This window comes from Bradyrhizobium algeriense (assembly GCF_036924595.1).
GTDB lineage: Bacteria > Pseudomonadota > Alphaproteobacteria > Rhizobiales > Xanthobacteraceae > Bradyrhizobium > Bradyrhizobium algeriense.
Genome location: NZ_JAZHRV010000001.1, coordinates 7,307,421 through 7,420,681, shown reverse-complemented (window position 1 = coordinate 7,420,681; position 113,261 = coordinate 7,307,421). Strand labels below are relative to the sequence as shown.

Genomic DNA, 113,261 nt, shown 5'->3' with positions numbered 1-113,261 from the left:
GCACCACCAGCGGCACTTTCAGGCCGACTTCCTTGACGGCGGCGACCACGCCTTCGGCAATGATATCACACTTCATGATGCCGCCGAAGATGTTGACCAGGATGCCCTTCACGTTCGGATCGGCGGTGATGATCTTGAAGGCCGCCGCCACCTTCTCCTTGCTGGCGCCGCCGCCGACATCGAGGAAGTTGGCGGGCTCCATGCCGTAGAGCTTGATGATGTCCATGGTCGCCATAGCGAGGCCGGCGCCGTTGACCATGCAGCCGATGGTGCCGTCGAGCGTGACGTAGTTGAGATCGTATTTCGACGCCTCGATTTCCTTGGCGTCTTCCTCGGTCTCGTCGCGCAGCGCGGCCACTTCGGGATGGCGGTACATGGCGTTGTCGTCGAACGACACTTTCGCATCGAGCACGCGCAACAGGCCCTGCTTGGTGACAACCAGCGGATTGATTTCCAGCATCGCCATGTCCTTGGCGACAAAGGCGTTGTAGAGCTGCACCACCAGCTTCTCGGCCTGCTTGGCGAGATCGCCGGAAAGATTGAGCGCCTTTGCGACCGTGCGGCCGTGATGGCCCATGATGCCGGTGGCCGGATCGACCGAGAAGGTCACGATCTTCTCAGGATTATTGTGCGCGACTTCCTCGATGTTGACGCCGCCTTCGGTCGACACCACGAACGCCACCTTACTGGTTTCGCGGTCGACCAGGATCGAGAGATAGAACTCCTTGTCGATGTCGGAGCCTTCCTCGATGTAGAGGCGATTGACCTGCTTGCCGTGCGCGCCGGTCTGGATCGTGACGAGCGTGGCGCCCAGCATCTGCTTGGCGAATTCATTGACCTCGGCAACGGACTTGGCGATGCGGACGCCGCCCTTGTCGCCGGCGGAGGCTTCCTTGAACTTGCCCTTGCCGCGGCCGCCGGCATGGATCTGGCTCTTCACCACCCAGACCGGGCCGGGAAGCGTCTTGGCGGCGGCATCCGAATCCGAGGCCTTCAGAACCGGCACACCGCGCGAAATCGGCACGCCGAATTCATGCAGCAGAGCCTTGGCCTGGTATTCATGGATATTCATCTGGACGCTCCCCAAAACCCTTAGCGGCGAGTTCTACAGTTCACCGGCATTGGTAGTTGGCATACCATATACCAACAGAACTGCAACCCTGAAAACACTTCCGCCCCCGCGAAGGGGCGAAAGCCGAGTAAAATCAACGGCCCAACAGGTCGGGCGCGATCTTCTTGCAGGCGTCGACCAGGCCCTGCACCGCGCCGACCGACTTGTCGAAGGCTTCGCGGTCCTTACCGGCCAGCTCGATCTCGACGATACGCTCGACCCCCTTCGAGCCGATGACAACGGGGACGCCGACATACATGTCCTTCACGCCGTATTCGCCGTTGAGATAGGCGGCGCAGGGCAGCACGCGCTTCTTGTCCTTCAGGTAGCTCTCGGCCATCGCGATCGCGGAAGCGGCCGGGGCATAGAACGCCGAACCGGTCTTGAGGAGGTTGACGATCTCGGCGCCGCCGTTGCGGGTACGGTCGACGATCTCGTCGATGCGTGCCTGCGAGGTCCAACCCATCTTGACCAGATCAGGCAGCGGAATGCCGGCGACGGTGGAATAGCGGGTCAGCGGCACCATGGTGTCGCCGTGACCGCCGAGCACGAAGGCGGTGACGTCTTCGACCGAGACGTTGAATTCATCGGCCAGGAAATAACGGAAACGCGCGGAGTCGAGCACGCCGGCCATGCCGACCACCTTCTTGTGCGGCATGCCGGAAGCCTTCTGCAGCGCCCACACCATCGCATCCAGCGGGTTGGTGATGCAGATGACGAAAGCGTCGGGGGCATATTTCTTGATGCCGGCGCCGACCTGCTCCATGACCTTGAGATTGATGCTCAGGAGATCGTCGCGGCTCATGCCGGGCTTGCGCGGCACGCCGGCGGTGACGATGCAGACCTTGGCGCCATCAAGCGCGTCGTAGGAATTGGCGCCGGTGAGATGGGCGTCGAAACCGTCGACCGGCGAAGACTGCGCGATATCGAGCGCTTTACCCTGGGGAACGCCCTCCGCAATGTCGAACATCACGACGTCGCCGAGCTCCTTCAGGCCGACGAGGTGAGCCAGCGTTCCGCCGATCTGACCGGAGCCAATCAAAGCAATCTTGTCGCGCGCCATGGGAAATTTGTCCTTCTGAGACGAAGATGAGGGGTGTGGATAAGGAAGTTGGATGGCTGGTTATCCCTTTCGAATGACCGGTTCAAGCCGGGGCATGCCCGATTCCAGACCCTGCCTCGATTTCGGTCAGGTATGCCAGCGAAAGACTACGTTTCCACCAGCCCCGTGCTCGACCCGCTCGCCGCGGAATCCTTCCGGCCGTGCGGGAGCGCCAAGTAGGATTCGGAGCTCATTTCGATCAGCCGTGACGAGGTCCGCTTGAACTCGTTGGCCTCATTGCCATCGGTTGCCAGGTACAGCGACACCGGATCGGCCTCGGCCGACGCCATCAGCTTCACGGCATTGTCATAGAGCGTATCGATCAGCGAGATGAAACGCTTGGCGGCGTTGCGCTCGGCGTAATCCATGACAGGAATGCGGTCGATCAGGATGGTGTGATAATCGTGCGCCAGCCGCAGATAGTCCGACGCCGCCAGCGGCTTTTCGCAGATATCGGCGAAGGAAAACCGCGCCACACCGTGCGCCGAGCATGGCACATGCAGCTTGCGGCCCTTGATAGCGATGTCGCGCGACTTGCACGGCGCGTTGCCGGTCATCCTGCCCCAGGCGCGGTTGAGGACGAATTCGGCTTCCGGATCGTTCGTCAGCCACATCTTCACGCCGGCGAGTTTTTCCAGGCGGAAATCCGTGCGCGCGTCGAGCCGCAGCACGTCCATGCGGCCTTCGATCTGCGAAATGAACGGCAGGAACAGCGCGCGGTTGAGCCCGCCTTTGTAGAGATCTTCGGGCGCGACGTTCGAGGTCGCCACCACGACGGTGCCGAGCTCGAACAGTTTTGAGAACAGCCGCCCGAGGATCATGGCGTCGGCGATGTCGGTGACGTGGAATTCGTCGAAACACAACAGCCACGCCTCGTCGAAGATGGCGTTGGCTGTCAGCTCGATCACGTCGCCGTCTGCGATTTCACCGCGCGCGATGTTCTGCCGATAGGCGTAGATCTTCTCATGCGCCTCGGCCATGAATTCGTGGAAATGGGCGCGGCGCTTGTGCGCGACCGGCGAGTGCTGAAAGAACAGGTCCATCAGCATGGTCTTGCCGCGGCCGACCTCGCCGTGAACGTAAAGCCCCCGCGGCGGCGGTTCGCTCTTGTCGCCAAACAACCGGCCAAGCAGGCTGAGCTTGCGCGCCGGCTTGTAGCTCGACAGCCGTTCCTCAAGCGCGGTGAACGCCTCGGCGGCGTCGGCCTGCGCAGGATCGGCCTCGATCGCGCCGGAGGAAACCAGCGCCTGATACTGCGCGCGGAACGAGGTGGGGTCGGTCGACAGCATGGCCCCTTTCGGCCTCAAGCGAAGAGAAATTGCAAGCCTTGAATGATGCTGGGGCCATGCAAATGAAGCTGCGTAGCCCGGATGGAGCGCAGCGCAATCCGGGGTTCTGTAACAAGCGGATAGGCCTGCCCCGGATTTCGCGGAGCCTGTCATCGGGCGCGCATTCGCGCGACCCGTTGGCTCCATCCGGGCTACGGCTCACGCACTCAGCGCGTAGGAATCCTCGACCACATAGGGGCCGCCGCCGGTGGAGGCGCGCGACGAAAACAGCACGAAGCGGGAGGCCATGAACGTCCGGCTCGGAAAGTAGCCGCGCACCGAGAGATAATCGGCCACGTCCTGGCTCGACGCATCGTGCAGCCGCGCCAGCGTCACGTGCGGCGTGAATTTTCGGCCCTCGGGATCGAGCCCGATCCGCTGCATCAGCCGTTCGAGTTCGGCCTGCAGCTCGATCAGCGGCCGGCTCGGCTCGACGGAAGCGACCACCGCGCGTGGCTTCTTGCCGCCAAAACTCTGCAGGCCCTGCACCTTGACCTCGAACGGCTTGCGGTTGATCCGAAACAGCATCGAGGCGATTTCATTCGCCGACATGCCGTCGATATCGCCGATGAAGCGCAAGGTGACGTGGTAATTTTCGGGATCGATCCAGCGTGCGCCAGGAAGGCCGCCACGCAAATTGGAAAGGCTCTGGCCGATCTCGGCCGGAATTTCCAGTCCAGCAAACAAACGCGGCATCGCAAAAATCCTCGATGCGAAGGCGTCAGCTTTGGAGGCTCACGCCTGACAGCAAACCCGGTGACGAATCACCGATCACTAATTCCTACCCGACTTATATGACCCTGCGAAGCACGCGGCGCCAGCAGACCGGAATGCTACGGGGAAAACCAGCAGCAAGGTTATTCGTTTGCATCTTTTTCAACTCGGTTGCCTCGAGATCGTGCCGAGAAATGCCTCCACCATAGGCAGAATATTTTTCACGATGACATCGACGCCCTCGGCGGTCGGATGCAGCCCGTCCGCCTGGTTGAGTTTGGCGTCTGCCGCGACCCCTTCCAGGAAGAACGGGTAGAGCGGGACGCCGAAGGATTTGGAAAGCTCCGGATAGATCGCGTTGAAGCGCGCGGCGTATTCGCTGCCGTAATTGGGCGGCGCAAGCATTCCGCACAGCAGAACGGCGATCTTGCGCGCCTTCAGTCGCGTCAGGATTTCAGTCAATGCCGTTCGGGTGACGGCGGGGTCGATGCCGCGCAGCGCGTCGTTGGCGCCAAGTTCGAGAATCACCGCCTCGGTTCCCTCAGGGATCGACCAGTCCAGCCGGTCGCGGCCGCCGGACGAGGTATCGCCGGACACCCCGGCATTGATCATGTCGACCTTTATCCCTTTGTCGCTCAAAGCTTTTTGTAGGCGGGCGGGGAACGCCGCCGTGGCCTGCAGGCCGAGGCCGGCGCTCAAGGAATCGCCGAGGACGACCATTTTGACCGGTTTGGCGGGTGCGGTGGCAGGAGAATGGACTTGGGACTGGGCAAAAACCGGTCCGGCCGTCATCAAAGCCATAATCAACACGCGTATGTGCGCAAACATCCGTTTCAAGCCCTCGACCCGAGTGGCGTAAGTGCCATATGACCGAGCCATGGACAGTCTCATCGAACCCTCTTCACTGGCCGGCGTCGAGCCGGACACCATTGCCATTTCCAATGTCAACCTCTCGCTCGGCTCAGGTGCCGCCCGCGTTCATATCCTGAAAGATATCAGCCTTAGTGTGGCACCGGGGGAGGCGATCGGCCTGATCGGCCCGTCAGGCTCGGGCAAATCGACCTTGCTGATGGTGATGGCGGGGCTGGAACGTCCTGACAGCGGAGAGGTGGTGGTCAACGGCACTCCGTTCAATGCCCTCGACGAGGATGCGCTGGCGCGCTTCCGCGGCCGCCAGGTCGGCATCGTGTTCCAGTCGTTTCATCTGATCCCGACCATGACGGCGCTGGAAAACGTCGCGGTGCCGCTGGAGCTCGCCGGCAATCCTGACGCGGCAGCACGCGCGGCGCAGGAGTTGGCGTCGGTCGGGCTCGGCGATCGGCTGCATCATTATCCGACGCAATTGTCGGGTGGTGAGCAGCAGCGCGTGGCGCTGGCCCGCGCGCTGGCGCCAGATCCCGCCATTCTCGTTGCGGACGAGCCGACCGGCAATCTCGATGAAACCACCGGCAAGCAGATCGTCGATCTCCTGTTCACCAAGCACGCCGAGCGCGGCATGACCCTGGTGCTGGTAACGCACGATAGTTCGCTGGCGCAGCGCTGCGACCGCGTCGTGCGGCTGCGCTCGGGCCGGATCGACGGCCATTCATGAGCGTCATTTCCGAACCGGCCTATCGGAGCCGCGCGTCATCCCTTGCCGTGCGCTACGCGCTTCGCGAACTGCGTAGCGGCTTGCGCGGCTTTTATGTCTTCATCGCCTGCATCGCGCTTGGCGTGATGGCGATTGCCGGCGTCGGCTCGGTCGCAGCCAGCCTCAGCGAAGGTTTGACGCGCGAGGGCCGCACGCTGCTCGGCGGCGACGTGGCGTTCTCGCTGATCCAGCGCGAGGCCAAGCCGGAGGAAATCGCATTCCTGGGCGCGCGCGGCCAGGTTTCGGTGGCGGCGGCGCTGCGCGTGATGGCCCGCAGTAACGACGGCAAGCTGGCGCTGGTCGAACTCAAGGCGGTGGATGGCAACTACCCGATGCTCGGGCAGGTGACGCTCGAGCCCAAAATGCCGATGGCGGATCTCATGGCCGAGCGCGACGGCGCATTCGGCGCCGCGGTCGATTCCACGCTGCTGGCGCGGCTCGATCTGAAGCTTGGCGACCGCATCACAATCGGCAATGCCAGCCTCCAGATCCGCAGCGTCGTTGTCGCCGAGCCGGACAAGCTCGCCGGCAATGTCGGATTGGGCCCGCGCGTTCTCGTCAGCGAAGCGAGCCTGCGCGCCTCCGGCTTGCTGCAGCCCGGCAGCCTGGTGCGCTGGATCTACCGCGTGAAGCTGCCGGACAATGCGGCCGACGATCGCTCCGCCAACCAAATGATCGAGAGCGCGCGCAGCGCCCTGCCGGAAGCCGGCTGGTGGATCCGCAGCAGCAGCAATGCCTCGCCGCAGCTCGAACGAACCATCAATCGCTTCACCCAGTTCCTGACGCTGGTCGGCCTCGCCGCACTTCTGGTCGGCGGCGTCGGCGTTGCCAACGCGGTCAAGAGCCATATCGATCGCCGCCGCGACGTCATCGCCTCGTTCAAGGCGCTGGGCGCCACCGGGCGCGACGTCTTCACGATTTATCTGACGCAGGTGATCCTGCTCGCCGCGGTCGGCTCGGTGATCGGGCTCGCCGCCGGCGCGGCGTTGCCGTTCCTCATCGTCGGCGTGTTCGGCAAGCTGCTGCCATTGCCGGTGATCCCTGCCCTGCATTTCGATGAGCTGGCGCTGTCGTTCGTCTATGGCCTGCTCACCGCGCTCGCCTTCGGACTATGGCCGCTCGGCCGGGTGCATGACGTGCCGGTCGCAGCGCTGTTTCGCGAGGAGGTCGCGCGCGAATGGCACCGGCCGCGCTGGAGCTACCTCGCGCTGATGGCGGTGGTGATCGCGCTGCTGGTCGCGGTCGCCATCGGGCTTGCCTATGACAAGCGGGTCGCGGCCGTGTTCGTCGTCTCTTCGGTGGCGGTGTTCGCGCTTCTGCGCGGCGTCGCTGCCGGGCTGATGGCGCTGGCGCGCCGCATGCCACGATCCCGAATCACCATGCTGCGGCTGGCGATCGCCAACATCTACCGGCCCGGCGCGCTGACGCCCTCGGTCGTGATGTCGCTCGGCCTCGGGCTCGCGGTCCTCGTCACCATCACCCAGATCGACGGCAATCTGCGCCGGCAATTTCTGGCGGCGTTGCCGGAGAAAGCACCCTCGTTCTATTTCATCGACATTCCGACGGCCGATGCCGACCGCTTCGGCGCCTTCCTCAAACAGGTCGCGCCGCAATCGACGGTTGAAGACGTGCCGATGTTGCGCGGACGCATCGTCGCCGCCCGGGGCGTCAAGGCCGACGAGCTCAAGCCCTCGCAGGATTCCGAATGGGTGCTGCAGAGCGACCGCGGCCTGACCTATACCGGCGAAGTCCCGAAAGGCTCGAAGGTTGTCGAGGGCGAATGGTGGCGCGCCGACTATAGCGGCCCGCCGCTGGTCTCCCTGGAGAAGAAGATCGCCGACGGGCTAAAACTCAAGATCGGCGACGAAATCGTGGTCAACGTGCTCGGCCGCGACATTCCGGCCCGGATCAGCAACCTGCGCAACGTCGACTGGCAGGGGCTCGGCATCAATTTCGTGCTGGTGTTCTCGCCCAATGCTTTCAAGGGCGCGCCGCACAGCCATGTTGCGACCCTGTCCGAAGTCCATCCGGACGCCGCCGGCGACGCCCGGATCATCAAACAGGTCGCGGACGCCTTCCCGATGGTCACCAGCGTGCGGGTCCGTGAGGCGCTGGAAACCGTCGGCACCGTCATCACCAACCTCGTGCTCGCCATCCGCGGCGCCAGCGCGGTGACGCTGATCTCGGCGATCCTGGTGCTGGGCGGCGCGCTGGCGGCCGGCCACCGCCACCGGGTCTACGACGCGGTCATTCTGAAGACGCTCGGCGCGACCCGGGCGCGGCTGCTCGGCGCCTACGCGCTGGAATACCTGATGATCGGCCTCGCCACGGCGGTTTTCGGCGTGATCGCGGGCTCGATCGCGGCCTGGCTGATCGTGACCCGGCTGATGACGCTCGGTTTCATCTGGCAGGCCGGCAGCGCCGCAGGCGTGGTCGCCGCCGCCCTCATCGTCACGGTAGGACTGGGGCTCGCCGGGACGTTGTTGGCCCTGAACCAGAAGCCGGCCAGCGTGTTGCGGAATTTGTGACAATTTGTAGCGGCGGAAAGGCGGGGTTAACGCTGCTTTTACGCGGAATTTGCTGCGAGAAGCGACATTCAGCCGCGCGTGGAAGCTTGCGTCGAATGTGTTAGTTTCCCACATACCAGCCAAGTTCAGTGGCCGGCTTGATGACCTGGAATAATGTCAGCAAATCGGGACAGCTGAGATAGAAATCTAACCGGCGCCGCAAACCCTTGCGCTCCGCCGGGCAACCAACGGGAATTCGACCATGTCGGACCTAGACCGTAACTACGTATCTCCTTTCGGCCGGGCCGCCGGACGCGTTGACGCTGCGGCAGTCGATGCCGGTCTGCGCGCCTACATGCTGCGCATCTACAACTACATGAGCATCGGCCTGGCGATCACCGGCCTTGCCGCGCTCGGCGTCTACATGGCTGCGGTGACCACCGATCAGGCCGGCGCCGTCGCCCGGTTCGGCAATGCCTACCTGACGCAGTTCGGCTACGCGATGTATGTCAGCCCCCTGAAGTGGCTGTTCATCCTCGCGCCGCTGGCCATGGTGTTCGCGATTTCGGCCGGCATTAACCGGCTGCGGCCTGCGACCGCCCAGATGCTGTTCTGGGTGTTCTCGGCGCTGATGGGCATTTCGCTGTCGTCGATCTTCCTGGTGTATACGCATACCTCGATCGTGCGGGTGTTCTTCATCACCGCGGCCACGTTCGGCGCACTGAGCCTCTACGGCTACACCACCAAGCGTGACATGAGCGGCATGGGGTCGTTCCTGTTCATGGGCCTGATCGGCGTCATCATCGCGAGCCTGGTCAACCTGTTCCTGGCGAGCTCGATGCTGCAGTTCATCGTCTCGGTGGTCGGCGTGCTGGTGTTCGCGGGCCTCACCGCCTGGGATACCCAGCGGCTGAAGAACGACTACATCTACGGCTACGCCTCTGAAGGCGGCGAGATTGCAGAGAAAGCGGCGATTACCGGTGCATTGTCGCTCTACCTGAACTTCATCAACCTGTTCACGCTGCTGTTGCAGCTGCTCGGCCAGCGCGACTAGTCGCTACCGACCAGGTACGAGTTGAAGCCCCGGCCTCGCGGCCGGGGCTTTTCTTTTGCCCCTTCCTTCTCCCACAAGGGGAGAAGGAAGAAGCCTCGAACCCGCTTCCCTTCTGCGCAAAAAAATCTAATCTTGCTCCATGTCCGTTCCCGAAATTCGCTCCGCCACCGAGGCCGACCTCCCCGCCATCACCGAAATCTACGAGCACGCGGTACGCTACGGCACCGCGACGTTCGAGCTGATCCCTCCCGATCTCGCCGAGATGACCCGGCGATTCAGGGTGCTGATGGACAGCGGTTTTCCCTATTTCGTTGCCGTGGTCGAAGGCCGCGTGATCGGCTACGCCTATGCGGGGCCCTATCGCCCGCGGCCGGCCTACCGTTTTACAGTGGAGAATTCCATCTATCTGCAACCCTCGACCCAACGCCGCGGTATCGGCCTGCAATTGTTGCAGCGGCTGATCCCCGAATGCGAGGCGCGCGGCTACCGGCAGATGATCGCCGTGATCGGCGATTCCGCCAATGCCGGCTCGATCGGCCTTCACACCAAATGCGGGTTCCAGATGATCGGGACGCACGCCAATGTCGGCCTCAAGTTCGGCCGCTGGCTCGACACCGTGATGATGCAGCGCGCGCTCGGTGAAGGCGGATCGACGGTGCCGGGGGATTGAGATTTGTAGGGTGGGCAAAGCGAAGCGTGCCCACCATTCGCGACTAACATCGGGGATGGGTGGTGGGCACGGCGCAAGTGCGCCTTTGCCCACCCTACGGCGGCTTCGCTACACCAGCGCCAGCTTGCGGTCGATCACCAGCAGCACGCGCTCGAGTTCGTGGCCGCGGCGCAGGATCAGCCCGGTCGCCGATATCACGCTGTACATGCCCTGCTTGCGCGCGAGCCGCGGATCTTTCTCGATGCGGTAGATTGGAACCTCGGAGGCGCGGCGGAATACCGAGAACACCGCGCGGTCTTTCAGAAAGTCGATGGCATAGTCGCGCCATTCGCCGTCGGCGACCATGCGCCCATACAGATTGAGGATACGGTTGAGTTCGAGACGATTGAACGTGACACGATTCGGCGGGGGAGTTGCAGTGGCGGTCCGCGCCACTGCGCGGCTCTCGCTTGGATCGGTGTCCTCCGATATCGAGCTCATGGAGCGCCTCCTGTCATCTCAGGCATGCTCTCGTTCCGAAAACCGGTCCCCACTTTTCGGGCGCGTGCCGAGATTTACATGATCGCGCTAACCGCAGGACGCCGCAAGGGGTGTAAACACGAAGGAAACCGCGCGGAACCGCCCGACATCGCGGGAAACATCGATTCACGGGATCGTTAGCGGAATCTTATTGCTGCCCCACTTCCGCCAACCGCCCGCCCCGCTGGATTGCGACAAGAAAATCCTGCGTTGGCCCGGTCCTTTCGGTTCCGGATTCCTCAGCCCCCAGCCCCCCGGGGCCGTCGGGATCGGGCCTGTTCGCAGAGGGAGTTAATCCCGATACTGGGCCAACGAAAGTTGGTCCTTTTTCGTTTGTGGGCCCGCCCTGGCAAACGCCACGCGCGGCTTCGCCGGCTGCGTAGCCAAGCGAAGCGCAATCCGGGAATCACGCGAGCAGAGAAAGCTGTCCCGGATTGCGCTTCGCTCCATCCGGGCTACAGGAGCTACACGAGCGCCAGCTAGCGCAGCGCGGTGAAGGCAGCGCCGAGCATCGGGCCCGGCTTTTCGCGGTTGCCGTCCTGGACATAGACGACCGCGGCATCGACGCCGTCGCGGGAAATATTTTCCAGCGGAACGGTCCAGCTTCCTGCGCCGCCGTTCCAGTCGCCGACCTTCACGATATTGCGCACCACGTTGTAGTAGGTGATTTGTTGGCCGCGATTCTCGCCGCGCCCGATCGAAATCGGCACCGCCCGCGAGACCGAGCAAAGCCAGACTTCGCCGCGCCCGGTCGCCGACACCTTGCTCGCCTCGACCGACACGTTGATCAGCTTGCCTGACAACGTCATCGTCACCGGCACCGACATCACGCCCTCGGCCTTGCTCGTGTTCTTGATGGCGCCTTCGATGGCGGCACGATCGCTGCCGATCACCTGCGCCGAGCCGTTAACGATCATCTGCGGCGTGTAGAGGTTGCGGTCGCCGCGTACATGCGAGTAGGCTTTCTGACGCGCGCTGAAACGCGAGTCCGCCAGCGTGTCCTTCCAGCCAAGATAGTCCCAGTAGTCGATCGGCATGCTCAGCGCGATCACGTTGGGGTCCTTGGCGAGTTCGCCGACGATCTGATCGGCCGGCGGACACGACGAACAACCCTGCGACGTAAACAGTTCGACCACGGCGCGCGGATCGGCATGAGCCGGGCGGATCACGGCAATGATCGCGCAGACGCTGAGCGCACCGGACCATCGCGATATGCCGCTATAGGCCATCATCGCTATCATAGGCCGAACCGTCCGTCCGTATTTTTACTGGGCATGATTTGACATCCTGAATGCGTGCCCCAGACGCGCGAAAGCGGCCTTGTCATAGGCCGCCTTCTTCCTGCTCGCTACTCACTTCGCAGTGAGGCACTGATCACAAATCCGCGTTAGGCGGCAAGTTTGCGCAGCACATAATGCAGAATGCCGCCGTTTCGGTAGTACTCGAGTTCGTCGAGGGTATCGATGCGACAAAGCAGCGGCACGCGCTGCAGCGCGCCATCACCAGAGACGATCTCGGCCGTCAGGGTCTGACGCGGCTTCAGGTCGCCCTGCAGGCCTCGGATCGTCACCTTTTCGTCGCCCTTCAGGCCCAACGATGTCCACGACGTGCCGTCCTCAAAGGTGAGCGGCAGCACGCCCATGCCGACCAGGTTGGAGCGATGGATGCGCTCGAAGCTTTGGCAGATCACGGCGCGGACGCCGAGCAGGCGGGTGCCCTTGGCGGCCCAGTCGCGCGACGAACCGTTGCCGTATTCGGCGCCGGCGAACACCACCAGCGGCACGCTCTCCTGCTGGTACTGCATCGCCGCGTCGTAGATCGACATCTGCTCGCCGTCTGGCCAGTGCTTGGTAAGGCCGCCTTCCGGAATATTGCCGTCGGCGCCCTTCAGCATGAAGTTCTTGATGCGGATGTTGGCGAAGGTGCCGCGCATCATGATTTCGTGATTGCCGCGCCGCGTGCCGTACTGGTTGAAGTCGGCGGGACGCACCTGATGCTCGCTGAGGAATTTTCCGGCAGGCGAAGTCAGCTTGATCGAACCGGCCGGCGAGATGTGGTCGGTGGTGATCTTGTCGCCGAACATCGCCAGAATCCGCGCATCGACCACGTCGACGATGGGGTCGGGCTGCTTCTTCATGCCTTCGAAATAGGGCGGGTTCTGCACATAGGTCGAGCTCATGTTCCAGCGGTAGGTCTCGCTCTCGACCGTCTTGATCTTGCGCCAGTTGGTGTCGCCCTTGAACACGTCGGCATAGCGCTTCTTGAAGATCGTGGCCGTCACGAACTTCTTCATGAAGGCGTTGATCTCCTTGGTCGTCGGCCAGATGTCCCTCAGGTACACCGGCTTGCCGTCCTTGCCCTCGCCGATCGGCTCGACCGCGAGGTCCTTTGTCACCGTTCCCGCCAGCGCATAAGCCACGACCAGCGGCGGCGAGGCCAGGTAGTTGGCCTGCACATCCGGCGAGACGCGGCCCTCAAAATTGCGGTTGCCCGACAGCACGGCGGCGGCGACGATGCCGTTGTCGTTGATCGACTTCGAAATCTCCTCCGGCAGCGGACCCGAATTGCCGATGCAGGTCGTGCAGCCGAAGCCGATCAGGTTAAAGCCGACCTTGTCGAGTTCCTTCTGCAGGCCGGAATTGGAAAGATATTCCGCGACCACCTGGCTTCCGGGCGCAAGCGAGGTCTTCACCCACGGCTTTGCCTTCAAGCCCTTGGCGGCAGCGTTGCGCGCGAGCAGGCCCGCGCCGATCAGCACGCTCGGGTTGGAGGTGTTGGTGCAGGAGGTGATCGCAGCGATCACGACGTCGCCATGGCCGAGATCGAAGTCGCGGTTCTCGACCGAATAGCGGTTCTCGGCGCCTTCCGGCTTCTTGTATTCGCCGGCCAGCGCTGTCGCGAAGCCGGTGGAAACTGCAGGGAGCGCGACACGGCCTTCGGGGCGCTTCGGGCCGGCCATCGACGGCACGACATCCCCGAGATCGAGCGTCAGCGTTTCCGTGAACACGGGATCAGTTGATTTCGCGGTGCGGAACAGGCCCTGCGCCTTGGCGTAGGCCGAAACCAGCGCGACGCGATCCGCCTTGCGACCGGAGGTCTTGAGGTAATCGATGGTCGCGGCGTCGACCGGGAAGAAGCCGCAGGTCGCGCCATATTCCGGCGCCATGTTGCCGATGGTCGCCTTGTCGGCCACCGAGAGGAAGTCGAGGCCGGGGCCGAAGAATTCGACGAACTTGCCGACCACGCCCTGCTTGCGCAGCATCTGCGTCACCGTCAGCACGAGGTCCGTCGCGGTGACGCCCTCCTTGAGCTGGCCCTTGAGCTTGAAGCCCACCACTTCGGGCAGCAGCATCGACAGCGGCTGGCCGAGCATGCAGGCTTCCGCCTCGATGCCGCCGACGCCCCAGCCGAGCACGGCGAGGCCGTTGACCATTGTCGTGTGCGAGTCGGTGCCGACGAGCGAATCCGGATAGGCGACTTCAAAGGTGCCGGTCTTCTTGCCGACCGTCATCTTCTGCTTCCTGGTCCACACCGTCTGCGCGAGATATTCGAGATTGACCTGGTGGCAGATGCCGGTGCCGGGCGGCACCACGGAGAAGTTCGAAAACGCCTTCTGGCCCCATTTCAGGAACTCGTAGCGTTCCTGGTTCTGCTTGTATTCCTCAACCACGTTCTTGCCGAACGCCTTGTTGTCGCCGAAGAAGTTGACGATCACCGAGTGGTCGATGACGAGATCGACCGGCACCAGCGGGTTGATCTTCTCGGCGTCGCCGCCGAGCGCCTGCATCGCGTTGCGCATCGCGGCGAGATCGACCACCGCCGGCACGCCGGTGAAATCCTGCATCAGGACGCGCGCTGGGCGGAACGCGACTTCATGCTCGAGCTTGCGCTTGCGCAGCCATTTCGACACCGCAATGATATCGGCCTTCTTGACCGTGCGGTCGTCCTCGTTGCGCAGCAGGTTTTCCAACAGCACCTTCATCGAATAGGGCAGCTTGGAAATTCCCTTCAGACCGTTCTTCTCGGCGGCGGGCAGGCTGTAATACACGTAGGTCTTGCTGCCGACCTTGAGGGTCTTGCGGCATTTGAAGCTGTCGAGCGAGGTCATGTCAGGAAATCCCAAATTCCAGTTATACCCGGCAAGGGTATTTAAACACCATCAGCGTTAGGCTGGCCTATCGGCTTGCAGCCGCCGATTGTGTGCTGCATCAAGTTCCGGGCTTATAGAATCTTTCTAGAAGCGCCGCCACACCGACAAGCGTGCTGCAGCAATGCGGTACCCACAAATTCTGACGCGGTACCCATCAATTTCAGAGGGCTGTGACAAAGCAAAATGCGGCTCTCCGGACGCCAAATCGACTGTATCAGGGGCGGCCGCAGCGTGTTCTCGGGCCTCGATTTCGAAGCCGCTTCCGGCGAGGTGTTGGCCGTGGTCGGCCCGAACGGCTCCGGCAAGACCTCGCTGTTGCGCCTGATCGCGGGCCTCCTGGTGCCGGCGGGCGGGTCGGTCGACCTGGAGGGCAGCGAGGCCGAGCTGACCTTGCAGGAGCAATCCCACTATCTCGGCCATCGCGACGCGCTGAAGCCTGCGCTGAGCGTGCAGGAGAACCTCGCGTTCTGGCGCGATTTTCTCGGCGGCGCGGCCGGCGACCTCAGCCAATGCCTCAAAGCTGTAGGGCTCGGCCATGCCACCCATCTGCCGGCGGCGTATCTCTCGGCCGGCCAGCGGCGGCGGCTTTCGATCGCACGCCTGCTGGTGGTGCGGCGGCCGGTCTGGCTGCTGGACGAGCCGACCTCGGCGCTTGATACCGCCGGGCAAGACCTTTTCGTCGGCGTCATGCGCGATCATCTCGCCAGTGGTGGCGTCATCATCGCCGCGACCCATACCCCGCTCGGGATCGAGGCCAGGGAACTGCGGATGGGGGAAACCAAGTGAGCGCCCTCGCCGCATTGATTCGCCGGGACATCAAGATCGCCCTTCGCGTCGGCGGCGGGGCGCTGATCGGGGTGCTGTTTTTCCTCACCGTCACGGTGCTGATGCCGTTCGCGATCGGGCCCGATCTGGCGCTGCTGACGCGGCTCGGACCGGCGATCCTCTGGCTCGGCGCGCTGCTGGCGAGCCTGCTCACGCTGGACCGCCTATTCACGGCCGACCACGAGGACGGTTCGCTCGACCTGATCGTGATGGGCCGGGCGCCGCTGGAACTGGCCTGTGCCGCGAAAGCGCTGGCCCACTGGCTAGCCGCCGGCGTGCCGCTGATCGTGGCAACCCCTGTGCTGGGGCTGATGCTCAATCTCGACGCCACGGCGACCTCGGCGGTGGCGCTGACGCTGCTGGTGGGAACACCAGCGCTGACTTTTACGGGAATGATCGGCGCGGCGCTGGCCGTGACACTGCACCGCGGCGGCTTGCTGCTGGCGGTACTGGTGCTGCCGCTGTCGATCCCGGTACTGATCTTCGGCGTTGCGGCGTCACAGGCGGCCATCACAGGCCCACTGCCGTTTGGAACACCGTTTTCGATTCTCTGCGCGATCTCGCTGGTCAGTTTCGTGATCGGGCCGTTCGCGGCTGCGGCCAGCCTGCGGCACGGTCTGGACTGAGATGGCCTGGACTGACAATGACTTGACGCCGATCAACTCTCGCGGAGGCCATATGAAACAAACCAAGCCGCATTGCCTGCCCCGCCGCTGACGACTATCAGGATGCCATGACGCTGATCGACCTCGCCAATCCCACCAAATTCCTGTCGCTGACGGCGCGCGTGCTGCCGTGGCTGGCGGGCGCGACCGCGATCCTGCTGCTGGTGGGCTTCTACCAGGCGGCGATGGCGCCCGACGACTATCAGCAGGGCGCCACCGTCAAGATCATGTTCATCCACGTACCCAATGCGTGGCTGGCGATGTTCGTGTGGGGCGTCATGAGCATTGCCGCGCTGGGCACGCTGGTATGGCGGCATCCGCTGGCCGATGTCGCGGCCAAGGCCGCCGCGCCGATCGGCGCGGCATTCACGTTTCTCGCACTGGTCACCGGTTCGCTGTGGGGACGGCCGATGTGGGGCACCTATTGGGAATGGGATGCGCGGCTGACCTCGGTCCTGATCCTATTCCTGATGTATCTCGGCCTGATGGCGCTGTGGCGCGCAGTAGACGATCCGGCGCGGGCGGCGCGGGCCGCCGCCGTCCTGACCCTGGTCGGCGCGCTCAACCTGCCGATCATCAAATTCTCGGTCGACTGGTGGAACACGCTGCATCAGCCGGCGGCCGTGATACGAATGGGCGGTTCTACGCTCGACAAGGCGTTCCTGTTTCCACTGCTGGTGATGGCGGTCGGTTTCTCGCTATTGTTCGTCACGCTGCATCTGGCGGCGATGCGCAACGAGATCCTGCGCCGGCGCGTGCGCAGCTTGCAGATGTTGCAAGCCAGCCAGCAGGCGGCGTGACGCGATGTCGCTCGGACCCTACGCTTCCTTTATCGTGACGTCCTACACGCTGGTGGCGGCGGTCGTGGTACTTCTCATCATCTGGATCGCGATCGACTATCGCCTCCAGAAGGAGCGCCTGCGCGAACTCGAGGCCAGCGGCGTGACCCGGCGCTCCGGCCGCCAGGCGACGGACATCCGATGACCGCGCCGCCCACAGCGTCGGATGGGCCGCCGCGCCGTCGGCGCTGGCTGGTGGCGCTGCCGCTGATCGGCTTCATGGCCGTCGCCGCGCTGTTCCTGCTGCGGCTGTATGGCGGCGATCCCTCAAAAATCCCCTCCGCCCTGATCGGCCGCCCGGCGCCGCAGACAGCGCTGCCGGCGTTGGAAGGCCTCGTCCATAACGGGGCGCCGGTCCCCGGGCTCGATCCCGCCGCCTTCAAGGGTAAGGTCTCCGTCGTCAATGTCTGGGCGTCCTGGTGCGTGCCGTGCCACGACGAGGCGCCGCTGCTGACCGCGCTGGCAAAGGACACGCGGCTGCAGATCGTCGGCATCAACTACAAGGATTCCCCCGATAACGCCCGCCGCTTCCTCGGCCGCTACGGCAACCCGTTCAGCATGGTCGGCGTCGATGGCAACGGCCGCGCCGCGATCGAATGGGGCGTCTACGGCGTGCCCGAGACCTTCGTGGTCGGCCGCGACGGCACCATCGTCTACAAGTTGGTCGGGCCGGTGACGCCGGCCAATCTCGACAGTGTGCTGAAGGTCGAGATCGAGAAGGCATTGAGCAAATAATTCTCGGCTTTTATCTATCGTTCATTTTAGAGCCATGGCGCCGCCACGAATTCGCAGCTAGTTTTAGGGCGTTACCTGAACCGTCCTTGGAGGGACACCCTATGCGTCATTTCACGCTCGCTTCTCTTCTCGCCACCGCACTCACCCTGGGCATGCTGACGGCGACCCCGTCGATGGCCCAGACCGCGCAGCCCGCAACCAAATCCGACAGCAAGATGGCGCCCGCGCCGAAGGCCTCGGAGTCGAAGATGGCGCCGGCGCCCAAGGCGGAACTGCTCGATATCAACTCGGCGACCGCCGACCAGCTCGACGCGCTGCCGGGTGTCGGCAAGGCCTATTCCGCCAAGATCATCGCGGGCCGCCCGTACAAGGGCAAGGACGAGCTGGTGCAGAAGAGCATTGTCCCGCAGGCGACCTACGACAAGATCAAGGACAAGATCATCGCCAAGCAGAAGAGCTGATCTTCGCCGAACGCATCGGCGCGCGCCCCGCGCCGGTGCGTTTTGCTTTTTGATCAGCCCTTGCTCACATCGCCCGCTTCCGCCTCGCTCGCCTCGAGCGTGGCCGGCTCCAGATGGTAGCGCTTGATCACCGGCATCTGAGAAATCGCAAAGACCATCGTCAGCGGGACCGCGCCGAACGCCTTGAAGGTGACCCAGAAGTCGGTCGACTGCGTGCGCCAGATGATTTCGTTCAGGACCGCCATCGCCAGAAAGAACAACGCCCAGCGCATGGTCAGGATGCGCCAGCCCTTCGGCGTCAGGTTGAACATCTGATTGAACAGGATCGCGATGAACGAGCGGCCGAACAACAGACCGCCGCCGAGTATCGCGGCGAACAGGCCGTAGATGATGGTCGGCTTGACCTTGATGAAGGTTTCGTCGTGCAGCACCAGTGTCAGCGTGCCGAACACCAGCACGATGACGGCGGTGACGATCGCCATCATGGGCACATGCCGCACCACCACATAGGAGGCGATCATCGCGGCCACGATCGCCACCATGAAGGCGCCGGTCGCCACGAACAGGTTGAACTTCGCGTTGGCGACGAAGAACACGATGAGCGGACCGAGTTCGGTCGCGAGCTTGAACACCGGATGCGGCTGGTTCTTGTCCATCTTAGCTTTCGATTCCTGCAATCGCGTTGGCAAAGTCGCGCGCGGTGAACGGCGCGAGATCGTCGATGCCTTCGCCGACGCCGATGAAGTGCACGGGCAGTTTGAATTTCTCCGCCAGCGCCACCAGGATGCCGCCTCGCGCGGTGCCGTCGAGCTTCGTCATCACGAGGCCGGTGACGCCAGCGGTACGATGAAATGCCTCGACCTGCGACAGCGCATTTTGTCCCACCGTGGCATCGAGCACGAGCAGCACCGCATGCGGGGCCGATGCATCGACCTTCTTGATGACGCGAACCACCTTTTCGAGTTCGTTCATCAGCTCGGCCTTGTTCTGCAACCGCCCGGCGGTGTCGACCAGCAGCACGTCGATATTCTGTTCCTTCGCCGCGGTCAGCGCGTTGAAGGCGAGGCTTGCCGAATCCGAGCCCTGCGCGCCTGATATCACCGGCGACCTGGTGCGCTCGCCCCAGACCTTGAGCTGCTCGATCGCCGCGGCGCGGAACGTATCGCCGGCCGCCATCATGATCTTCCGGCCCTCGGCGCTGAGTTTCGCGGCAAGCTTGCCGATGGTGGTGGTCTTGCCCGAGCCGTTGACGCCAACCACGAGAATGACGAACGGCTTTTGCGCTGCGTCGATCTCCAGCGGCTTCGCCACCGGCGCCAGCACCTTTTCGACTTCGGTCGCAACCACCGTCTTCACTTCGTCGGCCGAAATCGCCTTGTCGTAACGGCCGGCGCCGACGGCATCAGCTATCCGCACCGCCACGGCAGTACCGAGATCGGCGCGCAGCAGCACATCCTCGATATCGTCGAGCATGGCGCGGTCGAGCTTGCGCTTGGTGACGAGGTCGGCAACCGCCGACCCGAGCGAACTCGAGGTCCGCTTCAGGCCGCTCGAAAGCCGCCGCCACCAGCTCAGTTTGGGGGTTCCGGGAGTGGTATCGCTCATGTCGGGGACGTGTTAGCGGTTTCGCGCCATGAGCGGAAGTCACAACAAACCCATCGCTGTTCCCGGGATATCCTTCACTGTTCCCGGGGCATCCCTTGATGTCCCCGGATTAACGGCGGAAGAAATCCAGGCCCGGGTGCTCCACCGCGACGGGCTGATGCTTGTGATCGACAAGCCTGCCGGCCTGCCGGTGCATCGCGGCCCCAAGGGCGGTGCCAATCTGGAAGCGTCCTTCGACGGCTTGCGATTCGGCCTGCCGCGGCCGCCGGTGCTGGCCCACCGGCTCGACAAGGATACTTCCGGCTGTCTCGTGCTGGGACGCCATCGCAAGGCCACTGCCTCGCTCGGCCTGTTGTTCAAGCACGGCAAGATCGGAAAAACCTATTGGGCGGTGATCGAGGGCGGACCTGCCGAAGATGAAGGCACCATCGACATGCCGCTCGGGCGGCTCAACGTCGAGCGCGGCTGGTGGCAGAAGCCGGATCCGGACGGGCAGAAGGCCGTCACCAACTGGAAAGTGCGCGGCCGCGGCGACGGCCTTTGCTGGCTCGCACTGGAACCGGTGACCGGCCGCACCCATCAATTGCGCGTGCACACGTCAGCCATGGGCTGGCCGATCGTCGGCGACAATATCTACGGCAACGGACCTCGTTTTGGCGAGCCGATCCTGCATCTGCATTCCCGCGAGATCGTGATTCCGATTTCGAAGAACAAGGAACCGGTGCGCGTGACCGCGCCGGCGCCGGAGCATATGCGCGAGCGGCTCAGGGCGTGTGGTTGGAACGGCGAGTGACTTTCTTCCCTTCTCCCCTTGTGGGAGAAGGTGGATCGCTGACGCGAAGCGGCGGCGAGACGGATGAGGGGTCTGTCTCCGCGGAAAGAACCCCTCATCCGGCGCTTCGCGCCACCTTCTCCCACAAGGGGAGAAGGAAGGGCGGCTCACACCGTCAACCGCGCACCATCGTGGCCGTTGATCGCGAGCGTCATCACCGCTCCCGATGTTCCGCCCGCTATCGCCACCGGCAGGAAATGCTCCGTCCGCCCTTGCGTCGCGCTTTCGATCAAGACTTGACGCGTCGCACCGATCTCCGACGTCAGTCGCCTTTGCAACGCCGCCTCACCCGCCGCGCGCAATCGCTTCGCGCGCTCCTTGATCTCGCCGCCCACGACCTGCGGCATCCGCGCTGCCGGGGTACCCGGCCGCGGCGAGTAGGGAAACACGTGCAGGAAGGTGAGATCGCATTCCGCGACCAGATCTTCCGAGCGCGCGAACATTTCGTCAGTCTCGGTCGGGAAGCCCGCAATGATATCGGCGCCGAGCGTGATGTCCGGCCGGAGCCGCCGCACCTGGGCGCAGAACTCGATTGCGTCTTGCCGCGAATGCCGGCGCTTCATCCGCTTCAGAATGAGATCGTCACCTGATTGCAGCGACAGATGCAGATGTGGCATCAGCCGCTCATCATCGGCGATGACGTCTAGCAGATCGCGATCGGCTTCGATGGAATCGATCGATGAAATCCGCAAGCGCTTCAGTTCCGGTACATGCCGCAGGATTTGCCGGGTCAATTGCCCAAGCTTCGGCGTCCCCGGCAGATCGGCGCCGTAGCTCGTAAGGTCAACACCGGTCAGCACGATCTCGGCATGACCGCGTTCGGCCAGCGCGCGCACCTGTTCGACGACGGCGCCCATCGGCACCGAGCGCGAATTGCCGCGGCCATAGGGAATGATGCAGAAGGTGCAGCGATGGTCGCAGCCATTTTGCACTTGCACGAATACGCGCGGCAAGCCGGCCTTGAAGCCGTCGAGCAGATGCGGCGCCATCTCGCGCACCGCCATGATGTCGGCGACGGCGATCTTTTCACTTGTCTCGACACCAAAACCGGCATCGAACGCCGCGCGCGTGTCGCGCCACGCCTCGCCGCGCATCTTGTCGTCATTGCCGACGACGCGATCGACCTCGGTCATTTCGGCGAACATTTCCGGCTGGGTCTGCGCCGCGCAGCCGGTGACGACGATGCGCACATCCGGCCGCTGGCGCTTCAGCCGCCGGATCGATTGCCGCGCCTGTGCCACCGCCTCGTTGGTGACCGCGCAGCTATTGATGACGACAGTATCGGAAAGGCCGGCGCGCTCCGCCTCGCGGGCGATCACCTCGGATTCGAACGCGTTGAGACGGCAGCCGAAGGTGAGGACGTCGACGCTCATGGCTCCTAGGCGACGCTGGCGAACAGCGCGGGATCGAAGCGGCCTTCATATTCGAAATCGGCGGTGCCGGTCATCAGCACATGGTCGTCGCGCTCGCGCCATTCGATCGCAAGCTTGCCGCCGGGCAGCGTGATTTCGACGCTGCGGTTGGCGCGCTTCAGCCGCGCCGCCGCGACGGCGGTAGCGCAGGCCGCCGAGCCGCAGGCCCGGGTCAGGCCGGCGCCGCGCTCCCAGGTGCGGATCGTGATGTGGTCGCGGTCGACGATATGGGCCAGCGTGATGTTGGCGCGCTCGGGAAAGATCGGATGGTTTTCCAGAAGCGGCCCGAAGCGGTCGAGGTCATAGGCGTTGACGTCGTCGACCCAGAAGATCGCGTGCGGATTGCCCATCGAGACCACCGACGGCGAATGCAGCACCGGCGCATCGATCGGCCCAACCTGCAGTTCAATATAGCGGGTGTCGCGAAATTCTTCCGCCAGCGGGATATCCTGCCAGGCAAATTTCGGCGCGCCCATGTCGACGGTGTAGAGATCGGGCGCCGGGCCCTGCCAGCAGTTCAACAGGCCGGCGCGGGTCTCAAACGTCACGGCGGTCTGGCCGGTCTCCTCGAACAGGCGGCGCACCACGCAGCGCATGCCGTTGCCGCAGGCGCCGGCCTCCGAGCCGTCATTGTTGTAGATGCGGATGAAGGCCTCGGTGCCCTGCAGCCGCGGCGGCTGCAATACCATCAATTGGTCATAGGGCACGCCCGCAGGGGAGGCCACCGCACGCGCCTCCTCAGCGGTCACGGCGGCCTTGGAATCGCGCAGATCCACCACGACAATTTCGTTGCCGATGCCGTTCATCTTGGCAAATGCGTGGTTGGCGAGCGCGCTCATGAAATTTCCCAAATTCTGCCTGCCTTATATGGCGAATGATGGCCAATTGGCTAGTGAGGTGAATTTGCAGTTCCTATCAGTTTCGCCGTAACTACTTCATAGGAACTGCAAATTCACCTCACCAGGAAACGACAAACTTGCTGGTGCTCCTCTTAATTCCGAAGCTCGCATAAGCGCCTGCCGCATACACTTGCGAGCTTCGGAATTGGAGCACCAGTACGCAGGGGCGTATGACGCATCTGTCATGGGACGAAAGCGGGCCTTGCGTGTTAGAAAATGGCACCATTCTGGCGGGCGCGGACCGGGACATGCCGCCGCCAGGGTGGGGTGGGATGGAGAATACCTGAAATGAACCGTATCAGCACTTTCCGTGCGGCCTTGGTCGCACTCTCCATGGTTGCGTTTGGCGGGGCCACCCTGGCGCAATCGCCGGCGCCCTCAGCCTCGCCGGCCGCGAGCCCGTCGGCTGTGCCCAGCCCCGCACCATCAGCGGTTCCGGTCCCGCCGCCGGCCGAAACCAAGTCGCCCGCGGATGCCCCCACGGCGGAAAAGGCCCCGTTGCCCGCGCCCCCTCCTCCCGCCGCCGGCGTCCAGGCCGCCGACCCCTTCGGCGAGGAGTTCGCCCTCGAGCCCAAGAAAGTGGTTATCATCAAGGGCACCGCGAATTGGGACGCGGCCTTCGACACCCTGATCGATGCGTTCAAGGCGCTGACCGCCGTGCTCGACAAGCAGGGCATCAAGGCCACGGGCAATTCGATGATCGTCTACACCTCGACCGACGATACCGGTTTTACGTTCCTGGCCCAGATTCCGGTCGATCAGGACGTCAAGAACCTGACCAAGGACATGAGCATGGGCAAGTCGCCCGACGGCAAGGCGCTGAAGTTCGTCCATCGCGGCTCCTACGACAACATGGACAATACCTACGAGGCGATCACCAACCACCTCGACGACAAGAAGCTCGAGGCCAAGGATACTTTCATCGAGGAATACATCACCGACCCCCTGAAGACGGCAGAGGACAAGCTGGTGATCAACGTCTACGTGCCGCTGAGGTAAGAAGGATGAAGTATTCGCTCGTCCTTGCGGCCGTGGCCGCCACGTGGCCCGCTGTGCCCGCATTGGCGCAGACGATGCCGCCGCCTGCGATTTCCGTGACCGGCGAAGCGAATGTGTCGGTGCCGCCGGATCAGGCCCAGATCGACGGCGGCGTGACGTCGGACGCCAAGACCGCGCGCGAGGCGTCAGATGCCAACAACGCGGCGATGGGCAAGGTGCTGGCGGCGCTCAAGGGCGCCGGCATCGAGGAAAAGGACTACCAGACCTCGCGGCTGTCGCTGCAACCGCAATTTGCGACGTCGTCCAAGGCCTCGGAGCGCACACCAGGTATCGTAAGCTTCCGCGCCAGCAACCGTGTCACGGTCAGGATTCGCGATGTGGCCAAGGTCGCTAACATCATCGACGTGCTGGTCGGCGCCGGCGCCAACGAGATCGGCGGCATCAATTTTACAGTAACGCAGACCTCAAAACATCTGGACGAGGCCCGCGAGAAAGCGATCGCGGACGCGCGCCGCAAGGCCGAGATCTATGCCAAGGCTGCCGGCGTGACGCTCGGTGAGCCGATCAGCATTTCCGAGGAAGGCGCGCCCGTGCCGTTACACCGTGGCAAGGTGGCCGCGCCCATGGCCGCCGGCGCACCGGTCGCGCAAGGCGAGGAGACGCTTTCGGTGACGGTGAACGTGTCCTGGGCGATCAAGCCGAAGGAATAGTTGTTTCAGCGTCCTCACCGTTCGCGCAGAACATCCTGCTGATAGCGAAGTAGCGGCGAGAGCAGATAGCTCAGGATGGTGCGCGATCCCGTCTTGATTTCCACCGTCACTGCCATGCCCGGCGACAAATCGACCATCCGGTCGTCGACCCGCATTTTGGCACGGTCGAGCGATACGCGCGCGCTGTAGTTCAGCTCCTGCCCCTTCGGTTCGCTGGTGTCGTTCTGTGCTCCTACCCGTCGATCGCCGGGGCGGTCCTGTGGCTGGTCGCGGATGATGGCGTCCTGCGAAACGCCGAGAACCTCACCGCGCAGCAGGCCATAGCGGGTGAAATTGAAGGTATCGATCTTGATCTCGGCTTGCTGGCCGGGATGGACAAAGCCGATGTCGCGGTTCGAGACCATCGCCTCGATTTCGAGCCGGCTATCGCGGGGAACGATCACCAGCAGGGCCTGTGCGGGCGTGACGACGCCGCCGACCGTGTGGATCGCGAGCTGCTGCACCACGCCATCAACCGGTGAAGCAAGCTGCTGAAGTCCGGTCTTCCGTTCAGCCTTGATCAGGTCCTGGGCAAGCCCGCTTGCCTTTTGCTCGGCCTTTGCGAGTTCGTCTGATAACGCGCGACGGTATTCTGCCACCGCCTGGCCGCGCGTCTCGCGAATAGCCGCCACGGCGGCCTCGGCTTCCTGCAGATGACTCTTCTGAACGCTGAGTTCCTCCTGCTGTTCGACCAGCAACTGCAAAACCTCGAAATAGCTGATCTTCGAACTCAGCTCCTTTTCCATCAAGGTCTTGCGAATATCGACGCGCTGCTGGACCACCGGGATCATGGCCTCGAGCTTGTGGATGGTGGCCCCCGTGGTGGCCTGTTCGGCTTCCTTCTGCGCCTGCTGCCGCGCCAGCGCGGCGATCTTGGCGCGGTGCTCCGTCACCTGGTTGAGCAAGAGTTGGCGCTGCGCGCTGACCAGTATCGGGTCCGCGCCGGCAGGCGGCGTGAAGTCGGCCTCGCGATCGTCCACGGCCGCGAGCGCCGCGCGCAGCCGCGCAGTGTTGAGTTTTTCGGCGAGGAGATCGTTGTGCAGGTGGTCGCGCTCAGCCGCGTTGACGGTCGGATCGAGCTCGATCAGCACCTCGCCGGCTTTGACGGCCTGTCCGTCCTGCACCCGAATGGCGCGGACCACGCCGGTCTCGAACGGCTGGATCACCTTGGTGCGGCCGCTCGGCACGATTTTGCCGGTCGCCGACGCCACGATGTCGATCGTTCCCCACCAGGACCAGATCACCGCCGCGCCGAACAGAAAAATGATGATTATCACGGTCAAACGGCCGACCGGCGATGGCGGCGTCTCCATGATCTCCAGTGCGGCCGGCAGGAACGCGAGTTCGTCACCGCGCCGCTCCTGCACGCGCTTGAACGGAACGACGATTTGCGTCTGCTTGACGGGCAAGGCGCGGCTAACCGACTTCATAGATTCCTCCCTGCATCCGATGCAGCGCCGCATAACGGCCGCCGGTCTTGACCAGAGCGTCGTGGGTGCCGTCCTCGACCAGGCGACCGCGTTCGATCGTGACGATGCGATCCGCTGATCGCACGGTGGAGAGCCGATGCGCGATGATCAAAACGGTTCGTCCCTTGGCGATCTCTTTCATGTTCTGCTGAATGATGCGCTCACTCTCGTAGTCGAGCGCACTTGTGGCCTCGTCGAAGATCAGGATGCGCGGATCGGCGATCAGCGCGCGGGCTATCGCAATACGCTGGCGCTGGCCGCCGGAGAGGGTCGAGCCCCGCTCACCGACAATGGTATCGTAGCCTTCAGGCAGTTCGAGGATGAACTCATGCGCCCCCGCCAGCGTCGCCGCAGCGATGACGCGCTCCATCGGCATGGCCGGATCGCTGAGCGCGATATTCTCGCGCACCGAGCGGTTGAACAGCACGTTTTCCTGCAGGACGACGCCTATCTGGCGGCGTAGCCCGGCGGGGTCCGCCATCGCGAGATCCATGCCGTCAATCAGGACGCGCCCGCTTTCCGGCACATAGAGCCGCTGCACCAGCTTCGCGAACGTGCTCTTGCCAGATCCTGAAGGCCCGACGATGCCGACCATTTGCCCGGCCGGCACATCGAAACTGACGTCATGCAGCACCTGCTGTCCGTCGACGCGATAGCGGAATGTCACGTGGTCGAAGGTGATGTTGCCGCGGATCGCGGGCAACTGGGTGCGCCCAGCCGAATAGGTCGGTTCAGCCGTCGTGTTGAGGATGTCGCCCAGTCTGAGGACCGACAGCCGCGCCTGGTGAAAATCTTGCCAAACCTGCGCGAGACGCAATACCGGCGCGCTGACCCGCCCGGACAGCATGCTGAAGGCCACGAGTTCACCGACCGACAGGCCGCCGTCGATCACCTGCCTGGCACCGAAATACAGAATACCCGCGCTGGCGACCTTGCTGACGAACTGCACCATCTGGCTAGCAGTATTGCCGAGACACAAGACCCGGAAGCTCGCCGCGACGTAACCGGCAAGCTGTTCTTCCCAGTGCCGCTGCATCTGCGGCTCGACCGCCATCGCCTTGAGCGTTTCGATCCCGGTCACGCTCTCGACCAGAAAAGCCTGATTCTCGGCGCCGCGCCGAAATTTCTCGTCGAGCCTCCGCCTGAACAGCGGCGTCACGCCGGCCGAGATCGCGATGTAAAACGGGAACGAGCCGAGCACGATCCAGGTCAGCAGCGGCGAATAGGCGAACATGACCGCCAGAAATACGAAGGTGAACAGCAGGTCGATCGCCAGCGTCAGGGCCGAACTGGTAAGGAAATTGCGGATGTTCTCAAGTTCGCGCACCCGCGCGACCGAATCGCCGACGCGACGCGCCTGGAAATAGGCCATCGGCAGGGCCAGCAGATGATTGAACAGGCGCGCTCCGAGTTCGACGTCGATGCGGTTGGTGGTATGTGAGAACAGATAGGTTCGCAGGATGCCCAGCACGGTCTCGAACATCGAGATCGCCACCAGGCCGATGATCAGCACGTCGAGGGTGCTCAGCGAGCGATGCACCAGCACCTTGTCGATGACCACCTGGAAGAACAGCGGCGATACCAGCGCGAATATCTGCAAGAAGAACGACGCGACCAGCACTTCCCCCAAAAGATGCCGGTATTTGTGGATCGCACCGAGAAACCAGGTGATGTCGAAGCGTCGGGTGACATCGGATAATCCGGCGCGGCGTGTCATCAGGATCAAGCCGCCGTCCCAGATGGCGAGAAGCTCGGCCTTCGTCATCAAGGTGGGCCTGGATTCCGTCGGCGACTGAACCAGAACTTTCTCGTCGTCGGCCTTGGCAACCACCATGAAGCCGCCGTCGCGCAAGCTCGCAATCGCGGGCAAGGGCATCCTGGCAAGCCGCGACCAATCGGTGCGGCAGGCCCGGGCCTTCAATCCGAGAGCCTTGGCGCACCGGAGAATCTCCGATGCGCCAATCTTGTCCGTTCCGAACCGATGCCTGATCTGCTGGCGATCGGCCGCGACGCCCTGGAAATGCAACAACGTCACGAGAGCTTCGAGTCCCGAGTCGACTCGTCGCGTGCTGTTGGTTTCAGCGCTCATCACTATTTCTCCAGGGCAGCGTCGTGCTTACGCGTGCTGCGGCATTGCCAACGCCGGCTGCTGACCGGCTTGCGGATCGGCAATCGGCATCTCACCATGGCCCTCGCCCGCCGTGACGAAGCTCGATGCCATGAACTGCCCGAGCAGAGCGGCACTCGCGGCATCCGACATCGAAGCGCTCTCCGCCGGAGCGGCCGGAGGCAGGAAGCTGAAGCCGCTATCCTGAATGACGATGTTGTCGCCAGGCCCGCCGTCGAGCACGTCCTGCCCGGCGCCGCCAAGCAGGACATCGTCGCCCGCGCCACCTGTCAGAATGTCATTGCCGGGACCGCCAACCAGGACGTCATCGCCGTCGCCACCATTGGCGGTGAGCAAGATGCCCGTTCCCATTCCCGACGCCTCAATGATATCGTCGCCGCCGAGGCCATTGATCACGATGCGATCATTGGCCTCGAACCCCTTGATCGTCACGTCCTCCGCGAGACCTGACACCGTGATGACACCATTATTGTTGGTGACTGTGATCACATCGTCGCTGTTGGTTGCGTTGATGACGACCGTGTCCTCCGCCCCGTCATTGCCGCCCAGGTCGAGATTGACCTGAGTGACGTTGGTTCCGGTCAGATCGTTGACCGTGATGAGGTCGACACCAGCCAACGTATTGAGCTGGATGTTCTCGACACCGTTGAGGTCCATGACGATGCCGGCGACGTTACGTGTCAGCCGCGCGCGGCTGCCATTGGCCGAGATATCAATGTTCTCGCTGATGTTTGCGCCGTTGAACAAGAGCGTATCCATACCGGCCTGACCCTCGACGGTATCGTTGCCGTCGCCTGGATTCCAGACGAAGGTGTCGTTGCCGGCGCCCAGCAACGCCGTGTCGTTGCCGCTACCGCCGAAGACGAGGTCATCGCCGGCGCTGCCCTTGATGACATCGTCGCCGACGCCGCCGTTGAGCGTCAACTTGACCGCGCCGGCCGCGATCGTGGAGGCATCGATGGTGTCGTTGCCCTGGCCGCCGTTGATCACCAGCGCGTCGCCGGCTTCGGCGTTCGCGATCGTTACCTGCTCGGCCAGGCCATTCACAACCAGCGATCCGCCGCTCTTGACGACGCTGATGGCGTTGTTGCCGACGGTGCCGTTGACGATCACGGTGTCCGGCTGGCTGTCACCACCCGGGGCACCGGGCGTGGCGCCGAGGTCGATCGCCACCTGCGTGACGCCGGTGCCGGCCAGATCGTTGACCGTGATGGTGTCGGCGCTTCCCAGGGCGTTGAGCTGTATTTTCTCGACGGCGTTGAGATCCATGACGATGCCGCCGACGTCGCGGATAAGCCGCGTCCGGCCGCCATTGGCCGAGATGTCCATCAGCTCGCCGGCGTTGGAGCCGTTGAAGACCAGCGTGTCCGTACCCGTTCCGCCTTCGACGACATCGCTGCCCTCGCCGGGATTCCAGACAACGGTGTCGTTGCCGGTGCCGCCGATAAAAGTGTCGGCGCCTCGGCCGCCGGTGATGGTGTCGTTGCCGGCACCGCCGTCGATGACGAGCTTGATGGATGCGGTCTGGGCATTGATGACGTCGTTGCCGGCGCCGGCGTTGACCGTCAGCACGTCGTTGGCGCTTTCCACGCCGGTGATGGAAACCTGCGCCGCCAATCCGCTGACCGTCACGGAACTGCCGGCACCGGCCACCACCTGGATCTGGTCGTTGCAGCCGGTGCCGGTGACCGTCACCTGATCGGCCGCACCGTCGCCGGTGCCGCTGCCGAGCGTCGCGCTCAGGTCGAGCGCAACCTGCTTGATGCCGGTATTGCTCAGATCGCCGACCGTGATGTTGTCGGCGCCGCCGAGGGCCGCGAAGTTGACGCGCTCGACGCCGTTGGTGTCCATCGTGATATTGGCGACGTCGCGGGTGAAGCGTCCGCGGGCGCCATTGGCCGTGATGTTGATATTCTCGGCGATGTTGGCGCCGTTGAACTGCAGCGTATCGGTGCCGTCCTGGCCCTCGACGGTGTCGTTGCCATCGCCGGGATTCCAGACGAACGTGTCGTCGCCGGCACCAAGCATGGCCGTGTCATTACCCCGACCGCCAATGATAAGGTCATTGCCATCGCCGCCGATCAGCATATCCGCGCCGTCGCTGCCGGTGATGGTGTCGTTGCCCGCGCCGCCGTCCAGGGTCAGCTTCACGTGGACGGCGAGACCGTTGCCGGCCGTGATGACGTCGTCGCCGCCATTGGCGTTGACCACGATGTTCTCGGTGGTGCCGATATCGAGGAAGAAGGGCGCGGGGGTGATGCGATCGAAGCGCACGCGGGTACCGTTGGCGGTGATCGTGAACGTTTCGGCGCCGTTGCCGCCATTGACCTCGGCAGTATCGGTGCCGTCGCCGCCTTCGAGCAGGTCGCTGTCGTCGCCCGGATTCCAGATCATGCGATCGTCGCCGGCACCGCCGAATATCTGGTCGTCCGCGTCGCCGCCGGTGAGCGTATCGTTGCCGGCGCCGCCGAACAGCAGGTCGCTGCCGCCCTTGCCGAGCAGGATGTCGTTGCCATTCTGGCCGAACAGCTGGTCGTTGCCCGAGCCGCCGGTGAGCGTGTCGTTGCCAGCGCCACCGAACATCTCGGCAGCAGGCATTGCGCCGTTGGCTTCGTCGATCGTGAGCGTGTCGTTGCCGTCGAGACCGAACACCTGGATTTTGATGGTGTTGGCGACGGTTGCTTTACCTCCCGTGATCGGGACAGTACCGCCGTTGACGAGAATGTTACCTGCCGCATCGCGACTTAATTTAACGCTGTTGGTGGCTACGTCGCCGAAGACCGAGAGAAAGCCGTTGGGAGAAAATGACGCCTTGATAGCCATGCTAAAAAATTCCTTCCGAAGAGATAAGCCCCTCAGCGTCACGCCTAGCCGCAGCTCGCGTGCCAGACTTGAAGCTTCGCTTCAGGCGGCCTTGAATTGTGGTCCAGATTTTCTGATTGTTTTCCCAACTGTGGTATGGTTCACGACCCGGTGACCACCGCCGGCTGGGTCACCAACGTGCGATTCATTCTTGTCGATCACATCCTCGATACTGATCTTCGCGAATTACACCGCGGACCGGAATCGATTGAGGTCGAACCGCAAGTGCTCGATCTGCTGATTTACCTGATCCAGAATCGCGATCGCGTCGTCACCAAGGATGACCTCATCGCATCTGTCTGGCGCGGACGCAGCGCATCGGACACGACGCTGACAAGCCGCATCTACGCGGCGCGAAGGGCAATCGGCGACAACGGCCGCGATCAGAAGCTGATCCGCACCATCGCGCGCAAGGGTCTCCGCTTCATTGGCGAGGTACGCACACAAGCAGACCAGGCGCCCCACGCAATCGATTCGCCTCCGGATGCAGCGGGCAAGCTCTCGCAACCCGCTCCGCCGCTTCCTGATCGTCCTGCCATCGCCGTGCTGCCCTTCAGCAACATGAGCGGTGATCCGGAGCAGGATTATTTTTCCGACGGCATCAGTGAAGATATCATCGCCGCGCTATCGAAGCTGCGCTGGTTCTTCGTCATCGCGCGCAACTCTTCGTTCGTCTACAAGGGCAGGGCCGTCCATTTGAAGCAAGTGGGCAAGGATCTTGGCGTCGGCTATGTGCTCGAAGGCAGCGTGCGCAAAAGCGGCGGGCGCGTACGTATTACCGCGCAGCTCAACGACGTCGCCAACGGAAGCCACGTTTGGGCGGAACGTTACGACCGCGACGTCGCCGATATATTCGCTGTGCAGGACGAGATCACTGAGGCGATTGTCGCTGCGATCGAGCCGCAGCTCTACGCAGCCGAGAATTTTCGTGCCCGGCGCAAGCCGCCTGGCAACCTCGACGCCTGGGACCTGGTGATGCGCGGGCTTTCTTATTACTGGCGCGTGACGCAGCAGGATCACGCCATCGCGCAAGATCTGTTGCAGAAGGCGATTGGCATCGATCCCAACAACGGGCAGGCGCTCGGCGTGCTCGGCGCCAGTTATACATTCGGCGCCCACATGGGATGGGTCGAGTTAAAGGACATCGTGCCAATCGCCGAAAGTACGGCGCTGGCGGCGATCCGGGCCGACAGCGAGGACGCATGGGCGCATTTTGCGCTCGGCGCGGTCTATCTGATCACGCGACGCTTCGACGATTCGCTGGCCGAATTCGAACTGGCGCTGCGCCTCAATCCGAATTTTTCGCAGGTCCAAAACTATTATGCCGCCGGATTGGGATTTTGCGGCCGCTGGCAAGAAGGCGTCGAGGCGGCCCGCCGCGCGATCCGGCTCAGCCCGCGCGATCCGTTCCTGGCGCTTTACTACGGCTCTGCCTGCATGGCCCAATATATCGGACGCAATTACGACGAGGCGTTGCAGATGGCGCGGACCGCCGTCCGCCTCCGCAGCGATTACGCCGCCGCCCACCGTGTGCTGACCGCTGCCGCCGGCATGACCGCGTCTCCGGAGATCGCCACTGCTGCGCTCCAGGAATTGCGTCGCGCGCAGCCCAGTGTTTCGCTCGCCTGGGTCAGGGATCACGTGCCGATCCAGCACGCGGCCGACCTCGAACATTATCTGGAAGGTCTTCGGCGGGCCGGTCTGGACTAGGAATTTGTTTGACGCGCTTTCTTCGCGAACCCACTTCGCTTGAACACGGCTTTAAATCTCCACCACCTGCCCCGGCTTCAGCGCCGCGAACCGCTCGGGCGGAATCTTCGCCTCCTTGAGCGCATCGGCCAGCGCATTGACCGGCTCGTCGATCGCTTCATCCGTCAGCTGGAACGTGCCGTGATGATGCGCCAGCGCTTCTTGCGCGCCGCAATCGGCGAGCGCCTTCACCGCATCGGACGGATTCATGTGCTGGTCCTTCATGAACCAGCGCGGCTCATAGGCGCCGATCGGCAATATCGCCAGCCGCAGCGGCCCGTGCTTCTCGGCGACGCGGCGGAAATGCTTGCCCTCGCCGTAACCAGAGTCGCAGACGATGTAGAGTTTCCCCGCGGGCGTCTCCAGCACAAAACTCGCCCACAGCGCCTTGTTGCGATCGAACAATCCGCGCGCCGACCAGTGCCGCGTCGGCACCAGCGTCACCGCGATGCCGTTGCCGAGTTCGACGCGATCCTGCCAGTCGAATCCCTCGGCTTTGATCGCGCTGTCCGTATCACGCATGGTGACGTCGTTGCCGAGCGGCGTGATCACGCGCGGCGAAAACTTTTCTGCGAGCTTCGACAGCGTCGCGATGTCGAGATGGTCGTAATGACCGTGCGAGACCAGCACGACGTCGATCTTGGGCAGCGCGTCGAAGGCGATGCCGGGATCGTTGTGCCGCCGCGGCCCGGCAAAGGAAACCGGCGAGGCCCGCATCGACCACACGGGATCGATGAGGATGTTCAGATCCCGGGTCTGGATCAGCCAGGTGACGTGGCCGACATAGGACAGCCGCACCTTGTCACCGCCGACGCGCGGCGGCGGCGTATCGCTGTGCGCATTCGGCACCCAATCCGGCCAGCTCGCGCGTTTGCGATCGGTGCCGAACTGCCAGCGCAGCACCTCGGCCAATGATTTCGGCGGCGCGCCATCGGGATCGAAGAAGCGGGTTCCGTCGAAATGATCGGAAACGGGGCCGTCATAGGTCTTCATATTGCTGATCCAGATCGAGGGCGCACCGATGGCTGCGGCGGCGCCAGCAAGCACTGTAAAGACACGGCGGCGGGTGATGGGCACGGAAGATCGCGAAGGGCGGGAGAGAGTGGATGACATGGTGCTTTATATGGCGTGTCATGGCTCAACTTGGAACCTGCGGTAAAAGGGCACGCGCGCTCCGACTTGTCCTAAACGCTAAAAGCGTCGATGCTTCAGAGTCTTAGAACTAAGCTCGCGGGGCATTATACCCCAGTTTCTCCTTGACTTCCGCCCCTTCCCGGCGTTTAACCCGCGCACTTTCTCGGAAAGACGTTCTTTTCGACCCGCCGCCCGGCCCATGAGACCGGAGGCCAACGCCCGACAGCGCGATGCGCCCTCGGGCGCGAAAGTGTTTGGACGATCGTTTCGGCGTGTTCCGCCGAGACATATGTAGGTCGTCATACCCCGCCTTGTGCGCAATTGCGTACAAGGCGGGCGATGACAGTGGTGGATGAATCGATATAGCGCCTGCGAACAGCAGGACAAAGGACAACGGCATTGTTCGACAATCTGTCGGAAAAGCTTGGTGGGATACTCGATCGGCTGACGGGCCGCGGTTCGCTGTCGGAGGCCGATGTCGACGCCGCGATGCGCGAGGTGCGCCGCGCGCTGCTGGAAGCCGACGTCTCGCTCGACGTGGTCAGAGGCTTCACCGACCGCGTCCGCGAGCAGGCGGTCGGCGCCACCGTCGTCAAGTCGGTGACGCCCGGCCAGATGGTGGTCAAGATTGTCCATGACGAACTGATCGCCACGCTTGGTTCCGACGGCCAGACCATCGACCTCAATGCGGTGCCGCCGGTCGCCATCATGATGGTCGGTCTGCAAGGCTCCGGCAAAACCACCACCACCGCAAAACTCGCCCGCCGCATGACCCAGCGCGACAAGCGCAAGGTGCTGATGGCCTCGCTCGACATCTACCGCCCGGCGGCGATGGAGCAATTGGCCGTGCTCGGCCGCGACCTCGATATTCCGACGCTGCCGATCGTGGCCGGCCAGAAGCCGGCGCAGATCGCCAAACGCGCCCTCGAAGCCGGCAAGCTCGGCGGCTATGACGTGGTGCTGCTCGACACCGCCGGCCGCACCACGCTCGACGAAGAGATGATGAGCGAAGCGGCCGAGATCAAAACCACGGCCAATCCGCATGAAGTGCTGCTGGTCGCGGATTCCCTGACCGGCCAGGACGCGGTCAATCTCGCGCGCGCCTTCGATCAGCGCGTCGGCCTCACCGGCATCGTACTGACGCGCGTCGACGGCGATGGCCGCGGCGGCGCCGCGCTGTCGATGCGCGCGGTCACCGGCAAGCCGATCAAACTGATCGGCACCGGCGAAAAAACCGACGCGCTGGAAGATTTTCATCCGAGCCGCATCGCCGGCCGCATCCTCGGCATGGGCGACGTGGTGTCGCTGGTCGAACGCGCGGCGGCGAATATCGACGCCGAAAAGGCCGCGCGCACCGCCGAGCGGATGCGCAAGGGCCAGTTCGACCTGACCGATATGCGCGAGCAGTTGCTGCAGATGGCGAACATGGGCGGCATCAGCGGGTTGATGGGCATGATGCCCGGCGTTGCCAAGATGAAGAACCAGATCGCCGCCGCCGGGATCGACGACAAGATTTTGAAGCGCCAGGTCGCGATCATCGATTCGATGACGCGGGCCGAACGCAAGAACCCCGACATCCTGAAAGCCAGCCGCAAGAAGCGCATTGCCGCCGGCGCCGGCCAGAATGTCGAGCAGGTCAACAAGCTCCTGAAGATGCACCGGAACATGGCCGACATGATGAAGGCCATGGGTTCGGGCAAGCGCGGCCCGATGGCCGGCATCGCGCAGGCGATGGGCTTTGGCGGCGGCATGAAGCCGCCCTCGCCGGAAGAGATGAAGGCGCTGGCCGACAAGATGCAGGGCGGCGCCGGAGGCGGCCTGCCGAATTTGCCGAAGGATCTTCCGGTCGGCCTGCGTCAGGGACTGCCGAATGTGCCGGGCCTTACAGGCCTCAGCGGCAAGCCGACCTTGCCGGGCCTCGGCGGCTTTCCCGGGAAGAAGAAATGACCTCTTCCGTCATTGCGAGCGCAGCGAAGCAATCCACCCTTCGCCAAGAACCAAGCTGGATTGCTTCGTCGCTTCGCTCCTCGCAATGACGAATTCGACCAAACAGACTTTCAATTAACCCACACTCAGGAGAACCAAATGTCAGTCGTTATCCGCCTCGCTCGCGCAGGCACCAAGAAGCGCCCGGTCTATCACGTCGTCGTCGCCGACTCGCGCTTTCCCCGTGACGGCCGCTTCATCGAGCGGCTCGGTCATTTCAACCCGTTGCTGCCGAAAGATAATGAGTCGCGGCTGAAGCTCGACATGGACAAGGTGAAGTCCTGGCTCGCCAAGGGCGCGCAGCCGTCGGATCGCGTGACCCGCTTCCTGGATGCCGCCGGCATCGTCAAGCGCCCCGCCCGCAGCAACCCGGAAAAGGCCGTGCCGCGCAAGGAGCGCAAGGCGCGCGCCGAAGCCGCCGCAAAGGCGTAAAGCGTAGCGGCGCACGACGGTGGCAGCACCGATTTGCGTCGCCCGTATCGGCGCTGCGCACGGCGTGCGCGGCGCGGTGAAACTGTGGACGTTCACCGAAGATCCGCTGGCCGTAAAACATTACGGCCCGCTGATGACGAAAGACGGCGCGCGCCAGTTCGAGGTGACGCATGTCCGCGAGGCCAGGGACCATCTGGTGGCGACGCTGAAGGGCATCGCCACCCGCGAGGACGCCGAACGGCTCAACGGCATCGAGCTCTATGTCGCGCGCGAAAAACTGCCTGAGACCGATGAGGACGAATATTATCACGCCGACCTGATCGGGCTTGCGGCGGTCAATGCCGCGGATGAGCCGCTCGGCCGCGTCACTGCGATCCATAATTTCGGCGCCGGCGACATCATCGAGATCGCGCCGCCGCAGGGGCCGACCATGCTGCTGCCGTTCACCAATGCGGTGGTGCCGACGGTCGACCTCGCGGGCGGCCGCGTGGTGATCGAACTGCCGCAGGAAATCGAAATCGAAGGCGACGACGCCCAGCCCTGACTTGTCGTCGCCGGGCCAAGTGGTCTGCCTTGCGCAAGGCTACGTAAACTTGTCTGCGCCCCGACGATCCATCCTTTTCAAAGAAGACGATCCATCCTTTTCAAATAAGATGGATACGCAGCATTAGGTAGCAAACTCACCAAGCCTATTTTGGCTCGCTTTCGAGTATCTCTACCCACCGTTTGAACACAGAACAGAATTTTGCCGCGCCAGCTCTTCCGTAAGCGCTGTCACTCCCAAGACAGAAAAGCCCCGCTAGGCGCAGCTGCTAGCCATCCGCCGCGCGTTCGGCGAATCAGATCGGGGCGGATTTCACTCGCGTTTCCACCGATAAGTTCATTTTTCTACACCATGTTTTAGTACACACGCGTATCTAAATTATTTTTATTAGCAAATTCAAATAGTTATATAGTACAGTACCTGCAGTACAGATAACAGGACGCTATTTACTTTATCTGTACGATGTGTTTTATGGTACAAGCGACTGAAACGGAGGCCGACGTGGCCGTTACAGCAGATAAGCCCTGTCCCTATGCGCCGGCAAGCGCAATCCTTGATCTGGTTGATCGTCACCGCAATCGTGGCTTGCCGCCGCCTATCAATGCAGAGGTTCTCGCCCGCGCGAGCATTTCGGAGAGCTTGATCCCTCGGACCCTGTACGCGCTGCAGGCGCTCGATTTGATTGACGAGGCGGGCAGGCCAACGCCCACCTTCGAAGGTATCCGTCTGGCTCCGGAGGCTGAATATAAGAAGCGCCTTGAGGACTGGCTCAAGGGCGCATACGCCGACGTGTTTGCGTTCGCTGATCCTTCCCAGGATGACGATGTCGCCATTCGCGACGCCTTTCGAAGCTACCAGCCAGCTGGCCAGCGAGATCGAATGATCACGCTCTTTCAGGGATTGTGTGCCGCCGCCGGACTTGCGCCGGAAAAGCCAAAGGCACAGCAGAATCGATCGGTCCTGCGCATTCTTCCGAAACCAACGGCCCCGGCGGCGGCCAAGCGCAGCAGCTTTCTGAAAGCCGTTGCCAGGCCTACTGCTAGCACCGCGCATAGTGGCTTGCCGCCTGCGCTGGCGGGTCTACTGGCTAGCCTGCCAGCAGCCGGCGAGGGTTGGACGGCCGATGACCGCGCAAAGTTCGTGACAACGTTCAGCGCAGTTCTCGATTTCTGTTTTCCGATAATCAAAGAAGACGCAGCTAAACAAAACGGCGACGCCCAATGAGGCCGTCGCCGTTCGTATCACCGCAGAGGGAAGACAGTTTTTTGCGGAACACTTCCCTTCGCAAGGCCACTCAAACCCCGGCCGCGCCGGACCCAGAGAAACCCATGTGGCAAGCCGTCAGAAGATAATCGGAAGGGCTAAGCCCTCGCCAACGCGACCTTGGCTCGATTTACCGCGTCGGATCACTCCGGCGCGGTAATTTCTTTAAATCTATCAGCCCTCACGAATCACGTCTACAGCGCCGGACCTTAAGGTTTGGCAAGGGTTATCCACGATGCCCCGCCTTGATGGTCAAGAACAAACCGGACACCGCTGGCCTCCAACGGCAGCATCGACCGATAGCGACAAGGCGAGTTCGCTACCTAATGCCGTGGATACGCGGGTCAAGCCCGAGTATGACGGTCTAAATCCAATGGCGATCATACGACCATGACCTGGCGCGCTACCGTCCTCACACTGTTCCCCGAGATGTTTCCCGGGCCGCTCGGCGTCAGCCTGGCGGGCAAGGCGCTGACTTCAGGCCTGTGGGAGCTGGAGGCGCGCGACATCAGGGACTCCGCCACCGACCGCCACCGCAGCGTCGATGACACCCCGGCCGGCGGCGGCCCGGGGATGGTGTTGCGCGCCGACGTGCTGGCGGCGGCGATCGATGCTGCGGATATCGACCAAAGCCGTCCGCGCCTCCTGATGAGCCCGCGGGGTCGGCCATTGACCCAGTCGCTTGTGGCGGAACTCGCCGCTGGCCCCGGGCCGCTGGTCGTCTGCGGGAGGTTCGAGGGGGTCGATCAGCGGGTCATCGAAGCCCGGCACCTCGAGGAGGTCTCGATCGGAGACTATGTGTTGTCCGGTGGCGAGATCGCCGCGATGACCCTGATCGACGCCTGCGTGCGGCTTTTGCCGGGTGTGATGGGCAAGCAGGCCTCGGGTGAGGACGAAAGCTTTTCCGAAGGACTACTGGAGTACCCCCAATTCACCCGCCCGCAGGAGTTCGAGGGCCTTGGCATCCCGGAAATCCTGATCTCAGGCGACCATGCCAAGGTGGCGGCCTGGCGCCGGGCCGAAGCCGAGGCCCTGACCCGGACGCGCCGGCCGGATTTATGGGCCGCGAGGCCCGGCCAAAAAGGCACAAAAAGAACGACAGACGGGTGACAAGCGCCCGCCTATGCCTTATACGGGCGCCAAATCCGCGCAATGGCAGGATACTAGGACGTTCGCGCAGCCCGCGCTGGACTGGCTGGGCGCGCCGCCGATGGAGATTTCAATGAACCTCATTCAACAGCTCGAAAAAGAGCAATTCGAAAAGCTGTCGGCGACCAAGTCGATTCCGGAATTCGGCCCCGGCGACACCGTGATCGTCAACGTCAAGGTGGTCGAAGGCGAGCGCACCCGCGTGCAGGCCTATGAAGGCGTCTGCATCGGCCGTTCCGGCGGCGGGCTCAACGAGAGCTTCACCGTCCGCAAGATTTCCTACGGCGAAGGCGTGGAGCGCGTGTTCCCGGTGATGTCGCCGATGATCGACTCGATCAAGGTGGTGCGCCGCGGCAAGGTGCGTCGCGCCAAGCTGTATTACCTGCGCCAACTGCGCGGCAAGTCGGCCCGCATCGTCGAGAAGCAGGATCGCGCGACCGCCGTCGGCGAGTAATTCGTCTCCCAGGAGATGTGACGAAAAGCGCGGGGTTTTGCCCCGCGCTTTTTTGTTGCGCCTCCCCGTCATTGCGAGCGCAGCGAAGCAATCCATCTATCCCCGGGCGGGAAGGTGGATTGCTTGGCTGCGCTCGCAATGACGGGTGGTCACAAACGCATATCGCCCTTAGATACCTCATGTGCTATGAGGCTGGAATGGTTCTAGATCGGACGAATTCTGCGGGCTCGCGCGTCGCACCCATCGTCATCGACGATCGCTCGCGGCTGCCCGGCCGGTTCTTCGGACGATTCGCGACGTCGGCGACATCCGAGCTTACGCGCGCAGCTTGATGCTGCGCCGACGTCCGTTGCTTGCGCGTATCCGCGCTTGACCGCTCACACAGAATTTCATTTTGGAGCTTACGCTCATGTCCAAGCCGACCACACTGTACGACAAGATCTGGAACGACCATCTGGTGCACGAAGCCGATGACGGCACATGCCTGCTCTATATCGATCGCCATCTGGTGCACGAAGTGACCTCGCCGCAGGCGTTCGAAGGCCTGCGCGCGACGGGGCGCAAGGTTCGCGCGCCGGAAAAGACGCTGGCCGTCGTGGATCACAACGTCCCGACCACCGACCGCAGCAAACCCAATCCCGACCCTGAAAGCATCGAGCAGATCCGGGCGCTGGCGGACAACGCCAAGGAGTTCGGCGTCGAATATTTCAACGAATTCGACAAGCGCCAGGGCATCGTCCACGTGATCGGCCCCGAGCAGGGCTTCACGCTGCCCGGCACCACCATCGTCTGCGGTGACAGCCACACCTCAACCCATGGCGCGTTCGGCGCGCTGGCGCACGGCATCGGCACGTCGGAAGTCGAACACGTGCTGGCGACGCAAACGCTGATCCAGAAAAAAGCAAAAAACATGCGCGCGGTGGTCGACGGCAAATTGCCCGACGGCGTCACCGGCAAGGACATCATCCTGGCGATCATCGGCGAGATCGGCACCGCCGGCGGCACCGGCTATGTGCTGGAATATGCCGGCGACGCCATCCGTGCGCTCTCGATGGAAGGCCGCATGACGGTCTGCAACATGTCGATCGAGGGCGGCGCCCGCGCCGGCCTGATCGCGCCGGACGAAAAGGCGTTCGAGTTCCTGAAAGGCCGCCCGAAGTCGCCGAAGGGCGCCGACTGGGACGCCGCGATGCGCTATTGGGAAAAGCTGCGCTCCGACGACGGCGCGCATTTCGACCACGAGATCCGGCTGGACGCGGCAAAGCTGCCGCCGATCGTGACCTGGGGCACCTCGCCCGAGGACGTGGTGTCGATCACAGGCTTCGTGCCGGATCCCGACAAGATCGCGGACGAGGCCAAGCGGCTGTCGAAGCACCGCGCCCTGAAATATATGGGCCTGGCGGCGGGGACGAAGATCACCGACATCAAGCTCGACCGCGTCTTCATCGGCTCCTGCACCAACGGCCGCATCGAGGATCTGCGCGCCGCCGCAAAGGTCGCCGAGGGCAAGACGGTCAACGCCCACGTCAACGCGATGATCGTGCCGGGCTCGGGCATCGTGAAGGAACAGGCCGAAGCCGAGGGCCTCGACAAGATCTTCATCAAGGCCGGCTTCGAATGGCGCGAGCCGGGTTGCTCGATGTGTCTGGCGATGAACCCCGACAAGCTGTCCCCGGAAGAGCGCTGCGCCTCGACCTCGAACCGCAATTTCGAGGGCCGTCAGGGCTTTAAGGGCCGCACCCATCTGGTGTCGCCGGCCATGGCAGCAGCGGCGGCGATCGCCGGGCACTTCGTCGACATCAGGGAGTGGCGTTAATCCTCCCTTTGCCTAGATAGCGAGACGTTCTGGCAACGCCACGTTAACAGGCAGAGCGCAGAGTGGTCCCTTGCGAAGCGCGTTCGCGAGGGACCTGGCCGTGACGGACAAGCCTGAATTTGTCGATATGATCAGCGAGGCGACGCGGCAGGTGCGGCGGCGCATGGCGCCGCGCATCGTCGACCTGCAGCCCGTCGCCAAGGAAACCTCGCGCCTCAGTCACTGGCCGCCGGAACATTGGGCACAGTGGCGGCTGGCGAAGCTGACCCCTTGGAAGATCAAGCCTTGGGAAGGCAAGGATTGGGATTGAACTGAGCGTTTGCAGCTCAAAAAAACAGGCGCCGAACGGGGCGCCTGTTTCGTTTCAGCCTGATCTTACCAATACCGGTATGCGTAATAGCGGTGGCGCCACCACGGACGGCAGATCTTGCGCGGCCCATAATAGGTCAAGATCACGCGGCAGCGGCGCGGATAATAGTAAGCCGGGTACGTGTAGTAGGCCGGCGCGAAGTAGAAGCGGCTGTGGAAGTGGCGCCGGTGGTGGAAGTGCGGCCGATGGAAGACGTGAGGCCGGAGGAACGCGTGACGATGTGCGAAGCGGTGGCCGCCGCCATGGAAGACCGGCGCCGCACGAAAACCGCCACGGTGGATCGCCATCCCACCACCTCTGAATCCGTCGCCGTGAATGGCCGCGCCGCCACCGCGGAAACCGCCGCCATGAAATGCCGCTCCGCCGCCGCGGAAGCCACCGCCATGAAAGCCGCCGCCACCGCCGCCACGGAAGCCGCCGCCGCCACCGCCGCGAAAGCCGCCGCCGCCCATCCCACCGCGGTGTTGAACCTGGGTCGTCAGTCCGTCGGTTGCGTATTTTACTGAAGGCGCCGCGCCGGGACTTGCAAGCGAGAGCGCCTCGGCGCGCTGTTGTGATGTCGCTGCGAGCGCGAATACCGCCGCAGCAGTAACGCCCAGACAGCGGACCAGGCCGCGTCCGGGATTCGATATCGACATGGATGAATCCTCCCTAACCGGCAACGGTGCCTTGCGCCGCACTGCGGTTGGCCCCGTCGCATCCCTTTGCGATCGCTCCCAATGTGAAATTAGAGACAGGCACGTGAACGCGCCATGAATGCGCAGGAAGGAGCGCTGAAGAGATTTTTTGCGGCTGACCGAAGTTGTGCACGCTCACCACCAGAACGGCCCGAACCCGATGCCGAAGGTGAACGGCGCCGGCGAGTCATAGGGATACGGCCGATAGTAGACCGGCCGATTGTAGTAATAGGGACGGTCGTACGGACGATAGTAGCCGTAATGACGATAGTAGCGCCTGTTATAGCGGTGCGCGCTGAAATCAGTGACGTCGGATGTGCCGGCGCTCTGCGCCTTCGTCTGCGGCGCCGCGACGACCGGACCGATCGCGGCCGATCCGGCAACCACGAGCGCGCTTGCGACAAAGGCTGCCCCGATCAAGCTCTTCATGACGGACTCCTCTCGTTGATCACGACCATCAAATACGCGCAGCAATCCCGCCAGTTTCAAGGCCCAGCCAAAACGAAAACAGGCCCGCAATGAAGCGGGCCTGTGCGATATCTGCGCCAAGCTGTCGCACTTACCAGCGGTGCCAGTGGCGGTGATGGTGGTGATGGCCGTGGTGATGGTGCCAGCGGTGCCACCGATGATGGTGACGATGCCGCCAATGCACTTCCGTGGTCGCCAGCCTGGCGTCTTCCTGAACCGCTGCGGCGGCGCCGGGATTGCTGAGCGACAGCGCATTGGCGCGCTCGGCTGGAGCTGCGAGCGCGAGCAACGCGCCAACGGCGGCGAGCCCCAAAACTTTCGTGAACTGCATGAATGCTCTCCTTGGGTCGGTGTCCACGTCTGCGCCGAATCGCTCGCCGCAACGCTGTACGCAATCTGACGCGAGCGACTTGAATGGGCTCTGAATGAATGCGTCACGAAGATGAACGGATGACGGCTGCGGCTCGCCGCAATCCCTTGCGCACGCCAACCGGCGCAGGACGCCGTCGCGACTTCAGCGCAAAAGCCGAACCCCCGTCGCGTCAGGGCGCGTCAAAAAAATGGAAGAAAAAATCTAGCCCGGCCGCCAGTAGCAGTTCATGCGCGGGGTGATCACCGTGCCGCTCGGCCGGTACTCCTGCACGTAATGCGCGGTGCAAGAGCGCACGGCGTTGGGGCCGGGGTTGTAGCGCGGGTAGACGTCGGGCGCCCATTCCTCCTGCCGATAGATCGGCACCCGCCGCAGCGGCCGCCGGCGCTGCGCGGACACATCCGTGACGACCGGCTTCAGCGCCACCCCGACCCGCAGCTCCGGCAATGCCGTCTGCGCCTGCGCCATCGTACCGGGGAGCAGGAGCCCGGCAAAAGCAGCCCATGCTGCGACCGTCACAATCCGCTTCATCTACAGTCCACCCACGCCTGATATCCCCCGTACGGTCCCCGATTGGCGCGCCGAGGTCAACTCCGCAAAACCAGGATGCGCACGGGCATAACACACGCTAAATACGTCCTGATGTGGACCGAAGCAAAAGCCCCCTCGCTCGCCGAGATGGAAGCCATGGCGCATGAGGTGTTCGAGCGCCTGCCAAAGACGTTTCGAACCCTGTGCCAGGGCGTGATCATCCGCGTCGACGATTTTCCGACCGACGAGGTCCTGGACGAGATGCAGGCGCAGAGCGAATTCGACCTGCTCGGCTTATTCCAGGGCATCGGCCTGCCGCAGCAGAGCAACGACGACGTCGCCCGCCTGCCCAACATGGTCTGGCTCTACCGGCGGCCGATCCTCGACTACTGGGCCGAACATGAGGAAACGCTGGGCCATATCGTCCGCCACGTCCTGATCCACGAAATCGGGCACCATTTCGGCCTGTCGGACGCCGATATGGAGGCGATCGAGGCCTCCGCGGGCTAAGGCGTTTTCGGGCGACCAGGGGCCGTTCGCCCAATCGCGCCAGAACAGGCGGCCTATGCGCAAATCGGCCTTTTGCAGGGGCCATATTCGCGATAAATTATCGGCCTTGCCCCCATTTCAACCGGGAAGTGCGATCGATGGAAAAGTTCACCACACTGGAAGGCGTCGCAGCGCCGCTGAAGATCATCAATGTCGACACCGACATGATCATCCCGAAGCAGTATTTGAAGACCATCAAGCGCACCGGCCTCGGCAAGGGTCTCTTCTCCGAACAGCGCTACAAGGATGACGGCAGCGAGAACCCGGACTTCGTGCTCAACCAGCCGGCCTATCGCAACGCCAAGGTGCTGGTCGCCGGCGACAATTTCGGCTGCGGTTCCAGCCGCGAGCACGCGCCGTGGGCGCTGCTCGATTTCGGCATCCGTTGCGTGATCTCGACCTCGTTCGGCGACATCTTCTACAACAACTGCTTCAAGAACGGCATTCTGCCGATCCGCGTCACCCAGGAAAACCTCGACAAGCTGTTCGACGACGCCGAGCGCGGCGCCAACGCGACGCTGACCATCGACCTCGCCAACCAGGAAATCCGCGGCCCCGACGGCGGCAAGGTGAAGTTCGAGATCGATCCGTTCCGCAAGCACTGCCTGATGAACGGCCTCGATGACATCGGCCTGACCATGGAAAAGAAGTCGTCGATCGACGATTACGAGGCGAAGCTGAAGAAAGAGCGCGCCTGGGCCTGATCTTGTTAGCTGATCGTGTTACGAGAGCCCCGATCACATCGGGGCTCTTTCGTTTAAGCGGAGGCGACGCGGATGCGGCCTGACGTCGTCACTTTCTGGCATGGCCCGCTCGACGGGCTGCGGCTGACCTGCCTGCGGTCGCAGGTTGCCGCCGGCCACAAGGTCACCGTCTACAGTTTCGATCCATTGCCGGGCCTGCCCGACGGCGTCGGCAATGCCGAGGCGGACGCGATCCTGCCGCATTCGTTTTCCGAACGGCTGCGCCCGCCCGAGCCGGACGGAAGCTGGCGCGACTGGACCATTTTGCAGTTCAGCGACTTTTTCCGGATGCGGCTGATGGCCGAAAAGGCCGGCCTCTGGCTCGACGCCGATGTGCTGTTGCTGAAGCCGGTCGAGATCGATCCGGCGAAGCCTTACTTCGCGTGGGAGCGCCGGCGCCAGCTCGGCAACTCGGTTTTGTACCTGCCTGCGAATGATCCAATCGTGCTGGCGTTTGAGGAGCTGATGGAGCAGGAGGATCTGACGCCGGACTGGCTGGCGCTGCGTCATCGCCTCACCTTCATGCTGCGCCAGTTGCGACACCGGTCGAGCCGCCTCTCCGACATCCGCGTCGCGATCTACGGCCCGGCGGCGCTGACTGCGCTCGCGCGCCGCTCGGGTGAATTGCAGCACGCGCTGCCGAAGCAATCCTTCTACGCTGTGCATGCCGAGCCGAAACTGTTCTTCGAGCCGGCGGATTTTTCAGGCCTGCTCGCCGATCCCGAGATCGTCGGCCTGCACATCTCGCCGAAAGGCCGCGGCGGCGAAAAGCCGATGCCCGGCAGCCTTTATGCCTGGGCGGCAGAGAGATTCGGCTCGTAGCCGCAGCGTGCTGTCTTCCCTTCTCCCACAAGGGGAGAAGGAAGAAACGCCGTCGAGCAAAGATTTCAATGCCCCATCGCCGCGATGGCGTCCGCAATCGCGATCGTCCGCTTCGCCATGTCGGCATGCAGCCGCTCCACCATCCGCCCGTCGAGTTGGATGGCGCCCCGTGAGGCGTTTTCCGGCTTCTCGAATGCCGCGATGATCTTGCGCGCCTGCTCGACCTCCTCGGCCGGCGGCGTGAAAATGGCGTTGCACGCCTCGATATGGCTCGGATGGATCAGCGTCTTGCCGTCGAAGCCGAGATCGCGGCCCTGCGCGCATTCGGTCGCAAAGCCATCAATATTGCTGATGTCGCTGTAGGGCCCGTCGAGAATTTCGAGCCCGTGCGCGCGCGTCGCCAGGATGCAGTGCGTAATCATCGGGATCATCGCCGCGCGGCCGGGCTGCATGCGGATCCGCGTCTCCCGCGAGATATCATTGGGCCCGAACACGAAGCCCGCAAGCCGGGTCTCGGAATCCTTCGATGCCGCCGCGAGCTTGTCGGCGTCCAGCACCCCGCGCGCGGTTTCGAGCATGGCCCAGACCCGAATGGACATATCGGCATTGATGTCGCTCAGGCGGTTGGCGATGGCGTTGAGATCGGCCACGGTGGAAACCTTGGGAACCAGGATACCGTCGGGCCGGGCCTTGCCGGCCATGGTGACGTCGTCGACCCACCACGACGTATCGAGGCTGTTGACGCGGATCAGCACCTCGCGCTTGCCGAACCCGCCGGCCGCAATGGCTTTTGCGATCTGGTCGCGGGCCATCGCCTTGGCGTCCGGCGCCACCGAATCCTCGAGGTCGAGAATGATGCCGTCGGCCAGCAGGCTGCGCGCCTTTTCCAGCGCCCGCGCGTTCGACCCCGGCATGAACAGCAGGCTGCGGCGCGGACGGATCATGGGCTGGTTCCTCTGGAGGCTTCGAGCCCCACGCCCTAACATTTCAAACCGGGGTCCGAAAGCCTTGTTCCCGTCATCGGCTTATGGTTAGCCATGCGCGGGTACAGACAGGACACCATGGCTCCATTCCCGCAACACCTGCTCGACGGCTACCGGGCCTTTACCTCGCAGCGGCTGCCGACCGAACAGACGCGCTACCGGGAACTTTCCGAGCGCGGCCAGTCGCCCGCCGTGATGGTGATCGGCTGCTGCGATTCGCGCGTCTCGCCGGAAGTGATTTTCGACGCCGGCCCCGGTGAACTCTTCGTGGTACGCAACGTCGCCAATCTGGTACCGGTCTTCCAGCCGGACGGCGGCGCCCACGGCGTGTCGGCGGCGCTGGAATACGCGGTACAGGTGCTGCACATCAAGCACATCGTGGTGCTCGGCCATGCGCAGTGCGGCGGCATCCGCGCCTTCATCGACGATATCGACCCGCTGTCGCCGGGCGATTTCATCGGCCGCTGGATGGCGATGTTCATCAAGCCGGGCGAAAAGGTCGGCCAGCGCGAGCACGAGACAAGGCAGGATTTCACCACGCGGATCGAGAAGGCCGCGGTGTTCCGCTCACTCGAAAACCTGATGACGTTTCCGTTCGTGCGCAGCCGCGTCGAGCGCGGCGAGATGGAATTGCACGGCGCCTATTTCGGCGTCGCCGAAGGCTCGCTGTTCGTGCTCGACCCGGAAGCGAAGGAATTCCGCAGCGTGACGGAGCTTGTGCGCGAATAGCGAATGGCGAGTAGCGAATGGAACAATCCAATTCGACATTCGCTACTCACCATTCGCCAATCCTACTCTCCGCCGTGGTCGCCGCCGCCCCATCGGTCGGATATCGCCAGCATGAAGGCCGAAACCACGAACGCCAGATGGACGCCGACCAGCCAGGCGAGCTTTGTCGGATCGAAGGCGGCGTCGATGTTCATGAAGGCCTTCAGCACCTGGATCGCCGAGATCGCGACGATCGAGGCCATCAGCTTTTGCTTGAGCCCGCCGAAACTGACCTTGGTCATCCATTCCGGCCAGTCCGGATGGCTGCCCGGATCGATCTTGGAGACGAAATTCTCGTAGCCCGAGAACACCACGATCAGGATCAGATTGCCCGTTAGCGAGAGATCGATCAGCGCCAGCGCGCCGAGGATGATATCGGATTCCTTGGAGCCCGGCGCGTGGACGATGAACTCCCACAGCACCGCGCAGAATTTGAACAACAGCACCGCAAGGCTGACGACGAGGCCGAAATAGAACGGCGCCATCAACCAGCGGCTGTTGAAGAGCAGGCTCTCGAAGCCGCGCTCGGCGCGCTTGAGCTGCGGATTGTGGCGATAGGGAGCCGGCTCTTTCGTCATGACAATCCCGGCTCCTCGACGCGCTTAACTCACGCCGCCTTCTTCTTCGCGGTGATCAGCTTGCGGTTGATCAGGCATTCGGCGATCTGCACGGCGTTCAGCGCCGCGCCCTTGCGCAGATTGTCGGAGACGCACCACAGCACCAGGCCGTTTTCCACCGTGGCGTCCTCGCGGATGCGGCTGATATAGGTCGCGTCTTCGCCGGCCGCCTCGTAGGGCGTGACGTAACCGCCGGGCTCCTGCTTGTCGATCACCAGGCAACCCGGCGCATTGCGCAGGATGTTGCGCGCCTCATCAGCCGTGATCGGATTCTCGAACTCGATGTTGACGGCCTCGGAATGGCCGACAAACACCGGCACGCGCACGCAGGTGGCGGTCAGCCTGATTTTGGGATCAAGAATCTTCTTGGTCTCCATCATCATCTTCCACTCTTCCTTGGTGTAGCCGTCCTCCATGAAGACGTCGATGTGCGGGATGACGTTGAAGGCGATGCGCTTGGGGAACTTCTTGTTGATGAGTTCGCTGTTGGTGTAGACGGCCTTGGTCTGCGAAAACAGCTCGTCCATCGCGTCCTTGCCGGCGCCCGAGACCGATTGATAGGTCGAAACCACGACGCGCTTGATGGTGGCCTTGTCGTGCAGCGGCTTCAGCGCGACCACGAGCTGCGCGGTCGAGCAGTTCGGGTTGGCGATGATGTTCTTCTTGGCAAAGCCCGCGGTCGCATCCGCGTTCACTTCCGGAACGATCAGCGGCACGTCCGGATCCATCCGAAAGGCGGATGAGTTGTCGATCACCACCGCACCGGCAGCGCCGATCTTCGGCGACCATTCCTTCGACACCGAACCGCCGGCCGACATCAGGCAGATATCGACATCGGAGAAGTCATAGTGCTCGAGCGCTTTGACCTTCAGGGTGCGGTCACCATAGGACACTTCGACGCCGACGCTGCGGCGCGAGGCCAGCACCACGACCTCGTCGGCGGGGAATTTGCGCTCGTCGAGAATATTGAGCATTTCGCGCCCGACATTGCCGGTCGCACCGACGACAGCGACTTTGTAACCCATCGTTCACTCTCCGAGGAAAAATGCCGCCCCGCCGCGTCAAGCGGAAAGGGAGAAGGCAGCGCTTCTATGCGAGAAACACCGATATGACAACGTTTGACGGCTGTGTTTGGGCGTTTGATGCATTCGTTTCCGGCCGGTTCGGCCAATTCCCCTTATACGACGAGAATTCACCCGGCGCTGGCAAGCTTCGTTGACGAGGTCTGCGGCACGCTGGCACGGCTCTGCGCCTATCTGATGACGCTGGCGCTGATGGCCATTTGCGGTACCGCGCTATGGCACCATTTGCCCGATGTGACGGCGATTGAGACGTCGCCGAAAACCTGGAGCCAGGCCGGACGCACAGCGCCTGCGTTCGCGGTAAGCCAGCTCATTTTTCCAGGCAAGACAGAGACTTACGAAGTTTTTCGGCATCCCGAGGGTGGTCGCAAGGACGTGTTCCGCTGGAGCGGCATCGGCGGCACGCCGGTCGCCGAGCTCGAAATCTATCGTCCGGGTGAAGAAATCGATCAGGTCGGCTCGGCGGCCGGCTACCTTGCCGCAAGGATGGACCCGGCGGGTACGCGCGAGTTGGAGGCGGCCGGAATCGTCGACAGCAAGTTCGGCCCCGTCACTCTGTTTCGCCGGGTCGGCGGCACCGAGGCCGCCCGCGCCTGCCTCCGGTTTTATAGGCATGTCGATGAGCCGAAATTCCGTCTCTCCGGCTGGTCATGCCTGGGCGAGGATTTGCCGGCCCGCCGCACCGCGATCGGCTGCGTGCTGAACCGGTTGATTCTGCTGACGGCCGGAAACGATGCAAAACTGACGGAATTGTTCGCCCATGCAGAAGTGAGGCGCAGCGATTGCGCGACATCGGGCGCGCCGCTCCTGTCAGCGGATTGGGTGACGGGCGCCGATAACCCGCATTTGCGCGGCGCCCTGTAATCCGGCGTTTGGCGGGGTCTGCTTCCGCGGCCCCTCACAATTGTGGCAACAAGCAGCCAAGACACTGGTTTTCATGAAACTTTTTCGCTTCGCGCCGCATTATTCCGGCGCGGTGTGGCGCAATTGACCTAGCGACGATGGTCCCGCCATGGCTACAATGTCTGTAATCAGATCTGACGATCCGCCAACCTGTAAGGGCGGACAATGACGAGGATGCAATGACCCGAAAATTCCCCGCTGCGAGCAAGCTCGCGATGTTGCTTGCCGCGGCTGCCCTCGTCGCGATTGGCTCGGCTTCCGCCAACGCCCAGTCCAAGCAGCAGCGATATGACCGGGACGGCCGCCCTTATTACGGGGCGAACGGTCCCAACCGTTCCTACCAGCAGGGCCCGCGCACCCGCGTCTTCGTCACTACGCGCTCATGGCTCGATGCCGGCACCGAGGTGCTGCCAGGCGACCGCAAGTTCCTGGACTACGCCTTCCCGTCGCCATACGGGTACCCAACGTTCGCGCGCGAAAACCTGAATCGCCCGATCGACCGCCAGCCGCTCAATCCACCGTCAGATTTGGGCGGCCAGCCGACCCAATTCCCGCTGTATTGATTTAGCGGAAGAGCAATCCCGCGTCGTCTCGAACCAGGATGTGTACTCATAAACCCGCGGCCCAGTCAGGGCGCGTCGTCGCCTTTAATCACCCGGAACGGTTATGAGCAGGTGCTTGTTAATTTGCATCTGCGGCAAGGAGGTCGAGGCATGAGGATAATGACCGTAGCTCTCGGAACGGCCCTGATCCTGTGTAACCTGGGGACGTTCAGTGCTGCAGCGCATGCGCGGAAGGCCAAAGTCGTTCGTGAACTCGTCAGGGTACCCGTGGTAACGACAACGCCTTACTGGGATTATAATATCGTTCCACGATATCGGTACCGCCCTCAGGACGACCGGGTCGATCCATACGGCCCGCCCGTAGCGCCGGTGATACGCTATGGAAATCAAGAGATATATATTTCGGCGTGGTACTGAATAGCACGCCGAGATACACGCGCGCACCGTGATGGTGGCGTTATGGCCTGAGGGCCGTTCTGGGTCACGAGCGGTAACGCTATAACTTATTTTTTAGGATCCGCTGGGCCGCGAGTGCCGACATTCGCTTTATGAGCACGCGCCCTGGTGCGCAGTTGCGTTTACGGGCCGGGACGACAGCGAGTTCGCGCTCGCCGATTCCGCCCCTTCGATCTACCTGCTCGGAGGCAGAGCCGGGTCATACCGCTCGCAAAATTGTTCGATCGCCTCGGAGCGGAAATCGCCCAGGCGCTCGAAGATGATCTCATCCGGCCAGTCCCACCAGGCGATGCGGCGCAGGCTTTCGGCAACCGCATCCGGAAAGCGCTTGCGGATCGCTCGCGCGGGAACGCCGCCGACGATCGTATAGGGCGGCACGCTGCGGCTGACGACGGCGCCCGCAGCAATGACCGCACCGTCGCCGACCGTCACGCCCGGCAGCAGGATGGCGGCATGGCCGATCCAGCAATCGTTGCCGACGATCACCCGGTCGCCGCGGCGCTCTGCAAAGAAGTCGCGGTCGCGGCTGGCCGTCGCCTCGTAATATTCCGGGCAATAGGTGAAGCGATGCTGCGATGGCCGATCCATCGGATGGTTCGGCGCACCGATCCGGACCGAATTGGCGATCGCCGTGAACTTCCCGATCACGGCGTCGGCGACCTCGCAATTCTCCCCGAGATAGGAGTAGTCGCCGAGCGAGGAATATTCGATGCGCGTGTTGCACAGGACTTCGCAACGCCGGCCGATCTGCGCCTCACGCAGCCGCACCGTTTCATGGACAATTGTTTCCGCCAGCTTGGGGCGATGCGAGGTGTCCATCAGACTGCTCCATCCGGGCTACGACTCTAGCTGTGCAGCTTCTGCAATTCCTTCAAAATCGCCTCGCCCATCTGCGTGGTTGAGGCCGCCGTCGTGCCCTCAGACTTGATATCAGCGGTACGCAGTCCGCTGGCGAGCACGGCTGCAATCGCCGCATCGACCTTGTCGGCCAGCGCGCCCATGTCGAAGGAATAGCGCAGCGCCATGCCGAACGAGGAGATCATCGCGATCGGATTGGCGAGGCCTTGGCCTGCGATATCGGGCGCCGAGCCGTGCACCGGCTCGAACAGCGAGCGGCGCTTTTTGGTCTTGGCATCGACCTCGCCGAGCGAGGCCGAGGGCAGCATGCCGAGCGAACCGGTCAGCATCGCCGCGATGTCTGACAGCATGTCGCCGAACAGATTGTCGGTTACAATGACGTCGAACTGTTTCGGCGCCTTCACCAGCATCATGCCGCCGGAATCGGCGAGCTGATGTTCCAGCGTCACGTCCTTGTATTCGCGCCCATGCACCGCCGTCATGACCTCGTTCCAAAGCACGCCCGACTTCATGACGTTGCGCTTTTCCATCGAGGTCACCATGTTGCGGCGCTTGCGCGCCAGATCGAAGGCGACGCGGCCGATGCGCTCGATTTCATAGGTGTCGTAGACTTGCGTGTCGACGGCGCGCTTCTGGCCGTTGCCCAGATCAGTGATCGTCTTCGGCTCGCCGAAATAGACGCCGCCGGTGAGTTCGCGCACGATCATGATGTCGAGGCCTTCGACCGCCTCGCGCTTAAGGCTGGAGGCATCCGCCAGCGCCGGGTAACACACCGCAGGGCGCAAATTGGCGAACAGGCCGAGATCCTTGCGCAGCCGCAGGAGACCCGCCTCGGGGCGCACCTCGTAGGGCACGCTGTCCCACTTCGGCCCGCCGACGGCGCCGAAGATGATGGCGTCCGCAGCCACAGCCTTGGCCATGTCACCTTCCGAGATCGACACCTTATGTGCGTCATAGGCCGAGCCGCCGACCAGACCCTGCTCGGTCTCGAATGACGCGATGCCCTGCTTGTTCAGCCAGTCGATCAGGCGTTGCACCTCGGCCATCACTTCGGGGCCGATGCCGTCGCCGGGGAGAAGCAGCAGTTTATGGGTCGCCATGTCGTTTACCTCCAGTTCGTCAATGCCGGGCAAAAGCGCGAAGCGCGTCTTCGCCCAAATGTCCCGGCCATCCACGTCCCGTTTGCGTTGGCAGTAAGACGTGGATGCCCGGCACAAGGCCGGGCATGACGGAAAATGTGAATTCCGGGCGGAGTGCTAAAACGCCGGAAGCGGATTGGCAAGGCATCGCAGGCAGGCCAAAAAGGCAGGGAACGAGCAACCCGCGCCCCCTCAAGAAGGCACCCAGACGGACCTCATGACATCAGCCATCATTTACGCCTTCGCCTCGGCCTTCTTCCTGGGCGCCGGGGTCGTCCTGGCACAGCTCGGCTTGCGGACCGTCGAGCCGCTGTCGGGGGCCGCGATTAGCGTCCCCTCCTTCACGGTGCTGTTCCTGCTGCTGTCGCCGCTGATCCTCCAGGACGAGCCGGTGGTTTGGCACGGCCTGCCCATTTTCATCGCCATCGGCCTGTTCTTCCCGGCTTCGCTGACGCTGCTGACCTTTGCTTCGAACCGGTCGCTCGGGCCCGTGATCACCTCCACCCTCGGCAACCTCGCGCCGCTGTTTGCGGTGGCAACGGCGGTGATCCTGCTGCACGAGCCGCTGCATCCGCCGCAACTCCTCGGCCTCGTCGTGGCGGTCGCCGGGGCTGCGATCATCACCGTGACCCGCCCGCGCGACCTCGGCCATTGGCGAAGCTGGGCGCTGCTGTTGCCGCTGTGCAGCGCGCTGATCCGCGGCGTCGTGCCGCCGATCGTCAAGCTCGGGCTTGCGGTCTGGCCAAGTCCGCTCTGGGCCTGCCTGATCGGCTACGTCATGTCCTCGCTGGTGGTGCTGACGGTGCAGCGCGTCCGCAAGGGCAGCTTTCTGGTGCAGGCGCCGCGTGCCGGTCTCTTTTGGTTTGCGATGACGGGGATCAGCAACGGCCTCAGCGCGCTGACGCTGTTCGCCGCGGTCCGCAACGGTCCGATCACGCTGGTGGCGCCGCTGGCCGCGATCTATCCGCTGGTCACGGTGGCGCTGAGCGCGATGCTGCTCAAGCACATCGAGATCACCGCACGCATCGTGGCGGGATCTGCACTGACGGTGCTCGGCGTAGCCCTGGTGCTGATTGGCTGATCCCGTTGCGGGATTGGCAAGACACCGTTGCTCCCCGTGCCGCTGTGCAACGGCCGCTTTGCCTGCCAGAATGGCCGCCGCCGGAGAATTTTGTGAAAGCCCCCGACCAACACATCTACGCGCACCCTGCGTGGCTGATCCTCATTCTATCGCTTGCGCCAACGATCGGTCTCGGAATCGGCCGCTTCGCCTACGCGCTGGTGCTGCCCGACATGCGCGACGCGCTCGGGTGGTCCTATTCCGCGGCCGGCTTCATGAACACGATCAACGCCGTCGGTTACCTGGCGGGCGCGTTGCTTGCCTCACGGATGATTCGGCGCTTCGGGCTGCCGCAAACCGTCCGCTGGGGAACGCTTGCCGCCATCGCCTCGCTGACGCTATGCGCCGTCTCCGGCAATTTTTTCGTGCTGAGCTTTGCGCGATTACTGGCGGGTGTCGGCGCCGCGGGCGGGTTCGTCGGCGGCGCGGCACTGGCCGCCACGATCGCGCAAACGCGCCCCGAACGCGCCAACTTCCTGCTCAGCCTGTATTATGCCGGGCCGGGGCTCGGCATTATCTCATCGGGGCTGATCGCGCCTTTCGTGCTGCAGGGCTTTGGGCCCGGATCGTGGTGGATCGTGTGGTGGGCCATGACGCTGCTCTGCGCCGTCCTGATCCTGCCGCTGTTGCTGGCGCCGCTCGGCAGCGGTGCTGCGATCGACAGCGCGGCGCCGGCCAAATTCTCCATCCGGCCGGTGCTGGTCTATCTGATCGGCTACTTCCTGTTCGGCGCCGGCTACATCGCCTACATGACCTTCATGATCGCCTATGTCCGCGACGCCGGCGGCGGCGCGCTGGCACAGAGCGCATTCTGGGGCCTGATCGGCCTCAGCGCATTTGTGACCCCATGGGTGTGGCGGCGCGTGCTGGCGCTCGACCGCGGCGGACTCGCCACCACCATCATCCTCGGCACCAACGCCGTCGGCGCGGCGCTGCCGATCTTCGGGCACTCGGTTTGGCTGCTCGCGATCTCGGCACTGGTGTTCGGCGTCGCCTTCTTCGCGGTGGTCGGCTCCACCACCGCTTTCGTCCGCTTCAACTATCCGCCGCAGGCCTGGCCGACGGCGATTGCAGCCCTGACGATTTCATTCGGCATCGGCCAGACGCTCGGACCGATCGTGGTCGGCGCGATCACGGACGCGGTCGGCAGCCTGTCGTTTGCGCTGAATGTATCCGCGGCGATGCTGGCGCTGGGCGCAGTGCTGTCGGCGTTTCAAAGGAAGGTCGGGCCGAAGGCGTAGGGTGGGCAAAGGCGCACTTGCGCCGTGCCCACCATGATCTTGCGCGTTGTTATGGTGGGCACGCTTCGCTTTGCCCACCCTACCGCACTGCTTACAAATAATAGAAACAATAGATCAGCAACTGAACGAGAAACCCCATCAAGAACAAGCCAAGGAAACCAGCGCACATCAATAGTCCGGCTGCACCTCTCGTACGCCACAGGTAGTAAGGCAAATACGGCACCAAGAATATCAGTACGAGGAAACCATAATCGAAAGGTCGTCTCACTTGCCGATGATCCTTGTCATCGGCGTCGATCCACAGGACGAGCAGAAACGGTGACAAAACGCCTGCAAGAGTTGCGGTAGCCGGCGTTGAAGGGAGGCCGCGCTGATAGAAAAGGGCCTCAAACAGTGCGGAAATCGTCGAAATGCTGATGAGTGAAACGATCAGCCATTTCTTTCTGTTCATATTTTTCGCCGAATTCCAACCTCACGTCGTACGATAAAATAATGCCATTACAGATTATGTCCAGCTCCGTGGTCGGGCAAAGGCGCGCTTGCGCCGCGCCACCTCAATCAGCATGCTCGAGAGGGGGCACGCTGCGCTTGGCCCACCTATGCTCTCTCAACTCCCGCTGAACGAATTATACCCCTGGTCTTCCCAGAAGCCGCCCTTGTAGTCGTTGGTGACTTCCATCGACATCACGTATTTCGGATTCTTGAAGCCGAGCTTGGTCGGCACCCTGATCTTCATCGGAAAACCGTAGGCGCGCGGCAGGATCTCGTCGCCGAACTTGAAGGTCATCTGGGTCTGCGCATGCAGCGCGGTCGCCATGTCGAGCGGCGAGTTGTAGCCGTCCTTGTCGGCGCACTGGAACCAGACATACTTCGCGCGGGTATCCGCGCCGATCACTTTCAGGAAATCGCGCAGCGGCGTGCCGGTCCAGCTTCCGATCGCGCTCCAGCCTTCGACGCAGATGTGGCGCGTGACCTGCTTGACCTGCGGCAATTGATAGAGTTCTTCCAGCGTCCAGGACTTCTTGTTTTCGACCAGACCGCGCACCTCGAGCTTCCAGCTCTTGCCGTCGACCGTAGGCGCTTCCTCGAGGTCGTAATAGGCGTTGAACGGGAACGGTTTTGTGATGGCGCTTTCCGGGAAGGTCGGCGCCATGGCATGGGGGTTGAAGATCAACGCCTGCACGCCGTCATTGAACTTCGAGACCTGCTTCAGCATCTCCTCGGCTGAAAAACTGTCGGTCACGTCGCAACCCGTCAGCAGCGTCAGCGCACCGAGGCTGGCGCCGCCCGAGATAAAGCGCCGGCGCGTGAGATCCGGCATCGTCTTCACCGCGTCCCTGATGAGGAGCGTCTTGTCGACGCCGGGGATGAGGAGGTTGCGCATGCGGCCCATGGTCATACTCCCTTGAATTAGCGGCCGATGATCATGGCGCGCAGGCTCTTCGGCACCAGAAGCGCGAGCGCGACATGAACCACCATGAAAGCGACGATGCCAGCCATGCAGAAGAAATGGACGTAGCGGGCGGCCTCGTAGCCGCCGAACAGCGCCGTCAAATATTGCAACTGGACAGGTTTCCAGATCGCAAGCCCCGACAGCACGATGAGGATGCCGACGACGATGATTCCGGCGTAAAGCAATTTTTGCACATAATTGTATTTGGTGAGATCGTCGTGTGATAGTTTTCCGGTAAGCGCCGCCTTGGTATCCGAGATCACGCCCTCCGGCGTGATCGGCAGCAGCTTCTTGCGGAAGCGGCCGGTGGCAAGACCCACAGTCAGATAGATCAGGCCGTTGACCATCAACAGCCACATCGCGGCGAAATGCCAGAGCAGCGCGCCGCCGAGCCAGCCGCCCAGCGTGATGCTCGGGGAGAAGCGGAAATCGAACAGCGGCGAGGCATTGTAGATCTGCCACCCCGACATGATCATCAAAACCATCGCGAAGGCGTTGGTCCAATGCAGCGCCCGCACCCAGGCCGGCTGAATGACCTTGGCCTTGGTTGACGCGGCGTGTTCGTCGCTGACTGTTACGGCCGACATGGCTCTTCCCCGCTTGCAATTCGCTACCAATTATACGCCGGGAACCGGCTTTCCGTTACTGCCATGACGCTATCAGATCGATGCACGGCGCGTATCGGGTTCACAAAAAAGCGAGCCGGGTTGCCCCGGCTCGCCAATCCACACGCCCTGTTGGGACCAGTCAGGGGCGCGCGGGAGCTCAGGACGCCGGCATCAGCACGGTGTCGACCACATGGATCACGCCGTTGGACTGATTGACGTTCGAGATCGTGACCATCGAGGTTCCGCCCTTGGCGTCGATGATCCAGACCTTGCCGTCCTGGAGCTTGACCGAGAGTTGCTCGCCTTCAGCGGTCTTGAGCTTCATGCCGTCCTTCAGGTCGGACGCGGTGAGCTTGCCGGGCACGACGTGGTAGGTGAGGATCTTGGTCAGGGTCGCCTTGTTCTCAGGCTTCACCAGCGTCTCGACGGTGCCGGCCGGCAGCTTGCCGAAGGCGGTGTTGGTCGGCGCGAACACCGTGAACGGGCCCTTGCTTTCGAGGGTTTCGACCAGGCCGGCAGCCTTCACCGCGGCAACCAGCGTGGTGTGATCCTTCGAGTTGACGGCGTTCTGGACGATATTCTTGGAGGGGAACATCGCCGCGCCGCCGACCATGACGGTCTTTTCTTCCGCGCTGGCGGGCGCGGTGATGGTGGCAGTGAAAGCCAGTGCGCTGAACACGGCGGCGGACAGAAGTGCAATACGTTTGGACATGGAATCTTCTCCCGAGGATTGCGATGGCCGGCGGGGCATCCGCCGGTGCTGAAAACAACGACGCCAGGCCGATTGACCGGGTTGATTTCGTCGTCGTTGGGCCGAGCTACGGGAGGTTTTTCGGCCGGTTTCGGCGAATAAATTATCGTGATGGCTGAAACTTTTGCGGGGGCGGGCCGTGCGGTGACGGGCACCCGTAGATCCTATGGGGTGGCAGGTGGTCAGGGGTAAGCTGAGTTTGCGACCACCCAACCACCCGGAGGATCTACGAAGCTAACGCAACAATCTAGACAAGTACTTCCAGCGCCTCCGCCGTCGGCGAATTCGCCAGATCGGATCGCGCCAGGCGCACCGCGATTCCGACCTTGCTGAGCGTATGCGGGATTGGGGGGCTGAACTTGGACACGCCAACGGTGATGGTGTCGATCAATGCAAAGCGTCGCAGCAGGCCGATCGCAACGGCCTCCCCAAGCGCTTCCAGCGTTTGATATTTCATCGCGCCGGCGAGGCTCACCGCGGCGTCCACCACGGCATCGTAGCGGATCGATGCATCCAATCTGTCGTCCCGGTGCGTTGGAGCCGGATTCAACGTCGCGTCGATGTCGAAGGTGAATTTCTGGCCGAGGCTGCGTTCTTCCTCGAACAAGCCATGGTATCCGAAGGTCTGCAATCCGGCGATCTGGATGGTCGTCAACATTGGGCCGCTCCTTCATGAGAAGGTGGATCGGATTATCCGATTGCCCAGGCGCGCGGCTCAATTCCTCGCGCTTCCCGATGGTGCTCCATCTGCGATCGCCAGTCGCGCGAGATTGCTTGTATAGAGGCACAATCGACGCGGCTCAAGGGTGAGCCTGACATTTCCGAGCTGGCTTCGGAGCGCTGCAATGAATGTGGAATTGTACGGTTACCAATAACTGGCATTACTGTGGCGCTGCGCAACGGCTTGGGATGGCTGGAGCCCTTGCGATACCTGTGTGATGCTTGGGAGATGACGCATGAAGGACTCGATCTTCGCCGAGGGTGCCGGCTATGTCAGGGGGCGCTTCGTCCCGATCGCCGAAGCGACGCTGCCCGTCACGGATTGGGGTTTTACGCGGTCCGATGTTGTCTACGACGTCGTGCATGTGTTCAAGGGCGGCTTCTTCCGGCTGGTCAACCATCTCGATCGCTTCGAGCGCTCGATGGCGCAGCGCCGGATCCGGCCGCCGGAAGACCGCGCCGCGATCGAGGCGATCCTGCATCGCTGCGTGGCACTGACCGGCCTTTCCGACGCCTATGTCGCGATGGTGGCCTCGCGCGGACGGCCGCGCGTTGCGGGATCACGCCGGCCGGCCGATTGCGAGAACCACCTGATCGCCTACGCGCTGCCCTGGATCGATGTCGTTCCCAAGGAGGTGCAGGCGCGCGGGGCCCATGTCTGGGTCGCCTCGACGCCGCGCGTGCCCGACGCCTCGGTCGATCCCACGGTCAAGAACTATCAGTGGAACGATCTGACCTCGGGCCTGCTGGAGGCGCACGACGCCAATTTCGACACCGCGGTACTGTGCGACACGCAAGGTTTCCTGACGGAAGGGCCGGGCTTCAACGTCTTCGTCGTGAAGGACGGAAGGGTGACGACATCAGATCGCGGCAGCCTGCACGGCATCACGCGCCGATCGGTGCTGGAGCTCTGCGCCGAACTCGGCATCGAGGCTGCGGTTGAACCGATCCCCCGATCGGCGCTCGACCACGCGGACGAGGTCTTCCTGGCGACGACGGCCGGCGGCGTCATGCCCGCGTCGCGCATCGGCGGACGCATCCTCGGCAACGACCGGCCGGGGCCGATCTCAATGCGGCTCAAGGATGCCTACTGGCGCAAGCACGAGGAAGGCTGGCACCGGACGCCGGTCCGCCCCCTGGAGGCCGAGGCCGGCGAATGAATTATCGTGATTTGCGAAACTTTTGAGAGCCCGAGCCGTGCCGTGACGCCCCATCTCTCTCGTCGTCCCTGCTTTCGCATGCTTTCGCAGGGACGACGATGGAGGGAGTTCGTCCTAATCCCGATTATGCGGCGTCTGGATGAAGCCGCGATTATGCGTCGGGCTGATCAGTATCTCGTTCATGCACACGCGAGGCGGCATGCTGGCGACGAAGGCGATGGTGCGGCCGCAATCTTCCGGCTGCAGCATTTTCGCCTGCTCCTCCTCCGACGGCACGACGGGGCGCGATTTGAGGATCGGGGTCGCGACCTCTCCGGGCGACAGACAGCAGGCGCGCAGGCCATTGACGCATTCATCCATGTTGAAGGAATGGGTCAGCGCCAGCACCGCATGTTTTGTGGTGGTGTAGGCCGGGCCCGGCATTTTCGAGACGTGACGGCCGGCCCAGGACGCGACGTTGATGATGGCAACCGTCCTGCTGCTTCCGCATCGCCGGCAGCACCGCGCGCATGCAGTAGAGCACGCCGTTCAGGTTGATATCGACGACCTTGTCCCAGCCGTCCACTTCCATGTCGGCCCAGCTTCGCTTCGGCACGTTAATGCCGGCGCTGTTGACCAAGAGATCGATCCGGCCGTGATTGGCGAGAATCTGTTCCGCCGCCTTGTCCACGTCGGCCTTGTTGCTGACATCGAGCGCGATCGCCTCGGCCTTGCCGCCCTTTTTGGCGATGTTTGCCGCCACCTTGTCCAGCGCGTCCTTGCGCCGGCCCGAAACCACCACGATCCAGCCATCCGCCGCCAGGAATTCCGCCCCTGACGCGCCGATTCCGCTGCCACCGCCCGTCACCCAGGCCACGCGTTTCCCGCTATTTGTCATGCAAACTGTCTCCGTTGCTTTATGAAGGGCGTTCTTGCTATTCCAGCCGGCGAAATTCCGCAGGCCAGCGCCCTCTTAAGGGAATGATGCATGAACACGACCGCCAACGCCAACCTGTTTTCCCGCCTGTTCGACACGCTCGACGATCCGAACCGGCTCGCGATCGAAATGCTCGATGGCACGCATATCAGCTATGGCGATCTGATTGCCCGCGCCGGGCAGATGGCGAACGTGCTGGTGTCGCGCGGCGTCAAGCCCGGTGACCGCGTCGCAGCCCAGACCGAGAAATCAGTGCCGGCGCTGGTGCTGTATCTTGCGACCGTGCGCGCGGGCGCGGTCTACCTGCCGCTCAACACCGCCTATACGCTGAACGAACTCGACTACTTCATCTCCGACGCCGAACCGTCGCTGGTCGTGTGCGATCCCTCGAAGGCGGAAGGCATCGGCGCGATCGCGGCGAAGGTGAAGGCAAAAGTCGAAACGCTTGGGCCCGACGGAACGGGATCGCTCACGGATGCCGCCGCCAAAGCGGATTCGGCGTTTGCGACCGTCGCGCGCGCCAATGACGACCTCGCGGCGATCCTCTACACCTCGGGCACGACAGGCCGTTCCAAGGGCGCGATGCTGACGCACGACAATCTGGCGTCGAACTCCTACAGCCTGGTCGACTACTGGCGCTTCACGAATAAGGACGCGCTGATCCACGCGCTGCCGATCTACCACACCCACGGCCTGTTCGTGGCGAGCAACGTCACCCTGTTCGCCCGCGCCTCGATGATCTTCCTGCCGAAGTTCGATCCCGAAATGATCATCAAGCTGATGGCGCGCGCCACCGTGCTGATGGGCGTGCCGACCTTCTACACTCGGCTGTTGCAGAGCCCGTCGCTTTCGAAGCAATCGACCAAGCACATGCGGCTGTTCATTTCGGGCTCCGCGCCGCTGCTCGCCGATACCCACCGCGAATGGGCCGCGCGCACCGGCCACGCCGTGCTCGAGCGCTACGGCATGACCGAAACCAACATGAACACCTCGAACCCGTATGATGGCGAGCGCGTGCCCGGCGCGGTCGGCCATCCGCTGCCCGGCGTTTCCATTCGCGTCACCGATCCCGAGACCGGCAAGGAGATTGCGCGCGACGAGATCGGCATGATCGAGGTCAAGGGCCCGAACGTGTTCAAGGGCTACTGGCGGATGCCGGAAAAGACCAAATCCGAATTCCGCGGCGACGGCTTCTTCATCACCGGCGATCTCGGCAAGATCGATCCCAAGGGCTACGTACACATCCTCGGCCGCGGCAAGGATCTCGTGATCTCCGGCGGCTTCAACGTCTACCCCAAGGAAATCGAGAGCGAGATCGACGCCATGCCGGGCGTGATCGAATCCGCCGTGATCGGCGTCCCGCATGCCGATTTCGGCGAAGGCGTTACCGCCGTGGTGGTCTGCAACAAGGGCGCCGATATCACCGAAGCGGGCGTGCTGAACGCGCTCGACGGCAGGCTCGCGAAGTTCAAGATGCCGAAGCGCGTGTTCGTGGTCGACGAACTGCCGCGCAACGCCATGGGCAAGGTGCAGAAGAATATTTTGCGCGATACCTACGCGAAGATATACGCGAAGTAGGGGCCGTAGGCCTGGGGTGACGGACAATGGGCAAGACACCTTCCGGTGAAATTCCCGCCATTAGCAGCACGCTTCGATGGGAAGAGGTTTCTCTTCCAGATTCGATATCCGAAGCTGATCTCGACCAGCTCATCTTTTCGGTCATGACCTCACGGTTGCAGAAGACCGCGATGATCATCGCCAGGGCAATGAAGCGATGCGAGGAGCTCGATCTGGCAATCAATGAGGAGATCCTCGGCGCCCGCATCGGGGCGTTAGCCGAGTCTGATCGGATCGAAGGCGCCGGCGATCTCCGCAAATGGCGTCATAGCGAAGTGCGACTGAAGGACTAGGCCGCCTGCGCCGAACGGCTACTGCCCGTTCAAAAGGCTGATCGCAAACCTTCCGCCAACGATGAACATATACGTGCCGAACGCCATCTCCAGCGCGCGCTTCGACATCGCATGCGCGGCGCGCACCCCAAGCGGCGCCGTGATCAGCGTGGTCGGCATCACGAGCACGGCGCCGATCAGCGAGACATAACCGAGCGCAAATGGCGCCTGCAGCGCGGTGACGTCGGGAAAGCGCGCCGCGGCGGGCCAGCCGGCATAGACATAGCCGATCGCGCCGGGGATCGAGATCAACACCGCAATCGCAGACGAGGTCGCGACCGCCTGATGGATCGGGCGGCCGTAGAAGGTCATCAAGAGGTTCGCGAACAGGCCGCCGCCGACGCCCATCAAGGTCGACAATAAGCCGACGAAGAAGCCGTAGACGCGCATCAGAAAGCCCTTCGGCACGTCGTCGCCGAGCTTCCAGGTGTCCCGCGCCAGCAACAGCCGCGCCGCCGCCGACCACGCCACTATCACGAACACGATCTTGAACAGGCGCTCCGGCGCAAAGCGTGCAGTGACGCTGCCGGCCGTAACACCGAGCACGACCGGCAGCCACCAGCGCCTGAGGATGTCCAGGTCGACCGCGCCCCTGTTGTAATGAGCGCGAAACGAAGAGAGCGAGGTCGGGATGATGATCGCAAGCGAGGTGCCGATGCAGAGTGGCATCCGCACCTCCAGTGGCACGCCGGCCAGCCGGAAGCATTCGTAGAACACCGGCACCAGGATGGCGCCGCCGCCGATGCCGAACACGCCGGCCAGAAATCCCGACAACGCCCCCACCGCGATCAGGAGCAAGGCGAGTTCGATGAGTTCCTGGGGATCGAGGCCGGCCACCATGTCTGTGAGCATCCCACGTTCAGAACCTGCGGCCGCGCGTCTGGATGGCCGTTCCGCGAGACTTAGCTGCTTCGAAGCGGGCCGCAAAATCCGCATATCGGGTCGGCTCTGGATGAATAGCCTCGACGCGCTCGCCACTGCTGCCGAGGGAAGGCGCCGGCGTCGTGCGGGTGCCGTCGTGGCAGGCCAGGCCGATCTGGCCGCCGGCCACTTGGTGCGGTTGCTCGCCGGCTACGAGCCGGCACCGACGCCATTGCACCTGATGTTTCAGCCGTCGCGGCTCGCTTCGCCGAAGATCAGGGCCTTCGTCGACTACCTCGTCGAGCACTGGCGCGTCGTCGATCCGCCAGGTGCGCAAGCCCGCGTTGATCGATAAACAGAATCAATATTCAATTCTTAAATCGTGCCAAATGGTCGTGGTATACCAAGCCGCTGATTAATCGCGTTTCATAGCCTCCTAGCAATGAACGTTAGTTCCATTTCAAGCGATTTGATCGTTGCGCGGACTAGTGCGACTACGTAAATAGAATTCATCTACCGCGCATCCCCATGGGCCGGCCGCGGTTCCACACAACATGAAGCCGCCGAATGACCGCCAGGATCGAACGACCGCTATCGCCCCATTTGCAGACCTATCGCGTCACCCTGACGATGGCGCTTTCCATCATCCATCGCGCCACGGGAATCGCGCTCTATTTCGGCACCCTGCTGCTCTCCTGGTGGCTGATTGCCGCGGCGTCCGGCCCGGGGGCCTACGCCAATGTCCAGGCCTTTACCGGCAGCATTATCGGCAAGCTGATCGTGTTCGGCTACACGTGGGCGCTGCTGCATCATCTGTGCAGCGGTATCCGATACCTCTTCTGGGACCTCGGCTATGGGTTCAAGGCCAATGAGCGCGAGGCGCTGACCTGGGGCGCGCTGATCGCGGGAATTTCGCTGACCGTGCTGGTCTGGATCATCGCCTACACGGTCGGAGGCGGACGATGAGCGGCCCTCGCTCGATGCGCACGCCGCTCGGCCGCGTCCGCAATCTCGGTTCCTCGCATTCCGGCACCACCGATTTCTGGCGCCAGCGCCTGACGGCGGTGGCGATGGTGCTCCTGATCATGCCCGTCATCGTGATCGTCCTGATGCTGATCGGCCGCAATCAGGCCGGCGCCGCGCAAATTCTCGGTTCGCTGCCGATCGCGATCATCCTGGTCCTCTTCATCATCGCCAGCACCTGGCATATGCGGATCGGCATGCAGATCGTGATCGAGGACTATGTGCACCACGAGAAGCTGAAGCTCGCCAGCGTGATGGCCAATAATTTCTTCTGTATCGCGGTGGCCTTGGCCTCGATTTACGCGATCCTTAAATTGTCATCGGGAGTGTAACCCATGGCTACTCAAAGGACGGCTGCTCAAGGCAACGGCAAGGCCACCAACGGCAGTGGCGGAATCGGAAGTAGTCCTGCCACCAACGGTAAATCCTATCCGATCGAGGACCACACCTACGACGTGGTGGTGGTCGGCGCCGGCGGCGCCGGCCTGCGCGCCGTGGTCGGCTGCTCGGAAGCCGGCCTGCGCACCGCCTGCATCACCAAAGTGTTTCCGACCCGCTCGCATACGGTTGCGGCGCAAGGCGGCATTTCGGCTTCGCTCGGCAACATGCATCCGGACGACTGGCGCTGGCACATGTACGACACCGTCAAGGGGTCGGACTGGCTCGGCGACCAGGACGCGATCGAATACATGGTGCGCAACGCGCCGGAAGCCGTCTACGAGCTCGAGCATTGGGGCGTGCCGTTCTCGCGCACCGAGGACGGCAAGATCTATCAGCGCCCGTTCGGCGGCATGACCATGGACTACGGCAAGGGCCAGGCGCAGCGCACCTGTGCCGCGGCCGACCGCACCGGCCACGCCATGCTGCACACGATGTACGGCCAGGCGCTGCGCCATTCGGCCGAATTCTACATCGAGTTCTTCGCCATCGACCTGATCATGGACGACCAGGGCGTCTGCCGCGGCGTGATCGCGCTCAAGCTCGACGACGGCACGCTGCATCGTTTCCGCGCGCAGACCACGATCCTCGCGACCGGCGGCTACGGCCGCGCCTACGCTTCCTGCACTTCGGCGCATACCTGCACCGGCGACGGCGGCGGCATGGTGCTGCGCGCCGGTCTTCCGCTGCAGGACATGGAATTCATCCAGTTCCACCCGACCGGCATCTACGGTTCGGGCTGCCTCGTCACCGAGGGCGCCCGCGGCGAAGGCGGCTATCTCGTCAATTCCGAGGGCGAACGCTTCATGGAGCGTTACGCGCCCTCCGCCAAGGACCTCGCCTCCCGCGACGTCGTCTCGCGCTCGATGACGATCGAAATCCGCGAGGGCCGCGGCGTCGGCAAGAAGAAGGACCACATCTACCTGCACCTCGACCATCTCGACCCGAAGGTGCTGAATGAACGGCTGCCGGGCATTTCCGAATCGGCAAAAATCTTCGCCAATGTCGACGTCACCCGCGAGCCGATCCCGATCGTGCCGACCGTGCACTACAACATGGGCGGCATCCCCACCAATTATCACGCCGAAGTGCTGACCAAGATCAACGGCGACGACAATGCGGTGGTGCCCGGCCTGATGGCGATCGGCGAAGCCGCCTGCGTGTCCGTGCACGGCGCCAACCGCCTCGGCTCCAACTCGCTGATCGACCTCGTCGTGTTCGGCCGCGCGGCTGCGCTGCGGCTTGCGGAAAAACTGACGCCGGGCGGCAAGCAGCCGGACCTGCCGGCGGATTCTTCCGATCTGGCGCTCGGCCGGCTCGACCGCTATCGCTACGCCTCCGGCGGCACGCCGACCGCGAAGCTGCGCGAGGGCATGCAGCACGTCATGCAGAGCAATTGCGCGGTGTTCCGCACCGGCGAGATCCTGCACGAAGGCCAGAACCTGATCCACAAGGTCCATGGCGGCATCGGCGACGTCGCCACCACCGACCGCTCGCTGGTCTGGAATTCCGACCTGATCGAAACGCTCGAATTCGACAATCTGATCGCGCAGGCGGTCGTGACGATGGATTCAGCGGCGAACCGCACCGAAAGCCGCGGCGCCCATGCGCGCGAGGACTTCTCCGAGCGCGACGACAAGAACTGGATGAAGCATACGCTGGCGTGGATCGACAATGGCGGCAACACCACGATCGATTATCGCCCGGTGCACGACTACACGATGACGAACGACGTCCAGTACATCCCGCCGAAGGCGCGGGTTTATTGATCGTACTTGTCATGTGCGGACTTGTTCCGCGCATCCGGCTTCAAAAGAGGATGGATTGCCGGGTCAAGCCCGGCAATGACGAGAAGAACGGCAGAGGCAGGACATATGGCTGAATTCGCACTTCCCAAGAACTCGAGGATCACCGGCGGCAAGACCTGGCCGATGCCGGCGGGCGCGACCGAGACGCGCGAGTTCAGGGTGTATCGCTGGAATCCTGACGACGGCAAGAACCCGAGCGTCGACACCTATCACGTCGACATCAACGACTGCGGGCCGATGGTGCTGGACGGCCTGATCTGGATCAAGAACCATATCGATCCGACGCTGACCTTCCGCCGCTCCTGCCGCGAAGGCGTCTGCGGCTCCTGCGCCATGAATATCGACGGCCAGAACACGCTGGCCTGCACCAAGTCGATGCACGACGTGGCCGCGGGCGGCGCCGTCAAGGTCAACCCGCTGCCGCACCAGCCGGTCGTGAAGGACCTGGTGCCCGACCTCACCAATTTCTACGCGCAATACGCTTCCATCGAGCCGTGGCTGAAGACCACTACGCCGACGCCGCAGAAGGAATGGAAGCAGAGCCACGAGGACCGCGAAAAGCTCGACGGCCTCTACGAGTGCATCCTCTGCGCCTGCTGCTCGACCTCCTGCCCGAGCTATTGGTGGAACAGCGACCGCTTCCTGGGGCCGGCGGCGCTGCTGCAGGCGAATCGCTGGGTGTCGGACTCCCGCGATGAGGCCACCGGCGAACGGCTCGACAACCTCGAAGACCCGTTCCGGCTCTACCGCTGCCACACCATCATGAACTGCGCCAAGGCCTGCCCGAAGGGCCTGAACCCGTCGCAAGCCATCGCCGAGCTCAAGCTGAAGATGGTCGAGCGCCAGATCTAGGGGCTGGCGCTGTCCCGTAGCCCGGATGGAGCGAAGCGAAATCCGGGACAGGTTTATCCGGCCGTGAGAATCGCCGGGTGGCGATATTTGAATCGATTATGATCGATCCGTCTGGAAGGAAGTTCCCTTCGTCGCCCAACTTTGTTCTCAACGAAAGATTGCGTTAAGCTCGGCGCGGAGCCGGAGCGCCCGTGCGGATCGAGCAACGTAATTCGCTGAGACTGCTGCAATGGATGATGGTCGCTTCGCTGGCCCTCCCGTTGGCCCTGTTTGTATTTGCATCCGCCGTCTCCTGGGTCTCGATCCGCGAAACCGCCGACCGCGAAATCGAACGCGCTCTGGATGTCGCGCACGAACATGCGCTGAAAGTGTTCGAGACCATCGACCGCAGCCTGTCGGAGATGGCCGAGATCATCCGCGACGTTCCCGACGCCGAGATCGTTGCGCGCGAGCAATTGCTGCATCTGCGGCTGAAACAACTGGTCGCTTCGCTGCCGCAGGTGAAATCGGCCTGGATTTTCGACGCCAAGGGCCATGCCCTCGTCAACAGCCTGGTGGTGCCGGCACCCGGGATCGATTTTTCCGACCGGGATTATTTCAGGGCCCATGCGGCGGCCGGCGATATCGGAACCTATATCGGTGAAGCGCTGAAGCCGCGGCCGCCCTATCAGGGCGCCGCGTTCTTCGGCGTCAGCCGACGACGGCCGAGCGAGGATAGCGGCTTCGCCGGCGTGCTGCAGGCTTCCGTGTTCCCGGAATATTTCGAGAATTACTACGCCCGGATCGGCCGCGAGCCCGGCAGCTACTTCATGCTCGGCCGGACGGACGGCACCGTGCTGGCGCGTTTCCCGACCGTCGACCGCGACATCCGTCTCGACCCCAAGGGCCCGATCGGGAAAACAATCGCCGCCAGTCCAACGCCCGGCCTCATCACGGTGACATCGCCGACCGACGGCATCGAACGCCGCCTGGGCTACCGGCGGCTCGCCGAATACCCGATCTATGTCGGCGCCGGCCTCGAGACCTCGGCGATCCGCGCGCGCTGGCTGTCCACCATGAGCCAGCATCTGATCTTCGGCGCGCCGGCCACCGCGCTGCTGTTTGCCCTGTTGGGGCTGGCCTTGCGCCGGACGCGCCATCTCTATTTCGAGGCCGAGAAGCGGCAGGTGGCCGAAGAAGCGCTCAAGCACGGCCAGCGGCTGGAGGCGCTGGGCCAGCTCACCGGCGGCGTCGCGCATGACTTCAACAATCTGCTCACGGTGATCCGCGCTTCGGTGGACCTGTTGCGGCGGCCCGACCTGCCGGAGCCGCGCCGGTTGCGCTATATCGATGCGATCTCCGATACCGTGACCCGCGCCGCCAAGCTGACCGGGCAGTTGCTGGCCTTCGCGCGGCGGCAGACATTGAAGCCGGAGGTGTTCGAGGTCGGGCGAAGCGTGCAGACGCTGGCCGAAATGATCGGCACCCTGATCGGTTCGCGCATCGAGATCGTCATCCTTGGCCCGGAAGAACCGTGCCTGGTCAACGCCGACGCCGGCCAGTTCGAAACCGCCATCATCAACATGGCCGTGAACGCGCGGGATGCCATGGAGGGCCGCGGACGGCTGACGATTGCGGTGGGCATGGCGGCCAGTCTGCCCAACGCCGCGCCCCTGTCGCAAAATCCCTATGGCTATGTTGCCGTATCCGTCGCCGACACCGGCAGCGGCATCCCGCCGGATCAGTTCGAACGTATCTTCGAACCCTTCTTCACGACCAAGCAGGCCGGCCATGGCACCGGGCTCGGCCTGTCGCAGGTGTTCGGCTTCGCCAGGCAATCCGGCGGCGAAGTGGCCGTCGCCAGCGAAGTCGGCAAGGGCAGTATTTTCACGCTGTACCTGCCGCGCACCGCCGGCAGCGGGAAATCGCGACAGACGCCGGCGGCGGACGCCTCGGCGATCGCCGGGAGCGGGATGTCGGTGCTGGTGGTCGAAGACAATTCCGAGGTCGGGCAATTCGCCACCGACGCACTGGCCGATCTCGGCTACACCACCCGACTGGTCGGCAGCGCCGCGCATGCGCTCGAAGAGCTGGCCGTCGGCGCCGATCGTTTCGATGTGGTGTTCACCGACGTGGTCATGCCGGGCATGACCGGCCTCGAACTCGCCCAGGAAATCCGTCGCCGGCACGCCGACCTGCCGGTCGTGCTGACCAGCGGTTACAGTCACGTGCTGTCGGAACATGGCAGCCACGGTTTCGAGTTGCTGCAAAAGCCCTATTCCGTCGAGCAGCTCTCGCGCGTGCTGCACGGGATGGGCCGCTTGCGCAAGGTGAGGCGCGCCAACGAAGTAATTTGATCCCGCCACTTCCCGTCATTGCGAGCGAAGGATGCGAGCAGGCTGAAGCCACAAGGAACCATCTGATTTCCCCTAGCGTTATCGGGGCATGGCCAAGGGAGATGCAAAGCTCAAACCGCGCGTCAATAAATCCGACGCGAAGAAGTCCGCTGAATCAGAAACAAAATCGGAATTTGCTGAAGTCGTTGCCGAAGGTGGCGATCAGGTCGAACCGCCGCCGCCGGAGGTCGTAGAGACCGATCCGGAATTATCGCCGCAAGAGGCCGAGCAAGCGCGCAAGGATTATCTGCTGACGCGGTTCTGGATCAGTGCGCGCGGCTACTGGGGCAGGAACGGCGACCGGCTGGCGTGGCTGTTTTCGATCGGGCTATTGCTCCTGATCGTCGCCAATGTCGGCTTTCAATACGGCATCAATGTCTGGAATCGCGCGATCTTCGATGCGATCGAGAAGCGCGATGCCGCGACCGTCTATTACCTCACCGCCGTGTTTTTTCCGCTGGCGATCGGCAGCGTTCTGCTCGGCGTGACGCAGGTGTTCGCCCGCATGGGCATCCAGCGCCGCTGGCGCGCCTGGCTGACGAATGCGGTGATCTCGCGCTGGCTGGCCAGCGGCCGCTACTATCAGCTCAATCTGGTCGGCGGCGATCACCAGAATCCGGAATACCGCATCGCTGAGGATTTGAGGATTGCGACCGACTCACCGGTGGATTTCGTCGCGGGCGTCACATCGGCGTTCCTCTCGGCCGCGACCTTCATTGTCGTGCTCTGGACCATCGGCGGTGCGCTGACGCTGACATTGGGCGGCTCGACCGTCACCATCCCCGGCTTCCTCGTGGTCGCTGCGATCGTTTACGCGGCGATCGCCTCCGGCTCGATCACGGCGATCGGACGAAGCTTCGTGCAGGTGTCCGAGGACAAGAACCAGGCCGAGGCCGAATATCGCTATGCGCTGACGCGCGTGCGCGAGAACGGCGAAAGCATCGCGCTGCTCGGCGGTGAGGAGGAAGAGCGCGACGGCATCGACAAGACCTTTACAAAAGCTCTGCGGCAATGGGCGCGGCTCGCCGGCCAGCACATGCGCACCACGCTGGTATCGCAAGGATCGCATCTCATTGCACCCGTGGTGCCGCTATTGCTGTGCGCGCCGAAATTCCTCGACGGCAGCATGAGCCTCGGACAGGTGATGCAGGCGGCTTCCGCCTTCACCATCGTGCAGACCGCGTTCGGCTGGCTGGTCGACAATTATCCGCGACTTGCCGACTGGAACGCCTGCGCCCGCCGCATCGCCTCGCTGATGATGTCGCTCGACGGCCTCGAACGCGCCGAGCAGGGCGACGGCATCGGGCGCATCCAACGCGGTGAAACCAAGGGCGAAACCATGCTCAGCCTCAACGATCTGTCGGTAACGCTCGACGACGGCACAGCGGTGGTCGATGAAACCGAAGTGGCGATCGAACCCGGCGAGCGCCTGTTGGTGGCGGGTGAATCCGGCACCGGCAAGAGCACGTTGGTTCGCGCGCTGGCGGGGCTGTGGCCATGGGGCGGCGGCAGCGTCAACTTCCATCCCGATCGCCGGCTCTTCATGCTGCCACAGAAGTCCTACATTCCGTCCGGCACGCTGCGGCGCGCGATCACCTATCCCGGCGCGGCCGACGACTGGCTCACTGAGCAGATCTGCGACGCGCTGCACAAGGTCGGCCTCGATCACCTCAAGGACAAGATCGAGGAAGAAGGACCGTGGGACCAGACGCTGTCGGGCGGCGAAAAGCAGCGGCTGGCGTTCGCACGGTTGTTGCTGCACAACCCCGATATCGTGGTGCTGGACGAGGCCACTTCCGCGCTCGACGAGAAGAGCCAGGAGAAGATGATGGAGATCGTCATCAAGGAGCTGCCGAAGGCCACCATCGTCAGCGTCGCCCACCGCGCCGAGCTGGAGGCGTTTCACAGCCGCAAGATCGTGCTGGAGCGACGCAAGGGCGGCGCCAAGCTCGTCAGCGACGTCAACCTGATCCCGCGCAAGGACAGGCGACGCCTGCTCGGCCGCTTCCTGCGCCATCGGAAAGCTGCCAAGAAGGCGGCGTGGTAGAGGAATGCGCACGATCCATCCAGCCGTCATTGCGAGCACAGCGAAGCAATCCACCTCTCCACTTGCCGCGCTATGGATTGCTTCGCTTCGCTCGCAATGACGTGGATGGGCCGCGGCGTGCTGGACACACCCCATTCGTGGCACGACAGGCCGGTCGAGCATGACTACGATTGGCCTATTTCACTACCGCAAAACCGGCTATGCATGCGACGCTTCTACCCGAGGACTTTTGCTTGACGCCCGACAACGATCCGTCTCCTGCGCCGTTCGGCGCATTCGCCCCGAATGCCGCACAGGCCGCGATCATTCGGCTTGCCCACCGCACCCGGCTGAAGCGCGGCGCGTTCCGGCCCTGGCTGTCGCGGCTGGTGAATCTGCTGCGCGCGGGTCCCGTCGACGTGCCATATCAAGGCGCCTCGTTCCGCTTCTACCATCAGGCCAGCGCCACCGAGCGCGGCGCGCTGTTCAACCCCGCCTACAACATCGAGGAGCTGGATTTCTTGCGCGCGCATGTTGCCGTGGGCGGGGTATTCGTCGATGTCGGCGCCAATGTCGGCACCTATGCGCTTGCGCTGGCGCGCCATGTCGGCGCCGGCGGCAAGGTGATCGCGATCGAGCCGCATCCGGTCACCCATGCGCGCCTCGCCTTCAACAACACAGCCTCCGGCTTCACCCAGGTGCGACTGGTCGCGGCCGCCGCCGGCCCGGCCGATGGCGAATTGCTGATTGAAACCGACGGCGACAATCTCGGCGCCAGCCACATCGTGTCGAGCGACGCCTCCGCCAAGGCGATCAAGGCACCGTCACTGCGGCTGCAGCGCATCCTCGAAGAAGCCGGCGTCTCGCATGTCGACGCGCTCAAGATCGATGTCGAAGGTTTTGAGGATCGCGTGCTGACCGGCTTCTTCGCCGAAGCACCGCAGGCATTGTGGCCCCGCGCGATCGTGATCGAGCATCTGTCGAAGGACGAGTGGCTGGACGACTGCATCGCCGACATGCGCGCGCGAGGCTATATCGACACCGGCAAGACCCGCAGCAACACCCTGCTGGCGCGAGGCTGAATTTCCCTTACCCGGCCATTGCTCAAACCGAAGGAGAGCTTGATGATCGACCACGTCGGATTTCCGGTTTCGGATTACGAACGTTCCAAGACCTTCTATCTGAAAGCCCTGGCGCCGCTCGACTACACCCTCGTGATGGAAGTCACCCAGGAACGACACGGCCACGATCCCGCGGCAGGCTTCGGCGCCAATGGAAAGCCCGATTTCTGGATCGGTGGCGAAGGCGGGTTGGACAAGCCGTTGCACGTCGCGATCCTGGCCAAGGACCGCGCCACGGTGGACGCCTTCTATAAGGCCGCGATGGCGGCCGGCGGGCGCGACAACGGCGCGCCGGGAATTCGCGCGCACTACCACCCGAACTATTACGGCGCCTTCGTGCTCGACCCCGACGGCCACAACATCGAGGCCGTCTGCCACACGCCGACATAGCCGGTTCCGGCCGGTTCCATTGGCGAGGGGCACGGGAACTTCGTGCCGACCTCGCCGTTGTCATTGCTGGAGTTGAAACTTCGGGAGACGCGATGCCGATCGAACCGCCGGAAATACCGCCGGCGACACCGGGACAACCAACCGAGCCGCCGCCGGAGAACCCTCCGGGTAATCCTCGCCCGGAGGTGCCACCACCATTCCGCGAACCCGGCCAACCACCACAACCGGAGGAGCTGCCGGGCAAGATGCCGGATGAGTTACCGATACGCGGGCCGAATGGCCCCCACACACCCAATCCTGCCACCGATCCGGGTGCCGGATGAATACTTCGCCTGAACGCGCAATGAATAATGCTGCATGCAACCCATTGTGCTTATGAAATAAAAACCATCCGACCATTTGTAGGCCGCCACAATCCGGCCTAATGATTAGCCGTTCAATCGACCAACTGACATGCCAATGAAGGCCGCTCCGTTGCTGTCAGGCCTATTCCGGGGACCAAGGACATCATGACAAACCTCCGCATCCTGCTGCTCGCCACGACTGCCTTGACGGCGACGCAGCTCGCGACCTCCGCATCGCATGCGCAGACCGCACCGCTCGTCGTGGCGCAAGCCAAGGAAGAGGTCGGCCCCGACGGCAGACCCAAGGCGCCGCCGAAGGGCGCTCCGCCGCCGGCTGCCGCGCCGAAGGCGCCGGCTCCTCCACCGCCCCCGGCCGCAGCACCTCCGCGTCCAGCAGCGCCGCCGCCCCCGCCTGCTGCGGCTCCGCCACCGCGCCCGACGCCACCCCCGCCGCCTCCGGCGGCCGCGCCCCCACGCCCGACACCGCCTCCTCCGCCTCCAGCGGCTGCGCCTCCGCGGCCGACGCCTCCGCCTCCGCCCCCGGCTGCCGCGCCGAAGGCCCCGACTCCGCCTCCGCCGCCCCCGGCGGCCGCACCTTCGCGCCCGACGCCGACGCCACCTCCGCCGCCAGCAGCAGCGCCTGCGGCGCCGAAGCAACCGGCCGCACCGGCACCGGCTCCGACCCCGCCGCCGCCTTCATCCCAGAAGGCGACGCCTTCGCCTGTGCCGCCACCGGCCGCCGGCACCAGGCAGCCACCCGCGCCTGCCGCCACACCGGCGGCACCCGCGCCAGCGGCATCGCCGACGACCGCGCCTCCGCCCGGCGGAAGCACAGCCGCGCCGCCGCGTCCCGGTGCGACACCGCCTGGCGCACCGACCGCAACACCTCCGGCCGCGGGTGCCCCGACGGCCGCGCCAACCGCCCCGACTGGCCGCCCCGGCGCGCCCCCAGCTGCGGGCCAAGCCACTCCGACGCCTCCGGCCGCCGGAGCGCCACCGGCGCGACCCGGTGCGCCGACAGCGCCGCCGGCTGCGGGGGCTCCAGCCGCGCCGCCCGCCGCGGGAACTCCACCCGCGGCTCCCGCCGGCGCCGCGGCGCCAAGTGTCGTCCCCGGCACGCCAGCCGCAGCGCCCCCGCCCGGCAGGGCGCAATTCGCTCCGCCGACGGTTGCACCGGCGTTCCGGGCCGCACCCACGGTCACAACGCCACTACCGCCACCGCCACAGCCACGGCGTGAAAACCTGACGCCGCTCGCGATCGGCGCGGGCGTCGTCGCAGGCGCCGTGGCCGGCGCGACCATCGCCAACATGCACAGCCAGCGACGGGAGGTCACCGAGGGCGGCCGCACGGTCTACTATGAGCCGGACCGCGTCATCATCCGTGACCCGAGCGGACAACAATACGTCCGCGGCAACGATCTCTATCGCTTCCGCTATGGTGCGCGCGACATCCAGACCCAGACCGTCGGCGGCGAAACCCGCACCGTCGTAGTCCGGCCGGATGGCAGCCAGATCATCACCGTGGTCGGCAGTGACGGGCGGCTGCTGCGCCGCATCCGCCGGGACGACCGTGGCCGTGAGATCATCATCATCGACAACAGCTACCGCGATCCGCAAGCAGTCGGCGGCTTCTATGTCGATCTGCCGCCGCCAGTGGTCAACATGCCATACGACCGCTACATCGTCGCCGCGGACGAAGCACCCCCGGAAGTGATCTACGAAACCCTGAGGGCGCCGCCGGTGCAACGGATCAACCGGCGCTACTCGCTCGACGAAATCCGCTACAGCCCAAATGTGCGGATGCAGATGCCGAGCATCGACGTCAACTCCATCAACTTCGCGACCGGTTCGTGGGAGATCCCGCCGGACCAGGCGGCGAAGCTGCAGGTGATCGCCGACGGCCTGAACCAGGCGATCCAGGCCAACCCGCGCGCAGTGTTCCTAATCGAAGGTCACACCGACAAGGTGGGCTCCGACGTCGACAATCTGTCGCTGTCGGACCGCCGCGCGGAATCCGCCGCAACGCTGCTGACGCAGCAGTTCAACGTGCCGGCGGAGAACCTGACCTCGCAGGGTTATGGCGAGCAGTATCCGAAGGAGCAGATCGACGGGCCGAGCGAGATCAACCGGCGCGTCACCATCCGCAACATCACGCCGCTGCTCAATGGCGGGCAGGCCTCGCTGCCGCCGCCCCCGCCCGGCACCGCGCCGCCGCGCTGAGGCGGCTCGTCACCAAATGAAAATGGCCGGGAGCAATCCCGGCCTTTTTTTGTTTCACGCGCTGAGTGCCCGCGGCGTGACGCAGGCCTCGCAAATGGCCGCGGCGTGCCGGTGATCGGTGCCGCAGCAGCCGCCGAGAATCCGCATCTTCGGAAACGCGCTCCGAAGCGCCACGTAACGCCGGCCGAGATCGATCGGGTCACCGGCATCGAGCGTCTCGGATTCGTCGAGCTCGGCATGGCTCTTGGTCGAGGCGTTGGCCCTGACGCCATGGATCCGTTCCGTCCAGGCTTCACCCATTTGCAACGCATCTTCGAAATGCGTCGGGTGCGCACAGTTGATCAGGAAGTATTCGGGCGCACCATCGGTCTCGCGGTCCACGGCCTCGATCGCCTCACGCAGCGTCTCGCCCTTCACCAGACGGCCATTGGTCTCCACAGTGAACGAGATCGCCGCCGGTATCGCGAGCGCCTTCGCGGCGCGTGCGACGCCGATCGCTTCATTGATGCTGGTGAGCGTATAGGCCGTGACCATGTCGGCGCCGCCCTCGACGAAGGCCGCGATCTGCGCCCCATGATAGGCCTCGGCTTCCGCAGCCTCCATGTTGCCTGCCTTGTAGCCGTCGCCGCGTGGGCCGATCGCGCCGCTGATGACACAGGGCGCGTCCGGCCTTTCCCAACCCGCGCGCAACTCCCCGAGCAATGCGATCGAACGGACATTGATCGCCTTGAGAGCTGCCGCATCGTAGCCAAGCTTCACGCCCCAATCCGGATTGGCGCGCCACGTCGGGCTGTCGAGCACGAAGCCTGTGCCGTGCTCGCGCGCCACCGCGAGATAGCTCGCGTAATACTGCTTCAATTGCTGCCAGCCTTCGGCGCTGTCGAGCAGCACGAAGGCGGCGAAGTGCGGCAGTTCGATTCCCTGGTGGAAGATCAGCGTCGTTTCCATGCCGCCATCGGTGAGGAAAATGCCGCCGCGCCGCTGCGGAAGATCGTCTCGGTATTTGGCCATTTCAACATCTCCGTAACCGTTCAAGCTGTCGGTAGGTCTTTCCCGCCCCGGTCTGGGTCGGGCGATGTTGGTGCCTCATAGTGTCGCGGCTTCCTAGGCGGCCCGCGGTGCGGATGAACCTGAAGCTGCAAAATGATACGAATTCAAATGGTTGCGGCTGAGGCGCAAAACCGCCGCGCCGTCGGCAATGGGAGAAACCGTACCGTGAGTCCAGTTTTAGAAAAGCGGATGGGAAAGGGCGAGGCAACGCGCGAGCGAATTCTCGAGATTGCCGAGGCCGCCGTACTCGCCAAGGGATTTGGCGCGACCTCGATCGACGAAGTGATCGCCGAGGCCGGGCTTACCAAGAGCGGCTTCTTCTATCACTTCAAGGATAAGAATGCGCTCGCCCGCGAGATGCTTCGCCGCTATGTCGCGACGAATGATCATCTGTTCGACGAAATCTTCGCGCGCGGTCATCAGCTTTCGGACGACCCGCTGCAGGCCTTCCTCATCTCGCTGAAGCTGCTTGCGGAGACGATGTCCGACCTGCCGAACGGCCATCCCGGCTGCCTGATTGCCAGCATCTGCTATCAGGAACGGTTGTTCGATCGCGAAGTGCGCGAACTGACCGCGCGGTCGGTGCGGGACTGGAACGCGCGCTTCCGCGGGATTCTCGACGGAATCGCCGCGGTGTATCCGCCGAGAGAACCGGTCGATCTGGACGACGTCGCCGACATGCTGTCCTGCATCGTCGACGGCGCCATCATCATGTCGAAGACGCTGAACGATCCGAGCCGTCTAGAACGGCAGATCCTGATCTTTCGAAGCTGCGTCAAACTGATGTTTGCGCCGCCATCGCTTTCCTGACGCGACCGAAGCAGAGCCATCTTGCTCTACTTGCCCGCGGCTGCGAGGCCGAGCGCGTCCGCCATGATGCGGAATACATCGGTGTTGTCCATCGAGCCATGGACCCGGTCGCTGCCGGGGCCGGTCGCCGTCAGGATCACGTCCTCTCCCGAATGCACGCTGGCGCCCATCATCGCCGGCAGATTGCCGAGGCGCAGCACGGCCCCCGCGACATCCTTGTACTTCTCGTTGATCTTGAAGGTACCCGGTGCATCACCCTTGACGCTTGGCTCGTTGGGATTGTCGAGCTTCGGACGGAAGGTTTCGTAATGGTCCGGAAGGCTCGCCGAGAAGATCGCGAGCCGCCGGCTGACATCGACGCGTGACGGATAGCCCTCGGCATCGGGAGCCGGATAGTTGGGGAATCCGGCTTTGTCGTAAGTGCCGACGCGCTCGCGCAGCGGCACGTTGGGCGTCGTGCTCATGTCGTCATTGATGGTTCCGACCAGGCTGTTCGGATGATTGTGGTCCGCCAGCACCAGGATCAGCGTGTCGTCGCCGCGCCCGCGCGCCCAGTCGCGCGTCTGGCGAACCGCGTTGTCGAGCATGATCGTGTCGTAGACGGCGCGCTCCATGTCGAGGAGATGCGCGTATTTGTCGATCATCCCGGACTCCACCATCAGGAAGAAGCCGGCCTCGTTCCTTGAAAGTACGTTCAGCGCCGCCTGCACCTGTTCGGTCAGGTCGGGCTGATCGGGAAACTTCTTGACCCCGCCGCCTTTGAGAAACTTGCGGTCCAGTGCGCCATCCATATTGCCGGTCGCAAACAGCCCGAGCAATTGGCGCGTGTCCGATTTCGCCGCCGACGCGTCCATCTCGGACTTCGTCATCGCCACCTGATAACCGGCGTCGCGAAAGCGGGCGATGTAGTCGATGTCGTCCTTGCGTTTGGAACCAGCCGCAGCCTTCGGCATGAAGTTCGCGCTGCCGCCGCCCATCAGGACATCCGGCTTGGCGGCGAAATATTGCTTGACGATCTCGTCATAAGCGGCACGGCGTCGGGTATGCGCCACCATCGCCGCTGGCGTAGCGTCCTCGACTTCGGTGTTGGTGACGATGCCGATCGCCAGGCCAAGCCGCCGCTTCGCCACGCTTGTTATGGTTTCGACACTGGGATCGTCGAACGCGCTTGCGGTCCGATCGGCGTAGACGCCCATCGCGTTGACGGCGGTCTTGTGGCCGGTGGCGTAGGCGCTGGCGGCGTTCGCTGAATCGGTGATGATCGAATCCGAGCCCGCGGTCGCCACCAGCGCCATGTGCGGCATGTCGTCGATGGCAAGCTTGCCGCGACTCTTACCCTCCGCAATCCCTTTGGAGAGGATGCGCGCGGCGACACGGTGGGCGGGCGACAATCCATCGCCGATGAACAGGATCACGTTCTTCGCCTTGCGCGGACCGGTATCATAAACCGTCCACACGACGCTGCGGCTGCGCGTACCGTCGCTGACCTCAACCGTGACGCTGCCGGGTTTCGGCAATGCGACATTGCGCAGGATCAGCGCCGACTGGTCCTTGCCATCTTCGCGATCGACGAAGCTTCCGCTCTGGCCGAACGCGGCGGAATATTCCGCCCCGTTGACCGTCACTTTCAGTTTTGCCGGGTCGACGCGATCGGGAAACTCGACCTTGAAATCGAAATGGGCACCGGCGAGGATTTCGGCGCGGTCGATCGGATAGATCGTTTGAGCTACTGTCGGCGACGCCGACAACAGGATGGCAGCGGCGGTTGCGGCAATTGGCTTGATCATGATCGATGCCCCGCGATCGTTGATGGCGCAGCGAACGGCGAGATTAGACGCCGCATGCGCGCGGCGCGGCGAGCCTAGCCGCGCAAAATGACGCTTCCATAACACAGGGAGTCGGCAGCCGGGCCGGGAGGAATCAAAGCCCCGCGGCATGATCCAGAAAAATTAAGGATACTCCCGCCCGATTCAGCCCTAGTCGCCCTTGTCGCTCTCAAGCTTGAAGATGTCGGAGCCTTCCGGGCTCGATAGCAAGCCTATCTTGCCGTAGAGATCCAGCTTGGCGCGGGTATCGGCAATGTCGAGGTTGCGCATGGTCAGTTGGCCGATGCGGTCCGCCGGCGTGAACGCGGCATCCTCCACCTTCTCCATGCTCAGCCGCTCCGGCTGATAGGTCAGGTTGGGGCTCTCGGTGTTGAGGATCGAGTAGTCGTTGCCACGGCGCAGCTCGAGCGTCACCTCGCCGGTGACGGCGCGCGCCACCCAGCGCTGGGCGGTTTCGCGCAGCATCAGGGCCTGGGAATCGAACCACCGTCCCTGATAGAGCAGCCGGCCAAGGCGCATGCCGCTGATCCGGTATTGCTCGATGGTGTCTTCGTTGTGGATGCCCGTGACCAGGCGTTCATAGGCGATGTGAAGCAGCGCCATGCCGGGGGCTTCGTAGATGCCGCGGCTCTTGGCCTCGATGATGCGGTTCTCGATCTGGTCGCTCATGCCAAGGCCATGCCGGCCGCCGATGGCGTTGGCCTCAAGGAACAGCGCGACGGGATCAGCGAAGGTCTGGCCGTTCAGCGCGACCGGCTGGCCCTCTTCGAAACGCACGGCGACCTTTTCGGCCCGGACGGCACAGTCGTCGCGCCAGAACGGCACGCCCATGATCGGATTGACGATCTTGATGCCGCTGTCGAGGTGCTCGAGATCCTTGGCCTCGTGGGTCGCGCCGAGCAGATTGCTGTCGGTCGAGTAGGCCTTTTCGGCGCTCATCTTGTAGGCGAATCCGTTGGCGGTCATGAATTCAGACATTTCCGCGCGGCCGCCCAGTTCGTCGATAAACAGCTGGTCGAGCCAGGGCTTGTAGATCCGCAAGCTCGGATTGGTCAGCAGGCCGTAACGGTAGAACCGCTCGATATCGTTGCCCTTGTAGGTGGAGCCATCGCCCCAGATGTTGACGCCGTCCTCCTTCATGGCCGCAACCAGCATCGTGCCGGTCACGGCGCGGCCGAGCGGCGTGGTGTTGAAGTAGGCGATGCCGCCGGTCGAGACGTGGAAGGCGCCGGACTGGATCGCGGCGATACCTTCGTGGACCAGTTGGGTGCGGCAATCCACCAGGCGGGCTTTTTCGCCGCCGAACTCCAGCGCCTTGCGCGGAATCTCGTCGTAATCGGCCTCGTCGGGCTGGCCGAGATTGGCGGTATAGGCAAAGACGCGCGCGCCCTTTTGCTTCATCCAGAGCAGCGCCGCGCTGGTGTCGAGACCGCCCGAGAAAGCGATGCCGACTTTTTCCCCTTTGGGCAGGCTTTTCAGAATCGTACTCATCGAGCTTCCAATCGGTCGAAATGGCGGATGCCGTTATAGCGTTTTCAAGCGAAGTGGATACCGGTTTGCGTGAAGAAAACGCGTCAAAACAAGAATCTAGAGCTTCGGTTCTGATCCAATCAGAACCGCTAAGCTCTAGCGGCTTGAGGGCGCGAATAACAAATTTCGCGCTGGTGGGCACGCGTTTAATGGCTCTTTTTAATAGCCCTTGGCGGCTCGGATCGGATTACCCCGCCTCGCGCCCGCGCCAGCGCTGCAACAGCCGGTAGCCGGGCCAGCCCCAACGCGCCAGCGCGGCCTCGATTTGCTCATCCGTCAGCCGGGTCGATGGCCAGCGGAAAATCCAGGCATAGGCCAGCCAGATCACGAAGAAGCTGACAAGGCCGGCGGCAGCGACGTCGGTAAAGAAATGCCCGCCGAAGGCCATTCGCAGCACAGAGGTTACGACCCCGAACACGGTCGCCGCCACATAGGCCAGAGGCCGCCACGGCGGCGGGGTCAGCGCCGCGGGCGCATAGGCCCAGAACGCGGTGGCGCCCTCGCCGGAGAAGAACGAGCAGTTACGCCCGCACTCGCCGCGCGGATCCCACCATGGCACGAATTGCCAGGGCCCGTTGAACTCCGTCACCATCACGGGCCGCGGCCGCCCCCAATAGCTCTTGAAGGTGAGATTGGTCAGCACGACGGCGGAGAGCAGGATCGTGACCAGCAGAAACACCGCCGCGCGTCCCGGAACCAGCATCGGCCGGTCCGGCCGCAGCAGCTTTCCCACGATGGCAATCAGCGCAGGCAGCGCCAGCGCCCAGGCAATCCACATCGCGCCGTCGCGCGCGAACGCGGCAAGACCGCTCTGTTTCAGTGGAAATGATGTGCTTGCGGGATCGAAGAACAATGCCGCCAGCTTCAGGTCGAGTTCGGGGAAAATCCCGAACAGCAGTCCGATGACGAGCGATAGGCCCAACGCGATTACAAGTCCGGTCCGGTTCATGGCGCGGGGTTTAGCCGAGGCGGTTGGTGATGAAAAGGCAGAAGCTCATCTTCCCTTCTCCCCTTGTGGGAGAAGGGAAGAAGAGACCAGAGATCACGCCTGCGGCCGGGACTGCGACGGCAATGGCGGCGGTGGCCGCAAGGGAGGCCTCGGTTCGCGCCAGGCTCCGGCAGATCGGCCCGCGATCATCCAGTAGATCAGGCCGGCGACGATGCCCGCGCCGGTCATGATTTCGAGGTGACGGCGCACGATGCCATCGAATTTCAGCGTCTCCGGATCGAACGGAATGAGGCCGAGATAGCAGGCCGCGCCCACGATCGCGCCGCCGACCGCATAAGCGAGCACGCTGCGGATATAGAAGGCCTCGGTGATCAGAATCACGATCAGCGCCGGCAGCAGCGCGAAGCCGGAGAGAAAGATGAAGCCGAAGCCGAGCACGACATTGATGGCGCTCTGATCGATCGGCGCGCCGCCGAGATCGCTGAACTCTGGATACAGCACCGCACCGACCACGATCATCCCCGCCACGAAGCAGGCGGCGAGGAAGGCGAACAGGATGACGAAGAGGCGGCCGATCAGCGTCATGCTCTCACCGTCATTGCGAGGAGCGACAGCGACGAAGCAATCCATCGCTCGGCAAGCGGAGAGATGGATTGCTTCGCTTCGCTCGCAATGACGAATGACATGCGGTGATCGACCATCCTCAATCCGTCATCGCCATGGCGCGCAGCGCCTGGCGCTCGCGCGCGGACAGTTTTTCGGTCTCCGATTTCAACTGGCCGCAGGCGGCGAGAATGTCGCGGCCGCGCGGCGTGCGCACCGGCGAGGAGTAGCCGGCGTTAAAAATATATTCGGAGAATTTTTCGATCTGTTCCCAGTCCGAGCACTCATACTTCGTGCCCGGCCACGGGTTGAACGGAATCAGGTTGATTTTCGCCGGAATGCCCTTGAGCAATTTCACCAGCAGCTTGGCGTCATCCATGGAATCGTTGACGCCCTTGAGCATCACATATTCGAAGGTGATGCGCCGCGCATTCGACGAGCCCGGATAGTCGCGGCAGGCCTGCAATAATTCGGCAATCGGATATTTGCGGTTTAGCGGCACCAGCTCATTGCGCAACTCGTCACGCACAGCGTGGAGCGAAATCGCCAGCATGACGCCGATCTCGTCGCCGGTGCGGATGATGTTCGGCACCACGCCCGAGGTCGACAGCGTGATGCGGCGACGGGAAATGCCGATGCCTTCATTGTCGGCAACGATCAAGAGCGCATCGCGCACCGCGTCGAAATTGTAGAGCGGTTCGCCCATCCCCATCATGACGACGTTGGTGACGAGGCGGCTGCCGGTCGGGGTCTCGCGATCGGCCCAGTCGTTGAGGCGGTCGCGCGCCACCATGATCTGGCCGACGATCTCGCCGGCCGTGAGATTGCGCACCAGCCGCTGCGTGCCGGTGTGGCAGAACGAGCAATTCAGCGTGCAGCCGACCTGCGATGAAACGCAGAGCGTGCCGCGATCGGTTTCGGGAATGTAGACGCACTCGACTTCATGCGCCTTCTGGAACGCGTCACCGCTCGGCAGCCGCAACAGCCATTTGCGGGTGCCGTCGTTGGAAACCTGCTCGGCCACCACTTCGGGGCGGTCGACGGTAAAGTGCTGCTCCAGCTGCGCACGCATTTCCTTCGAAATGCTGGTCATCTCGTCGAAAGCCTTGGCGCCGCGGACATACATCCAGTGCCAGAGCTGCTGGGTGCGCATCTTGCGCTGCGGGGGCGCAACGCCGATCTCGCCCAGTCGATCGGCGATCTCGGTGCGCGACAGGCCGATCAGCGAAGGTTTTGCCGGCGGCACATAGGTTTCGAGCGGAACCTTCTCGAGGGGAGCCTGAGCCGAGGAACTGCTCTCGATTGAAGCGACGGTCATTTGTGTTTCTGTTCTTGAGATACATAGGGTGGGCAAAGCCACCGGGTCGCGCGAATGCGCGCCCGATGATGAACTCCGCCGTGCCCACCGCAAGCGTTGACGGTGGGCACGGCGCGATGCGCCTTTGCCACCCTACGAGGTAGCACTCAAATAGGCCTTCTAGGCCCCCTAAACAACGTCATTCTGGGCTTAAAAGCGGCCTAGCGCTTGCAGTCCTGCGCCAGCCGGTCGAGCGCCTGGGCCAGCCCCTTCAGCGAGAAGACGTCCGTGGTCTCGGTGCCCTTGGCCGAAACGCCCTTGACGGTGACTTCGGCGGATTTGCGCATGGCGTTGACCATCTGCTCTTCCTCCGCGGCGTTCTTGATCCAGAGCCCGTCGCCCTGAGTATACATCGCATAGGCCGAGCCGCCGACCTCGAGAGAGGATTCCGAGCCCGGCTTCAGCGCGTATCCGATCATGATCGAAACTTCGTTGACGACTTTTTCGGCCGGACGCGTCGAGACGAAAGCGTAGGCGGGATCACGCGGACGATTCGGCGGATTGGTTTTGGACGACGATGGCTTCGCCAACGCAAAGCAAACCTTCCTGCCGTTCGGTGTCGCCGTGTAGGCGCCCCAGGTACCGTACTGACCGATCAAGGTCGGCTCCGCATTGCCGACAGCGGCGGTCGCCGCTGGTTCCGGCTTCGCAGGCTTGGCCGTCGTCGGCTTTGCCGCCGGTGCTGGCGCAGGCTTGGCCGCTTCCTTTGCAGGTTCCTTGGCGCCCTTCGAAGCAGCGCCCTGTGCTTGCGCGAGGGATGTCGCCCCACACAACACTGCAATCGCAACCAGAAATGTCAGTATTCGCAACACGGACAACTGGTTCCCTCATCATTGTGACTGGAAGATGGCCCGAGGGCGCATCGCGTCGCCGGGGATGGATAGCCGGGAAATGCTTTTTTGGGAAGGCAGTTACAGTGTTGCTCACCGTCGCAGCCGCGCCTTCGTAACAGGTCCCTTTGAGGAATCAAGGCGCGGGATTCGGGTTCAGCCTTTCGGCCGGCGCTCGCGCTGTTTCTGCCACTGTGCATCGGTCCATTGCAGCAGATCCTCGGCGCCGGAACTGCGCAAATGCGCGCCGCCATCCTGCACGACCATCTCGCCATTGATATAGCCGGCCTGGTCGGAAATCAGAAAGCTCGCCAGATCGGCAAGTTCGCCATGCTCGCCGGCGCGCCCGAGCGGATTGCGTTGCGCCCAGCTTTCATCGCGGCCCTCGGGACGGAGTTGACCCGAAGCGCCCGGCGTCGGGAACGCGCCGGGCGCGATCGCGACCGTGCGCACACCCTTGGGTCCCCACTCCACCGCAAGGCTTCGGGTCATCGCGAGCACGGCGGATTTCGCCATCGCCGACGGCACCGTGAAGGCGCGACCGGTGATCGTCGAGGTCGAGAGGATGCTCAGCACGACGCCTTTGTGCTTGCCGTCGATCCAGCGCCTGCCCGCGGCGAGCGTGCAATACATCGTGCCGTGCAGTGTCGGCGCCAGGATCGCATCCGCCGCCCGCGACGACAGATGTTCGGTCTGCGCGATGAAGGTTGCGGCGGCATTATTGACCAGCACGTCGATCGGCGCCTCGCGCCAGATTTCCTCCATCATGGCATCGACCGCAGCACTGTCGCGGATATCGCAGCCGATCACGCCCACTGTGCGGCCGAGTTCGCTGCGCATCTTTGCCGCCGTCGCCTCCAGCAATTCGAGCCGGCGGCCGCAAATGATCAGCTCCGCGCCAAGCTCGACGAAGCGGTGCCCCATCGCAGCCCCGAGCCCCGAACCGCCGCCGGTGACCAATATCCGCTTTCCCGCCAGCAAGCCCTTTTCAAACATCGTTTGAACCCCTTGAACCACCATAAAGCCATGCATCCGAATCGGATTGTAGCCCGGCTTCAAATCCGGCAAGAAGCTGCCAGCCTCTTATATTCTCGGCCCGAAAACCAGGTGAGCCCATGAAAGCCATTCTCTGCTCGCAATATTGCCAACCCGACGACCTCGTGCTGGCCGACGTCCCCGATCCGGTGGCCGAACCGGGACAGGCCGTGATTGCGATCAAGGCCGCGGCACTGAATTTCTTCGACATCCTGATGATCCAGGGCAAGTACCAGATCAAGCCGCCATTCCCGTTTTCGCCGGCCGCCGAGGTTGCCGGCGTGATCGAAAGCGTCGGTGCCGGCGTCACCGACCTGAAGGTCGGCGACCGCGTGGTGGCGTCCTGCGGCCATAACGGCGCGCGCGAAAAGATCGCGCTGCCCGCGAGCTCTATTGTGAAAATTCCCGACAATCTGGATTTCGATCGCGCCGCCGGCATCATCATCATCTACGGCACAGCGCTTCACGCGCTGGAAGACCGCGCCAGCCCGAAGGCGGGCGAGACGCTGGCCGTGCTGGGCGCTGCCGGCGGAACCGGACTTGCGGCCTGCGAACTCGGCAAGCTGATGGGCCTGAAGGTGATCGCCTGCGCGTCGTCGGACGAGAAACTCGAATTTGCCAAGGCGCATGGCGCCGAGCTCACGCTGAACTACAGCAAGGAAGACCTGAAGGAGGGCTTGCGCCGGCTCACCGGCGGCAAGGGCGTCGACATCATCTTCGATCCGGTCGGCGGCACTTACGCCGAAGCCGCATTGCGCTCGATCGCCTGGGAAGGTCGTTTCCTGGTGATCGGCTTTGCCGCGGGCGACATTCCGAAGATGCCGCTCAACCTCGCGCTGCTCAAGGGTTGCGATATACGCGGCGTGTTCTGGGGTGCATGGACCAGGGTCAACCCGGAGAAGAACCGCGCCAACCTGGAAAAGCTCGTGAAGTGGACCGCGGAAGGCAAGATCTCCTCGCATGTCGATCGCACGTTCCCGCTGGCGCAAACCGCCGAAGCGCTGAAGGTGCTCGCCGGCCGCCAGGCGATGGGCAAGGTGATCCTGCATCCCTGAGAGGCGATGCCGGGCCATCCGTTGAATGGTCGTCCGCTTGAAGAAGCGCAAGCGGCCCGTGCGATGCGTGGCCCGGAGACCTGTGCCGCTGTGTGACGCATGTCTCCAATGTCATTTCACCGAGATCATTTCCCGGTAACAATGCGTGTTCCAAAACCCCCTTATGCCGCTTCTCTGCCTCAATGATACCAAAATATCTCCTCATTCGCACCGGCCGCCGCCGTTTTTTGAGCCCATTCCGTGTGCGATTTTAACCATCAGTTAAGGGGCTCCTGTACGTCGACAAGAGCAAGAAGCAAGGTGCAGGGGACGCCCGTAGTTGCGTTCAGTAGTGGGGAGCATCATCCATGGCGGAGAATACCAGGCTGCCAACACAGCCAAGAGATCCGTTTGACCGGTTCGACGAAGCTATCAGCGATCCACGGTTGTACGAAGCGGATCAATCTCGATACGCGCAGCTACGAGAGCAGCTACGGTATGAGCCGGAACCTCAATATGAGCCGGAACCTCAGTATGAGCAGCCTCAGTATAAGCAGCCTCAATACGAGCAGCCCTTTGCGCTGTCGTTTGAGCGGACGGATGTGCTGCCGGAGGAGCTTCCGCCGCACGAGCCGGTACCGCTTTTCCTCTCCAACTACGAAGAAGAGTCTCACCAGCAGCTTTCCGAATATGCTTTCGCCGGCGGCGACCGGCGGTTCGGCAGCGGTGGGCTGAAAAAGGCGCGCGCGGGGCGCATCGTAACCGGCGTCGTGGTGGTGTCGGCAATAGCGGCCGTTCTCGCACTGTTTTCCATCGACTCGACCCGTGCTGTCATCTTCAACGCCTCGCTCGGCGGTGGTGGCGGCAGCGCGCCGCCGCCCGCTCAGCTCGCCGCGGCGGTGCCGGAGCCTGCGCAGCCGCAGCGCATTGCCGCGCCGCCGCTCGCCGCCGAACCGTCCGGAGCGGAAGTTGCGGCTGCGCGCCGCACGCCGCCCAATGCGCTGGCATCGGCATCGCCGACGCGCGACGAAATCGCCGCCGCCTATCAGAGTGCGCTCAAGGGCAAGGTCGCGGTACCGGAGCCGGTGGCGCGCGAAGCCGCCCGTGAGGTCGCTGCGGTAGCACCGACGACCCCGGTGGTCGCGGTCGCTCCGGTCGTTCGTGAGCCCGTTCCGGTGACGCGTGAAGCGGCTCCGGTTCGACGTATCGATCCGGATGAGCTTGCGGCGCTGCTGAAGCGGGCGAAGAGCCTGCTTGCGATCGGCGACATCACTTCCGCCCGACTGCTGCTCGAACGGGCCGCGGACGCCCAGGAGGCGGAAGCCGCGCTGATGCTGGCGGGAACGTATGATCCGCTGGTGCTGGGCAGCCAGGACTTGCGAAGCATCACGCCCGATCCGGCAGCGGCGCGGGTTTGGTATCAGAAGGCTGCCCAACTCGGTTCAGCAGACGCGAAGCGGCGGCTCGGTCAGCTGGAGAACTAGGCAATTAATTACTGAATTAGAGAAATACTCAAGACCAGCGCGAGAGGTATCTATGCGACATTTGTTCGGAATGGCATTGCTCGCCATGACGATGGCATGCAGCAACACGGCGGCCCGGGCGGCAGAGACGGAGTACGATCCGGCCAAGGTCAGCGAAAGCCTGAAGGCCATTTTTCAGTTCGGTTCGGTCGCCACCAAGCAGGCGCTGAACGCCAATACGGTCACACTGATCTCGGGGACGATCGGCGGCACCTATGTGCAATTCGGTGCCGACCTCGCTTCCGTGCTCGACGACGGAAACAAGTTACGCGTACTTCCGATCGTCGGGCGCGGCTCTGTGCAGAGCGTCGCCGACATCCTGTTCCTGCAGGGCGTCGACCTCGGCATCGTGCGAGCCGACACGCTCGACTATCTGGAGAAAAAAGGCTTCGCAAAGGACATCAAGAAGCAGTTCACCTATGTGACCAAGCTTTACAATGAAGAGATGTATGTCCTCGCCTCGAAATCGGTCACCAACATCAGCCAGCTCAACGGCAAGAAGGTCAGTGTCGATCTTCCCAACGGCGGCACCTTCGTCACCGCGGCGATCGTGTTCGAGCGGCTCGGCATCAAGCCTAACTTCCTCTATCTCGAACAGCGCATCGCGATGGAGAAGATGAGGGCCGGCGAGATCGACGCGGTGATTGCCGTCGGCGGCAAACCCTACAAGTCGGTCGCAGGCTTCAAGGACGATCGTTTCCACCTCGTTCCGGTCGACTATTCGCGGCCGCTGCAGACCGACTATCTGCCCGCGACCCTTACGTCGAAGGACTATCCCAACCTGATCGCGGAAGGGGGGAAGGTCGATACCATCGCCGTGCCTGCGGTGCTCGCCGCCTACAACTGGGCCCCCAACACCGACCGCTATCGCAAGCTGGCTCTGTTCGTGGACGCGTTTTTCACGAAGTTTCCGACGTTCCAGAACCCGCCGTTCCACCCGAAGTGGAAGGAGGTCTCGCTGTCGGCGCCGTTGCCCGACTGGCAGCGTCTGCCGGTCGCCGAGCAATGGCTCAAGAGCCATAACGTCGAGGCCGTGTCGCGCGCGAGATTCGAGGAATTCCTGAAACAGAGCCCGGCGACCGCGGCAAACGTCAAGACGGACGCGGACAAGGAAACTCTGTTCAAGCAATTCCAGGCCTGGGAAGCCGAGCGAAGCGCAAGGGCGCAGGCTCCGGCGCAGCGCTAAGCGTTTTCCAGCGAAAAGCCTGCCACGGACTTGATCCGGGCAGGCTCGCGTCAAGAAAACGCGTCAAACCAAAATCCAGAGCCCGTTCCGATGCAATCGGAACGGAAAAGGCTCCGGACGCGGGCTATTCCGTCACTCCAGCGGTGTCGATCCCGCGCTTCAGTGCCGCGCGGGCGGCATCGCGATGCTCCTGCGTGATGTGGCCCGCGACCATGCGGATGGCGGTGGCCAGGACGGCGGCATCGTCGGTAAACCCGAGCAACGGCAGCATGTCCGGCATGAAATCGAGCGGCAGAATGAAATAGGCGACGGCGCCAAGCAGCGCCGCCTGCACGTGACGCGGCGTCTCCCTGTCGAACGCACAATAATAGGCTGCGAGCAGGTCTTCGGCGAAGGGAAGCTGCGCCACCACCTGCTTGAACTTGATCCAGAAGCGCCGACGCACGCTCTCACGATCCTGCGCCAGCCGGTCGGCCGGATCGAAACCTGCGGTGTGATCGGACGATGCCATCGCGGCGCTCCCTCTGATCCGGCGCGGCAGATCGCCGCGGCCGATCGTATGATTCAAGAATTGGGGATGTCCGCCCCACCCCGCAAGATCGCGGGCGCACGAACTCAGGTGACGCCCAATTGCCTCGCGATCGCATTCATCGCCTTGGCCAGATCGATGTCGAGCCGGGTGACGCCGCCGGCGTCGTGGGTCGCCAGCACCACGTCTACCGTCTTGTAGACGTTCTTCCATTCCGGATGATGGTCGCTTTTTTCCGCCACCAGCGCGGCGCGGGACATGAATCCGAAGGCTTCGTTGAAATCCCTGAAGGTGAAGGTCCGCCCGATCGCCTCGCGTCCCGGCGTCTCGGACCAGCCGGGAAGTTCCGCCAGCGCCGATTTCCGTGTCTCCGCCGACAGCCGTTCCGCCATGATCGCCTCCCGTTTCAGACCACCTCCACCCTAACACCGAAGGCCGCATCGGGGATCCCTCGCCTAAATGGGTCCGCAGCGGGTGCCAAATGGCGGTTTTGGGGGCGCCGGTAACCATGACGCAGATGTAACAATGGTTAAGCGGGAAATTTGCTAGGGTGCTCGTGTAAGTGTGCCCGGCGGCATGAAGTTGCACCTCCAACGATCATCCAGGGATTGATGACCGACGGCCCCCTTCTTTCGGAACAGCCGGCCCCACCTTCGCCCCGCTCAGCGAAACGACGGCTGACCTTCGTCACGCTGGCTGGCGTGCTGGCCATCGTCGGTGCGCTGGTGGCCGGCTATTACTTTGCCATGCGGCCCGTGACCCTGCGGATCGCCGTCGGCCCGGCCAACAGCGACGACCTCAAGGTCGTTCAGAACCTGACCCAAGCCTTCAACAACCAGCGAAACAGCGTGGTCCGGCTGCGCCCGGTGCAGACCGATGGCGCGGTGGCGAGCGCCAATCTGCTCGGAGAAGGCAAGGCCGATCTCGCCATCATCAGAGGCGACCTCGATGTGCCGAAGAATGCGCAGGCCGTGGCAACGCTGCGCAAGAACGTCGTGGTGCTGTGGGTGCCGACTGCGGCCAAGACCAAGGGCAGGAAGGCCGCGCCCGCCGTCACGAAAATCGGCCAGCTCGCCGGGCGCCGCATCGGCGTCGTCGGCCGCACCCAGGCCAACGTCAATCTGCTCAAGGTGATCCTGCGGCAATACGGCGTCGATCCGGAGAAGGTCGAGATCGTCCAGTTCCCCGCCAACGAGGCTGCCGAGGCCATTCGTAACCAGAAGGCCGACGCCTATCTTGCCGCCGGCCCGGTCAACAGCAAGATCACGGCGGATGCAATCGCGGCCTCCGCGCGCGACGGCGGCACGCCGAAATTCCTCGCGATCGATTCGGCCGAGGCGATTGCGCAGAACCATCCCGCCTATGAGGCCTCCGAGATCCCGGCCGGAACATTTGGCAGCGCGCCGAGCCGGCCCGAGGAAGAGATCAAGACGATCAGCTTCTCGCACCACATCGTGGCGCGCAGGGGCGTTGCGGAGTCGACCGTCGCCGTCTTTACGCGGCAGTTGTTTGCAATCCGCCAGACGCTGAAGAACGAATTTCCGCTGGCCGCCAAGATCGAGACGCCCGATACCGACAAGGACGCCACGATCCCTGTTCATCCCGGCGCCGCCGCCTTTGTCGACGGCGAGGAAAAAACCTTCCTCGACCGCTACAGCGATTACATCTGGTGGGCACTAATGGCGCTGTCGGCGATGGGCTCCGCCGGCGCCTGGTTTGCCGGCTATCTCAAGAAGGATGAGCGCAACGTCAACACCTCGCAGCGCGACCGGCTCCTCGACATGCTCGCCACCGCGCGTCAATGCGATTCGATGGAAGAGCTCGACCAGATGCAGTCGGAAGCGGACGCCATTCTGCGCCACACGCTGCTATGCTACGAGCACGGGACGATCGAGGAAGGCACGTTGACGGCCTTCAACATCGCGATCGAGCAGTTCCACAACGCGGTGGCCGACCGCAAGGCGCTGTTGATGAGCATGCCGCAAAACCTGCAGCGGGCGAGCGCGCAATTCCGCGCGGCCAGCAACGCCTGATCTGCAATTCCGGTAATCGAACCGTCATCAATTCTTTCTAGGTCTGTCGCCGCTATTATCGCATTCTGGCGCCGGACCCAAGGAGGCTTGCATGACGTTCAGGGTTTCTCGCGGATTTTCCCGGCGTCGTTTTCTCTCCACCGCTGGCGCAGGCGCCATCAGCGCGCTCGCAATGCCTTATCTCAGCCGCGCCGCCGACCGGCCGGTCGTGACATGCGGCGTGCAATCCGGCGACGTCGGCACTGACGGCGGCGTGGTGTGGGCGCGCGCCGACCGTCCGTCGCAAATGCTGGTCGAAGTCGCCACGACGGAGTCCTTTGCCAACGCGCGGACGCTGCCGCCGATCGCGGCCCTGCCCGAAAGCGACTTCACCGCGAAAATGCTGCTGGAGAACCTGCCTGCCGGGCAGGAGATTTTCTACCGTGTCCGGTTTCGCAACCTCGCGCACATCGGCATCGAGAGCGAGCCGGTGGTCGGGCGGTTCCGCACCGCCCCTGGCGATCGCCGCGACGTCAATTTCGTCTGGGGCGGCGACGTCGCTGGACAGGGCTGGGGCATCAACCCTGACGATGGCGGCATGTTCACCTTCGCCACCATGCGCAAGCATCGCCCGGATTTCCTGCTGCACTCCGGCGACACCGTCTATGCCGACGGACCGATCAAGAGCGAGGTGACGCTGCCCGACGGCAAGGTCTGGAAGAATGTGACCACCCCGGAAAAGTCAAAGGTCGCCGAAACGCTCGACGAATTCCGCGCCGCGCACAAGTACAATTTCATGGACGAGCATCTGCGCGCGTTCAACGCCGAGGTGCCGGTCTTCGTGCAATGGGACGACCACGAGGTCGTCAACAACTGGTCGCTGTCGAAGGAATTGCCCGCGGCCTACAAGGAACGCAACATCACCGCGCTCGCGGCCCGTTCGGCACGCGCCTTCCACGAAATGTATCCGATGCGCGAGAGCATCACGGAGCCGGGGCGGGTCTATCGCACGCTCAACTATGGGGCCCATCTCGACGTGTTCATGCTGGATGAACGCAGCTATCGCGGCGCCAACGGCCCGAACCAGGAGACGGCCTACGGGCCGGAAAGCTATTTTCTCGGGCCCGAGCAAGTCGCCTGGTTGAAACGCGCACTGCTCAACTCGCGCGCTACCTGGAAAGTAATCGCCTCCGACATGCCGCTCAGCATCATCGTCTATGACGATGCTCGCAACAAGAAAGGCTCGGAGGCCGTTGCGCAGGGCGACGGGCCGCCGCGCGGCCGCGAACTGGAGATCGCCGACCTCCTGCGCTTCATCAAGACGTCAGGCGTCGTCAACACCGTGTGGCTGACGGCGGACGTGCACTACGCGGCCGCGCATTACTACAACCCCGACAAGGCGCAGTTTGGGGAGTTCGACCCGTTCTGGGAGTTCGTCGCCGGGCCGCTGCACGCCGGCACGTTCGGACCGAACGACCTCGACAACACCTTCGGGCCGGAAGTGAAGTTCATCAAGGCGCCGGGGCCCGGCAATCAAAACCTGCCGCCATCGGCCGGAATGCAGTTCTTCGGCCACGTCAGGATCGACGGCAAGACCGGCCAGATGACGGTGACCTTGCGCGACCGCGCCGACGTGGCGCTGTGGTCGACGACGCTCGATCCCAAACCCGTGTAGCGGTCGCGACGGCCGCAACCGCTCAAGGCCTGATGCCGCCGTTCTTCAATAGCGCCTGCAGCGCGTCGGTCGAATAGGGCTTGGGCAGCCGCGGCTTCGTCGCGAATGCGGCCGGGAGCCGGGCGTCGGCGCCATAGCCGCTGACGAAGGCATACGGAATGTTCAGCGCCTCGAGCCGTTCGGCCACGGCAAAACTCTTCTCGCGGATGAGGCTGACATCGAGCAGCGCGAATTCCGGCGGCCGGTCGGCAATCATATCGAGCGCTTTGGCCACGTTCGCGGCGCTCCGCACCGTCTTCACGCCAAACCCCAAAATCGTGTCTTCGAAATCAAGCGCGATGATTGGATCGTCTTCAACGATCAACACGTCGTTGGGTATGCCGTTGTAGGAGGCGGGTTCCATGTCTCTCGCCAGTTCAAGGTTCAGCATTTGATTAAGAAGCCCGGGCCGAAGCCGGAAGACGCAAAGTCAGCCAACGCCCATAAAAGTGCATCCCTCGGTTCCGGAAGTGAAACCACCATATGTCCGTTCTACCGTCTGTCCACTAGTGCACATATTGGCCGCACCAAACCGATTATTTGTCTTTGGGAGGGAAACGAGGAATTTTCATGCTCACGCGACGAGCCGGGATCGCCGGCGAGCGGCCATTCAACAATCTACTGCACCGTTTGAATGACGCTGATTTCGCGTTAATCGAACCGCACCTCGTCGCAGCCGACGCCGATCCGAACGATTTGCTCTACAGTCCTGGCGACAATGTCGAGACGGTGCATTTCCCCTGCGGCCCCAGCCTCGTGTCCTACAGGGTCGCCAACGAGGACGGCCGCGATGTCGAGACCATCCTGATCGGCCGCGAGGGCGCGGTCGTCGGCATCGTCAGCCGGCGCGGCTCGATCCTGGTCCGCGCAGCCCGGATGTGCTGCGGAACCGGTCCTGCGGCGGCAACGAGGCCGTGAAGGGCCATTTTGAGGAGGTTTTGCGGGGATCTATCCCGACCCCGAAAGGGGCAATTGAAGGGCTTCCGCACCCAAAATCAGCTAACCAAATGCCAAACAAACCATTGTTTTTTGGCGTTTTCTGAATATATTGCGCCGCAACGCGTAAGGTATTGCCCGGTCCTTTTGGCCGGGCTTCCTTTTTGGGGGGAAAGCGCCCCCGGCGCATGATCCGGAAAAGTGGGTACCGGTTTTCCCTCGGGACAAACGCGGTACGCGTTTGCCCGGAGATCATGCTCAAACAAAATAGATGGAGCGGGATGACAATTCGAAGAAGCGTCATCACGCGCCGGTATTCCAGGTTTTAGAAGCGCGATCCGGAAAAGTGGGTCCCGGTTTTCCGGTGAGATCGCGCATCCACCATGCACGACCAGAAGAAGAGCCATGAACCTTCGTAACGTCGCCATCATCGCCCACGTCGACCACGGCAAGACCACCCTCGTCGACCGCCTGCTGCAGCAATCCGGCACCTATCGCGAAAACCAGAAGGTGACCGAGCGCGCGATGGACTCCAACGACCTGGAGCGCGAGCGCGGCATCACCATTCTGGCCAAGGCGGCTTCGGTGCAGTGGAAGGACACCCGCATCAACATCGTCGACACCCCCGGCCACGCCGATTTCGGCGGCGAGGTCGAGCGCATCCTGAACATGGTGGATGGCGCGCTGGTGCTGGTCGACGCGGCCGAAGGTCCGCTGCCGCAGACCAAGTTCGTGGTCTCCAAGGCGCTCAAGGTCGGACTGAAGCCGATCGTCGTCATCAACAAGGTCGACCGCCCCGACGCGCGCCCGACCGAAGTCATCAACGAAGTGTTCGACCTGTTCGCAGCACTCGATGCCAGCGAGGAGCAGCTCGATTTCCCGATTCTGTACGGATCGGCGAAGCAGGGCTGGATGGCCGACAGCCCGGACGGCTCCCAGGATGCCGGCATGCAGCCGCTGTTCGACCTGATCGTGCGCCACGTCGCGCCGCCGACCGTCGAGGAAGGCCCGTTCCGGATGATCGGCACCATCCTCGAAGCCAACCCCTATCTCGGCCGCATCATCACCGGCCGCATCAGTTCGGGCTCGATCAAGCCGAACCAGGCCGTGAAGGTGCTCGGCGCCGACGGCAAGACCATCGAGCAGGGCCGCATCACAAAAATCCTCGCCTTCCGCGGCATCGAGCGCACCCCGCTCGAGGAAGCCGACGCCGGCGACATCGTTGCGATTGCTGGCCTCACCAAGGGCACCGTCGCCGATACCTTCTGCGATCCGTCGGTTGAAACGCCGCTGGTGGCGCAGCCGATCGATCCGCCGACGGTGTCAATGTCGTTCATCGTCAACAACTCGCCGCTCGCCGGTACCGAAGGCGACAAGGTGACCTCTCGCATGATCCGCGACCGCCTGCTGCGCGAGGCCGAAGGCAATGTCGCGCTGCGCGTGGTCGAGGCGACGGACAAGGACGCCATGGAAGTATCGGGCCGCGGCGAATTGCAGCTCGCGATCCTGATCGAGACCATGCGCCGCGAAGGTTTTGAGCTTTCGGTGTCGCGTCCGCGCGTCGTGCTGCAGAAGGACGAGGCGACCGGCCAGTGGCAGGAGCCGATCGAGGAAGTCGTGATCGACGTCGACGAGGAACACTCCGGCGTCGTCGTGCAGAAGATGAGCGAGCGCAAGGCCGAGATGATCGAGATGCGCCCCTCCGGCGGCAACCGCCTGCGGCTGGTGTTCTACGCGCCGACCCGCGGCCTGATCGGCTATCAGGGCGAATTGCTGACCGACACTCGCGGCACCGCGATCATGAACCGCCTGTTCCACGGCTACGCGAACTACAAGGGCGACATCCAGGGCCGCCGCAACGGCGTGCTGATCTCCAACGATCAGGGCGAAGCAGTGGCTTACGCGATGTTCAAGCTGGAAGACCGCGGCCCGATGATGATCGAGCCGGGCTGGAAGGTCTACAAGGGCATGATCGTCGGCGAGCACACCCGCGACAACGACCTCGAGATCAACGTGCTCAAGGGCAAGCAGCTCACCAACATCCGCACCACGTCGAAGGACGAAGCGGTGCGCCTGACGCCGCCGATCCGGATGACCCTGGAGAAGGCGCTGGCCTATATCGAGGACGACGAACTGGTCGAAGTGACCCCGAAGTCGATCCGCCTGCGCAAGAAGTTTTTGGACGCCAACGACCGCAAGCGCGCGGAAAAGGCCAAGGAAGCGGTGGCGTAAGCCGAACTCTCTCGTCATGATGCCCCGCGAAGGCGGGGCATCATGTACGCCGCGGCCCCTCGATTCAATTAAAAATGTCTCTGGAATACTGGATCACCCGCGCCAGTGCGCAATTGCGCACAGGCGAGTGATGACGGCCATGCGCGGGGTGGCTTTAGACGCGACCGCGAACATGCTAGAGGCAAGGGCATGTCGTCCCTCCCCTCCTCAGTCGATGTCGCCATCATCGGCGCCGGCGCCGCGGGCCTCGGCGCTGCGAATGCGCTGAAGAATTCCGGCCTCTCCGTCCTCGTGCTGGAAGCGCGCGACCGCGTCGGCGGCCGAGCGCACACCATCATGGCCTCGCCTGACGTCACCTTCGACGTTGGCTGCGGCTGGCTGCATTCGGCAGACGAGAATTCCTTCGTCGCGATCGCCGAGCAGCTCGGCTTCGAGATCAACCGGTCGTTGCCGCCCTGGGACGAACGCGCCTATGGCAAGGCGTTTCCGCAAGACGACCGCGACGACTTCATGCGCGCGCTGAATGCCTTCTATGACCGCGCTGAGCAGGGTGCGGTGGCCGCTGCGAAGACCGGCCGCGACTGCGCCGCCAGCCTCTATCTCGAACCCGGCAATCGCTGGAATCCGATGATCGATGCGATCTCGACCTACGTCAACGGCTGCGAGCTCGATCGGGTCTCCCTGCTCGACATGAACGCCTATGAGGACACCGACCGCAACTGGCGCATCCGCCGGGGCTACGGTGCGCTGATTGCCGCCTATGGCGCGTCATGTCCGACCGCGCTCAATTGCAAGGTAACGCTGATCGATCATTCGACAAAGCGCGTCCGCATCGAGACCTCGCAGGGCACGCTGACGGCCGACAAGGTCATCGTCACCGTGCCGACCAATTTGATCGCCGACGAGGCGATCCGCTTTCACCCGCCCTTGCCGGCAAAAGTCGACGCCGCGCGCGGCCTGCCGCTCGGCCTCGCCGACAAGGTGACGCTGGCGCTCGACGAGCCGGAAGCGCTGCCGAAAGAAGGCAATCTGCGCGCCGCCACCATGCGCACCGCAATGGGCACCTATCACATCCGCCCGTTCGGCCAACCGTGCATTGAAGGCTTTTTCGGCGGCCGTTTTGCGCAATCGCTGGAAGACGCCGGCGAAGGCGCGCTCGCCGCCGAGAGCATCAACGAGATCGTCTCAATCCTCGGCAACGATTTTCGCCGCAAGCTGAAGCCGCTTGCGGAATCACGCTGGGCCCACGACCCGTTTGCGCGCGGTTCGTATTCGCACGCGCTGCCGGGGCATGCGGGGGATCGGGCAGTGCTGGCCGCGCCGGTCGACGGCCGGCTGTTCTTTGCGGGAGAAGCCACCTCGCCGGAGTTTTTCTCGACCGCGCATGGGGCACGGGACAGTGGAGAGAGAGCGGCCAGGGAAGTGATGGCGGCGCTCGCGGGCCAATAAATCGGACTGGTCGGGTTGCCAAGGGGCAGCCAGACACAAAATCTCGAAAACAACCCCATGCAAAGTAGAAAATAGGGCAGGCTCGTGGTTCTCAGACCGGCTGGCGTTCGGAGCGCGTAGATGGTCTTCGCCACTGCCAAGGCCAATTTCATCCTGCTCAAGTTACGCCTCACCGGTGAACAACGTTCCAATTGAACGTTGCTCAACTCTGGCGGACAAACTATCCTGCCCGTCTCAGCAGATCCTGTTGAGATAGGTGCAGGCTCCCAATGAACCCTCACAAAGATGGCTGGTCGTGGTCAGAGATCGGCTTCACAGACTGGCGACGCGTCGTCGATCTGCGGCTTGAAGAGGTCTATGCGATAACCATCGAAGATGCCGGGTTTGACGACGAGTTCTTGAAATCCCATTGGGAGGAAAAAGAGCCACCATTTGAGTTTGTACGATGGTTTGGCGAAAGGCACGATCTGGAGCCAAGAAAGCCAGTTTGGCTATATCCAGATCAAGTGGTGGCCCCGCATCAGTACTGACGAAATGGCTGACGGCGAACGCAACAAGGATTGGACGGTCGAAGAACTCGATCTGATCGTTGCTGACTATTACTCGATGCTGAGCGCCGAAATACGGCGGGTATCCTACGATAAGACCCAGCATCGGAAGGCTCTCATGGCCCAGATCGATCGCAGCAACAGCTCGATCGAATTCAAGCATCACAACATTTCAGCGGTGTTACAGCAGCTCGATTTGCCCTGGATCAACGGATACAAGCCGAGGGTACATTTTCAGAAGTCGATCGTGAACGCGATAGAGCGATATATCCTGAAACACCCGACTGCTCAGCATCCGGAAGCCTTGGCTGGGGCTTTCACTGAACGACCTCCGCTTTTCATAGAACCTCCTCCTTTGCTTGAGCAAAAGAAGGAACGGCCGGAGATCGTTCAACGACTCGTGCGGAAGTTCAATCCTGCCGAGCGCGATTTCATCAATCGCAGGCTCGGGTATGACGGCGAAGAAATGATCTTCAATTTTGAGCAGCAGCGCCTGCGGCAAGCGGACAGACCTGACCTTGCAAGGAAGGTCCGCTGGATATCTAAAGAGGAAGGTGACGGTGCCGGCTACGATATTTTGTCTTTCGATCAAAAAGGCCGTGAACGGTTTCTTGAGGTAAAGACAACCGTCGGCTCGCAGACTGCTCCATTCTATCTGACGAGGAACGAGCTATCGTTTTCCAAGGAAAGGCCGACGGAATTTCGGATTTGCCGACTGTACGATTTTTCAAAGATTCCCCGAATGTTCGAGCTTGCGCCTCCGCTGGACAAATTCATTCATCTTGAGCCTCTGTCATTTGAAGCATCTTTCAAGTGAAGCCGTAATCCTACTCCATCACCCGCGCCCTCATGCTCGCATCCGGCACGAAGCACTCCTCATACTTTCCGAAAATCCGGTACCGGTTTCGCGCGACCAGCGTATAGACGCCATCGCGCAGTGGCTTCGGCACGGCGAACAATGCCCGCGTCCACCGCCAGCCGGGCAGCGAGCCCAGCACTATTAATGCGGCGTCGGATTTGAAATGTGCGACTCCGCCGTGGACGACAGCATTGGTATCGGGATCGCTGGGATCGATTTCAAAAGCCTGCGCGAGCCGCGTGCCGTAGGGCGACTGGATCGCGGTGAAGCGGAATCTTCGCTCGACGTCGCGGGTAGCGACGAAGCGGACCCAGCGCGAGCAGAAGACGCAGACGCCGTCATAGAGGATCACGTCATCGTCGGGCCAATGGGTCATTCGGTTAGGATCATCGGTTGTCCAGGGTCAGCAACGCCACGATCATCAGTACGACGGCAGGGCCGGTCTTCACCAGCGCGCCGAGCGGCTCGATCCAGAGGTCTGGCGTCAGGATCGCCGCGCCAACCATATAACCCAGCGACGCGACGATACCCGCGATCAGACCAAATGCCGCGGTGCGGCGGAACGCGATCAGCACGCCGATGCTCATATCCATCAGGCTGGTGCCGATGGTGATGGGGGCAACCAGCGCCGGCGGAAAGCCGTGGCTGCTCAGGATTCCCGCCGCAGCGTCATAGGAAACCACCAGCGCAATGAAGCCTGATGCCACCCAGAACACCACGAGGCTTGCGATCATCAACGCCTTGATCGGAAACAGCCGGGCAAACCATTTGTCCTGGATGGTCGCCGGGCGTTTTCCGGCCGTCTGTTCGATACGCTTCGGCACGATGCCGGTGGCGGCCATCCAGTCGGCGGGATCGCCGCTGACGCCGCGGCGCAGCTCCGCGATCGCGGTGGTTCGCATCGGCGGCATCCAGCCGAGCTGGTTCGAGAGATCGCCGAGCCTGGCGCCGAGATCGAGCAGGAACGCCGGCATCACAATGCGCCACCATCTGCCGGTGCCGAACACCTCGCGGAACTGATCGATCACGTCACCGAGCGTGACCGGCTGCTCCTGCATCAGGTCCCATGTCACGGCGTTCGCCTCGCCGGGATCGCGCGCCGCAAGCCAGGCGATGGTCGCGGCAATGTCCTCCATGGCGATTGGCTGGAATGGCGCGGCCCGCTCGGCGGCCGGAAGATCGAACGGATACGCCGCGAGCGAGCGCACCATGGCGCTGCCGCCATAGGCCGCAAGCGCCACCACGAAGCCCGGTCGCAGGATCGTGAACGCGACGCCGGATTCCGCAATCAGCCGCTCGGCCTCGCGCTTGGTGGTGCTGAAAGCAGTTCGGTCGGTCTCGGTCGTGCCGGGAATCGAGATATGCACCAGCCGGATCGCCCGGTCGCTGTCGCGGACAGCCTGCAACAGCCGCGCGACAAAATCGCAATGCACGGCGGCGGTGTCGCTGCCAGGACCGTCCTGCAGCACGCCGAGGCAATTGACGACGACATCGATGCGGTGATCGCGCAGCAGCTGCGCCAGCGTGGCCGCTTCCATCGACATGACAGGCAGTTCAAGATCGAGCGCGCCGCCTTTCTGCGAGGCGGACAGTTTGCGGGCGACACCCACCACGGGAAATCCCCGCCCGCGCAGATCGTCGGTGACGAACCGGCCGATCAGGCCGGAGGCGCCGAGCACGAGGATTTTTCGGATGTCGGCGTTCATGCTTACCTAAAGCGGCTTGGCGATCATCAGCCAGAGAATAGCCATGACAGAGCCAAAACCGGGAATCCCAAACAGAAACCAGCGGTGGAAAAGTGCGAAATAGCGCGGCGGCAACTCCAGGTTATGTTCAGCCGCCTTAGCCGCGAGATCGCGCATTTCGATCTGCATGAAGATCACCGGCACCCAGAACAGCCCGGCGACGACATAGAGCCCGAGCGAGGTCATCAGCCAGCGCTCGCTCCACATGGTGGAGGACAGCCACATCAGCACGCCGCCACTCATCGGCTGCAGCAGCACCGCCGTCAGCGTGAACAGCATGTCGGCGATCACGACGGTTTCGCCCGTGCGCGCGATGAAGGCCGCGTCCCGGCTGCGATGGGCCATCAGCATGAAGAACGCGATGCCGGCGCCGGTGCCGAGAATGACGATGGCGCCGAGCACATGCAGATATTTGACGAGGAAATACAGCGTCATCGCTTCTTCGCCGTGGTTGCCGGTCGCGCCTTCAAGGCACGATCGAGTTCGCTTGCCGTGAGTTTTACCCCGCCCTCGGTTTCCACCAGCCAGTGCCCCTCGCTGCCATGGGCCGGCAGCACGTGAAAATCGGCCTTGCCGCCGGCGCCACGAAACGCGTCGGCCAGCTGGCGCGACAGCGCCGGCGAGAAGTAGCTGTCATTGGCGGCCACCAGCCAGATCACCTTCACGCGTGCGGCCTTGCCGAACTCGCTCGCCGCGGCCATCAGCGTATGCGGCGCGCAGACCCGGCCCGGAAAATCATTTGCATGCCCGCCACGCCCCGGCGCGAAAGCGATGATGGCGGCAATTTCTTTTGGGTCTTCGCCGGCCAGCGCGAGCGCGCCCCAGGCACCGGCCGAATGACCGATCACGACCATGCCCTCGGGACGGATGAAGGATTGCTTCCGCAGAAGGCCAACCGCGGCGGCGATCTCATCGGCCGTGACGCGGCCGGATTTGGCGTAATCAGCCTCGTCGCAGCCGCCCTGATCTTCGAGGTATTTTCCGCCCGTCGCGCCATGGCCCGGACGCTCGGGCACCAGCACGGCAAAACCGCGCGCGACCAACCAGCCGGCGAGCGCGCGGTATTCGGGCTGCGGCATTTGCGCCCGTCGCAACACGTTTTGGGTGGAGGCGTGCGCGATCACGGCGAGCGGAAACGGCCCCTCGCCGGGCGGCCTGAACAGCACCGCATGCGCCGCGGTTGCGGGATCGGGAGAAGGTACCAGCCATTGCTGTAGCCGGTGCGGTTCGCCCTCCGCGCCTTGTGCGCCAAGGGCGGGCTGCGCGGATGCGGCCTTCACACCGAGCGCGGCCACGAGAACCAGCGCAAAAAGCAGGTTTGGCGGATGCATGAACGGGCCTGACACAGCCGAGGGCGGGCGAATTTGCGAAGTCACCAACAGAATACCGCCGGCGAATCAAATCCAGCCCATTTTTCCGTGAACGGTATTCGCGGAGACGTTTCCGCAGGTAGTTCTGACAACCATTTCGCCCGGCATTTTTCGGCAAATACCGTTAAGGACAGGTCCGCTGTCCTCTTTCGGTACAGAACAACATAAAACTGATGCAGAAAATCCACAGGTTAACCGATAATTAACGATGGACCTTGAAGACGGCCCGCCGACTTGCTTTGATCAGGTCATGAGCACAACCCTGATCGAGGTCCGACCGGCCAAGGCTGCAGACGCAGCCGCGGTGGCGTCTACCCATGATGAAGCCTGGCGTTCCGCCTATCAGGGCATCATTCCCGGCGCCGAGCTCGAAAAACTGATCAACCGTCGCGGCCCGCAATGGTGGGACAGCGCGATCCGCAAAGGCAGCCGCGTCAGCGTGCTGGTATTCGGCGACAAGGTCGCGGGCTACGCCAATTACGGCCGCAACCGCGCCCGCAGCCTGCATTTCGAGGGCGAGATTTACGAGCTCTATCTGCGGCCGGAATTCCAGGGCCTCGGCTTCGGCCGCCGCCTCTTCACCGCTGCCCGACGCGATCTGATGCAGAGCGGGCTGAAGAGCATGGTGATCTGGGCGCTGTCTGACAACGACCCGGCGACGGAATTCTACCGTGCGCTCGGCGGCCGGATGGTGGCCCGCTCCTCGGAGAAGTTCGGGCCGAAGTCGCTCGATAAGGTCGCTTTCGCCTGGACCAACTGAAGCTAAACCGCTTTGTTTTTGAGCATGATCTCCGCGCAAACGCTTGCGTTTGTCGTGAGGAAAAACCGGTACCCACTTTTCCGGATCATGCTCGAATTCAGCCTTTTCCCTGCTCCGCTGCGGGTCTAAACGAACCCTGACGCGCGCCTGATTCCAGGCGTCCCCTTAACGCCAAGCGGAGCCGCTTATGCGCATTGACGCTATCCCGATCGGAGTAAATCCGCCACACGACGTCAACGTCATCGTCGAGGTGCCGGTTGGTGGCGAGCCGATCAAATATGAAATGGACAAGGAAGCCGGCACGCTGGTGGTCGACCGCTTCCTCTATACGGCGATGCGCTACCCCGGCAATTACGGCTTCATCCCGCACACGCTGTCGGGCGACGGCGACCCCTGCGATGTGCTGGTCGCCAATACCCGCGCGATCGTGCCGGGCGCCGTGATGAGCGTGCGCCCCGTGGGCGTGTTGCTGATGGAGGACGAGGCCGGCGGCGACGAGAAGATCATCGCAGTGCCATCTTCCAAGCTGACCCAGCGCTACGACAAGGTCAGGACGTACAGCGACCTTCCCGACATCACGCTGCAGCAGATCCAGCACTTCTTCGAGCACTACAAGGATCTCGAGAAGGGCAAATGGGTGAAGGTGCTGCGCTGGGGCGGCGCCGAGGACGCCCACCGGCTGATCCTGGAAGGCATCGAACGGGCGAAGGCAAAGAAATAGGCGGCGCTTCCAATGCCGTCATTGCCTGCGACAAACGCAAAGCGTTTGCGCAAGGGAGCGCTAGCGACGAAGCAATCCATTTGACCGCTTGTTGCGGTATGGATTGCTTCGCTTAGCTCGCAATGACGGGGGAAACAACACCATGCGCCGGCTGATCCGTGTCATCCGCGACATCCTGCTGTTCGCGATCACTGTCATCATCATCCTCGCCGGCGTCGTTGCATTCAACACCCTCACGCACGGTTCGCGGCAGCTTCAGGTGGCGGCCGTGCCGCGCGCCGAGGTCGACGCACAGGCGGCGGCCAGGCGCCTGTCCGAAGCGATCCGCTTCCGAACCATTTCCAGCTTGGCAACAGCCGCCTTTTGACGGCGTGATCGCCGACGGCTTCATCTGGGGCCGCGGCTCCTGGGACGACAAGGGCAACCTCTATTCGATGCTTGAGGCTGCCGAAGCCATGGCCAACGCCGGTTTCCGCCCCAAACGCACGATCTATTTCGCATTTGGCCATGACGAGGAAACGGCCGGCACGGCGGGAGCCAAATCGATCGCAGCGTTACTCGCCTCGCGCGGCATCCGCCTCGACTTCGTGATCGACGAGGGCCTGTTGATCACCGAAGGCATCATGAAGGGGCTCGACAAGCCGGCGGCGCTGATCGGTGTTGCCGAAAAGGGCTATGCCACGCTGGTGCTGAACGCGCAGGCCACGTCCGGCCATTCGTCGATGCCGCCGCGCGATACCGCGATCGGCATGATGAGCGCGGCGCTGACGCGGCTGGAGGACCATCGGCTACCGATGCAGATCCGCAGCACGGTCGCGGAGATGTTCGACACGCTGGCGCCCGAGATGTCCGGCTTCAACCGCGTGGTGCTGTCGAACCTCTGGCTGTTCAGGCCGCTGTTGCTGCGCGAGTTCGAAAAGAGCGGGCCGACGGAAGCAATGGTGCGCACCACCACGGCGCTGACGATCTTCAACGCCGGCGACAAGGACAATGTGCTGCCCGGCAATGCCGAGGCGACGATCAACTTCCGACTGATCCCCGGCGACACGCAAGGGAGCGTGATCGATCACGTGCGCGGCACGATTGCCAATGACCGTATTTCCATCAAACCGTTTCCCGGCAACACCGACCCGCCGCCGGTGACGGCAACCTCAAGCCCGTCGTTCCAGATGCTCAACCGGACCATCCGGGAAATCTATCCGGACGTGATCGTCGCGCCCGGCCTGATGGTCGCCGCCACCGACTCGCGCCACTACACAGGCATTACGGACAAGATTTTCCGCTTCTCGCCGGTGCGCGCCAATTCGGAAGACCTGAAGCGCTTCCACGGCACCAACGAGCGCCTTCCCGTCGAAGGCTATGCCGACATGATCCGGTTTTATCGGCGGCTGATCGAGAACGCGGCGGGGTAGCTGTGGTCGCTCCCTCGCCCCGTTCTTCACGGGGAGAGGAAGAAACCCCAGCTCACACACCCGGCTTCGGCAGCCCGTGAATCGCACACGCCGCGCGCAGCGTATTCACCAGCAGGCACGCCACCGTCATCTGCCCGACGCCGCCGGGCACCGGCGTGATGGCGCCTGCGACCTCGGCGACCTCCTTGAACGCGACGTCGCCGACGAGGCGGGTCTTGCCGTCGGGCAATGGCGTGCGGTTGATACCGACATCGATCACGGTGGCACCGGGCTTGATCCAGCCGGCGCGCACCATCTCTGGTCGGCCTACGGCAGCATAGACCAGATCGGCACGGGCGCAGAGTTGCGGCAGATCCTTTGAGCGCGAATGCGCAATCGTCACCGTGGTATTTTCATTGAGCAGCAATTGCACCAGGGGGCGGCCGACCAGGTTGGAGCGGCCGATCACGATGGCATTCATGCCTTCCAGCGAAGCATGCACGCTCTTGGTCAGGATGATGCAGCCGAGCGGCGTGCATGGCGACAGCGCGGCAAAGCCGCCCGCCAGCCGGCCGGCATTGTTGGGATGCAAGCCGTCGACATCCTTGGCGGGATCGATCGCGTTGATGACTGTTTCGGTGTGGATCGATTTCGGCAGCGGCAACTGCACGAGAATGCCGTGTACGGTCGGATCGCCATTGAGCCTTGCGATCAGCGCCAGCAGATCGGCCTGCGCCACATCGGCGGACAGCTTGTGCTCGAACGAGGCCATGCCGGCGGCCTGCGTCTGCGTCTGCTTGCTGCGTACATAGACCTCGCTGGCAGGATCGTTGCCGACCAGCACCACGGCAAGGCCCGGCGTGAGCTGATGCTCGCGTTTGACCCGTGCGACCTCGTCGGCGACGCGGGTGCGAAGCTCCGCCGCAATGATCTTTCCGTCGATAATGCGTGCCGTCATCTCAATCCTTCGTCTTTTCCGGCTTGGCTGCGGCCGCCTTTCGCAGCGTTTCGCCGAGAATTTTAGGATCGCCGGCGACGGCAACCTGCTTGAGGCGCGAGGTCGTCCCCGAAAGGATCTTCACCCGCGCCTTCGGCACGCCGAGAATCTTCGCCAGCAGTTCCATCACCGCGCGGTTGGCCTCGCCGCCGTCGGCAATGGCGCGAACACGCACCTTGACCACGGAACGGCCGTTGGCGAGCGTTTCAATGCCGTCGATGTCGTCACGACCGCCGCGCGGCGTCACCCGCAGCGCGACGCTGATGCCCTCGGTGGAATAGCGCCAGGGATCCACCGCCGCTCACGTGAAGTAAGGCGCCACGTTATACGCGATGAGCTTTTGAACCAGGATAATGCACAGGATCAGGATGATCGGCGAGATGTCGAGCCCACCCAGATTGGGCATGAACCTGCGAATCGGCGCCAGCGCCGGCTCGGTGATCCGGTACAGGAATTCCGCCACCGCCGCCACGAACTGGTTGCGGGTGTTGACGACATTGAAGGCGATCAGCCAGGACAGAATCGCGGAGGCGATCAGCAACCAGACATAGAGGTCCAAGACGATAAGAATGACTTCCAGGATAGCGCGCATGTGGCGGGGGCTCGCGAGGAGGGATATCCAGCTAGATATCGGTTCATTCCCCCGCAAACAAGGGAAGTTCCCGGCAAAATGACGTCAAAATCAACCGTTTCAGATTTCTTGCACCGTTCTTGACTTGGCCTTGGGCCGGATTGTAAATGGCGCCGATTGTCGATCGGTTCGGGTCACTTCGAGGCGGTCGCGACGGGGCCATAGCTCAGCTGGGAGAGCGCGTCGTTCGCAATGACGAGGTCGGCGGTTCGATCCCGCCTGGCTCCACCACGCTTCGCCCTTCGGGCTACGCGTGGCGCAGCCACGCAAGAGCCTGAAGGGCGAAGCGTGCCCGGCATAGCCCGAAGGGCGACGACGGGCCTATCTCGCCAAACCCCGCCTCCTACCTGCCTTAGCCCTCACTTCCCCGTAAACTTCGGCGCCCGCTTCTCCACAAAACTCGCCACCCCCTCCCGGAAATCGCTCCCCTTCAGCGCGATCTGCATTTCGCGGTTGGCGTCGATGGTGGCTTCGGCGAGCGTCTGGAACGGCACGTCGTAGAGCTGCCGCTTGATCACGGAAATCGCGCTGGGCGAGACGAAATCGGCGAGATCCCACGCATAGGCATAGGTCTGCTCGCGCAACTGGTCCGGCGGATAGAGGCGGTTGACCAGCCCGATCCGCAGCGCCTCCTCGCTGGTGACCCGCCGCGCGGACATCAGCAAATCGAGCGCATTGGCGTGGCCGACGATGCGCGGCAGCATCCAGCTGATGCCGTGCTCGGCGATCAGCCCGCGGCGCGCAAACGAGGTGGTGAAGACGGTATTGTCGGCGGCAAAACGCAGGTCGCAATAGAGCGCATGGACGAGGCCGATGCCGGCGGTGGCGCCGTTCAGCATGCCGATCACGGGCTTCGGGATCGCCGGATAATAGGCGTAGCGCGTCTGCCAGTCCGCCCGTCGGTTCATGTCGAACGGCGGCGTGTTCTCGCCGCGACGGATCTCGTTGGGATCGATGCCCTGCAGGGCTTCCATGTCGGCGCCGGCGCAGAAGGCGCGACCCGCGCCGGTGAGCACGATGACGCGGACGCTGTCATCACCGGCCGCCGCCTCCATCGCGTGGCGCACGTCGCGCTCCATGGTCACGGTCCACGCATTCATGCGGTCCGGCCGGTTGAGCGTGACGGTCGCGATCTTGTCGCTTACCTCGTAGAGAATATGCTGATAGGTCATCGCGATCTCCCTGTCGTTTCTGTCATTGACGTTTCGCGCGCGAGCCCTTGGGCCGCGCCAGATAATCCTGTGTTTCCGGGCGCTCGCTGAGCCATCCGGTCCAGCGCCGGAATACTTTTTCCATCCGCGCCGGCTCGACGCCGAGTTGCGTCATCGCGACGCCGCCATTGACGGACTCGCGATACTCCGCGATCAGCCCGTCACGCACGATAAAGCGGCTCATGCCGTCGATCACCACGCGCCGCCCCTTGAACTGCGGAATCGTCGACGTGAAGCTCGACAGCGACCACGCATAGCCCTGGCGTCCGTCGAAGACGGGATCGAACATTTCCCAGCGATAATCGGTGGCGTCGCGATGAAACAGGTTCTGCATCATATGCGCGATGTCGGCGCGGCCTCGATGCGGGCCGTAGATGTAGTCGTGATAGACGGCGTCTTCGGTGAAATGGTCGGCGAAGCCCGCGCCATCGCCTGACTCCGCCGACAGCGTGAAATCACTGAGGAGCGATGCGAATTCGTCGCCGGTCATGTCGCCTCCCATTCGCCTGCTGGTATCCGCAGGCTTCAGGCAGCGACTCTATCACATCCCGGAATTTTGAAAGATGCTCGCAGGGCACGGATGAAATTCCGCGTGGCGGCTATTCGGCGGCATCCAGCATGAGGCGCGCGCGGCGCGCACGCGATCCAGCCCGCAATGAAATTCTTCAGCCACGCCCGTTCGATCACGTCGTGCACCGCGCGGCCTTCGAAGTGAAGGTGACGCGGTTGCGCGCCCGGCGACTCCATGCGGACGCATCCGCGCGTGGTCCAGCGATGCATCATGGCGTAGGTCACATCGGGATGAAACTGGAAGCCGAACGCATGACCGTGCTGATACGCCTGCACCGGAAAGTCGTCGCCTTCGGCGAGCAGCTTTGCGCCGCGAGGCAGTTGAAATCCTTCGCCGTGCCAATGGTAGACGCGCTCCGGCCAGTCCGGGCAGAGCGCATATCCGGCCTCCGTCGGCCGGATCGGATAGTAGCCGACCTCGACCCGGCCTTCATGATGCGGCGCGACCTGCGCGCCTAATTGTTTGGCAAGCATCTGCGCGCCCAGGCAGATGCCGAGAAACGGCCGCTGCTCGCGCAGGGGGATTTCGATCCAATCGATCTCGCGTCGGACATAATCGTCGGAGTCGTTGGCGCTCATCGGGCCGCCGAAGATGACCACGCCGGCGTGCTGGTCCATCGTTTCCGGCAACGGATCGCCGAACCGTGGGCGTCGGATGTCGAGGGGGTGGCCGAGCGCCCGCAGCGCATTGCCGACCCGTCCCGGCGTCGAGGTCTCCTGGTGCAGAACGATCAGGACCGGCTTGAGGAGGGCCGGGTCAGCCGCACCCAACGTGGGTCTGCCCGGAAAGGGCAGCACGTTTTCGTCATTATTGTTCGACCGGAACGACATCGACGTTGCTCTGGCACCTCAAACCGAAACCATACCTAAGCGAGTCTTAATTTCGCGTGAGTTCACGCACACATCAAAAAGTGAAAGCAAGCCGCGGGCCAAACGCGGCCGCCGCGCGCGTGCTCGGCACACGCGCGCTTTTGTCCGCAAAACCCGGGATTTTCTCAGCGCTGGCGGAGTTGAAAGCGGCCGACCGCTCCGAGGATAAAGGAGCGTGGAAACAACCGGAGCAGGAACGGCACGATCTTGATGCCCAGGCCAGGCAGCACTGCCCGTTTGTTCGCCATCAACCCGCTATAGGCCTGCTGTGCGACCGCAGCCGGCGAGACGTTGAGGATCGCCGAATCAAAGCCGGGCCTGAATCCGGCCCGCGCCTGAAATTCCGACGGCACCGGGCCGGGACACAACACCGTCACGCGCACGCCATGTGGCGCCAACTCGGCGCGCATGGCCTCGGTGAACGACAGCACATAGGCCTTGGACGCGTAATAGACCGCCATTCCCGGCCCCGGCAGAAAGCCGGCGATCGAGCCGACATTGAGGAGGCCGCCGCGATTGCGGATCAGGTGATCGGAGAACCGCAGCGACAGGTCGGTGAGCGCGCGGACGTTGACGGCGATGATCTCGAGTTGATTGGACCGATCTCGCTGGATCGCTCGGCCGAACACGCCGAATCCAGCGTTGTTGACGATGTATTCGACCTCTACGCCGGAGGCAGTCAACGCCTCGGCAATCCTGTCGCCGCAATCGGGTTGCGCAAGGTCGCAGGGAATGACGATCGGCGCAGCGCCGCCCGCCGTCTTGATTTCACTCGCCAGCGCTTCCAGGCGCTCTGCGCGCCGTGCCACCAGCGCCACGCGATGACCCTTTGATGCAAAAACGCGCGCCAGCTCGGTGCCTATGCCCGCCGATGCACCGGTTATCAGCGTCACACGCTCAGTCACGATCGAATGCTCTTGAAAATCAATTGGAGGTTATGCCGCCAGCATTGGAACGAGAGCATAGGCGCGTGGTGTGGCGCAAGCCACCCCTCAAACATGGCGCCATGCAGGCCCGCGTGCCGCGCACGCTGAATTCTCTATGTTTTCAGGCTTATCGCGCGTTGGCGCAGCCGATTGCGCCGCAGATTAAAGTTTCGTCATCTGCAATGACGCGTGGCTCGCGCCGCGTATCGTCACATCGCCGCATCTTCGGCCTTCGGCGCGTCCGCAGAAGAGGCCGACCGCCGCTCCGCCACCTGATGCTTGAGATCGATCCGGTCGCGCGATGAAATACCGAGCAGATCAGCCGCGCGCCAGACGACGTTATCCTCGAACTCGCTGACCTGGCCGTCCGCGTATACCAGCTCCCACATCATCTCGATGATGCGGAGCCGGCCCTCCTCATTGACCGAACGCATGATGACGCTGGTGAAATGATAGAGATCGACCGCCTCGCCTTCGGCCCGCGTCGCCGACGCGATCAAATGATCCGCTGTACCGGGATCGAGCTTGAAGCGGCTCTCGATCAAACTGTGCAGTTTGCGCTTCTCGATCGCGCTCGGCTCGCCATCGAGCGAGACGACGTGAACCAGCAGCGCCGTCGCCGCCAGGAGATATCCGGTATCGTCGAACGACAGATCCGAATCCGCGCTGGGCGCAACGATGTCGGCAATGAATTGGCGCAGTCCGTCGAGCATCAATCTACCCTGCAAAGTCGTGAAAGCCGTTTGGTGAATATGGGTCGCGGATTTGGCCGCCGCAATCCGCGCGATGCCTCCCTGACGGTGCAGGCAGATTAATTCGACGTCACGTTGAACGGACGGAAACATCTGCGCGAAATCCAGGCAGCGCCCACAACGGCCACAGCGACCCGCCGAGCCTTCGCTTCCTGTTGGGTCGGCGCCCGCGGGCATGGGTTCGACGCGCGTCGCCTTGCCGCCCCCGAAGGTCACCGCCTGTCGGTTAGCGGCTGAC

At 63.3% G+C, this 113,261-nt stretch carries 109 protein-coding genes, 1 tRNA gene, 3 pseudogenes and 1 riboswitch (1 of these 114 only partly in view); of the genes and pseudogenes, 59 read left to right on the top strand and 54 right to left on the bottom strand.

All coding sequences use genetic code 11. The annotated features are described in order from the left end of the window. The 5 genes from sucC to V1286_RS35630 all read right to left on the bottom strand — a co-directional run. A protein-coding gene (gene sucC / locus V1286_RS35650) for an ADP-forming succinate--CoA ligase subunit beta (protein WP_334488128.1) crosses the window boundary here: on the bottom strand, positions 1-1,072 show its 5' portion. The gene continues 125 nt to the left of window position 1, outside the view; the window shows 1,072 of its 1,197 coding nt (coding positions 1-1,072); it begins with the start codon at positions 1,070-1,072; its stop codon lies beyond the left edge, outside the window. Positions 1,073-1,205: 133 nt separating this feature from the next. Beyond that, positions 1,206-2,174 (bottom strand): malate dehydrogenase, encoded by a 969-nt coding sequence (mdh, locus tag V1286_RS35645; RefSeq protein ID WP_108520631.1) that lies wholly within the window; start codon positions 2,172-2,174, stop codon positions 1,206-1,208. Positions 2,175-2,320: 146 nt separating this feature from the next. After that, the gene (gene zapE / locus V1286_RS35640) at positions 2,321-3,502 is read right to left on the bottom strand and encodes a cell division protein ZapE (protein WP_334488123.1); all 1,182 of its coding nucleotides are present in this window, start codon (positions 3,500-3,502) and stop codon (positions 2,321-2,323) included. Positions 3,503-3,700: 198 nt separating this feature from the next. Then, complete coding sequence (thpR, locus tag V1286_RS35635; protein ID WP_108520635.1) at positions 3,701-4,237, bottom strand: RNA 2',3'-cyclic phosphodiesterase; 537 nt, start codon at positions 4,235-4,237, stop codon at positions 3,701-3,703. 180 nt (positions 4,238-4,417) lie between these two features. Then, positions 4,418-5,134: an arylesterase gene (locus V1286_RS35630; RefSeq protein WP_334488120.1), complete on the bottom strand. Its 717-nt coding sequence runs from the start codon at positions 5,132-5,134 to the stop codon at positions 4,418-4,420. On the opposite strand from V1286_RS35630, the gene V1286_RS35625 reads away from it, so the two are divergent. The 4 genes from V1286_RS35625 (at position 5,133) to V1286_RS35610 (ending at position 10,116) form a co-directional block, all read left to right on the top strand. Then, positions 5,133-5,846: an ABC transporter ATP-binding protein gene (locus tag V1286_RS35625; RefSeq protein WP_334488118.1), complete on the top strand. Its 714-nt coding sequence runs from the start codon at positions 5,133-5,135 to the stop codon at positions 5,844-5,846. The genes V1286_RS35630 and V1286_RS35625 overlap by 2 nt on opposite strands. Then, entirely contained in the window at positions 5,843-8,413 is a 2,571-nt protein-coding gene (locus tag V1286_RS35620; protein WP_334488115.1) for an ABC transporter permease, read from the top strand. Before V1286_RS35625 ends, V1286_RS35620 begins: the two co-directional genes overlap by 4 nt. Before the next feature lie 241 nt (positions 8,414-8,654). Continuing rightward, on the top strand, positions 8,655-9,446 hold the full coding sequence (locus tag V1286_RS35615) for a Bax inhibitor-1/YccA family protein (RefSeq protein ID WP_108520643.1): 792 nt from the start codon (positions 8,655-8,657) through the stop codon (positions 9,444-9,446). A gap of 139 nt (positions 9,447-9,585) precedes the next feature. Then, complete coding sequence (locus V1286_RS35610; protein WP_334488113.1) at positions 9,586-10,116, top strand: GNAT family N-acetyltransferase; 531 nt, start codon at positions 9,586-9,588, stop codon at positions 10,114-10,116. Positions 10,117-10,224: 108 nt separating this feature from the next. On the opposite strand, the gene V1286_RS35605 is transcribed toward V1286_RS35610, so the two are convergent. The 3 genes from V1286_RS35605 to acnA all read right to left on the bottom strand — a co-directional run bounded on the left by V1286_RS35605 (position 10,225) and on the right by acnA (position 14,743). Next, positions 10,225-10,596 carry a DUF2794 domain-containing protein gene (locus V1286_RS35605; protein ID WP_334488111.1) on the bottom strand — a complete coding sequence of 124 codons (372 nt, stop codon included), beginning with the start codon at positions 10,594-10,596 and terminating at the stop codon, positions 10,225-10,227. 518 nt (positions 10,597-11,114) lie between these two features. Then, positions 11,115-11,876 carry a DUF1223 domain-containing protein gene (locus V1286_RS35600; RefSeq protein ID WP_334488107.1) on the bottom strand — a complete coding sequence of 254 codons (762 nt, stop codon included), beginning with the start codon at positions 11,874-11,876 and terminating at the stop codon, positions 11,115-11,117. 146 nt (positions 11,877-12,022) lie between these two features. After that, entirely contained in the window at positions 12,023-14,743 is a 2,721-nt protein-coding gene (acnA, locus tag V1286_RS35595) for an aconitate hydratase AcnA (protein ID WP_334488105.1), read from the bottom strand. 225 nt (positions 14,744-14,968) lie between these two features. Here acnA and ccmA point away from each other — a divergent pair, with 225 nt between their 5' ends. The 6 genes from ccmA to V1286_RS35565 all read left to right on the top strand — a co-directional run bounded on the left by ccmA (position 14,969) and on the right by V1286_RS35565 (position 18,310). Then, positions 14,969-15,571, top strand: coding sequence for a heme ABC exporter ATP-binding protein CcmA (gene ccmA, locus V1286_RS35590; protein WP_334488102.1), 603 nt, complete (start codon positions 14,969-14,971; stop codon positions 15,569-15,571). After that, positions 15,568-16,236 (top strand): heme exporter protein CcmB, encoded by a 669-nt coding sequence (gene ccmB / locus V1286_RS35585; protein WP_334488100.1) that lies wholly within the window; start codon positions 15,568-15,570, stop codon positions 16,234-16,236. The genes ccmA and ccmB overlap by 4 nt, the downstream gene beginning before the upstream one ends. Before the next feature lie 107 nt (positions 16,237-16,343). Continuing rightward, positions 16,344-17,075, top strand: coding sequence for a heme ABC transporter permease (locus tag V1286_RS35580; RefSeq protein ID WP_334488097.1), 732 nt, complete (start codon positions 16,344-16,346; stop codon positions 17,073-17,075). A 4-nt stretch (positions 17,076-17,079) separates the two neighbouring features. Beyond that, a complete protein-coding gene (gene ccmD / locus V1286_RS35575; protein ID WP_334488094.1) occupies positions 17,080-17,259 on the top strand; it encodes a heme exporter protein CcmD in 180 nt (59 codons plus the stop codon). Continuing rightward, the gene (locus V1286_RS35570) at positions 17,256-17,849 is read left to right on the top strand and encodes a DsbE family thiol:disulfide interchange protein (RefSeq protein WP_334488091.1); all 594 of its coding nucleotides are present in this window, start codon (positions 17,256-17,258) and stop codon (positions 17,847-17,849) included. Before ccmD ends, V1286_RS35570 begins: the two co-directional genes overlap by 4 nt. Positions 17,850-17,950: 101 nt before the next feature. Then, positions 17,951-18,310, top strand: a complete 360-nt coding sequence (locus V1286_RS35565) for a ComEA family DNA-binding protein (RefSeq protein WP_108520664.1) — start codon at positions 17,951-17,953, stop codon at positions 18,308-18,310. A gap of 53 nt (positions 18,311-18,363) precedes the next feature. Here the strand turns inward: V1286_RS35565 and V1286_RS35560 are convergent, their stop codons facing one another. Together V1286_RS35560 and ftsY are read right to left on the bottom strand one after the other, a co-directional pair. Next, complete coding sequence (locus tag V1286_RS35560) at positions 18,364-18,966, bottom strand: septation protein A (RefSeq protein ID WP_334488087.1); 603 nt, start codon at positions 18,964-18,966, stop codon at positions 18,364-18,366. Between the two features lies 1 nt (position 18,967). Beyond that, positions 18,968-19,915, bottom strand: coding sequence for a signal recognition particle-docking protein FtsY (gene ftsY / locus V1286_RS35555; RefSeq protein WP_334488085.1), 948 nt, complete (start codon positions 19,913-19,915; stop codon positions 18,968-18,970). A gap of 28 nt (positions 19,916-19,943) precedes the next feature. Between ftsY and V1286_RS35550 the strand changes: the two genes are divergently transcribed. Beyond that, positions 19,944-20,708, top strand: a complete 765-nt coding sequence (locus tag V1286_RS35550) for an RluA family pseudouridine synthase (RefSeq protein WP_417021218.1) — start codon at positions 19,944-19,946, stop codon at positions 20,706-20,708. Positions 20,709-20,854: 146 nt separating this feature from the next. Here V1286_RS35550 and mtaB read toward each other — a convergent pair whose 3' ends face one another. Beyond that, a complete protein-coding gene (gene mtaB, locus V1286_RS35545) occupies positions 20,855-22,120 on the bottom strand; it encodes a tRNA (N(6)-L-threonylcarbamoyladenosine(37)-C(2))-methylthiotransferase MtaB (protein WP_334488082.1) in 1,266 nt (421 codons plus the stop codon). A 5-nt stretch (positions 22,121-22,125) separates the two neighbouring features. Beyond that, on the bottom strand, positions 22,126-22,998 hold the full coding sequence (gene dapF, locus V1286_RS35540) for a diaminopimelate epimerase (protein ID WP_334488079.1): 873 nt from the start codon (positions 22,996-22,998) through the stop codon (positions 22,126-22,128). Positions 22,999-23,346: 348 nt separating this feature from the next. Here dapF and V1286_RS35535 point away from each other — a divergent pair, with 348 nt between their 5' ends. Both V1286_RS35535 and V1286_RS35530 read left to right on the top strand, forming a co-directional pair. After that, positions 23,347-24,057 carry a GyrI-like domain-containing protein gene (locus tag V1286_RS35535; protein WP_334488077.1) on the top strand — a complete coding sequence of 237 codons (711 nt, stop codon included), beginning with the start codon at positions 23,347-23,349 and terminating at the stop codon, positions 24,055-24,057. 5 nt (positions 24,058-24,062) lie between these two features. Further along, complete coding sequence (locus tag V1286_RS35530) at positions 24,063-24,767, top strand: SIMPL domain-containing protein (RefSeq protein ID WP_334488074.1); 705 nt, start codon at positions 24,063-24,065, stop codon at positions 24,765-24,767. A gap of 14 nt (positions 24,768-24,781) precedes the next feature. On the opposite strand, the gene V1286_RS35525 is transcribed toward V1286_RS35530, so the two are convergent. The 3 genes from V1286_RS35525 to V1286_RS35515 are packed head-to-tail and all read right to left on the bottom strand — an operon-like array spanning position 24,782 to position 31,226. Further along, on the bottom strand, positions 24,782-26,236 hold the full coding sequence (locus tag V1286_RS35525) for an HlyD family type I secretion periplasmic adaptor subunit (protein WP_334488072.1): 1,455 nt from the start codon (positions 26,234-26,236) through the stop codon (positions 24,782-24,784). After that, positions 26,223-28,364: a type I secretion system permease/ATPase gene (locus tag V1286_RS35520; protein WP_334488070.1), complete on the bottom strand. Its 2,142-nt coding sequence runs from the start codon at positions 28,362-28,364 to the stop codon at positions 26,223-26,225. Before V1286_RS35520 ends, V1286_RS35525 begins: the two co-directional genes overlap by 14 nt. Before the next feature lie 27 nt (positions 28,365-28,391). Next, positions 28,392-31,226, bottom strand: a complete 2,835-nt coding sequence (locus tag V1286_RS35515) for a beta strand repeat-containing protein (RefSeq protein WP_334488067.1) — start codon at positions 31,224-31,226, stop codon at positions 28,392-28,394. A gap of 177 nt (positions 31,227-31,403) precedes the next feature. On the opposite strand from V1286_RS35515, the gene V1286_RS35510 reads away from it, so the two are divergent. Beyond that, positions 31,404-32,975, top strand: a complete 1,572-nt coding sequence (locus tag V1286_RS35510; RefSeq protein ID WP_334490135.1) for a winged helix-turn-helix domain-containing tetratricopeptide repeat protein — start codon at positions 31,404-31,406, stop codon at positions 32,973-32,975. Positions 32,976-33,026: 51 nt separating this feature from the next. Here the strand turns inward: V1286_RS35510 and V1286_RS35505 are convergent, their stop codons facing one another. After that, a complete protein-coding gene (locus V1286_RS35505; protein WP_334488065.1) occupies positions 33,027-34,091 on the bottom strand; it encodes an MBL fold metallo-hydrolase in 1,065 nt (354 codons plus the stop codon). A gap of 456 nt (positions 34,092-34,547) precedes the next feature. Between V1286_RS35505 and ffh the strand changes: the two genes are divergently transcribed. The 9 genes from ffh to V1286_RS35460 all read left to right on the top strand — a co-directional run bounded on the left by ffh (position 34,548) and on the right by V1286_RS35460 (position 42,668). Further along, positions 34,548-36,095, top strand: coding sequence for a signal recognition particle protein (gene ffh, locus V1286_RS35500; protein WP_334488063.1), 1,548 nt, complete (start codon positions 34,548-34,550; stop codon positions 36,093-36,095). Between the two features lie 138 nt (positions 36,096-36,233). Next, on the top strand, positions 36,234-36,566 hold the full coding sequence (gene rpsP, locus V1286_RS35495) for a 30S ribosomal protein S16 (protein ID WP_108520681.1): 333 nt from the start codon (positions 36,234-36,236) through the stop codon (positions 36,564-36,566). Between the two features lie 19 nt (positions 36,567-36,585). Then, complete coding sequence (gene rimM, locus V1286_RS35490; protein ID WP_334488061.1) at positions 36,586-37,110, top strand: ribosome maturation factor RimM; 525 nt, start codon at positions 36,586-36,588, stop codon at positions 37,108-37,110. Between the two features lie 501 nt (positions 37,111-37,611). Next, positions 37,612-38,334, top strand: coding sequence for a DUF5343 domain-containing protein (locus tag V1286_RS35485; RefSeq protein ID WP_334488059.1), 723 nt, complete (start codon positions 37,612-37,614; stop codon positions 38,332-38,334). Positions 38,335-38,763: 429 nt separating this feature from the next. Next, positions 38,764-39,483, top strand: coding sequence for a tRNA (guanosine(37)-N1)-methyltransferase TrmD (gene trmD / locus V1286_RS35480; RefSeq protein WP_334488057.1), 720 nt, complete (start codon positions 38,764-38,766; stop codon positions 39,481-39,483). Positions 39,484-39,595: 112 nt separating this feature from the next. Beyond that, complete coding sequence (gene rplS, locus V1286_RS35475; protein ID WP_057852665.1) at positions 39,596-39,976, top strand: 50S ribosomal protein L19; 381 nt, start codon at positions 39,596-39,598, stop codon at positions 39,974-39,976. 409 nt (positions 39,977-40,385) lie between these two features. Beyond that, positions 40,386-41,792, top strand: a complete 1,407-nt coding sequence (leuC, locus tag V1286_RS35470) for a 3-isopropylmalate dehydratase large subunit (RefSeq protein ID WP_334488055.1) — start codon at positions 40,386-40,388, stop codon at positions 41,790-41,792. 100 nt (positions 41,793-41,892) lie between these two features. Further along, a complete protein-coding gene (locus V1286_RS35465) occupies positions 41,893-42,102 on the top strand; it encodes a hypothetical protein (protein WP_334488052.1) in 210 nt (69 codons plus the stop codon). Between the two features lie 212 nt (positions 42,103-42,314). Next, a complete protein-coding gene (locus V1286_RS35460) occupies positions 42,315-42,668 on the top strand; it encodes a hypothetical protein (RefSeq protein ID WP_334488050.1) in 354 nt (117 codons plus the stop codon). 306 nt (positions 42,669-42,974) lie between these two features. On the opposite strand, the gene V1286_RS35455 is transcribed toward V1286_RS35460, so the two are convergent. The 3 genes from V1286_RS35455 to V1286_RS35445 form a co-directional block, all read right to left on the bottom strand. After that, positions 42,975-43,268 (bottom strand): hypothetical protein, encoded by a 294-nt coding sequence (locus V1286_RS35455; protein WP_334488048.1) that lies wholly within the window; start codon positions 43,266-43,268, stop codon positions 42,975-42,977. Between the two features lie 130 nt (positions 43,269-43,398). After that, positions 43,399-43,638, bottom strand: a complete 240-nt coding sequence (locus tag V1286_RS35450) for a hypothetical protein (RefSeq protein ID WP_334488045.1) — start codon at positions 43,636-43,638, stop codon at positions 43,399-43,401. Positions 43,639-43,881: 243 nt separating this feature from the next. Next, positions 43,882-44,208, bottom strand: a complete 327-nt coding sequence (locus tag V1286_RS35445; RefSeq protein ID WP_334488043.1) for a hypothetical protein — start codon at positions 44,206-44,208, stop codon at positions 43,882-43,884. 111 nt (positions 44,209-44,319) lie between these two features. Here V1286_RS35445 and V1286_RS35440 point away from each other — a divergent pair, with 111 nt between their 5' ends. The 3 genes from V1286_RS35440 (at position 44,320) to V1286_RS35430 (ending at position 46,322) form a co-directional block, all read left to right on the top strand. Continuing rightward, on the top strand, positions 44,320-44,718 hold the full coding sequence (locus V1286_RS35440) for a metallopeptidase family protein (protein WP_334490131.1): 399 nt from the start codon (positions 44,320-44,322) through the stop codon (positions 44,716-44,718). 137 nt (positions 44,719-44,855) lie between these two features. Beyond that, a complete protein-coding gene (gene leuD, locus V1286_RS35435; RefSeq protein ID WP_334488040.1) occupies positions 44,856-45,461 on the top strand; it encodes a 3-isopropylmalate dehydratase small subunit in 606 nt (201 codons plus the stop codon). 72 nt (positions 45,462-45,533) lie between these two features. After that, positions 45,534-46,322 carry a glycosyltransferase family 32 protein gene (locus V1286_RS35430; RefSeq protein WP_334488039.1) on the top strand — a complete coding sequence of 263 codons (789 nt, stop codon included), beginning with the start codon at positions 45,534-45,536 and terminating at the stop codon, positions 46,320-46,322. A gap of 65 nt (positions 46,323-46,387) precedes the next feature. Here the strand turns inward: V1286_RS35430 and V1286_RS35425 are convergent, their stop codons facing one another. Then, positions 46,388-47,266: an HpcH/HpaI aldolase/citrate lyase family protein gene (locus V1286_RS35425; protein WP_334488036.1), complete on the bottom strand. Its 879-nt coding sequence runs from the start codon at positions 47,264-47,266 to the stop codon at positions 46,388-46,390. Between the two features lie 117 nt (positions 47,267-47,383). Here V1286_RS35425 and V1286_RS35420 point away from each other — a divergent pair, with 117 nt between their 5' ends. After that, positions 47,384-48,034, top strand: coding sequence for a carbonic anhydrase (locus V1286_RS35420; RefSeq protein ID WP_334488034.1), 651 nt, complete (start codon positions 47,384-47,386; stop codon positions 48,032-48,034). Positions 48,035-48,096: 62 nt separating this feature from the next. Here V1286_RS35420 and V1286_RS35415 read toward each other — a convergent pair whose 3' ends face one another. Together V1286_RS35415 and V1286_RS35410 are read right to left on the bottom strand one after the other, a co-directional pair. Continuing rightward, positions 48,097-48,651 carry a TIGR00645 family protein gene (locus V1286_RS35415; RefSeq protein ID WP_334488031.1) on the bottom strand — a complete coding sequence of 185 codons (555 nt, stop codon included), beginning with the start codon at positions 48,649-48,651 and terminating at the stop codon, positions 48,097-48,099. A 29-nt stretch (positions 48,652-48,680) separates the two neighbouring features. Continuing rightward, positions 48,681-49,715: an aspartate-semialdehyde dehydrogenase gene (locus V1286_RS35410; protein WP_108520717.1), complete on the bottom strand. Its 1,035-nt coding sequence runs from the start codon at positions 49,713-49,715 to the stop codon at positions 48,681-48,683. Between the two features lie 117 nt (positions 49,716-49,832). Between V1286_RS35410 and V1286_RS35405 the strand changes: the two genes are divergently transcribed. Further along, entirely contained in the window at positions 49,833-50,636 is an 804-nt protein-coding gene (locus tag V1286_RS35405) for a hypothetical protein (RefSeq protein WP_334488026.1), read from the top strand. 218 nt (positions 50,637-50,854) lie between these two features. Further along, entirely contained in the window at positions 50,855-51,238 is a 384-nt protein-coding gene (locus V1286_RS35400) for a hypothetical protein (protein WP_334488023.1), read from the top strand. Positions 51,239-51,868: 630 nt separating this feature from the next. Here V1286_RS35400 and V1286_RS35395 read toward each other — a convergent pair. Next, on the bottom strand, positions 51,869-52,513 hold the full coding sequence (locus V1286_RS35395; protein ID WP_334488020.1) for a DapH/DapD/GlmU-related protein: 645 nt from the start codon (positions 52,511-52,513) through the stop codon (positions 51,869-51,871). Positions 52,514-52,539: 26 nt separating this feature from the next. Beyond that, positions 52,540-53,652: a 3-isopropylmalate dehydrogenase gene (gene leuB, locus V1286_RS35390; RefSeq protein ID WP_334488017.1), complete on the bottom strand. Its 1,113-nt coding sequence runs from the start codon at positions 53,650-53,652 to the stop codon at positions 52,540-52,542. Positions 53,653-53,908: 256 nt separating this feature from the next. Here leuB and V1286_RS35385 point away from each other — a divergent pair, with 256 nt between their 5' ends. Continuing rightward, positions 53,909-54,772, top strand: coding sequence for an EamA family transporter (locus V1286_RS35385; protein ID WP_334488014.1), 864 nt, complete (start codon positions 53,909-53,911; stop codon positions 54,770-54,772). A gap of 92 nt (positions 54,773-54,864) precedes the next feature. After that, positions 54,865-56,052 (top strand): YbfB/YjiJ family MFS transporter, encoded by a 1,188-nt coding sequence (locus V1286_RS35380; protein ID WP_334488011.1) that lies wholly within the window; start codon positions 54,865-54,867, stop codon positions 56,050-56,052. A gap of 91 nt (positions 56,053-56,143) precedes the next feature. Here V1286_RS35380 and V1286_RS35375 read toward each other — a convergent pair whose 3' ends face one another. The 5 genes from V1286_RS35375 to folB all read right to left on the bottom strand — a co-directional run bounded on the left by V1286_RS35375 (position 56,144) and on the right by folB (position 59,522). Further along, positions 56,144-56,503, bottom strand: a complete 360-nt coding sequence (locus tag V1286_RS35375; RefSeq protein ID WP_334488008.1) for a hypothetical protein — start codon at positions 56,501-56,503, stop codon at positions 56,144-56,146. Between the two features lie 156 nt (positions 56,504-56,659). Beyond that, positions 56,660-57,445, bottom strand: a complete 786-nt coding sequence (locus V1286_RS35370; RefSeq protein WP_334488005.1) for a molybdopterin-dependent oxidoreductase — start codon at positions 57,443-57,445, stop codon at positions 56,660-56,662. A gap of 17 nt (positions 57,446-57,462) precedes the next feature. Then, positions 57,463-58,092, bottom strand: a complete 630-nt coding sequence (locus V1286_RS35365) for a cytochrome b/b6 domain-containing protein (RefSeq protein WP_334488003.1) — start codon at positions 58,090-58,092, stop codon at positions 57,463-57,465. Between the two features lie 178 nt (positions 58,093-58,270). After that, entirely contained in the window at positions 58,271-58,825 is a 555-nt protein-coding gene (locus tag V1286_RS35360) for a fasciclin domain-containing protein (protein WP_334488001.1), read from the bottom strand. Between the two features lie 286 nt (positions 58,826-59,111). Continuing rightward, positions 59,112-59,522 (bottom strand): dihydroneopterin aldolase, encoded by a 411-nt coding sequence (gene folB, locus V1286_RS35355; protein WP_334487999.1) that lies wholly within the window; start codon positions 59,520-59,522, stop codon positions 59,112-59,114. Between the two features lie 35 nt (positions 59,523-59,557). Continuing rightward, positions 59,558-59,638: riboswitch (ZMP/ZTP riboswitch) on the bottom strand. A 182-nt stretch (positions 59,639-59,820) separates the two neighbouring features. Here folB and V1286_RS35350 point away from each other — a divergent pair. Then, positions 59,821-60,744, top strand: coding sequence for an aminotransferase class IV (locus V1286_RS35350; RefSeq protein ID WP_334487997.1), 924 nt, complete (start codon positions 59,821-59,823; stop codon positions 60,742-60,744). Between the two features lie 114 nt (positions 60,745-60,858). Here the strand turns inward: V1286_RS35350 and V1286_RS35345 are convergent. Next, a pseudogene (locus V1286_RS35345) lies at positions 60,859-61,621 on the bottom strand (SDR family oxidoreductase). A 90-nt stretch (positions 61,622-61,711) separates the two neighbouring features. Between V1286_RS35345 and V1286_RS35340 the strand changes: the two are divergent. Both V1286_RS35340 and V1286_RS35335 read left to right on the top strand, forming a co-directional pair. Continuing rightward, complete coding sequence (locus V1286_RS35340) at positions 61,712-63,238, top strand: malonate--CoA ligase (RefSeq protein ID WP_334487995.1); 1,527 nt, start codon at positions 61,712-61,714, stop codon at positions 63,236-63,238. 26 nt (positions 63,239-63,264) lie between these two features. Continuing rightward, a complete protein-coding gene (locus V1286_RS35335; RefSeq protein ID WP_334487993.1) occupies positions 63,265-63,570 on the top strand; it encodes a DUF3658 domain-containing protein in 306 nt (101 codons plus the stop codon). Positions 63,571-63,588: 18 nt separating this feature from the next. Here V1286_RS35335 and V1286_RS35330 read toward each other — a convergent pair whose 3' ends face one another. Beyond that, positions 63,589-64,449, bottom strand: coding sequence for a sulfite exporter TauE/SafE family protein (locus V1286_RS35330; RefSeq protein ID WP_334487991.1), 861 nt, complete (start codon positions 64,447-64,449; stop codon positions 63,589-63,591). Here V1286_RS35330 and V1286_RS35325 point away from each other — a divergent pair. From V1286_RS35325 to V1286_RS35275, 11 genes are all read left to right on the top strand, one after another. Then, a complete protein-coding gene (locus V1286_RS35325) occupies positions 64,337-64,825 on the top strand; it encodes a LysR substrate-binding domain-containing protein (protein ID WP_334487989.1) in 489 nt (162 codons plus the stop codon). The genes V1286_RS35330 and V1286_RS35325 overlap by 113 nt on opposite strands. A 212-nt stretch (positions 64,826-65,037) precedes the next feature. After that, positions 65,038-65,436 (top strand): succinate dehydrogenase, cytochrome b556 subunit, encoded by a 399-nt coding sequence (gene sdhC / locus V1286_RS35320; RefSeq protein ID WP_334487987.1) that lies wholly within the window; start codon positions 65,038-65,040, stop codon positions 65,434-65,436. A gap of 14 nt (positions 65,437-65,450) precedes the next feature. Next, entirely contained in the window at positions 65,451-65,825 is a 375-nt protein-coding gene (gene sdhD, locus V1286_RS35315) for a succinate dehydrogenase, hydrophobic membrane anchor protein (RefSeq protein ID WP_334490129.1), read from the top strand. 3 nt (positions 65,826-65,828) lie between these two features. Further along, a complete protein-coding gene (gene sdhA, locus V1286_RS35310) occupies positions 65,829-67,700 on the top strand; it encodes a succinate dehydrogenase flavoprotein subunit (protein ID WP_334487985.1) in 1,872 nt (623 codons plus the stop codon). A gap of 105 nt (positions 67,701-67,805) precedes the next feature. After that, a complete protein-coding gene (locus tag V1286_RS35305) occupies positions 67,806-68,591 on the top strand; it encodes a succinate dehydrogenase iron-sulfur subunit (protein WP_334487983.1) in 786 nt (261 codons plus the stop codon). 191 nt (positions 68,592-68,782) lie between these two features. Beyond that, complete coding sequence (locus V1286_RS35300; protein ID WP_334487981.1) at positions 68,783-70,927, top strand: hybrid sensor histidine kinase/response regulator; 2,145 nt, start codon at positions 68,783-68,785, stop codon at positions 70,925-70,927. A gap of 88 nt (positions 70,928-71,015) precedes the next feature. Continuing rightward, entirely contained in the window at positions 71,016-73,013 is a 1,998-nt protein-coding gene (locus V1286_RS35295; protein WP_334487979.1) for an ABC transporter ATP-binding protein/permease, read from the top strand. A gap of 233 nt (positions 73,014-73,246) precedes the next feature. Further along, on the top strand, positions 73,247-74,074 hold the full coding sequence (locus V1286_RS35290; RefSeq protein ID WP_334487976.1) for an FkbM family methyltransferase: 828 nt from the start codon (positions 73,247-73,249) through the stop codon (positions 74,072-74,074). 42 nt (positions 74,075-74,116) lie between these two features. Continuing rightward, positions 74,117-74,503: a VOC family protein gene (locus V1286_RS35285; protein ID WP_334487974.1), complete on the top strand. Its 387-nt coding sequence runs from the start codon at positions 74,117-74,119 to the stop codon at positions 74,501-74,503. Between the two features lie 92 nt (positions 74,504-74,595). Next, positions 74,596-74,826, top strand: a complete 231-nt coding sequence (locus V1286_RS35280; RefSeq protein ID WP_334487972.1) for a hypothetical protein — start codon at positions 74,596-74,598, stop codon at positions 74,824-74,826. Between the two features lie 186 nt (positions 74,827-75,012). Further along, positions 75,013-77,067: an OmpA family protein gene (locus V1286_RS35275; protein ID WP_334487970.1), complete on the top strand. Its 2,055-nt coding sequence runs from the start codon at positions 75,013-75,015 to the stop codon at positions 77,065-77,067. Between the two features lie 54 nt (positions 77,068-77,121). Here V1286_RS35275 and V1286_RS35270 read toward each other — a convergent pair whose 3' ends face one another. After that, positions 77,122-78,078: a homocysteine S-methyltransferase family protein gene (locus V1286_RS35270; RefSeq protein WP_334487968.1), complete on the bottom strand. Its 957-nt coding sequence runs from the start codon at positions 78,076-78,078 to the stop codon at positions 77,122-77,124. Positions 78,079-78,306: 228 nt separating this feature from the next. On the opposite strand from V1286_RS35270, the gene V1286_RS35265 reads away from it, so the two are divergent. Then, the gene (locus V1286_RS35265; protein ID WP_334490127.1) at positions 78,307-78,927 is read left to right on the top strand and encodes a TetR/AcrR family transcriptional regulator; all 621 of its coding nucleotides are present in this window, start codon (positions 78,307-78,309) and stop codon (positions 78,925-78,927) included. A gap of 26 nt (positions 78,928-78,953) precedes the next feature. On the opposite strand, the gene V1286_RS35260 is transcribed toward V1286_RS35265, so the two are convergent. From V1286_RS35260 to V1286_RS35230, 7 genes are all read right to left on the bottom strand, one after another. Then, complete coding sequence (locus tag V1286_RS35260) at positions 78,954-80,714, bottom strand: alkaline phosphatase (protein WP_334487965.1); 1,761 nt, start codon at positions 80,712-80,714, stop codon at positions 78,954-78,956. A 189-nt stretch (positions 80,715-80,903) separates the two neighbouring features. After that, positions 80,904-82,244, bottom strand: coding sequence for an argininosuccinate synthase (argG, locus tag V1286_RS35255; RefSeq protein WP_334487963.1), 1,341 nt, complete (start codon positions 82,242-82,244; stop codon positions 80,904-80,906). A gap of 226 nt (positions 82,245-82,470) precedes the next feature. Beyond that, positions 82,471-83,232: a phosphatase PAP2 family protein gene (locus V1286_RS35250; RefSeq protein WP_334487961.1), complete on the bottom strand. Its 762-nt coding sequence runs from the start codon at positions 83,230-83,232 to the stop codon at positions 82,471-82,473. Positions 83,233-83,325: 93 nt separating this feature from the next. Continuing rightward, complete coding sequence (locus tag V1286_RS35245) at positions 83,326-83,817, bottom strand: hypothetical protein (RefSeq protein WP_334487959.1); 492 nt, start codon at positions 83,815-83,817, stop codon at positions 83,326-83,328. A 118-nt stretch (positions 83,818-83,935) separates the two neighbouring features. Continuing rightward, complete coding sequence (gene rlmN, locus V1286_RS35240) at positions 83,936-85,153, bottom strand: dual-specificity RNA methyltransferase RlmN (protein ID WP_334487957.1); 1,218 nt, start codon at positions 85,151-85,153, stop codon at positions 83,936-83,938. Between the two features lie 200 nt (positions 85,154-85,353). Continuing rightward, a complete protein-coding gene (locus V1286_RS35235; RefSeq protein ID WP_417021217.1) occupies positions 85,354-86,010 on the bottom strand; it encodes an invasion associated locus B family protein in 657 nt (218 codons plus the stop codon). A 168-nt stretch (positions 86,011-86,178) separates the two neighbouring features. Then, positions 86,179-87,018, bottom strand: coding sequence for an SDR family oxidoreductase (locus tag V1286_RS35230; protein ID WP_334487955.1), 840 nt, complete (start codon positions 87,016-87,018; stop codon positions 86,179-86,181). A gap of 119 nt (positions 87,019-87,137) precedes the next feature. Between V1286_RS35230 and V1286_RS35225 the strand changes: the two genes are divergently transcribed. The 3 genes from V1286_RS35225 to V1286_RS35215 all read left to right on the top strand — a co-directional run bounded on the left by V1286_RS35225 (position 87,138) and on the right by V1286_RS35215 (position 90,800). After that, the gene (locus V1286_RS35225; protein WP_334487952.1) at positions 87,138-88,112 is read left to right on the top strand and encodes an NADPH:quinone oxidoreductase family protein; all 975 of its coding nucleotides are present in this window, start codon (positions 87,138-87,140) and stop codon (positions 88,110-88,112) included. 581 nt (positions 88,113-88,693) lie between these two features. Continuing rightward, entirely contained in the window at positions 88,694-89,575 is an 882-nt protein-coding gene (locus V1286_RS35220) for a hypothetical protein (RefSeq protein WP_334487949.1), read from the top strand. Between the two features lie 52 nt (positions 89,576-89,627). After that, positions 89,628-90,800, top strand: coding sequence for a TAXI family TRAP transporter solute-binding subunit (locus V1286_RS35215; protein ID WP_334487946.1), 1,173 nt, complete (start codon positions 89,628-89,630; stop codon positions 90,798-90,800). Positions 90,801-90,924: 124 nt separating this feature from the next. On the opposite strand, the gene V1286_RS35210 is transcribed toward V1286_RS35215, so the two are convergent. Continuing rightward, positions 90,925-91,311, bottom strand: coding sequence for a YkvA family protein (locus V1286_RS35210; protein WP_108520845.1), 387 nt, complete (start codon positions 91,309-91,311; stop codon positions 90,925-90,927). A 104-nt stretch (positions 91,312-91,415) separates the two neighbouring features. Beyond that, entirely contained in the window at positions 91,416-91,721 is a 306-nt protein-coding gene (locus tag V1286_RS35205) for a 4a-hydroxytetrahydrobiopterin dehydratase (protein ID WP_334487942.1), read from the bottom strand. 219 nt (positions 91,722-91,940) lie between these two features. Here V1286_RS35205 and V1286_RS35200 point away from each other — a divergent pair, with 219 nt between their 5' ends. Together V1286_RS35200 and V1286_RS35195 are read left to right on the top strand one after the other, a co-directional pair. Continuing rightward, the gene (locus V1286_RS35200) at positions 91,941-93,362 is read left to right on the top strand and encodes a TAXI family TRAP transporter solute-binding subunit (protein WP_334487939.1); all 1,422 of its coding nucleotides are present in this window, start codon (positions 91,941-91,943) and stop codon (positions 93,360-93,362) included. Positions 93,363-93,453: 91 nt separating this feature from the next. Further along, positions 93,454-95,016, top strand: coding sequence for an alkaline phosphatase D family protein (locus V1286_RS35195; RefSeq protein ID WP_334487936.1), 1,563 nt, complete (start codon positions 93,454-93,456; stop codon positions 95,014-95,016). Positions 95,017-95,038: 22 nt separating this feature from the next. Here the strand turns inward: V1286_RS35195 and V1286_RS35190 are convergent, their stop codons facing one another. Next, a complete protein-coding gene (locus V1286_RS35190) occupies positions 95,039-95,419 on the bottom strand; it encodes a response regulator (RefSeq protein WP_334487933.1) in 381 nt (126 codons plus the stop codon). 206 nt (positions 95,420-95,625) lie between these two features. Here V1286_RS35190 and V1286_RS35185 point away from each other — a divergent pair. From V1286_RS35185 to V1286_RS35170, 4 genes and pseudogenes are all read left to right on the top strand, one after another. Then, positions 95,626-95,898 (top strand): annotated as a pseudogene (locus V1286_RS35185) (Crp/Fnr family transcriptional regulator); the annotation flags it as partial. A 498-nt stretch (positions 95,899-96,396) separates the two neighbouring features. Next, positions 96,397-98,223, top strand: coding sequence for a translational GTPase TypA (gene typA / locus V1286_RS35180; RefSeq protein WP_108520794.1), 1,827 nt, complete (start codon positions 96,397-96,399; stop codon positions 98,221-98,223). 189 nt (positions 98,224-98,412) lie between these two features. Beyond that, entirely contained in the window at positions 98,413-99,672 is a 1,260-nt protein-coding gene (locus V1286_RS35175) for a flavin monoamine oxidase family protein (RefSeq protein ID WP_334487929.1), read from the top strand. A 432-nt stretch (positions 99,673-100,104) separates the two neighbouring features. Next, a complete protein-coding gene (locus V1286_RS35170; RefSeq protein WP_334487926.1) occupies positions 100,105-101,037 on the top strand; it encodes a protein NO VEIN domain-containing protein in 933 nt (310 codons plus the stop codon). A gap of 10 nt (positions 101,038-101,047) precedes the next feature. On the opposite strand, the gene V1286_RS35165 is transcribed toward V1286_RS35170, so the two are convergent. Genes V1286_RS35165 through V1286_RS35150 form a run of 4 tightly spaced genes read right to left on the bottom strand, consistent with a single transcriptional unit; the run spans position 101,048 to position 104,155 of the window. Then, positions 101,048-101,455 carry a thiol-disulfide oxidoreductase DCC family protein gene (locus V1286_RS35165; RefSeq protein WP_334487923.1) on the bottom strand — a complete coding sequence of 136 codons (408 nt, stop codon included), beginning with the start codon at positions 101,453-101,455 and terminating at the stop codon, positions 101,048-101,050. 10 nt (positions 101,456-101,465) lie between these two features. Then, positions 101,466-102,785 (bottom strand): SDR family oxidoreductase, encoded by a 1,320-nt coding sequence (locus V1286_RS35160; protein ID WP_334487922.1) that lies wholly within the window; start codon positions 102,783-102,785, stop codon positions 101,466-101,468. A 6-nt stretch (positions 102,786-102,791) separates the two neighbouring features. Continuing rightward, the gene (locus tag V1286_RS35155) at positions 102,792-103,259 is read right to left on the bottom strand and encodes a DUF2269 family protein (RefSeq protein ID WP_334487919.1); all 468 of its coding nucleotides are present in this window, start codon (positions 103,257-103,259) and stop codon (positions 102,792-102,794) included. After that, complete coding sequence (locus V1286_RS35150) at positions 103,256-104,155, bottom strand: alpha/beta hydrolase family protein (protein ID WP_334487917.1); 900 nt, start codon at positions 104,153-104,155, stop codon at positions 103,256-103,258. The genes V1286_RS35155 and V1286_RS35150 overlap by 4 nt, the downstream gene beginning before the upstream one ends. A 289-nt stretch (positions 104,156-104,444) precedes the next feature. Here V1286_RS35150 and V1286_RS35145 point away from each other — a divergent pair, with 289 nt between their 5' ends. The 3 genes and pseudogenes from V1286_RS35145 (at position 104,445) to V1286_RS35135 (ending at position 107,087) form a co-directional block, all read left to right on the top strand. Then, on the top strand, positions 104,445-104,954 hold the full coding sequence (locus V1286_RS35145) for a GNAT family N-acetyltransferase (RefSeq protein ID WP_108520852.1): 510 nt from the start codon (positions 104,445-104,447) through the stop codon (positions 104,952-104,954). A gap of 187 nt (positions 104,955-105,141) precedes the next feature. After that, a complete protein-coding gene (ppa, locus tag V1286_RS35140; RefSeq protein WP_334487911.1) occupies positions 105,142-105,675 on the top strand; it encodes an inorganic diphosphatase in 534 nt (177 codons plus the stop codon). A gap of 142 nt (positions 105,676-105,817) precedes the next feature. Further along, positions 105,818-107,087 (top strand): annotated as a pseudogene (locus tag V1286_RS35135) (M20 family peptidase). Between the two features lie 52 nt (positions 107,088-107,139). Here the strand turns inward: V1286_RS35135 and folD are convergent. The 3 genes from folD to V1286_RS35120 are packed head-to-tail and all read right to left on the bottom strand — an operon-like array spanning position 107,140 to position 108,655. Next, entirely contained in the window at positions 107,140-108,024 is an 885-nt protein-coding gene (gene folD, locus V1286_RS35130; protein ID WP_334487908.1) for a bifunctional methylenetetrahydrofolate dehydrogenase/methenyltetrahydrofolate cyclohydrolase FolD, read from the bottom strand. 1 nt (position 108,025) lies between these two features. After that, entirely contained in the window at positions 108,026-108,358 is a 333-nt protein-coding gene (locus V1286_RS35125; RefSeq protein ID WP_334487905.1) for a DUF167 domain-containing protein, read from the bottom strand. 6 nt (positions 108,359-108,364) lie between these two features. Then, positions 108,365-108,655, bottom strand: coding sequence for a YggT family protein (locus V1286_RS35120; protein ID WP_334487902.1), 291 nt, complete (start codon positions 108,653-108,655; stop codon positions 108,365-108,367). 194 nt (positions 108,656-108,849) lie between these two features. Between V1286_RS35120 and V1286_RS35115 the strand changes: the two genes are divergently transcribed. Beyond that, a tRNA-Ala gene (locus tag V1286_RS35115) sits at positions 108,850-108,925 on the top strand. A 128-nt stretch (positions 108,926-109,053) separates the two neighbouring features. On the opposite strand, the gene V1286_RS35110 is transcribed toward V1286_RS35115, so the two are convergent. The 5 genes from V1286_RS35110 to V1286_RS35090 all read right to left on the bottom strand — a co-directional run bounded on the left by V1286_RS35110 (position 109,054) and on the right by V1286_RS35090 (position 112,984). Beyond that, positions 109,054-109,866, bottom strand: a complete 813-nt coding sequence (locus V1286_RS35110) for an enoyl-CoA hydratase (RefSeq protein WP_334487899.1) — start codon at positions 109,864-109,866, stop codon at positions 109,054-109,056. 22 nt (positions 109,867-109,888) lie between these two features. Beyond that, entirely contained in the window at positions 109,889-110,395 is a 507-nt protein-coding gene (locus V1286_RS35105; protein WP_334487896.1) for a nuclear transport factor 2 family protein, read from the bottom strand. A 35-nt stretch (positions 110,396-110,430) separates the two neighbouring features. Further along, positions 110,431-111,306: a glutamine amidotransferase gene (locus V1286_RS35100; RefSeq protein WP_334487894.1), complete on the bottom strand. Its 876-nt coding sequence runs from the start codon at positions 111,304-111,306 to the stop codon at positions 110,431-110,433. Between the two features lie 164 nt (positions 111,307-111,470). Continuing rightward, on the bottom strand, positions 111,471-112,250 hold the full coding sequence (locus tag V1286_RS35095) for an SDR family NAD(P)-dependent oxidoreductase (protein WP_334487892.1): 780 nt from the start codon (positions 112,248-112,250) through the stop codon (positions 111,471-111,473). 230 nt (positions 112,251-112,480) lie between these two features. Then, positions 112,481-112,984: a tellurite resistance TerB family protein gene (locus V1286_RS35090; protein ID WP_334487890.1), complete on the bottom strand. Its 504-nt coding sequence runs from the start codon at positions 112,982-112,984 to the stop codon at positions 112,481-112,483. Positions 112,985-113,261 lie beyond the last annotated feature (277 nt).

Bases quoted from the DNA above. Each gene is read 5' to 3' on its own strand.
- mdh (WP_108520631.1), bottom strand. From the start codon at position 2,174: ATGGCGCGCGACAAGATTGCTTTGATTGGCTCCGGTCAGATCGGCGGA.
- zapE (WP_334488123.1), bottom strand. From the start codon at position 3,502: ATGCTGTCGACCGACCCCACCTCGTTCCGCGCGCAGTATCAGGCGCTG.
- thpR (WP_108520635.1), bottom strand. From the start codon at position 4,237: ATGCCGCGTTTGTTTGCTGGACTGGAAATTCCGGCCGAGATCGGCCAG.
- V1286_RS35625 (WP_334488118.1), top strand. From the start codon at position 5,133: ATGGACAGTCTCATCGAACCCTCTTCACTGGCCGGCGTCGAGCCGGAC.
- V1286_RS35630 (WP_334488120.1), bottom strand. From the start codon at position 5,134: ATGGCTCGGTCATATGGCACTTACGCCACTCGGGTCGAGGGCTTGAAA.
- V1286_RS35620 (WP_334488115.1), top strand. From the start codon at position 5,843: ATGAGCGTCATTTCCGAACCGGCCTATCGGAGCCGCGCGTCATCCCTT.
- V1286_RS35615 (WP_108520643.1), top strand. From the start codon at position 8,655: ATGTCGGACCTAGACCGTAACTACGTATCTCCTTTCGGCCGGGCCGCC.
- V1286_RS35610 (WP_334488113.1), top strand. From the start codon at position 9,586: ATGTCCGTTCCCGAAATTCGCTCCGCCACCGAGGCCGACCTCCCCGCC.
- V1286_RS35605 (WP_334488111.1), bottom strand. From the start codon at position 10,596: ATGAGCTCGATATCGGAGGACACCGATCCAAGCGAGAGCCGCGCAGTG.
- V1286_RS35600 (WP_334488107.1), bottom strand. From the start codon at position 11,876: ATGATAGCGATGATGGCCTATAGCGGCATATCGCGATGGTCCGGTGCG.
- acnA (WP_334488105.1), bottom strand. From the start codon at position 14,743: ATGACCTCGCTCGACAGCTTCAAATGCCGCAAGACCCTCAAGGTCGGC.
- ccmA (WP_334488102.1), top strand. From the start codon at position 14,969: ATGCGGCTCTCCGGACGCCAAATCGACTGTATCAGGGGCGGCCGCAGC.
- V1286_RS35580 (WP_334488097.1), top strand. From the start codon at position 16,344: ATGACGCTGATCGACCTCGCCAATCCCACCAAATTCCTGTCGCTGACG.
- ccmD (WP_334488094.1), top strand. From the start codon at position 17,080: ATGTCGCTCGGACCCTACGCTTCCTTTATCGTGACGTCCTACACGCTG.
- V1286_RS35570 (WP_334488091.1), top strand. From the start codon at position 17,256: ATGACCGCGCCGCCCACAGCGTCGGATGGGCCGCCGCGCCGTCGGCGC.
- V1286_RS35565 (WP_108520664.1), top strand. From the start codon at position 17,951: ATGCGTCATTTCACGCTCGCTTCTCTTCTCGCCACCGCACTCACCCTG.
- V1286_RS35560 (WP_334488087.1), bottom strand. From the start codon at position 18,966: ATGGACAAGAACCAGCCGCATCCGGTGTTCAAGCTCGCGACCGAACTC.
- ftsY (WP_334488085.1), bottom strand. From the start codon at position 19,915: ATGAGCGATACCACTCCCGGAACCCCCAAACTGAGCTGGTGGCGGCGG.
- V1286_RS35550 (WP_417021218.1), top strand. From the start codon at position 19,944: ATGAGCGGAAGTCACAACAAACCCATCGCTGTTCCCGGGATATCCTTC.
- mtaB (WP_334488082.1), bottom strand. From the start codon at position 22,120: ATGAGCGTCGACGTCCTCACCTTCGGCTGCCGTCTCAACGCGTTCGAA.
- dapF (WP_334488079.1), bottom strand. From the start codon at position 22,998: ATGAGCGCGCTCGCCAACCACGCATTTGCCAAGATGAACGGCATCGGC.
- V1286_RS35535 (WP_334488077.1), top strand. From the start codon at position 23,347: ATGAACCGTATCAGCACTTTCCGTGCGGCCTTGGTCGCACTCTCCATG.
- V1286_RS35530 (WP_334488074.1), top strand. From the start codon at position 24,063: ATGAAGTATTCGCTCGTCCTTGCGGCCGTGGCCGCCACGTGGCCCGCT.
- V1286_RS35525 (WP_334488072.1), bottom strand. From the start codon at position 26,236: ATGAAGTCGGTTAGCCGCGCCTTGCCCGTCAAGCAGACGCAAATCGTC.
- V1286_RS35520 (WP_334488070.1), bottom strand. From the start codon at position 28,364: ATGAGCGCTGAAACCAACAGCACGCGACGAGTCGACTCGGGACTCGAA.
- V1286_RS35515 (WP_334488067.1), bottom strand. From the start codon at position 31,226: ATGGCTATCAAGGCGTCATTTTCTCCCAACGGCTTTCTCTCGGTCTTC.
- rpsP (WP_108520681.1), top strand. From the start codon at position 36,234: ATGTCAGTCGTTATCCGCCTCGCTCGCGCAGGCACCAAGAAGCGCCCG.
- trmD (WP_334488057.1), top strand. From the start codon at position 38,764: ATGACCTGGCGCGCTACCGTCCTCACACTGTTCCCCGAGATGTTTCCC.
- rplS (WP_057852665.1), top strand. From the start codon at position 39,596: ATGAACCTCATTCAACAGCTCGAAAAAGAGCAATTCGAAAAGCTGTCG.
- leuC (WP_334488055.1), top strand. From the start codon at position 40,386: ATGTCCAAGCCGACCACACTGTACGACAAGATCTGGAACGACCATCTG.
- V1286_RS35455 (WP_334488048.1), bottom strand. From the start codon at position 43,268: ATGAAGAGCTTGATCGGGGCAGCCTTTGTCGCAAGCGCGCTCGTGGTT.
- V1286_RS35450 (WP_334488045.1), bottom strand. From the start codon at position 43,638: ATGCAGTTCACGAAAGTTTTGGGGCTCGCCGCCGTTGGCGCGTTGCTC.
- V1286_RS35445 (WP_334488043.1), bottom strand. From the start codon at position 44,208: ATGAAGCGGATTGTGACGGTCGCAGCATGGGCTGCTTTTGCCGGGCTC.
- V1286_RS35440 (WP_334490131.1), top strand. From the start codon at position 44,320: ATGTGGACCGAAGCAAAAGCCCCCTCGCTCGCCGAGATGGAAGCCATG.
- leuD (WP_334488040.1), top strand. From the start codon at position 44,856: ATGGAAAAGTTCACCACACTGGAAGGCGTCGCAGCGCCGCTGAAGATC.
- V1286_RS35430 (WP_334488039.1), top strand. From the start codon at position 45,534: ATGCGGCCTGACGTCGTCACTTTCTGGCATGGCCCGCTCGACGGGCTG.
- V1286_RS35425 (WP_334488036.1), bottom strand. From the start codon at position 47,266: ATGATCCGTCCGCGCCGCAGCCTGCTGTTCATGCCGGGGTCGAACGCG.
- V1286_RS35420 (WP_334488034.1), top strand. From the start codon at position 47,384: ATGGCTCCATTCCCGCAACACCTGCTCGACGGCTACCGGGCCTTTACC.
- V1286_RS35415 (WP_334488031.1), bottom strand. From the start codon at position 48,651: ATGACGAAAGAGCCGGCTCCCTATCGCCACAATCCGCAGCTCAAGCGC.
- V1286_RS35410 (WP_108520717.1), bottom strand. From the start codon at position 49,715: ATGGGTTACAAAGTCGCTGTCGTCGGTGCGACCGGCAATGTCGGGCGC.
- V1286_RS35405 (WP_334488026.1), top strand. From the start codon at position 49,833: ATGCATTCGTTTCCGGCCGGTTCGGCCAATTCCCCTTATACGACGAGA.
- V1286_RS35400 (WP_334488023.1), top strand. From the start codon at position 50,855: ATGACCCGAAAATTCCCCGCTGCGAGCAAGCTCGCGATGTTGCTTGCC.
- V1286_RS35395 (WP_334488020.1), bottom strand. From the start codon at position 52,513: ATGGACACCTCGCATCGCCCCAAGCTGGCGGAAACAATTGTCCATGAA.
- leuB (WP_334488017.1), bottom strand. From the start codon at position 53,652: ATGGCGACCCATAAACTGCTGCTTCTCCCCGGCGACGGCATCGGCCCC.
- V1286_RS35385 (WP_334488014.1), top strand. From the start codon at position 53,909: ATGACATCAGCCATCATTTACGCCTTCGCCTCGGCCTTCTTCCTGGGC.
- V1286_RS35375 (WP_334488008.1), bottom strand. From the start codon at position 56,503: ATGAACAGAAAGAAATGGCTGATCGTTTCACTCATCAGCATTTCGACG.
- V1286_RS35370 (WP_334488005.1), bottom strand. From the start codon at position 57,445: ATGGGCCGCATGCGCAACCTCCTCATCCCCGGCGTCGACAAGACGCTC.
- V1286_RS35365 (WP_334488003.1), bottom strand. From the start codon at position 58,092: ATGTCGGCCGTAACAGTCAGCGACGAACACGCCGCGTCAACCAAGGCC.
- V1286_RS35360 (WP_334488001.1), bottom strand. From the start codon at position 58,825: ATGTCCAAACGTATTGCACTTCTGTCCGCCGCCGTGTTCAGCGCACTG.
- folB (WP_334487999.1), bottom strand. From the start codon at position 59,522: ATGTTGACGACCATCCAGATCGCCGGATTGCAGACCTTCGGATACCAT.
- V1286_RS35350 (WP_334487997.1), top strand. From the start codon at position 59,821: ATGAAGGACTCGATCTTCGCCGAGGGTGCCGGCTATGTCAGGGGGCGC.
- V1286_RS35340 (WP_334487995.1), top strand. From the start codon at position 61,712: ATGAACACGACCGCCAACGCCAACCTGTTTTCCCGCCTGTTCGACACG.
- V1286_RS35335 (WP_334487993.1), top strand. From the start codon at position 63,265: ATGGGCAAGACACCTTCCGGTGAAATTCCCGCCATTAGCAGCACGCTT.
- V1286_RS35325 (WP_334487989.1), top strand. From the start codon at position 64,337: ATGGCGCCGCCGCCGATGCCGAACACGCCGGCCAGAAATCCCGACAAC.
- V1286_RS35330 (WP_334487991.1), bottom strand. From the start codon at position 64,449: ATGGTGGCCGGCCTCGATCCCCAGGAACTCATCGAACTCGCCTTGCTC.
- sdhC (WP_334487987.1), top strand. From the start codon at position 65,038: ATGACCGCCAGGATCGAACGACCGCTATCGCCCCATTTGCAGACCTAT.
- sdhD (WP_334490129.1), top strand. From the start codon at position 65,451: ATGCGCACGCCGCTCGGCCGCGTCCGCAATCTCGGTTCCTCGCATTCC.
- sdhA (WP_334487985.1), top strand. From the start codon at position 65,829: ATGGCTACTCAAAGGACGGCTGCTCAAGGCAACGGCAAGGCCACCAAC.
- V1286_RS35305 (WP_334487983.1), top strand. From the start codon at position 67,806: ATGGCTGAATTCGCACTTCCCAAGAACTCGAGGATCACCGGCGGCAAG.
- V1286_RS35295 (WP_334487979.1), top strand. From the start codon at position 71,016: ATGGCCAAGGGAGATGCAAAGCTCAAACCGCGCGTCAATAAATCCGAC.
- V1286_RS35285 (WP_334487974.1), top strand. From the start codon at position 74,117: ATGATCGACCACGTCGGATTTCCGGTTTCGGATTACGAACGTTCCAAG.
- V1286_RS35280 (WP_334487972.1), top strand. From the start codon at position 74,596: ATGCCGATCGAACCGCCGGAAATACCGCCGGCGACACCGGGACAACCA.
- V1286_RS35275 (WP_334487970.1), top strand. From the start codon at position 75,013: ATGACAAACCTCCGCATCCTGCTGCTCGCCACGACTGCCTTGACGGCG.
- V1286_RS35270 (WP_334487968.1), bottom strand. From the start codon at position 78,078: ATGGCCAAATACCGAGACGATCTTCCGCAGCGGCGCGGCGGCATTTTC.
- V1286_RS35265 (WP_334490127.1), top strand. From the start codon at position 78,307: ATGGGAAAGGGCGAGGCAACGCGCGAGCGAATTCTCGAGATTGCCGAG.
- V1286_RS35260 (WP_334487965.1), bottom strand. From the start codon at position 80,714: ATGATCAAGCCAATTGCCGCAACCGCCGCTGCCATCCTGTTGTCGGCG.
- argG (WP_334487963.1), bottom strand. From the start codon at position 82,244: ATGAGTACGATTCTGAAAAGCCTGCCCAAAGGGGAAAAAGTCGGCATC.
- V1286_RS35250 (WP_334487961.1), bottom strand. From the start codon at position 83,232: ATGAACCGGACCGGACTTGTAATCGCGTTGGGCCTATCGCTCGTCATC.
- V1286_RS35245 (WP_334487959.1), bottom strand. From the start codon at position 83,817: ATGACGCTGATCGGCCGCCTCTTCGTCATCCTGTTCGCCTTCCTCGCC.
- rlmN (WP_334487957.1), bottom strand. From the start codon at position 85,153: ATGACCGTCGCTTCAATCGAGAGCAGTTCCTCGGCTCAGGCTCCCCTC.
- V1286_RS35230 (WP_334487955.1), bottom strand. From the start codon at position 87,018: ATGTTTGAAAAGGGCTTGCTGGCGGGAAAGCGGATATTGGTCACCGGC.
- V1286_RS35225 (WP_334487952.1), top strand. From the start codon at position 87,138: ATGAAAGCCATTCTCTGCTCGCAATATTGCCAACCCGACGACCTCGTG.
- V1286_RS35215 (WP_334487946.1), top strand. From the start codon at position 89,628: ATGCGACATTTGTTCGGAATGGCATTGCTCGCCATGACGATGGCATGC.
- V1286_RS35210 (WP_108520845.1), bottom strand. From the start codon at position 91,311: ATGGCATCGTCCGATCACACCGCAGGTTTCGATCCGGCCGACCGGCTG.
- V1286_RS35205 (WP_334487942.1), bottom strand. From the start codon at position 91,721: ATGGCGGAACGGCTGTCGGCGGAGACACGGAAATCGGCGCTGGCGGAA.
- V1286_RS35200 (WP_334487939.1), top strand. From the start codon at position 91,941: ATGACCGACGGCCCCCTTCTTTCGGAACAGCCGGCCCCACCTTCGCCC.
- V1286_RS35195 (WP_334487936.1), top strand. From the start codon at position 93,454: ATGACGTTCAGGGTTTCTCGCGGATTTTCCCGGCGTCGTTTTCTCTCC.
- V1286_RS35190 (WP_334487933.1), bottom strand. From the start codon at position 95,419: ATGGAACCCGCCTCCTACAACGGCATACCCAACGACGTGTTGATCGTT.
- typA (WP_108520794.1), top strand. From the start codon at position 96,397: ATGAACCTTCGTAACGTCGCCATCATCGCCCACGTCGACCACGGCAAG.
- V1286_RS35175 (WP_334487929.1), top strand. From the start codon at position 98,413: ATGTCGTCCCTCCCCTCCTCAGTCGATGTCGCCATCATCGGCGCCGGC.
- V1286_RS35165 (WP_334487923.1), bottom strand. From the start codon at position 101,455: ATGACCCATTGGCCCGACGATGACGTGATCCTCTATGACGGCGTCTGC.
- V1286_RS35160 (WP_334487922.1), bottom strand. From the start codon at position 102,785: ATGAACGCCGACATCCGAAAAATCCTCGTGCTCGGCGCCTCCGGCCTG.
- V1286_RS35155 (WP_334487919.1), bottom strand. From the start codon at position 103,259: ATGACGCTGTATTTCCTCGTCAAATATCTGCATGTGCTCGGCGCCATC.
- V1286_RS35150 (WP_334487917.1), bottom strand. From the start codon at position 104,155: ATGCATCCGCCAAACCTGCTTTTTGCGCTGGTTCTCGTGGCCGCGCTC.
- V1286_RS35145 (WP_108520852.1), top strand. From the start codon at position 104,445: ATGAGCACAACCCTGATCGAGGTCCGACCGGCCAAGGCTGCAGACGCA.
- ppa (WP_334487911.1), top strand. From the start codon at position 105,142: ATGCGCATTGACGCTATCCCGATCGGAGTAAATCCGCCACACGACGTC.
- folD (WP_334487908.1), bottom strand. From the start codon at position 108,024: ATGACGGCACGCATTATCGACGGAAAGATCATTGCGGCGGAGCTTCGC.
- V1286_RS35120 (WP_334487902.1), bottom strand. From the start codon at position 108,655: ATGCGCGCTATCCTGGAAGTCATTCTTATCGTCTTGGACCTCTATGTC.
- V1286_RS35110 (WP_334487899.1), bottom strand. From the start codon at position 109,866: ATGACCTATCAGCATATTCTCTACGAGGTAAGCGACAAGATCGCGACC.
- V1286_RS35105 (WP_334487896.1), bottom strand. From the start codon at position 110,395: ATGACCGGCGACGAATTCGCATCGCTCCTCAGTGATTTCACGCTGTCG.
- V1286_RS35100 (WP_334487894.1), bottom strand. From the start codon at position 111,306: ATGTCGTTCCGGTCGAACAATAATGACGAAAACGTGCTGCCCTTTCCG.
- V1286_RS35090 (WP_334487890.1), bottom strand. From the start codon at position 112,984: ATGCTCGACGGACTGCGCCAATTCATTGCCGACATCGTTGCGCCCAGC.